Source organism: Herbiconiux oxytropis, from assembly GCF_024979315.1.
Lineage (GTDB): Bacteria > Actinomycetota > Actinomycetes > Actinomycetales > Microbacteriaceae > Herbiconiux > Herbiconiux oxytropis.
This window is the reverse complement of sequence record NZ_JANLCK010000003.1, coordinates 1-110941: the sequence shown is the minus strand read 5'-3', so window position 1 is coordinate 110941 and position 110941 is coordinate 1. Positions and strand designations below refer to the sequence as shown.

113 protein-coding genes and 2 tRNA genes (1 of these 115 cut by a window edge) are annotated in these 110941 nt (G+C 70.5%); 51 read left to right on the top strand and 64 right to left on the bottom strand.

Annotated elements, in window-relative coordinates; all coding sequences use genetic code 11:
* Both ribA and ribH read left to right on the top strand, forming a co-directional pair.
* Window positions 1–1354: the 3' portion of a GTP cyclohydrolase II gene (ribA, locus tag N1028_RS06410; RefSeq protein ID WP_259526032.1), read on the top strand. The gene continues 8 nt to the left of window position 1, outside the view; the window shows 1354 of its 1362 coding nt (coding positions 9–1362); its start codon lies beyond the left edge, outside the window; it ends in the stop codon at window positions 1352–1354.
* 40 nt (window positions 1355–1394) lie between these two features.
* The gene (ribH, locus tag N1028_RS06405) at window positions 1395–1871 is read left to right on the top strand and encodes a 6,7-dimethyl-8-ribityllumazine synthase (RefSeq protein WP_259526031.1); all 477 of its coding nucleotides are present in this window, start codon (window positions 1395–1397) and stop codon (window positions 1869–1871) included.
* A gap of 10 nt (window positions 1872–1881) precedes the next feature.
* On the opposite strand, the gene N1028_RS06400 is transcribed toward ribH, so the two are convergent.
* On the bottom strand, window positions 1882–2727 hold the full coding sequence (locus tag N1028_RS06400) for a PfkB family carbohydrate kinase (protein WP_259526030.1): 846 nt from the start codon (window positions 2725–2727) through the stop codon (window positions 1882–1884).
* 93 nt (window positions 2728–2820) lie between these two features.
* Here N1028_RS06400 and N1028_RS06395 point away from each other — a divergent pair, with 93 nt between their 5' ends.
* Window positions 2821–4164 (top strand): MFS transporter, encoded by a 1344-nt coding sequence (locus N1028_RS06395; RefSeq protein WP_259526029.1) that lies wholly within the window; start codon window positions 2821–2823, stop codon window positions 4162–4164.
* Window positions 4165–4217: 53 nt separating this feature from the next.
* Complete coding sequence (locus tag N1028_RS06390; RefSeq protein ID WP_259526028.1) at window positions 4218–6155, top strand: ABC transporter ATP-binding protein; 1938 nt, start codon at window positions 4218–4220, stop codon at window positions 6153–6155.
* 25 nt (window positions 6156–6180) lie between these two features.
* Here N1028_RS06390 and N1028_RS06385 read toward each other — a convergent pair whose 3' ends face one another.
* From N1028_RS06385 to N1028_RS06375, 3 genes are read right to left on the bottom strand one after another with little or no spacing between them, the layout of a single operon-like run.
* Entirely contained in the window at window positions 6181–6966 is a 786-nt protein-coding gene (locus N1028_RS06385; protein WP_259526027.1) for a hypothetical protein, read from the bottom strand.
* On the bottom strand, window positions 6963–7853 hold the full coding sequence (locus N1028_RS06380) for an ABC transporter ATP-binding protein (protein ID WP_259526026.1): 891 nt from the start codon (window positions 7851–7853) through the stop codon (window positions 6963–6965). The genes N1028_RS06385 and N1028_RS06380 overlap by 4 nt, the downstream gene beginning before the upstream one ends.
* The gene (locus N1028_RS06375; RefSeq protein ID WP_259526025.1) at window positions 7850–8233 is read right to left on the bottom strand and encodes a GntR family transcriptional regulator; all 384 of its coding nucleotides are present in this window, start codon (window positions 8231–8233) and stop codon (window positions 7850–7852) included. Before N1028_RS06375 ends, N1028_RS06380 begins: the two co-directional genes overlap by 4 nt.
* Window positions 8234–8294: 61 nt before the next feature.
* Between N1028_RS06375 and N1028_RS06370 the strand changes: the two genes are divergently transcribed.
* The 4 genes from N1028_RS06370 (at window position 8295) to N1028_RS06355 (ending at window position 12446) form a co-directional block, all read left to right on the top strand.
* Window positions 8295–9479, top strand: coding sequence for a sensor histidine kinase (locus N1028_RS06370; RefSeq protein ID WP_259526024.1), 1185 nt, complete (start codon window positions 8295–8297; stop codon window positions 9477–9479).
* Entirely contained in the window at window positions 9476–10162 is a 687-nt protein-coding gene (locus N1028_RS06365; protein ID WP_259526023.1) for a response regulator, read from the top strand. The genes N1028_RS06370 and N1028_RS06365 overlap by 4 nt, the downstream gene beginning before the upstream one ends.
* 86 nt (window positions 10163–10248) lie before the next feature.
* Window positions 10249–11010 (top strand): ABC transporter ATP-binding protein, encoded by a 762-nt coding sequence (locus N1028_RS06360; protein WP_259526022.1) that lies wholly within the window; start codon window positions 10249–10251, stop codon window positions 11008–11010.
* Window positions 11007–12446, top strand: coding sequence for an ABC transporter permease (locus N1028_RS06355; RefSeq protein ID WP_259526021.1), 1440 nt, complete (start codon window positions 11007–11009; stop codon window positions 12444–12446). Before N1028_RS06360 ends, N1028_RS06355 begins: the two co-directional genes overlap by 4 nt.
* A gap of 29 nt (window positions 12447–12475) precedes the next feature.
* On the opposite strand, the gene N1028_RS06350 is transcribed toward N1028_RS06355, so the two are convergent.
* The 3 genes from N1028_RS06350 to gabT form a co-directional block, all read right to left on the bottom strand.
* Window positions 12476–13942, bottom strand: a complete 1467-nt coding sequence (locus N1028_RS06350; RefSeq protein ID WP_259526020.1) for an NAD-dependent succinate-semialdehyde dehydrogenase — start codon at window positions 13940–13942, stop codon at window positions 12476–12478.
* An 81-nt stretch (window positions 13943–14023) separates the two neighbouring features.
* The gene (locus N1028_RS06345) at window positions 14024–15343 is read right to left on the bottom strand and encodes a Glu/Leu/Phe/Val family dehydrogenase (RefSeq protein WP_259526555.1); all 1320 of its coding nucleotides are present in this window, start codon (window positions 15341–15343) and stop codon (window positions 14024–14026) included.
* 122 nt (window positions 15344–15465) lie between these two features.
* A complete protein-coding gene (gabT, locus tag N1028_RS06340) occupies window positions 15466–16818 on the bottom strand; it encodes a 4-aminobutyrate--2-oxoglutarate transaminase (RefSeq protein WP_375163419.1) in 1353 nt (450 codons plus the stop codon).
* Between the two features lie 103 nt (window positions 16819–16921).
* Here gabT and N1028_RS06335 point away from each other — a divergent pair, with 103 nt between their 5' ends.
* Entirely contained in the window at window positions 16922–18565 is a 1644-nt protein-coding gene (locus N1028_RS06335) for a PucR family transcriptional regulator (RefSeq protein ID WP_259526019.1), read from the top strand.
* Between the two features lie 14 nt (window positions 18566–18579).
* Here N1028_RS06335 and N1028_RS06330 read toward each other — a convergent pair whose 3' ends face one another.
* The 9 genes from N1028_RS06330 to topA form a co-directional block, all read right to left on the bottom strand.
* The gene (locus N1028_RS06330) at window positions 18580–19173 is read right to left on the bottom strand and encodes an isochorismatase family protein (RefSeq protein WP_259526018.1); all 594 of its coding nucleotides are present in this window, start codon (window positions 19171–19173) and stop codon (window positions 18580–18582) included.
* Between the two features lie 9 nt (window positions 19174–19182).
* The gene (locus N1028_RS06325; protein WP_259526017.1) at window positions 19183–20937 is read right to left on the bottom strand and encodes a D-alanyl-D-alanine carboxypeptidase/D-alanyl-D-alanine-endopeptidase; all 1755 of its coding nucleotides are present in this window, start codon (window positions 20935–20937) and stop codon (window positions 19183–19185) included.
* 94 nt (window positions 20938–21031) lie between these two features.
* Window positions 21032–22015, bottom strand: coding sequence for a Gfo/Idh/MocA family protein (locus N1028_RS06320; RefSeq protein ID WP_259526016.1), 984 nt, complete (start codon window positions 22013–22015; stop codon window positions 21032–21034).
* Window positions 22015–22090: transfer RNA gene (locus N1028_RS06315), tRNA-Thr, on the bottom strand. Before N1028_RS06315 ends, N1028_RS06320 begins: the two co-directional genes overlap by 1 nt.
* Before the next feature lie 69 nt (window positions 22091–22159).
* Window positions 22160–22888: a TetR family transcriptional regulator gene (locus tag N1028_RS06310; protein WP_259526015.1), complete on the bottom strand. Its 729-nt coding sequence runs from the start codon at window positions 22886–22888 to the stop codon at window positions 22160–22162.
* A gap of 11 nt (window positions 22889–22899) precedes the next feature.
* Window positions 22900–24489, bottom strand: a complete 1590-nt coding sequence (locus N1028_RS06305) for an alpha/beta hydrolase (RefSeq protein WP_259526014.1) — start codon at window positions 24487–24489, stop codon at window positions 22900–22902.
* Between the two features lie 46 nt (window positions 24490–24535).
* On the bottom strand, window positions 24536–25792 hold the full coding sequence (locus N1028_RS06300) for a DNA polymerase III subunit delta' (protein ID WP_259526013.1): 1257 nt from the start codon (window positions 25790–25792) through the stop codon (window positions 24536–24538).
* Window positions 25793–26003: 211 nt separating this feature from the next.
* The gene (gene tmk, locus N1028_RS06295; RefSeq protein WP_259526011.1) at window positions 26004–26624 is read right to left on the bottom strand and encodes a dTMP kinase; all 621 of its coding nucleotides are present in this window, start codon (window positions 26622–26624) and stop codon (window positions 26004–26006) included.
* Window positions 26621–29536 (bottom strand): type I DNA topoisomerase, encoded by a 2916-nt coding sequence (gene topA, locus N1028_RS06290; RefSeq protein ID WP_259526010.1) that lies wholly within the window; start codon window positions 29534–29536, stop codon window positions 26621–26623. The genes tmk and topA overlap by 4 nt, the downstream gene beginning before the upstream one ends.
* Before the next feature lie 171 nt (window positions 29537–29707).
* On the opposite strand from topA, the gene N1028_RS06285 reads away from it, so the two are divergent.
* Entirely contained in the window at window positions 29708–29941 is a 234-nt protein-coding gene (locus N1028_RS06285; RefSeq protein ID WP_259526008.1) for a hypothetical protein, read from the top strand.
* A 33-nt stretch (window positions 29942–29974) separates the two neighbouring features.
* Here N1028_RS06285 and N1028_RS06280 read toward each other — a convergent pair whose 3' ends face one another.
* The 5 genes from N1028_RS06280 to N1028_RS06260 are packed head-to-tail and all read right to left on the bottom strand — an operon-like array spanning window position 29975 to window position 33063.
* Entirely contained in the window at window positions 29975–30328 is a 354-nt protein-coding gene (locus N1028_RS06280; protein ID WP_259526007.1) for an Rv3654c family TadE-like protein, read from the bottom strand.
* Window positions 30325–30672 (bottom strand): TadE family type IV pilus minor pilin, encoded by a 348-nt coding sequence (locus N1028_RS06275; protein ID WP_259526006.1) that lies wholly within the window; start codon window positions 30670–30672, stop codon window positions 30325–30327. Before N1028_RS06275 ends, N1028_RS06280 begins: the two co-directional genes overlap by 4 nt.
* Before the next feature lie 36 nt (window positions 30673–30708).
* Window positions 30709–30984, bottom strand: coding sequence for a DUF4244 domain-containing protein (locus N1028_RS06270; protein ID WP_259526005.1), 276 nt, complete (start codon window positions 30982–30984; stop codon window positions 30709–30711).
* 46 nt (window positions 30985–31030) lie between these two features.
* On the bottom strand, window positions 31031–32035 hold the full coding sequence (locus N1028_RS06265) for a type II secretion system F family protein (RefSeq protein WP_259526004.1): 1005 nt from the start codon (window positions 32033–32035) through the stop codon (window positions 31031–31033).
* Window positions 32032–33063 carry a TadA family conjugal transfer-associated ATPase gene (locus tag N1028_RS06260; protein WP_259526002.1) on the bottom strand — a complete coding sequence of 344 codons (1032 nt, stop codon included), beginning with the start codon at window positions 33061–33063 and terminating at the stop codon, window positions 32032–32034. Before N1028_RS06260 ends, N1028_RS06265 begins: the two co-directional genes overlap by 4 nt.
* A 434-nt stretch (window positions 33064–33497) precedes the next feature.
* On the opposite strand from N1028_RS06260, the gene acs reads away from it, so the two are divergent.
* Complete coding sequence (acs, locus tag N1028_RS06255; protein ID WP_259526001.1) at window positions 33498–35474, top strand: acetate--CoA ligase; 1977 nt, start codon at window positions 33498–33500, stop codon at window positions 35472–35474.
* An 18-nt stretch (window positions 35475–35492) separates the two neighbouring features.
* Here acs and N1028_RS06250 read toward each other — a convergent pair whose 3' ends face one another.
* Both N1028_RS06250 and sp36 read right to left on the bottom strand, forming a co-directional pair.
* Complete coding sequence (locus N1028_RS06250; RefSeq protein WP_259526000.1) at window positions 35493–35963, bottom strand: RidA family protein; 471 nt, start codon at window positions 35961–35963, stop codon at window positions 35493–35495.
* A gap of 5 nt (window positions 35964–35968) precedes the next feature.
* On the bottom strand, window positions 35969–36166 hold the full coding sequence (gene sp36 / locus N1028_RS06245; protein WP_510727679.1) for a Sp36 family protein: 198 nt from the start codon (window positions 36164–36166) through the stop codon (window positions 35969–35971).
* A gap of 103 nt (window positions 36167–36269) precedes the next feature.
* On the opposite strand from sp36, the gene N1028_RS06240 reads away from it, so the two are divergent.
* From N1028_RS06240 to N1028_RS06230, 3 genes are all read left to right on the top strand, one after another.
* On the top strand, window positions 36270–38717 hold the full coding sequence (locus tag N1028_RS06240) for a transglycosylase domain-containing protein (RefSeq protein WP_259525998.1): 2448 nt from the start codon (window positions 36270–36272) through the stop codon (window positions 38715–38717).
* Window positions 38714–39646, top strand: coding sequence for a metallophosphoesterase (locus N1028_RS06235; RefSeq protein WP_375163459.1), 933 nt, complete (start codon window positions 38714–38716; stop codon window positions 39644–39646). The genes N1028_RS06240 and N1028_RS06235 overlap by 4 nt, the downstream gene beginning before the upstream one ends.
* Before the next feature lie 78 nt (window positions 39647–39724).
* A tRNA-Pro gene (locus N1028_RS06230) sits at window positions 39725–39798 on the top strand.
* Between the two features lie 72 nt (window positions 39799–39870).
* On the opposite strand, the gene N1028_RS06225 is transcribed toward N1028_RS06230, so the two are convergent.
* The 5 genes from N1028_RS06225 to N1028_RS06205 all read right to left on the bottom strand — a co-directional run bounded on the left by N1028_RS06225 (window position 39871) and on the right by N1028_RS06205 (window position 42973).
* Window positions 39871–40206 (bottom strand): hypothetical protein, encoded by a 336-nt coding sequence (locus tag N1028_RS06225; RefSeq protein WP_259525996.1) that lies wholly within the window; start codon window positions 40204–40206, stop codon window positions 39871–39873.
* Between the two features lie 66 nt (window positions 40207–40272).
* The gene (locus tag N1028_RS06220) at window positions 40273–40566 is read right to left on the bottom strand and encodes a hypothetical protein (RefSeq protein WP_259525995.1); all 294 of its coding nucleotides are present in this window, start codon (window positions 40564–40566) and stop codon (window positions 40273–40275) included.
* A 31-nt stretch (window positions 40567–40597) separates the two neighbouring features.
* Complete coding sequence (locus N1028_RS06215; RefSeq protein WP_259525994.1) at window positions 40598–41209, bottom strand: thymidine kinase; 612 nt, start codon at window positions 41207–41209, stop codon at window positions 40598–40600.
* Between the two features lie 267 nt (window positions 41210–41476).
* Window positions 41477–42544, bottom strand: a complete 1068-nt coding sequence (locus N1028_RS06210) for an Rv2578c family radical SAM protein (protein WP_259525993.1) — start codon at window positions 42542–42544, stop codon at window positions 41477–41479.
* Window positions 42545–42586: 42 nt separating this feature from the next.
* On the bottom strand, window positions 42587–42973 hold the full coding sequence (locus N1028_RS06205) for a VOC family protein (RefSeq protein ID WP_259525992.1): 387 nt from the start codon (window positions 42971–42973) through the stop codon (window positions 42587–42589).
* A gap of 274 nt (window positions 42974–43247) precedes the next feature.
* On the opposite strand from N1028_RS06205, the gene N1028_RS06200 reads away from it, so the two are divergent.
* Window positions 43248–43490, top strand: a complete 243-nt coding sequence (locus N1028_RS06200; protein WP_259525991.1) for a hypothetical protein — start codon at window positions 43248–43250, stop codon at window positions 43488–43490.
* A gap of 25 nt (window positions 43491–43515) precedes the next feature.
* Here the strand turns inward: N1028_RS06200 and N1028_RS06195 are convergent, their stop codons facing one another.
* The 6 genes from N1028_RS06195 to N1028_RS06170 all read right to left on the bottom strand — a co-directional run bounded on the left by N1028_RS06195 (window position 43516) and on the right by N1028_RS06170 (window position 49728).
* Complete coding sequence (locus tag N1028_RS06195) at window positions 43516–44208, bottom strand: response regulator transcription factor (RefSeq protein ID WP_259525990.1); 693 nt, start codon at window positions 44206–44208, stop codon at window positions 43516–43518.
* Window positions 44205–45422: a sensor histidine kinase gene (locus tag N1028_RS06190; protein WP_259525989.1), complete on the bottom strand. Its 1218-nt coding sequence runs from the start codon at window positions 45420–45422 to the stop codon at window positions 44205–44207. Before N1028_RS06190 ends, N1028_RS06195 begins: the two co-directional genes overlap by 4 nt.
* A gap of 74 nt (window positions 45423–45496) precedes the next feature.
* Window positions 45497–46864, bottom strand: coding sequence for an FtsX-like permease family protein (locus N1028_RS06185; protein WP_259525988.1), 1368 nt, complete (start codon window positions 46862–46864; stop codon window positions 45497–45499).
* Window positions 46861–47607 carry an ABC transporter ATP-binding protein gene (locus N1028_RS06180; RefSeq protein ID WP_259525987.1) on the bottom strand — a complete coding sequence of 249 codons (747 nt, stop codon included), beginning with the start codon at window positions 47605–47607 and terminating at the stop codon, window positions 46861–46863. Before N1028_RS06180 ends, N1028_RS06185 begins: the two co-directional genes overlap by 4 nt.
* A gap of 298 nt (window positions 47608–47905) precedes the next feature.
* The gene (locus N1028_RS06175) at window positions 47906–48859 is read right to left on the bottom strand and encodes a ThiF family adenylyltransferase (RefSeq protein WP_259525986.1); all 954 of its coding nucleotides are present in this window, start codon (window positions 48857–48859) and stop codon (window positions 47906–47908) included.
* Window positions 48860–48900: 41 nt separating this feature from the next.
* Window positions 48901–49728: a hypothetical protein gene (locus N1028_RS06170; protein ID WP_259525985.1), complete on the bottom strand. Its 828-nt coding sequence runs from the start codon at window positions 49726–49728 to the stop codon at window positions 48901–48903.
* Window positions 49729–49956: 228 nt separating this feature from the next.
* Between N1028_RS06170 and N1028_RS06165 the strand changes: the two genes are divergently transcribed.
* Window positions 49957–50826, top strand: a complete 870-nt coding sequence (locus tag N1028_RS06165) for a TetR/AcrR family transcriptional regulator (protein WP_259525984.1) — start codon at window positions 49957–49959, stop codon at window positions 50824–50826.
* A 25-nt stretch (window positions 50827–50851) separates the two neighbouring features.
* Here N1028_RS06165 and N1028_RS06160 read toward each other — a convergent pair whose 3' ends face one another.
* Both N1028_RS06160 and N1028_RS06155 read right to left on the bottom strand, forming a co-directional pair.
* Window positions 50852–52066 (bottom strand): hypothetical protein, encoded by a 1215-nt coding sequence (locus tag N1028_RS06160; protein WP_259525983.1) that lies wholly within the window; start codon window positions 52064–52066, stop codon window positions 50852–50854.
* Complete coding sequence (locus N1028_RS06155) at window positions 52063–53286, bottom strand: sensor histidine kinase (RefSeq protein ID WP_259525982.1); 1224 nt, start codon at window positions 53284–53286, stop codon at window positions 52063–52065. The genes N1028_RS06160 and N1028_RS06155 overlap by 4 nt, the downstream gene beginning before the upstream one ends.
* Window positions 53287–53396: 110 nt before the next feature.
* On the opposite strand from N1028_RS06155, the gene N1028_RS06150 reads away from it, so the two are divergent.
* Both N1028_RS06150 and N1028_RS06145 read left to right on the top strand, forming a co-directional pair.
* On the top strand, window positions 53397–54365 hold the full coding sequence (locus N1028_RS06150) for an NAD(P)-dependent oxidoreductase (RefSeq protein ID WP_259525981.1): 969 nt from the start codon (window positions 53397–53399) through the stop codon (window positions 54363–54365).
* Between the two features lie 44 nt (window positions 54366–54409).
* Window positions 54410–54811: a VanZ family protein gene (locus tag N1028_RS06145; protein ID WP_259525980.1), complete on the top strand. Its 402-nt coding sequence runs from the start codon at window positions 54410–54412 to the stop codon at window positions 54809–54811.
* Here the strand turns inward: N1028_RS06145 and N1028_RS06140 are convergent.
* Window positions 54808–55158 (bottom strand): hypothetical protein, encoded by a 351-nt coding sequence (locus tag N1028_RS06140; RefSeq protein ID WP_259525979.1) that lies wholly within the window; start codon window positions 55156–55158, stop codon window positions 54808–54810. The two genes, N1028_RS06145 and N1028_RS06140, sit on opposite strands and share 4 nt — an antisense overlap.
* Before the next feature lie 107 nt (window positions 55159–55265).
* Here N1028_RS06140 and N1028_RS06135 point away from each other — a divergent pair, with 107 nt between their 5' ends.
* Genes N1028_RS06135 through N1028_RS06125 form a run of 3 tightly spaced genes read left to right on the top strand, consistent with a single transcriptional unit; the run spans window position 55266 to window position 57861 of the window.
* A complete protein-coding gene (locus N1028_RS06135; RefSeq protein WP_259525978.1) occupies window positions 55266–56189 on the top strand; it encodes a metal ABC transporter substrate-binding protein in 924 nt (307 codons plus the stop codon).
* Entirely contained in the window at window positions 56186–56935 is a 750-nt protein-coding gene (locus N1028_RS06130) for a metal ABC transporter ATP-binding protein (protein ID WP_259525977.1), read from the top strand. Before N1028_RS06135 ends, N1028_RS06130 begins: the two co-directional genes overlap by 4 nt.
* Window positions 56932–57861 (top strand): metal ABC transporter permease, encoded by a 930-nt coding sequence (locus tag N1028_RS06125; RefSeq protein WP_259525975.1) that lies wholly within the window; start codon window positions 56932–56934, stop codon window positions 57859–57861. The genes N1028_RS06130 and N1028_RS06125 overlap by 4 nt, the downstream gene beginning before the upstream one ends.
* A 966-nt stretch (window positions 57862–58827) precedes the next feature.
* Here the strand turns inward: N1028_RS06125 and N1028_RS06115 are convergent.
* A complete protein-coding gene (locus N1028_RS06115; protein ID WP_259525974.1) occupies window positions 58828–59871 on the bottom strand; it encodes a DUF5819 family protein in 1044 nt (347 codons plus the stop codon).
* Between the two features lie 189 nt (window positions 59872–60060).
* Window positions 60061–62082 carry a hypothetical protein gene (locus tag N1028_RS06110; RefSeq protein WP_259525973.1) on the bottom strand — a complete coding sequence of 674 codons (2022 nt, stop codon included), beginning with the start codon at window positions 62080–62082 and terminating at the stop codon, window positions 60061–60063.
* A gap of 370 nt (window positions 62083–62452) precedes the next feature.
* On the opposite strand from N1028_RS06110, the gene N1028_RS06105 reads away from it, so the two are divergent.
* The gene (locus N1028_RS06105) at window positions 62453–63712 is read left to right on the top strand and encodes a helix-turn-helix transcriptional regulator (protein WP_259525972.1); all 1260 of its coding nucleotides are present in this window, start codon (window positions 62453–62455) and stop codon (window positions 63710–63712) included.
* 61 nt (window positions 63713–63773) lie between these two features.
* Here the strand turns inward: N1028_RS06105 and N1028_RS06100 are convergent, their stop codons facing one another.
* Genes N1028_RS06100 through N1028_RS06075 form a run of 6 tightly spaced genes read right to left on the bottom strand, consistent with a single transcriptional unit; the run spans window position 63774 to window position 67518 of the window.
* Window positions 63774–63899, bottom strand: a complete 126-nt coding sequence (locus N1028_RS06100; protein ID WP_259525971.1) for a hypothetical protein — start codon at window positions 63897–63899, stop codon at window positions 63774–63776.
* Entirely contained in the window at window positions 63892–64017 is a 126-nt protein-coding gene (locus N1028_RS06095; protein ID WP_259525970.1) for a hypothetical protein, read from the bottom strand. The genes N1028_RS06100 and N1028_RS06095 overlap by 8 nt, the downstream gene beginning before the upstream one ends.
* A gap of 49 nt (window positions 64018–64066) precedes the next feature.
* Window positions 64067–64963: an arginase family protein gene (locus tag N1028_RS06090; RefSeq protein WP_259525969.1), complete on the bottom strand. Its 897-nt coding sequence runs from the start codon at window positions 64961–64963 to the stop codon at window positions 64067–64069.
* Window positions 64964–64977: 14 nt separating this feature from the next.
* Window positions 64978–65214: a hypothetical protein gene (locus N1028_RS06085; protein ID WP_259525966.1), complete on the bottom strand. Its 237-nt coding sequence runs from the start codon at window positions 65212–65214 to the stop codon at window positions 64978–64980.
* Between the two features lie 57 nt (window positions 65215–65271).
* The gene (locus tag N1028_RS06080) at window positions 65272–65976 is read right to left on the bottom strand and encodes an HAD family hydrolase (protein WP_259525965.1); all 705 of its coding nucleotides are present in this window, start codon (window positions 65974–65976) and stop codon (window positions 65272–65274) included.
* A 54-nt stretch (window positions 65977–66030) separates the two neighbouring features.
* Complete coding sequence (locus tag N1028_RS06075) at window positions 66031–67518, bottom strand: malate:quinone oxidoreductase (RefSeq protein WP_375163469.1); 1488 nt, start codon at window positions 67516–67518, stop codon at window positions 66031–66033.
* A 76-nt stretch (window positions 67519–67594) separates the two neighbouring features.
* On the opposite strand from N1028_RS06075, the gene N1028_RS06070 reads away from it, so the two are divergent.
* The 3 genes from N1028_RS06070 to N1028_RS06060 are packed head-to-tail and all read left to right on the top strand — an operon-like array spanning window position 67595 to window position 71401.
* Entirely contained in the window at window positions 67595–68935 is a 1341-nt protein-coding gene (locus N1028_RS06070; RefSeq protein ID WP_259525963.1) for an alpha-amylase family glycosyl hydrolase, read from the top strand.
* A gap of 19 nt (window positions 68936–68954) precedes the next feature.
* On the top strand, window positions 68955–70721 hold the full coding sequence (locus N1028_RS06065) for a glycoside hydrolase family 13 protein (protein ID WP_259525961.1): 1767 nt from the start codon (window positions 68955–68957) through the stop codon (window positions 70719–70721).
* The gene (locus N1028_RS06060; RefSeq protein ID WP_375163468.1) at window positions 70718–71401 is read left to right on the top strand and encodes an NUDIX hydrolase; all 684 of its coding nucleotides are present in this window, start codon (window positions 70718–70720) and stop codon (window positions 71399–71401) included. The genes N1028_RS06065 and N1028_RS06060 overlap by 4 nt, the downstream gene beginning before the upstream one ends.
* A gap of 58 nt (window positions 71402–71459) precedes the next feature.
* Here N1028_RS06060 and N1028_RS06055 read toward each other — a convergent pair whose 3' ends face one another.
* The 5 genes from N1028_RS06055 to N1028_RS06035 all read right to left on the bottom strand — a co-directional run bounded on the left by N1028_RS06055 (window position 71460) and on the right by N1028_RS06035 (window position 74912).
* Window positions 71460–72560: a sulfate/molybdate ABC transporter ATP-binding protein gene (locus N1028_RS06055; RefSeq protein WP_259525960.1), complete on the bottom strand. Its 1101-nt coding sequence runs from the start codon at window positions 72558–72560 to the stop codon at window positions 71460–71462.
* A complete protein-coding gene (locus tag N1028_RS06050; protein WP_259525959.1) occupies window positions 72557–73396 on the bottom strand; it encodes an ABC transporter permease in 840 nt (279 codons plus the stop codon). Before N1028_RS06050 ends, N1028_RS06055 begins: the two co-directional genes overlap by 4 nt.
* A gap of 10 nt (window positions 73397–73406) precedes the next feature.
* Window positions 73407–74231 (bottom strand): molybdate ABC transporter substrate-binding protein, encoded by an 825-nt coding sequence (gene modA, locus N1028_RS06045; RefSeq protein ID WP_259525958.1) that lies wholly within the window; start codon window positions 74229–74231, stop codon window positions 73407–73409.
* A 3-nt stretch (window positions 74232–74234) separates the two neighbouring features.
* A complete protein-coding gene (locus tag N1028_RS06040; protein ID WP_259525957.1) occupies window positions 74235–74639 on the bottom strand; it encodes a TOBE domain-containing protein in 405 nt (134 codons plus the stop codon).
* Window positions 74640–74738: 99 nt separating this feature from the next.
* A complete protein-coding gene (locus N1028_RS06035) occupies window positions 74739–74912 on the bottom strand; it encodes a CsbD family protein (RefSeq protein WP_259525956.1) in 174 nt (57 codons plus the stop codon).
* Window positions 74913–75126: 214 nt separating this feature from the next.
* On the opposite strand from N1028_RS06035, the gene N1028_RS06030 reads away from it, so the two are divergent.
* Entirely contained in the window at window positions 75127–75465 is a 339-nt protein-coding gene (locus N1028_RS06030) for a hypothetical protein (RefSeq protein WP_259525955.1), read from the top strand.
* A 15-nt stretch (window positions 75466–75480) separates the two neighbouring features.
* Here N1028_RS06030 and N1028_RS06025 read toward each other — a convergent pair whose 3' ends face one another.
* Both N1028_RS06025 and N1028_RS06020 read right to left on the bottom strand, forming a co-directional pair.
* Window positions 75481–76650 (bottom strand): serine/threonine-protein kinase, encoded by a 1170-nt coding sequence (locus tag N1028_RS06025; protein ID WP_259525954.1) that lies wholly within the window; start codon window positions 76648–76650, stop codon window positions 75481–75483.
* A complete protein-coding gene (locus N1028_RS06020) occupies window positions 76647–77225 on the bottom strand; it encodes a TerD family protein (RefSeq protein WP_259525953.1) in 579 nt (192 codons plus the stop codon). The genes N1028_RS06025 and N1028_RS06020 overlap by 4 nt, the downstream gene beginning before the upstream one ends.
* Before the next feature lie 66 nt (window positions 77226–77291).
* On the opposite strand from N1028_RS06020, the gene N1028_RS06015 reads away from it, so the two are divergent.
* Together N1028_RS06015 and N1028_RS06010 are read left to right on the top strand one after the other, a co-directional pair.
* A complete protein-coding gene (locus tag N1028_RS06015; RefSeq protein WP_259525952.1) occupies window positions 77292–78689 on the top strand; it encodes a flavin monoamine oxidase family protein in 1398 nt (465 codons plus the stop codon).
* A 152-nt stretch (window positions 78690–78841) separates the two neighbouring features.
* Window positions 78842–79414: a hypothetical protein gene (locus N1028_RS06010; protein WP_259525951.1), complete on the top strand. Its 573-nt coding sequence runs from the start codon at window positions 78842–78844 to the stop codon at window positions 79412–79414.
* 13 nt (window positions 79415–79427) lie between these two features.
* Here N1028_RS06010 and N1028_RS06005 read toward each other — a convergent pair whose 3' ends face one another.
* Together N1028_RS06005 and N1028_RS06000 are read right to left on the bottom strand one after the other, a co-directional pair.
* Complete coding sequence (locus tag N1028_RS06005) at window positions 79428–80588, bottom strand: hypothetical protein (RefSeq protein ID WP_259525950.1); 1161 nt, start codon at window positions 80586–80588, stop codon at window positions 79428–79430.
* A complete protein-coding gene (locus tag N1028_RS06000) occupies window positions 80585–80938 on the bottom strand; it encodes a PadR family transcriptional regulator (protein ID WP_259525949.1) in 354 nt (117 codons plus the stop codon). Before N1028_RS06000 ends, N1028_RS06005 begins: the two co-directional genes overlap by 4 nt.
* Window positions 80939–80973: 35 nt before the next feature.
* Here N1028_RS06000 and N1028_RS05995 point away from each other — a divergent pair, with 35 nt between their 5' ends.
* Window positions 80974–81537 carry a hypothetical protein gene (locus N1028_RS05995; protein WP_259525948.1) on the top strand — a complete coding sequence of 188 codons (564 nt, stop codon included), beginning with the start codon at window positions 80974–80976 and terminating at the stop codon, window positions 81535–81537.
* Window positions 81538–81551: 14 nt separating this feature from the next.
* Here N1028_RS05995 and N1028_RS05990 read toward each other — a convergent pair whose 3' ends face one another.
* On the bottom strand, window positions 81552–81809 hold the full coding sequence (locus N1028_RS05990) for a hypothetical protein (protein WP_259525947.1): 258 nt from the start codon (window positions 81807–81809) through the stop codon (window positions 81552–81554).
* 318 nt (window positions 81810–82127) lie between these two features.
* On the opposite strand from N1028_RS05990, the gene N1028_RS05985 reads away from it, so the two are divergent.
* The 5 genes from N1028_RS05985 to N1028_RS05965 all read left to right on the top strand — a co-directional run bounded on the left by N1028_RS05985 (window position 82128) and on the right by N1028_RS05965 (window position 85596).
* Window positions 82128–82880, top strand: coding sequence for a hypothetical protein (locus N1028_RS05985; RefSeq protein WP_259525946.1), 753 nt, complete (start codon window positions 82128–82130; stop codon window positions 82878–82880).
* Window positions 82877–83293: a phage holin family protein gene (locus tag N1028_RS05980; protein ID WP_259525945.1), complete on the top strand. Its 417-nt coding sequence runs from the start codon at window positions 82877–82879 to the stop codon at window positions 83291–83293. The genes N1028_RS05985 and N1028_RS05980 overlap by 4 nt, the downstream gene beginning before the upstream one ends.
* Window positions 83290–83865, top strand: a complete 576-nt coding sequence (locus N1028_RS05975; protein ID WP_259525944.1) for a DUF3618 domain-containing protein — start codon at window positions 83290–83292, stop codon at window positions 83863–83865. Before N1028_RS05980 ends, N1028_RS05975 begins: the two co-directional genes overlap by 4 nt.
* Window positions 83866–83967: 102 nt before the next feature.
* Window positions 83968–85059 carry a YihY/virulence factor BrkB family protein gene (locus tag N1028_RS05970; protein WP_259525943.1) on the top strand — a complete coding sequence of 364 codons (1092 nt, stop codon included), beginning with the start codon at window positions 83968–83970 and terminating at the stop codon, window positions 85057–85059.
* A gap of 45 nt (window positions 85060–85104) precedes the next feature.
* Window positions 85105–85596 carry a MarR family winged helix-turn-helix transcriptional regulator gene (locus N1028_RS05965; protein WP_259525942.1) on the top strand — a complete coding sequence of 164 codons (492 nt, stop codon included), beginning with the start codon at window positions 85105–85107 and terminating at the stop codon, window positions 85594–85596.
* A gap of 29 nt (window positions 85597–85625) precedes the next feature.
* Here the strand turns inward: N1028_RS05965 and N1028_RS05960 are convergent, their stop codons facing one another.
* Window positions 85626–86420 carry an N-acyl homoserine lactonase family protein gene (locus N1028_RS05960; RefSeq protein ID WP_259525941.1) on the bottom strand — a complete coding sequence of 265 codons (795 nt, stop codon included), beginning with the start codon at window positions 86418–86420 and terminating at the stop codon, window positions 85626–85628.
* Window positions 86421–86520: 100 nt separating this feature from the next.
* Here N1028_RS05960 and N1028_RS05955 point away from each other — a divergent pair, with 100 nt between their 5' ends.
* The 9 genes from N1028_RS05955 to N1028_RS05915 are packed head-to-tail and all read left to right on the top strand — an operon-like array spanning window position 86521 to window position 96194.
* The gene (locus N1028_RS05955) at window positions 86521–87561 is read left to right on the top strand and encodes an Ldh family oxidoreductase (RefSeq protein ID WP_259525940.1); all 1041 of its coding nucleotides are present in this window, start codon (window positions 86521–86523) and stop codon (window positions 87559–87561) included.
* Window positions 87558–88100, top strand: coding sequence for a type II 3-dehydroquinate dehydratase (locus tag N1028_RS05950; protein ID WP_259525939.1), 543 nt, complete (start codon window positions 87558–87560; stop codon window positions 88098–88100). The genes N1028_RS05955 and N1028_RS05950 overlap by 4 nt, the downstream gene beginning before the upstream one ends.
* Window positions 88097–89332: an acyl-CoA dehydrogenase family protein gene (locus N1028_RS05945; RefSeq protein ID WP_259525937.1), complete on the top strand. Its 1236-nt coding sequence runs from the start codon at window positions 88097–88099 to the stop codon at window positions 89330–89332. The genes N1028_RS05950 and N1028_RS05945 overlap by 4 nt, the downstream gene beginning before the upstream one ends.
* The gene (locus N1028_RS05940; RefSeq protein ID WP_259525936.1) at window positions 89322–90068 is read left to right on the top strand and encodes a carboxymuconolactone decarboxylase family protein; all 747 of its coding nucleotides are present in this window, start codon (window positions 89322–89324) and stop codon (window positions 90066–90068) included. Before N1028_RS05945 ends, N1028_RS05940 begins: the two co-directional genes overlap by 11 nt.
* Window positions 90068–91189 carry a zinc-binding dehydrogenase gene (locus N1028_RS05935; protein WP_259525935.1) on the top strand — a complete coding sequence of 374 codons (1122 nt, stop codon included), beginning with the start codon at window positions 90068–90070 and terminating at the stop codon, window positions 91187–91189. Before N1028_RS05940 ends, N1028_RS05935 begins: the two co-directional genes overlap by 1 nt.
* Before the next feature lies 1 nt (window position 91190).
* Window positions 91191–92399 carry an acyl-CoA dehydrogenase family protein gene (locus tag N1028_RS05930; RefSeq protein ID WP_259525934.1) on the top strand — a complete coding sequence of 403 codons (1209 nt, stop codon included), beginning with the start codon at window positions 91191–91193 and terminating at the stop codon, window positions 92397–92399.
* A gap of 31 nt (window positions 92400–92430) precedes the next feature.
* The gene (locus N1028_RS05925; RefSeq protein WP_259525933.1) at window positions 92431–93993 is read left to right on the top strand and encodes an FAD-binding oxidoreductase; all 1563 of its coding nucleotides are present in this window, start codon (window positions 92431–92433) and stop codon (window positions 93991–93993) included.
* Window positions 93990–95213, top strand: coding sequence for an acyl-CoA dehydrogenase family protein (locus N1028_RS05920; protein WP_259525932.1), 1224 nt, complete (start codon window positions 93990–93992; stop codon window positions 95211–95213). The genes N1028_RS05925 and N1028_RS05920 overlap by 4 nt, the downstream gene beginning before the upstream one ends.
* A 48-nt stretch (window positions 95214–95261) precedes the next feature.
* The gene (locus N1028_RS05915) at window positions 95262–96194 is read left to right on the top strand and encodes an LLM class flavin-dependent oxidoreductase (RefSeq protein ID WP_259525931.1); all 933 of its coding nucleotides are present in this window, start codon (window positions 95262–95264) and stop codon (window positions 96192–96194) included.
* 33 nt (window positions 96195–96227) lie between these two features.
* On the opposite strand, the gene N1028_RS05910 is transcribed toward N1028_RS05915, so the two are convergent.
* Window positions 96228–96890: an arsenate reductase/protein-tyrosine-phosphatase family protein gene (locus N1028_RS05910; protein ID WP_259525930.1), complete on the bottom strand. Its 663-nt coding sequence runs from the start codon at window positions 96888–96890 to the stop codon at window positions 96228–96230.
* 148 nt (window positions 96891–97038) lie between these two features.
* Here N1028_RS05910 and N1028_RS05905 point away from each other — a divergent pair, with 148 nt between their 5' ends.
* From N1028_RS05905 to N1028_RS05890, 4 genes are read left to right on the top strand one after another with little or no spacing between them, the layout of a single operon-like run.
* Window positions 97039–97299: a DUF6458 family protein gene (locus N1028_RS05905; protein WP_259525929.1), complete on the top strand. Its 261-nt coding sequence runs from the start codon at window positions 97039–97041 to the stop codon at window positions 97297–97299.
* A gap of 5 nt (window positions 97300–97304) precedes the next feature.
* Window positions 97305–98546: a serine/threonine-protein kinase gene (locus N1028_RS05900; protein ID WP_259525928.1), complete on the top strand. Its 1242-nt coding sequence runs from the start codon at window positions 97305–97307 to the stop codon at window positions 98544–98546.
* On the top strand, window positions 98543–99112 hold the full coding sequence (locus N1028_RS05895) for a hypothetical protein (RefSeq protein ID WP_259525927.1): 570 nt from the start codon (window positions 98543–98545) through the stop codon (window positions 99110–99112). Before N1028_RS05900 ends, N1028_RS05895 begins: the two co-directional genes overlap by 4 nt.
* A complete protein-coding gene (locus N1028_RS05890; protein ID WP_259525926.1) occupies window positions 99105–99650 on the top strand; it encodes an SRPBCC family protein in 546 nt (181 codons plus the stop codon). Before N1028_RS05895 ends, N1028_RS05890 begins: the two co-directional genes overlap by 8 nt.
* Before the next feature lie 63 nt (window positions 99651–99713).
* Here N1028_RS05890 and N1028_RS05885 read toward each other — a convergent pair whose 3' ends face one another.
* The 4 genes from N1028_RS05885 to galT all read right to left on the bottom strand — a co-directional run bounded on the left by N1028_RS05885 (window position 99714) and on the right by galT (window position 104122).
* Window positions 99714–100298, bottom strand: coding sequence for a DUF4352 domain-containing protein (locus N1028_RS05885; RefSeq protein WP_259525924.1), 585 nt, complete (start codon window positions 100296–100298; stop codon window positions 99714–99716).
* A gap of 430 nt (window positions 100299–100728) precedes the next feature.
* Window positions 100729–101691 (bottom strand): UDP-glucose 4-epimerase GalE, encoded by a 963-nt coding sequence (gene galE / locus N1028_RS05880; RefSeq protein WP_259525923.1) that lies wholly within the window; start codon window positions 101689–101691, stop codon window positions 100729–100731.
* The gene (galK, locus tag N1028_RS05875) at window positions 101688–102992 is read right to left on the bottom strand and encodes a galactokinase (RefSeq protein ID WP_259525922.1); all 1305 of its coding nucleotides are present in this window, start codon (window positions 102990–102992) and stop codon (window positions 101688–101690) included. The genes galE and galK overlap by 4 nt, the downstream gene beginning before the upstream one ends.
* A complete protein-coding gene (gene galT, locus N1028_RS05870; protein ID WP_259525921.1) occupies window positions 102989–104122 on the bottom strand; it encodes a galactose-1-phosphate uridylyltransferase in 1134 nt (377 codons plus the stop codon). The genes galK and galT overlap by 4 nt, the downstream gene beginning before the upstream one ends.
* A gap of 71 nt (window positions 104123–104193) precedes the next feature.
* Between galT and N1028_RS05865 the strand changes: the two genes are divergently transcribed.
* Window positions 104194–104997: a DeoR/GlpR family DNA-binding transcription regulator gene (locus N1028_RS05865; protein ID WP_259525919.1), complete on the top strand. Its 804-nt coding sequence runs from the start codon at window positions 104194–104196 to the stop codon at window positions 104995–104997.
* 25 nt (window positions 104998–105022) lie between these two features.
* Here N1028_RS05865 and N1028_RS05860 read toward each other — a convergent pair whose 3' ends face one another.
* A complete protein-coding gene (locus tag N1028_RS05860; protein ID WP_259525918.1) occupies window positions 105023–106183 on the bottom strand; it encodes a hypothetical protein in 1161 nt (386 codons plus the stop codon).
* Between the two features lie 109 nt (window positions 106184–106292).
* Here N1028_RS05860 and mgrA point away from each other — a divergent pair, with 109 nt between their 5' ends.
* Window positions 106293–107309: an L-glyceraldehyde 3-phosphate reductase gene (gene mgrA, locus N1028_RS05855; protein WP_259525917.1), complete on the top strand. Its 1017-nt coding sequence runs from the start codon at window positions 106293–106295 to the stop codon at window positions 107307–107309.
* A 204-nt stretch (window positions 107310–107513) separates the two neighbouring features.
* Here mgrA and N1028_RS05850 read toward each other — a convergent pair whose 3' ends face one another.
* Window positions 107514–108263, bottom strand: a complete 750-nt coding sequence (locus N1028_RS05850; RefSeq protein ID WP_259525916.1) for a helix-turn-helix domain-containing protein — start codon at window positions 108261–108263, stop codon at window positions 107514–107516.
* 152 nt (window positions 108264–108415) lie between these two features.
* Between N1028_RS05850 and N1028_RS05845 the strand changes: the two genes are divergently transcribed.
* On the top strand, window positions 108416–108997 hold the full coding sequence (locus N1028_RS05845) for a small multidrug efflux protein (RefSeq protein WP_259525915.1): 582 nt from the start codon (window positions 108416–108418) through the stop codon (window positions 108995–108997).
* 33 nt (window positions 108998–109030) lie between these two features.
* On the opposite strand, the gene N1028_RS05840 is transcribed toward N1028_RS05845, so the two are convergent.
* The gene (locus N1028_RS05840) at window positions 109031–109864 is read right to left on the bottom strand and encodes an alpha/beta fold hydrolase (protein WP_259525914.1); all 834 of its coding nucleotides are present in this window, start codon (window positions 109862–109864) and stop codon (window positions 109031–109033) included.
* Window positions 109865–110036: 172 nt separating this feature from the next.
* Here N1028_RS05840 and N1028_RS05835 point away from each other — a divergent pair, with 172 nt between their 5' ends.
* Entirely contained in the window at window positions 110037–110621 is a 585-nt protein-coding gene (locus tag N1028_RS05835; protein ID WP_259525913.1) for a TetR/AcrR family transcriptional regulator, read from the top strand.
* Window positions 110622–110941: the final 320 nt, after the last annotated feature.

The window sequence follows — 110941 nt, the reverse complement described above, 5'->3', positions numbered from 1 at the left end:
CGCCCCCATGTCCGAGGTGCTCGAGGCACTGCGTGCCGGCAAGCCCGTGCTCGTCTCCGACGCCGCCGACCGTGAGAACGAGGGCGACGCCATCATCTCGGCGGCCCTCGCCTCGACCGAGTGGGTGGCCTGGATGGTGCGCTGGACCTCCGGCTACCTGTGCGCTCCGATGTCGAGCGAGCGCGCCGACGAGCTCGCCCTGCCGCCCATGGTGGTCAACAGCGAGGACACCCGGCACACCGCCTACACGATCACGGTCGACGCCGCCGAGGGTGTGACCACAGGGATCAGCGCCCATGACCGCGCCCTGACCCTGCGGGTGCTCGGCGACCCCACCTCGACCGCGGCGAGCCTCATCCGCCCCGGCCACATCGTGCCGCTCCGCGCCGTGCCCGGCGGGGTGCGCGACCGCGCGGGCCACACCGAGGCCGCCGTCGATCTGCTGAAGGCCGCCGGTCTCGAGCCCGTGGGCGCGATCGGCGAGATGATCGCTGAGGACGGTTCGGCCATGAAGATGGACGAGCTCTTCGCCACCGGGGAGCGCTTCGGCCTGCCGGTGACCACGATCGAGCTGCTGATCGAGTACCTCAACGAGCAGGACGGGCTCGCGCCCGACGTCGCGGCCGAGGCCGCCGCCGAGACCCTCCTCACGGCCGACCCCTCGACCGTGGATGCCGCGGTCGCCGCAGCCGACGGCGCCCCGGTTCCCACCCGTCACGCCGGGCCCGGATCGCTGCCCGGATCCGGCGCCGGCCGCGTGCACTTCGAGGTCGAGACCCTCGTGCCCACCGTGCACGGTCCGCTCCGGATGCGCGCCTACCGCGACCTCGAGACCGGGGCCGACCACCTGGCGATCGTCTCGGGCGACCCGGCGGCCCTGGCCTCGACGACCCCGCTCGTGCGCGTGCACTCCGAGTGCCTGACCGGCGAGGCATTCGGCTCGCTCAAGTGCGAGTGCGGCCCTCAGCTCGACGCCGCGCTCGACCTCGTCGCCGAAGACGGCGGCGTGGTGGTGTACCTCCGCGGTCACGAGGGCCGCGGCATCGGCCTCGTCAACAAGCTGCGCGCCTACCGGCTGCAGGAGGACGGACTCGACACCCTCGACGCCAACGTGGCCCTCGGCCTCCCCGCCGACGCCCGCGACTACGGCGCCGCCGTGGCGATCCTCGACGATCTCGGCGCCCGGCGCATCCGGCTGCTCACCAACAACCCCGAGAAGGTGAGCCAGCTCGAGGCGCGCGGCATCGAGGTCGCCGAGCGCGTGGGCCTCGTGGTGGGTGCGACGGAGCAGAACCGCCGCTACCTCGACACCAAGCGCGACCGCATGGGGCACGTGCTGCCCGCCGCCCACTGACCCGCCCTCAACGGCACCCCCTCACCGAAAGGACCCTCCCATGAGCGGAGCAGGAGCCCCCAGCCTCGACGTCGATCTCGACGGCACCGGCCTCAACGTCACCATCATCGCCGGCACCTGGCACGACGTGATCACGAACGGACTGATCGCCGGAGCGCAGAAGGCGCTCGACGAGGCGCACGTCACGAGCACGCTCGTGCGCGTGGCCGGGAGCTTCGAGCTGCCCGTGGTCTCGAAGGCGGCGCTCGAGGCCGGGGCGGATGCGGTGGTCGCGCTCGGCGTGATCATCCGAGGCGGCACCCCCCACTTCGAGTACGTGTCGGATGCCGCGACCTCCGGCCTCACGCAGGTGAGCATCGTGACGGGCAAGCCCGTGGGCTTCGGCGTGCTGACGCTCGACACGGAGCAGCAGGGGCTCGACCGCGCCGGGCTCCCGGGCTCGAAGGAGGACAAGGGCCGCGAGGCGGCCGAAGCCGCCGTCGCCACCGCGATCACCCTCCGCGACCTCCGCGCCTGAGCCGCGCGCGTCAGGGCTGCGCGCCCACCCAGGAGACGGACTGGGCGGCGGCCGTCGAGGCGGCCTGCATCGCATCCGCGTCCGTCGCCCCCGCGGCGAGCGCCGCCGCGAGCGTTCCGCAGTAGCAGTCCCCGGCGCCCGTCGTGTCGACCACCGAGGTCACCGCTCCCGCGGGAACCTCGGTGCTGCCCCACCGTGATCCGCGCGCACCGAGCGTCACCAGCACCGAACCCGGGACATCCGGAGCGCCGCCACCGGCACCGGCACCCTCACCGAGGCCCCCACGCATCAGCTCGTCCTCGTGCTCGTTCACGACCACAGGATCGGCGAGCGCCAGCACGTCGGCCGGCAGCGCCGCGTACGGCGCCAGGTTGAGCACCACGCGTGCGCCGCGCCCGGCCGCGATGCGCGCCGCCTCGGCGATCACGGCGAGATCGACCTCGAGCGATCCGAGCAGCACGTCGCCGGGCTGCAGCGACTGCAGAGGCGCCAGGTCGCCGACCCCCACCCGGCCGTTCGCACCGGGCGACACGATGATCGTGTTCTCGCCGTCGGCTGCCACCGCGATGGCCGCGTGCCCCGTGGCGACGCCCTTCGTGCGGGCGATGTGGGTCGTGTCGATGCCGTACTGCGCGAGCCGGCGCAGGTACGCGTCGCCGTCAGCGTCGTCGCCCACGCGCCCGATGAACCCCACGCGGGCCCCGGCGCGCGCCGCGGCGATGGCTTGGTTCGCCCCCTTGCCCCCGAAGTGCTTCACGAGGTCGCCGCCGAGCAGCGTCTCCCCGGGTGCCGGGTGCCTCTCGACCTCCACCACCGAATCGATGTTCAGCGAGCCCACCACAACGACAGTTCCCACGTGCTTCTCCTCCGTGCGTCTCAGAGCATCCTAAACGGCGGGTAAACTAGCGCGTCCGCGTGCACCACCTCCCTCCTCCCTCCGAAAGCCGAGATGTCCTCCACCGTCCTAGACGCCAAGCCCGACGCGCCCGTCAACACCCGCAGCCGGGTCATCCTCGCCAGCCTCATCGGCACCTCGATCGAGTTCTACGACTTCTACGTCTACGCCACCGCCGCGGTGCTCGTGTTCCCCACGCTCTTCTTCGCCAACAGCGATCCGACCATCTCGCTGCTGCAGTCGTTCGCGGTGTTCGGTGTGGCCTTCGTGGCCCGCCCCATCGGCTCCATCCTGTTCGGCCACTTCGGTGACCGGATCGGCCGCAAGCAGACCCTCGTGGCATCGCTGCTCACGATGGGCATCGCCACGGTGCTGATCGGCTGCCTCCCCACGGGCCTCACCCCCGGCTGGGAGATCATCGCCCCCGGCCTGCTCGTGCTGTTCCGCTTCTGCCAGGGCCTCGGGCTCGGCGGTGAGTGGTCGGGAGCAGCCCTCCTCGCCACCGAGAACGCCCCCAAGGGCAAGCGCTCCATCTACGGCACCTTCCCGCAGCTCGGCGCGCCGATCGGCTTCATCATCGCGAACGTCGTCTTCCTCGTGCTGAGCACGACCCTCGACTCCGAGCACTTCCTGGCCTGGGGCTGGCGCGTGCCGTTCCTCGCGAGCGCCGTGCTCGTCATCGTCGGCCTCTACGTGCGCCTGAAGCTCGTGGAGACCCCGGCCTTCACCAAGGTCGTCGAGCGCGGCGAGGTCGCCAAGCTCCCGCTCGCCCGTGTGTTCAAGACCAGCTGGCGCCCGCTCATCCTCGGCACGTTCATCATGCTGGCCACCTACGTGCTCTTCTACCTGATGACCACGTTCACCCTCACGTTCGGCACCACGGCCACGGACGCGCCGGTCGCCGGTCTCGGCTACGACCGCAACGAGTTCCTCATCATGCTCGTCGTCGGCTGCGTGTTCTTCGGCATCTTCACGCTCGCGGCGGGTCCGCTCGCCGAGCGCTTCGGCCGCCGGATGACGCTCATCTGGACCACGATCGGCATCACCGCGTTCGGCCTGTTCTTCGTCCCGCTGTTCGCGGGCGGGTTCGTGGGCGTCATGTCGCTGCTCATCATCGGCTTCACCCTGATGGGCCTCACCTTCGGCCCCATGGGCTCCGAGCTGCCCGAGCTCTTCCCGGCGAACGTGCGCTACACGGGCTCGGCGATCAGCTACAACGTGGCGTCGATCCTCGGTGCCGCTGTGGCGCCCTTCATCGCGGTGGCGCTCTGGACCGCGGCCGACGGCAGCCCCGCCCTCGTCGGCAACTACCTCTCGCTGATGGCGCTGATCACCCTCGGCGCGCTCATCATCAGCAAGGAGAACCGCGACGTCGACTACGCCGACAACGTGAGCTGACGAGGCTCCGCCGAGCGGGCGGTGGGGGTGTCGACGCCTGAGAGAATGGAGCCATGAGCTCCAGCACGTCGACTCCCCCGCGCTCGCGCAGTCCCCTCGGGCGTGGCCGCAAGGCCGCCGACGATGGTCCGCGAGCGAGGTTCAGCCAGCTGCTGCCGTTCCTCTTCGAGCACAAGAAGGTGCTCGCGCTCGTGGTCGCCCTCAGCATCGTGGGCGCCGCCGCGAGCCTCGCCCAGCCTCTGCTCGTGAGCCAGGTCATCACGGTCGTGCAGGCCGGCGATCCGCTCGACATGCTCGTCTGGGCGCTCGTCGGCCTCGTCATCGTCTCCGGTGTCATCAGCGGCTACCAGCACTACCTGCTGCAGCGCACGGGCACCTCGGTCGTCTACTCGGCGCGCCGGCAGCTCGTGCACCGCATCCTGCGCCTGCCCATCAGCCAGTTCGACCGGAGACGCACCGGCGACCTCGTCTCCCGCGTCGGCTCGGACACCACCATGCTCTATGCCGTCATCACGCAGGGGCTCGTGGATGCCGTGGGCGGCTCCCTGGTGTTCGTCGGCGCCCTGATCGCGATGCTCATCATCGACCCGGTGCTCCTCGGGCTCACGGTGCTCGTCATCGCCGTCTCGGTCGTCACGGTCGTGCTCATCTCCGGCCGCGTGCGGGTCGTCAGCCGCAAGCAGCAGGAGAAGGTCGGCGATCTCGCCGCCGCCGTGGAGCGCTCCATCAGCGCCATCCGCACCGTGCGCGCCTCCAACGCCACCGAGCGCGAGACCGCCGCCATCGAAGCGGATGCGCGGGGCGCGTTCGACATGGGCGTGAAGGTCGCGAAGATCTCGGCCCTCGTCGTGCCGATCGCGGGCATCGCCCTGCAGGTGTCGTTCCTCGTGGTGCTCGGGGTCGGCGGCTTCCGCGTGGCCTCCGGGGCCATCACGATCGCGAGCCTGGTGTCGTTCATCCTGTTCCTGTTCATGATGATCATGCCGCTCGGCCAGGCCTTCGGTGCGATCAACTCGGTGAACCAGGCGCTCGGCGCGCTCGGGCGCATCCAGGAGGTCATCGACCTCCCCGTGGAGGGGCAGGACGACCGGGAGATCGCGGCGAAGGCGGCTGCGGCGGGAGCCGTCGGCGCCGCTCTGGCCGGGGCCCCGGCGATCGAGTTCGTCGACGTGCACTTCGCCTACGAGACGCCCGCGAAGGTGGAGGACGAAGCGGCGCTCGAGACCGCCGCTGCAGCTGCGGCTGCCGGCTTCGCTGCAGCTCCGGACGGTGAGCCGGCCGGAGACACGACCCTAGACGCCGTGGCCGGCAAGGGCGTGCTGCACGGCGTGAGCTTCGCGGCGGCCCGAGGCAAGCGCACCGCCATCGTCGGCCCCTCCGGTGCCGGCAAGAGCACCATCCTGGCCCTGATCGAGCGCTTCTACGACCCCACCTCGGGCTCGGTGCGCTTCGGCGGCGTGGATGTACGCGAGCTCGACCGCATCGACCTGCGCTCGCAGATCGGCTACGTGGAGCAGGACGCCCCGGTGCTCGCGGGCACGATCCGCCAGAACCTCCTGCTCGCCACCCCCGACGCCACCGACGAGGAGTGCGTGCGCGTGCTGCACGCCGTCAACCTCGGCGAGGTGCTGGAGCGTTCGGAGGAGGGCCTCGACGCCGCCGTGGGCGAAGACGGCGTGATGCTCTCGGGTGGCGAGCGCCAGCGCCTCGCCATCGCGCGCGCCCTGCTCGCGGCTCCCCCGGTTCTCCTGCTCGACGAGTCGACCTCCTCGCTCGACGGCCTGAACGAGCAGATGCTCCGCGAGGCGATCGACGCCGTGGCGGAGAACCGCTCGCTCATCGTGATCGCCCACCGGCTGTCGACCGTGGTCGACTCCGACCAGATCGTCGTCGTCGACCACGGCCGCGTGGTGGGCGTGGGCACGCACTCGGAGCTGGTGCTCTCGACGCCGCTCTACCGCGACCTCGCCAAGCACCAGCTCCTCGTCTAGCCCCGCGTCTCCGGCCCCACTGCTCTCAGCTGTTCTTCGGGGTGGTGCGGCGGAGGATCACGTAGCCGACGAGAGCGGCGAGGGCCGTGGGCACGAGGCTCCAGGCCACCACCCCTGGCGCTCCCGTCTCGACGAACCAGGTGCCGACGGCCGGCCAGGACTCGCTGAAGGTGATCAGGGCCGCCGCTCCCACGAGCGCCACCGTGAGGGCGCCGAAGAAGATCAGCATGCCGTTCACACGCCAGCGCTGGTAGATCGCCGCGGCGAGCGCTCCCACGAAGAAGAAGAACAGGAACGTGGCGAAGAACAGGAAGAACCGGGCGTACCACGGCATGGCGTCGCCCCCGAAGTAGAGCGCGCTGAACATGCGCCCGCCGAGCCACCAGCCGTCGGTCGTCACCTCGATCAGCGCGAGCACCGTCATGCCGGCGGCGTAGAGCGCCGAGAGCAGCACGAAGGTGAGCGATGTGCCCAGCCAGAAGTCGCGCCGGGTGGCGCTGAAGCCGAGGGCGAACGGGAAGGTGAGAGCGATCGCCTGCACCCCGAGCACCATCATGTACACGAAGATGTAGAACGACGCGCCGCTCCACTGCAGCCCCTCCTGCACATCGGCCCGATCGGCATCGGGCCCCACGGCGCTCATCACGATCCACCAGATCGCGAGGTTCACCAGGAAGATGAAGCCGAGGATGATCCACGGCAGCACGAGCATGCTGAACCGGTTCACGAGGTGCAGGCGCACCACGGGGATCACGCGGCTCCCGGATCCGGCCGCCGTTCGGGCGGCCGTGGGGGTCTGGACGGCGGTCATGACTTCACCTCGAATTCCTTGGCAGGGACGTTCGTCTTCTGCACGATCAGCTGCTGCAGCGAGACGGGAGACAGTTCGAGGCCGAGTTCGGCGGCCTCCTGGCGTTCGAGCGGGTCGAGCCGCCCGACGGTCACGGAGGCCAGGCCTCCGATGTGGTCGCGGTGCAGCACCTCGCGACCGGCGACGAACGAGTCGACGCCCGCCCGGGTTCCGACGATCGTGGTGGCCGAGCCCCGGAGCTCCTCGGCGGCCTGGTCGACGATGATCCGCCCCTCGTCGATCACGAGCACGTGCTCGAGGAGGTTCGAGACCTCGTCGATCAGGTGAGTCGAGAGGATGACGGTGCGCGGATGCTCCGCGTAGTCCTCGAGCAGACGGTCGTAGAAGATCTGCCGCGCCACGGCATCGAGCCCCAGGTAGGGCTCGTCGAAGAAGGTGAGCGGGGCCCGCGAGGCGAGCCCCACGATCACGCCGATGGAGGAGAGCTGGCCGCGCGAGAGCTTCTTGATGCGGCGTTTCAGCGGCACCCGGAAGTCGGCGATGAGGCGCTCGGCGAACTCGGCATCCCACTCCGGGAAGAACCAGGGGGCGCTGGCGAACACGTGCTTGGGCTGGAAGTCGTCCGGGTACTTCTGGCTCTCCTTGATGAAGCTCGTGCGCTCGAGCACGCCGGCGTTCTCCACCGGCGACTCCCCGAACACCCGGATCTCGCCCGAGCTCGCGAACTCCTGCCCGGTGAGCAGCTGCATGAGCGTGGTCTTGCCCGCTCCGTTGCGGCCGAGCAGCCCGTAGATGGTGTTCTCCTCCACGGTGAAGCTCACCTCGTCCACGGCGGTGACGGTGCGGTAGTTCTTGCTGAGGTCCTTGACCTCCACGACGGCGCTCATTCGGCGCTCCCCTCTTCTCGTCTGATCATCTCGGCGAGCTGCGCGCGTGTGATGCCGAGCTTGTCGGCCTCCGCCACGAGCGGGCCCACGTAGTCGTTCTCGAACCTCTGACGGCGCTGCCCGATCAGCCGATCGCGTGCCCCGGTGGCGACGAACATGCCGATTCCCCTCTTCTTGTAGAGGATCCCTTCATCGACGAGCAGGTTCACACCTTTGCCGGCCGTGGCCGGGTTGATGCGGTGGAAGGCTGCGAACTCGTTCGTGGAGGGAACCTGGGTCTCCTCGGGCAGACCGCCCGAGATGATGTCGATCTCGATCAACTCCGCGATCTGAACGAAGATCGGTCGTGACTCATCCACGACGACCCCTGGTTGGTTCATTACTCATGTAACTAACCAACCAGCTCCGGTCCGGGATGTCAAGAGGCGATAGCGTGTGGGCATGCTCCGCTCCGTGCAGCCCTGGCAGTGGGGCCTCGATCTCGGCATCGGGATCGCGTGCGTGCTGCTGTGGCTCGTGCTCGGCGGCCTCCCGCCGGCGGGCGTGGTGGCCGTGCTGCTGCTGGGCGCCGTGCTCGCCCTGCGTCGAGTCAGCCCGGCGCTCGCCCTTGCCATCGCTTGGGCCGCCACCGGGCTGCAGATGGCGGCATCGCTCCCCCCGGACGTGGCCGATCTTGCCGTGCTTCCGATGCTCTACGCGACCGCGCGCTACGGCGGACGAGTCGTCAAGTGGGCCGGCCTCGCGTCGGCCGTCGTCGGCGCACTCGTGGCCGGCGCCTATCTCGCCTTCGGCCCGGCCCTCCGGCAGCCGGGCGCGCCGGCGCCCGAGGGTGCCCAGCTCTCCGTGATCTTCCTCATCTACACGGCCTCGATCGCCGGCCTGCTCGCGCTGAGCTGGACCCTCGGCCTGCTCGCCAAGACCTGGGCCACGGCGAGGGAGAGCCGCCTCCGGCAGGCGACCGCGGAGCGGGAGACGAGGGTGCAGCAGCAGCGCACCCGCATCGCCCGCGACATGCACGACGTGGTGGCCCACTCGCTCGCGGTCGTGATCGCGCAGGCCGATGGCGCCCGCTATGCAGGCCGGGCGGATCCGGCCGCCGCAGAGGCCGCGCTCGTCACGATCTCGTCGACCGCCCGAGAGGCCCTCTCCGAGGTGCGGGTGCTGCTCGCTCAGCTGCGGGACGACGACGAGCGCGGGCCGCAGCCCACCCTCGCCGAGCTGCCGACGCTGTTCTCGCAGCTGACCGATGCCGGGCTGCCGGTGCGGGTCGAGGAGTACGGCGCCTCCGTGGCGCTGCCGCCCGGGCAGCAGCTCGCGGTCTACCGCGTGCTGCAGGAGGCGCTCGTGAACGCGCTCCGGCACGGCGACCGGCAGGCGGCCGGGGTGCGGATCGACTGGGGCGCGGCGGAGCTCTCGGTGAGCGTCTCGAACGGGCTCGGCGCCGCGGCACCGACGCCGGCACCGGATGCGCCCGGGTACGGGATCACCGGAATGCGGGAGCGGGTTCAGCTCGCCGGCGGGCGCCTGACCTCCGGGCGGGAGGACGGCCGGTTCGTCGTGCGGTTCGCCGTGCCGATCGACCGGGCCGATGCCCCGCAGGCACTCGGCGAGGAGAAGGCATCATGAGCGGCTCCGTGATCCGTGTGGTGCTCGTCGACGACCAGCCGCTGTTCCGTGCGGGCGTGCGCATGGTCGTCGACTCGCAGGCCGATCTCGAGGTGGTCGCGGAGGCCGACGACGGAGCCGCGGGTGCCGCGGCCGCGCTCGAGCACCGCGCCGACGTCGTGCTCATGGACCTGCGGATGCCCGGTGTCGACGGCATCGAGGCGACCAGGCGCATCCTCACCCGGCCCGCCTCTGCGGCAGCGCCCCCGCCCCGCGTGATCGTGCTCACCACCTTCGACTTCGACGAGGCCGCCGCTCGGGCGATCCGGGCCGGCGCGAGCGGTTTCGTGCTGAAGGACGCCGATCCGGAGTTCCTGCTCTCCGCCATCCGAACCGTGCACGCCGGTGACGCCGTGGTGTCGGCGGCAGCCGTGCGGGAGCTCTTCGAGCACGTGGGCACGGCCCCCGCAGCCGGCAGGGTATCGCCGGTCTTCGCCGCCCGGGGTTCCCTCCGAGCCCTCACCGCGCGCGAGAAGGAGATCTTCGCCCTCGCCGCGCGGGGGCTGAGCAACGCCGAGATCGCCGCGGCCGAGTTCCTCTCCGAGGCCACGGTCAAGACGCACGTCAGCCGCGTGCTGGGCAAACTCGAGCTGCGCGATCGCGTGCAGCTCGTGGTGTTCGCGCACGAGCACGGGCTGGTCTGAGTCGCGCACGACGTCATCCTCGAGATGTACGAGGGTCGTCCCGTCGTCCGACGCGGGCCCCGGCGGGCCGACCGTAGCGTCAGAGCATGGAGATCACCACGACAGACCTGGGCCTCGTCGCCCGGGTCGCGAACCTCAGCAAGTCCTACGGCCGCGGCGACACCGCCGTGACGGCGCTCGACGACGTCTCGGTCGGCATCCGCCCCCACGAGTTCACGGCCGTGATGGGGCCGAGCGGATCGGGCAAGTCGACGCTCATGCACATCATGGCGGGCCTCGACTCGCCGTCGGGCGGCCGCGTCTGGCTCGGCGACACCGAGATCACGACGCTCGGCGATGCGCGCCTCACGGAGCTGCGACGACGACGCGTGGGCTTCGTCTTCCAGTCGTTCAACCTCGTGCCGACGCTCGACGTGCTGGGCAACATCCTGCTGCCGTTCGAGCTCGATGGCCGGCGGCCCTCCCCCGACGACCGGCTCCGGATCGACGGCCTCGTCGACTCCCTCGGCCTGCGGGAGCGGCTGCGGCACCGGCCGCACGAGCTGTCGGGCGGGCAGCAGCAGCGCGTCGCGATCGTGCGCGCGCTCGGCACCAGGCCCGACCTCGTCTTCGCCGACGAGCCCACCGGCAATCTCGACTCGCGGAGCGGCCGCGAGGTGCTCGGCCTCCTGCGGTCGGCCTGCCGGGACTACGGCCAGAGCATCGCGATGGTGACCCACGATCCGGTGGCCGCGAGCTACGCCGACCGCATCGTGTTCCTGGCCGACGGACGCGTGGTGGAAGACCGGGGCCCCTCGAGCGCCGCCGAGATCAGCGACTACATGCTGGGCATGGAGGGCGCCGCATGACCGGGTCGAAGGGCATCGCGGCGGCACGTCTCTCGGCGGCTCGTCAGCACGCCCCGAGCATCCTGGTCGCCGCACTCTCGGCGGCCTTCGGCGTGTCGCTGCTGCAGATCACGGGGGCGCTGGCTGCCGTGATCGCGGCCGACGATCTCACCGGCTCCAGCAGCATGGTCGCGCTCGTGCTCGCGATGCTCGGCTTCGTGTTCATCGCGATCGCGGTGTACGTGGGCGCCGTCGTGACCTCCAACACGTTCGCCACGATCGTCGCCGGGCGCACCCGCACCATCGCTCTGCTGCGGCTCGTCGGCGCCTCGGCGCGGAGCCGTCGCCGCGCGATCGCGCGGGAGGGCTTGGCTGTGGGCGTCGTCGGAAGTGTGCTGGGAGCACTCCTGGGCACCGGGGTCTCGGCCGCGCTCCTCGCCGTGGCCGTGGCCGGCGGCCACGCACCGGCGCTCCCCTACGACCTCGCTCCCCCGGTGGTCGTTCTGCCGATCATCGCCGTGATCCTCACCACCTGGCTCGCCTCGTGGGTGGGTTCGCGCCGGGTGCTCGACGTGTCGCCGCTGCAGGCGCTCAGCGGCTCGACGGAGCTCCGTCACGAGGAGCTGCGCGGCCGACGCGGGCGGAACGCCGCGGCCCTCGCACTGCTCGTGCTCGGGGCGCTCCTGCTGGCAGCCGGGATCGTCATCGGCAGCCTGAACCCGATCGGCATCCTGCCCGCCGTGCTCGGCGGCATGCTCTCGTTCTCCGGGCTCGTGCTCGGAGCGGGGCTCGTGATGCCCCCGGCGCTCCGTGCCGTGGGACGGATCCTCGGCAGCCGGCTCTTCGGCGGGGGCGCGGCGGCTCGGCTGGCCGCGCTCAACGCCGTGCGGTACCCCGAGCGCAGCACCCGGACCACCATCGGGCTCGTCATCGGGGTGGGCCTCGTGAGCATGTTCGCGGTCGCCGCCGCGACCTACCGCCAGGTGCTCGGCTCGGCCTTCGACGATCCGGAGATGGCTGCCCAGCTCGACACGGTCATCACCACCACTGTGGTGATCTTCTCGGCGCTCCTGGGGTTCAGCGCGCTGATCGCAGCCGTCGGGCTCGTCAACAGCCTCTCGCTCAGCGTGCTGCAGCGCACCCGAGAGCTCGGACTGCTCCGGGCTCTCGGCTTCACCGCCGCACAGCTGCGGCGCATGATCGCTGTCGAGAGCGCACAGCTCACCGCCGCGGCCGTGCTCGTGGGGCTCGCGGTGGGGATCTTCTACGGGTGGGCGGGCGCCCAGTCGCTGCTGTCGTCGATGCCCGGCGCGCCCGCGTTCATCCTGCCCGTGGTGCCGTGGCAGCTCGTGCTGGGCACGGCTGTGGCGGCGGCGCTGCTCACGCTCGCCGCCACCGTGGTGCCCTCGCGGAGTGCCACCCGGGTCTCACCGGTGCGCGCCCTCGCCACGGAGTGACCCGGGCGGGGTGACTCGTGCGGGGTGACTCAGCTGTTCGGGATGAGGGTGTACTTCGTCGAGAGGTACTCGTGGATGCCCTCGGCGCCGCCCTCGCGCCCGAGGCCCGACTGCTTCACCCCGCCGAAGGGGGCGGCGGCGTTCGAGATGACGCCGACGTTGAGGCCCATCATGCCCGTGTCGAGCTTCTGGATCATGCGCTGACCGCGGGCGAGCGACTCGGTGAAGACGTAGGAGACGAGACCGTACTCGGTGTCGTTCGCGAGACGCACGGCCTCATCCTCGTCGTCGAACTGCACGATGCTCACCACCGGGCCGAAGATCTCCTCGCGGAGGATCTCGCTGTCGAAGGGCACATTCGAGACCACGGTGGGCTCGTAGAAGCTGCCGGGGCCCTCGATCCGCTTGCCGCCCGCGACGAGGGTCGCGCCGCGACTCACGGCGTCCTGCACGAGCTCGTCGGCCTTGTCGACGGCCTTGTCGTCGATCAGCGGGCCGATCCCCACGCCCTCCTCGGTGCCGCGACCCACGCGCAGCGAGTCGACCTTGGCGGCGAGGCGGTCGGCGAAGTCCTTCGCCACCGACGAGTGCACGATGAAGCGGTTGGCCGCCGTGCAGGCCTGGCCGATATTGCGGAACTTCGCCGCCATCGCGCCGTCGACCGCCTTGTCGAGGTCGGCGTCGCCGAAGACCACGAACGGGGCGTTGCCACCGAGCTCCATGGAGGTGCGCAGCACGTTGTCGGCCGCCTGCTTCATGAGAGTGCGGCCCACCGGGGTGGAGCCGGTGAAGCTGAGCTTCCTCAGCCGCGGGTCGGCGATGATCGGCTCGGAGATGGCGCGCGACTGCGAGCTCGTGACGACGTTCACGACACCGGCGGGCAGCCCGGCCTCCTCGAGCAGGCGGGTGATGAAGAGCGTCGTGAGCGGCGTGAGCGCGGCGGGCTTGACCACCACGGTGCAGCCGGCCGCGAGTGCGGGCGCGATCTTGCGCGTCGCCATGGCGAGCGGGAAGTTCCACGGCGTGATGAGGTAGCAGGGGCCCACGGGGCGCTGGGAGACGACCATCTGGCCGGTGCCCTCGGGGTTCGAGCCGTAGCGGCCCGAGATGCGCACGGCCTCCTCGCTGAACCAGCGCAGGAACTCACCGCCGTAGGTCACCTCGCCCTGCGCCTCGGCGAGCGGCTTGCCCATCTCGAGCGTCATGAGCAGCGCCATGTCGTCCCGACGCTGCTGCAGGAGATCGAACGCCCCGCGCAGGATCTCGCCGCGCTGGCGGGGTGCCGTGGCCGCCCACTCATCGGCCACGGCCACCGCGGCATCGAGGGCGCGCATGCCGTCCTCCGGCGTCGCGTCCGCGATCGACTTGATCACGGTGCCCGTGGCCGGGTCGATCACGTCGAAGGTCTTGCCGGTCGAGCCGTGCACCCACGATCCGCCGATGAAGAGGCGGTCGGGCACTCCGGCGAGGAGGTCGGTCTCGGTCGATGCGGTCATTGCTGTCCTTCTCGTCATGAGGTTGCTGAGGTCGTGGGGAGGAAGAGGCTCCTGCGCTCGGCCGGCGCACGGGCAGGCGGATCAGGGGTACAGACCGCGCAGGCGATGTGCCTCGGTGACCCGCTGGACGGCCAGGGTTGTGGCTGCCGCGCGCAGGGTCATCCCGCTGTCGCGAGCATACCGGGAGACCCCGTGCCACGCCGCGATCATGCGCTCGGCCAGACGCTGCTCGACGTCGCGCACGTCCCAGCGGTAGGACTGGTTGGCCTGCACCCACTCGAAGTAGGAGACGATGACGCCGCCCGCGTTCGCGAGGATGTCCGGCACGACCACCACGCCACGCTCGCGCAGGATGCGGTCGGCCTCCCGCGTGGTCGGGCCGTTTGCGCCCTCCACGATGAGGCGCGCCCGGATGTCGCGGGCGTTGTCCTCGTGGATCACACCTTCCACGGCGGCCGGCACGAGCAGGTCGACCTCGAGCGTCAGCAGGTCTGCAGGCGGGAGGGCGTCGCCGCCGGCGAAGCCCACCACCGAGCCGGTGGCGTCGACGTGGGCGGCGAGCGCCTCGATGTCGAGGCCCTTCGTGCCGCCGGCGCCGTCGAGACCGGCCTGCACGGCGCCGTACTGGTCGCTCACCGCGACCACCCTGGCTCCCTCCTGCTCGAGAAAGCGCGCGGCGTCTCGGCCCACCTTGCCGAAGCCCTGCACGGCGGCGGTGGCGCCTCGAGGGTCGATGCCCTCGGACTCGAGGGCCGCCTTCGCCACGTGCACCACCCCGCGGCTCGTGGCGCTCGCGCGGCCGAGCGAGCCCCCGAGGCTGAGCGGTTTGCCGGTGACGACGCCGGGCACGGTGTGCCCCTGCGTCACCGAATAGGTGTCGAGGATCCACGCCATGGTCTGCTCGTCGGTGCCGATGTCGGGCGCCGGGATGTCCTGGTGCGGGCCGATGATCGGCAGGATCTCGCTCGTGAACCGGCGGGTCACGCGCTCGAGCTCGAGCGTGCTGTAGCGCCGCGGATCGATCGCGATGCCGCCCTTGGCGCCGCCGTAGGGCACGTCGAGCAGGGCGCACTTCCACGTCATCCACATCGCGAGCGCCCGCACCTCGTCGATGTTCACCGAGGGCGCGTAGCGGAGGCCCCCCTTCGCCGGTCCGCGCGAGATGTTGTGCTGCACACGGTAGCCGGTGAGCACCTGGGTGCTGCCGTCGTCGCGCCGCAGCGGGATGCTCACGGCGAGCTCGCGACGGGCGGCGGCCAGCATGGCGTAGGTGCCCTCGTCGTAGCCGAGCTCCCCGACGGCGTCGGCGAGCTGGGCACGGGCGTCGGCGAGCGCCGAGGCGCCGGCGTGCGCGTGGGCGATCGTCGGGATGGGGGCGGTCACAGGTGCCGGCTCGGTCATCAGTCGTGCGCGGGCGGCATCCGCCCCGGCGGCCCCGGCGGCCCCGGCGGCTCCGGCCGCTCCGGCTGCTCCGGCCGCTTCGAGGGCGCTGTCGACACCGTCGGTGGCCGTGCGGGCGGCGTTCATGCGGCGATGAACGCGTCGCGGATGACGTCGAGCCCGTCGGTGATCAACTCGTCCGAGATGGTCAGCGGGGGCAGGAACCGGATCACGTTGCCGTAGGTGCCGCAGGTGAGCAGCACCACTCCGTTCTGGTGGGCGTAGGCGGCGATCTTCGCGGTGAGGGCGGCATCCGGATCACCCGTGGCCGGGTCGACGATCTCGATCGCCATCATCGCGCCGCGGCCCCGGACGTCGCCGATGCGCGCATCCGCTGCCCGGAGGGCGTTGAGTCGGCCACGGAAGAGGGTGCCGATGGTGCGGGCGCGCTCGACGAGGCCGTCCTCCTGGAAGCTGCGGATGGTGGCCACCGCCGCGGCGCACGCGATGGGGTTGCCGCCGTAGGTGCCGCCGAGTCCGCCGGCGTGAGCGGAGTCCATGATCTCGGCGCGGCCGGTGACGGCCGAGAGCGGGAGGCCGCCGGCGATCCCCTTGGCGGTCACGATGAGGTCTGGCTCGAGGCCCTCGTGCTCGGAGGCGAAGAGCTGGCCCGTACGGGCGAAGCCGGTCTGCACCTCGTCGGCGATGAAGACGACGCCGTTGGCCTTCGCCCAGGCGGCGACGGCGGGCAGGAAGCCGGGGGCGGGCTCGATGAAGCCGCCCTCGCCCTGGATGGGCTCGATGATGACCGCGGCGAGGTTGTCGGCGCCGATCTGCTTCTCGATCTGGGTGATCGCACGGCGCGCCGCCTCGGGGCCGGTGAGCCCGTTGTCGCGGAAGGGGTATGACATCGGCGCGCGGTAGACCTCGGGCGCGAAGGGGCCGAAGCCGCTCTTGTAGGGCATTGACTTGGCGGTGAGGGCCATGGTGAGGTTCGTGCGGCCGTGGTAGCCGTGGTCGAAGGCCACGACGGCCTGCTTCTTGGTGAAGTGGCGGGCGATCTTGATGGCGTTCTCCACGGCCTCGGCACCCGAGTTGAACAGCGCGGTGCGCTTGTCGAAGCTGCCGGGGGTGAGCGCGTTGAGAGCCTCGGCGACCTCGATGTAGCCCTCGTAGCCCGTGATGGTGAAGCAGGTGTGCGTGAACTGCGCCACCTGGGCGGTGACCGCCTCGACGACGGCGGGGGCCGCATTGCCCACACCCGTCACGGCGATCCCGGATCCGAAGTCGATGAGCGAGTTGCCGTCGACGTCGACGACCACACCACCGCCGGCCGCCTGCACGTAGACCGGCAGCATGACTCCCACGCCGCTCGCGACCGCCGCCGCCTTGCGGGCATGCAGCTCGGCCGATTTCGGGCCGGGGATGGAGGTGACGAGGTGGCGGCGCTGCTCGAGCGTCGGGCCCCCGAGGGTGCTGTCGAGAGTCATGGTCATGGCACTCACTGTAGGTCGCCGGCAGCCCGATAGCCCGTGCCGTTCCGGCAGACTTCGCCGCGATGTGAGCCAGACTGTCAGCCGCATCGATTAGGCTCCCCCCATGCCGATCACCCTCGATCTCGTCCTCGCCGAGCAGGACTTCGCGATCGACCTCCTGACGCCGCAGGATCTGCACGACTACGCGGTCGACTGGGCCCACAACTCGGACCTCCCCGACCCGACTCCGTTCGTCGGTGCGGGCCAGCTCCTCCTCACCACGGGCCGCCAGTTCGCGAACTACGACGCGGACGACTATCGCGGCTATGTGCAGCGTCTGGCGGGCGTCGGAGTGGTGGCGATCGGCTTCGGCACCGAGGTCGTGCGTGAGGGCACGCCCGCCGAGCTGGTGGCGGCGTGCGCGGAGGCGGGCATCCCGCTCGTGGAGATCCCGTACGACACTCCGTTCATCGCGATCTCGCGGTTCATCGCGGAGCACGAGGCGCAGTCGGCTCGTGCCCGCGTCGAGTGGGCGCTCGCGGCGCAGAACGACATCGCGCAGGCGGCCGTGGGCGGCGGCGGGCTCGGAGCCGCCGTGGGGGTAGCGGCCGCGGCACTCGGCGCGGAGGTGTGGGTGTTCGACGCAGACGCGCAGGTGATCGAGCACGCGGGAGGCAGCGGTGGTTCGGGGGCCGCCGCCGGCCTCCGTGAGCAGGTGGAGCGGCTGCTGGCGCGCACTTCGACAACCCCTGCGGCATCCGACCCGCAGACGGAATCGATGGTCTCCATGATGGGCGAAGTCCGCGGAGAGGCCGGCTCCGGCGGGCTGGACGGACCACCGGAACGGTCTGGTGCCGGGACCGGGCCGCGGTCGCGATCAGATTTCTCGGCCGGCGGGCGGCCCGGCACGGCCCAGACCCTCGGGGCCCCTGGCCGCACCCACGGAGTGATCGCCTGGGCGCGGGCCGATCCCTTCGACGCGGGCGACGAGGCGGTCGCGACGGTTCTCACCGCCCTCGCCGACGTGTCGCTCGAGCACGCGGAGGATCTGCGGATCAGCCACCGCACGATCATGGAGCAGTTGTTCCAGCTGCTCCGCGACGGCGGCGTCGAGACCGTGCGGCGCGCGGCCGGCGCCATCCGGATCGTGCTCCCCGGCGAGCCGTTCCAGGTGTTCGCCATCCCGCTGCCGTCGGTGACGCCGGCCCTCCACGACAGCCTCGAGCGGCGGGCGGCGCGCCCACGCACGGGCTACTTCACGGTGACCACGGGCGAGCACCTCGTGCTGCTCGTCGACCAGGGGCGCGTGCGCGGCGAGCGCGCGTTCCTCGAGGCGCACTCGGCGACGGCGGGCGTCTCGGATCCGGCGGGCTGGGACGAGTTGAACGTGGCACTCACGCAGGCGGTGCGGGCGGCCGAGGGGGCGCCGGCGGGTCGCGTCGCCGACTTCTCGCAGCTCGTGAACCAGAGCTTCTTCGGTCTGCTGGCGACAGGATCGGTGGCCGATGTGGCGCGCGCCAGACTCGCGCCGCTCCTGAGATCGGCCGAGGGCCGGGAGTCACTGCGCTTCGCCGAGGTGTGGCTGCGGCACAACGGGCGGTGGGATCCGGCCGCCCGCGAGCTGGGCCTCCACCGGCACAGTCTGCGGCTGCGCATCGACTCCCTCGCCGACCGCCTCGGCGTGCCCCTCGACACGTTCCAGGGCCGCGCCGAGCTCTGGGCGCTCCTCGCGGCCCTCGAGCTGGCCCGCCCGTCCCGACCGGCCTAACGGTCGACACCGGCCTAGCGGTCGACGAGGTCCGAGGTCACGAGGTCGGCGCCCGCGTGGGCGAGCTCGGCGATGGCGGCGCGCGACGCATCCGGAGACACCCCCGCCACGAGATCGGTGATGATGCGCACCCGGCGGCCGTGCTCGAGCGCGTCGAGCGCCGAGGCGCGCACGCAGTAGTCGGTGGCGAGGCCGGCGATGTCGACCTCCGTGACGCCGTTCGCGTCGAGCAGTTCGTGCACGGTGCCGCCCTCCTCGGTGGTGCCCTCGTAGATGGAGTAGGCCGGCTGACCCTGACCCTTCCGCACGTGATGGTCGATGGCGCGCGTGGTGAGCTCGTCGTGGTACTCGGCACCGTAGGTTCCTGCGACACAGTGCACGGGCCACGTGGTCACGAAGTCGGGGGCCTCGGTCGTGGCGAAGTGCCCCCCGTTGTCGTTCTCCGGGTCGTGCCAGTCGCGCGAGGCGATGACGAACTCGTAGGTGTCGGGATGCGTGGCGAGCAGCCGCGAGATCCCCTCCGCCACGGCCGTGCCGCCGGTGACGCCGAGGGCACCGCCCTCGATGAAGTCGTTCTGGACGTCGATGATGAACAGAGCCTTCGCCATGCTCCCAGTCTAGAGATCGGAGAGGTTGTTTCCGCACTCGTAGACGCCGGTCGTGAGCTCGTCGAGGGCCGCGCGGGCACTGTCGTCCACGTCGTCGAGGGCGAAGAACGCGAACGTGAGCACGCTGCCGTCGCCGGCGCTGACGATGCCGGAGAGGGTGTAACCGGTGTCGATCCAACCGGTCTTCGCGATGACGCTGCCGGCTGCGGGCGACCCGCCGAACCGCCCCGCGAGGGTGCCGCTCTGGCCGGCGACAGGCAGGCCGGCCGCGATCACGCCGAGGTCGCCCTCGTGCGCGTTGATCTTGATGAAAAGGCGGCTGAGGAAGTCGGTGGGCACGCCGTTGTCATCGCTGAGGCCCGAGCCGTCGGCGATCACGAGCGCACTCGTGTCGAGCCCGTAGGTGGCGAGCGCCTGCGGAATGGCGGTCTGCAGCGCCGCGAAGTCGTTGCCCACGCCGAGCTGCACGGCCACGAGGCGGGCGAGCATCTCGGCCTCGGTGTTGTCCGAGCGCAGGAGTGCCTCCTGCACCATGGTCGACACGGGCGCCGAGAGCACCTGGCCGAGCTGCGGCGAACCGGCGGGGGCGAGCCCCTCCGCGAGTGCCGCATCCGGTGCCCCCAGGGCGAGCGCGAACGCCTGGCCCGCGCGCAGCACCGCGTTGTCGCTGCGAGTGGACACGTTGGCTCCCGGCTCCGCGCGGTCGCCGTCGACCTGGAGGCCCGTGACCTCGGAGGAGTAGCCGTCGACCTGCTCCTTGCGCAGCCACGACGGCTGCCAGCGGTCGCCTGAGAACACGCTCGCGTCGAGCACGATCGACGTGATGGAGGTGCCGGCCGTGCTCGGGTCGGCCTCCCAGGCCGCGCTGGTCTGGGCGGCGAGGTCCTGCATGCTCGCCGCGCCCTCGTAGACGTTGGAGCCGTTGCTCGCGAGCGTGATGTCGCCACCCCCCACGAGCACGACCTGGCCGGGCTCGGTGCCCTTGACCACGGTGGTGGGCACGCGGTGATCGGGGCCCAGCACCGCCAGGGCCGCCGCGCTCGAGAGCACCTTCATGACGCTCGCTGTGCGTGCCGGGGTCGTTCCGGCCCGGTCGAAGAGGAGTTCGCCGGTGGCGGCGTTGCGCACGCTGCCGTACAAGGTGCCGAGGCGGGGGTCTGCCGCGAGACCCGCCACCGAGCAGGTGCGGAGGGCTGCGGGCGCCGCGGCGGCCTGCGGAACCGGGCGGGGCTCCGGAGTGGGGGTCGGCGTGGGGGTCTGGGTCGGCGTCGCGGATGCCACGTCGGTGGCGGCTGCGATCGGCGCGCTCTGCGGGTCGCCGGCCCCCACGGCGGCACCGGCGGCGAAGGCGCCACCGCCGAGCAGCACCACGGCTGTCGCCGCTGCGGCCACGGCCCAGGCGCGGGGGTGGCGGCTGATGCGCGCTCGGAAGCCGGGGGCGGCGGGGGTGGTAGCAGTGGCGGTGGTGGCGGCTGCCTCGTCGCCCGTCGCGGCGGACGGGGCCGGTGCGGCAGGCGCGATGCTGTCGCGCGATGCCGCTACCGCGGGCGCGGGCGCCGGCACGGGCACGGGCACGGGCACATCCGCGGTGGCCGGCCGGATGATCGCCGTAGGTGCGGTGTCGGCGGTCGCCCACTCCGGCTGGCCTGCCGAGCTCTCCCCGGGCGCCCGGTCCGCGGCATCCGCGCCCCGGCTCGTCTCGGCCGCGCGAGCCTCCGCTTCGCGGAGCTCGCGTCGTGTGCGAGGGTTCTCGTCGTCCGACATCGATGCCATGGTACCCGGCCTCGCTCGACACGCCGTGCCGCAGCCGTTGAGCCGAGCCCGATGCGGAACCGCCGTCCCGAGTCCTCGGCCTGCGCTATTCGCCCGGGTAGCGGAGGCCGATCCGGGCGCGGATGTCGTCGAGCGTGCGCATGATCGCGAGAGTCTCGGCGTGCGGGAGCACCGGGCTCTCGCGTTCGCCGGCCCGGATCATCCGCTCGAGCTCGAGAGCCTCGTAGCGCATGCCCTGCTCGCCGCTCGCGGGCTCGAAGCTCTCGAGCACGCGGCCGTCGGGGTCGATCACGCGGAACGTCGTGGGCGCGTACCAGGTGCGGTCGATCTCGATCCGGGCGAGCGTGCCCACGATCGCCGCCCGCACAGGACCTGCGGTGTCGAGTGCGCTGTGCGAGACCGACTGGCGGCCGCCCTCGTGCTCGAGGATGATCGCGGTCTGGCGGTCGACCCCGGTGGCGGTCATGCTGGCGTGGGCCAGCACGCCGGTGGGCAGGCCGAGCAGATCCACGCCGAGCGACACCGGGTAGATGGCCAGGTCGAGCAGGGCTCCCCCGCCGAGCTCGGGCGACTGCAATCGATGCGAGGGATCCGAGGGGAGGAGCTGCTGGTGGTCGGCGAGCACGGTGCGCACGTCGCCGAGAGTGCCTGAGGCGATGATCTCCCGGATGCGCACCATCTGAGGCAGGAACCGCGACCACATCGCCTCGAGCAGCGCGACGCCCGCCTCGTCGGCGGCGGTCAGCACGCGCTCGGCCTCGGCGGCGTTGAGCGTGAACGGCTTCTCGACGAGCACGTGCTTGCCGTGGGCGATGGCCATCAGCGCGTTCTCGGCGTGGAACGGATGCGGGGTGGCGACGTAGATGACGTCGACCTCCGGATCGGCCACGAGGGCCTCGTAGCTCGCGTGCGCACGGGCGATCCCGAAACGGCCGGCGAACTCCTCGGCTCTCGTGGCGCGACGCGATCCCACCGCGGACACCGCGAGACCCGCGGCCTGGATGTCGGTCACGAACGTGGAGGCGATGCCACCGGTGCCGAGGATCCCCCAGCGGATTGGTTCAGTCATGGGGCCGCCTGTGGGAATCGAACCCACGACCTATTCATTACGAGTGAATCGCTCTGCCGACTGAGCTAAGGCGGCCTGGCCGTTCGCTTCACGAGCGGCACAGCAACAAAGCATAGCCGATCCGGAAAGCCCCGGCGCACACCCTCAACCGCGAGCAGCCGCCCCCGCCACCTCGTGCAGCCGCGCACGCGAGCGCAGCAGCAGCTCCCGCAGCGATGCCGACTCCGGATGCTCGAGCCACGAGGTCCAGGCCGCTCGCGCGACCGTCAGCACGAGCAGGCTGATCAGGCGCGCCCGCTCGGCGATCTCGGGATCGACCGGGTCGCTCGGGTCGCTCGGGTCGCTCGGGTCGCTCGTCGAGGCCCCGGCGCTGACCGATCCGGCGCTGCTCAATCCCGAGCCGCTCGATCCTGCGCCGCCCGCCGCCAGCCGCTTCGCCACCGACGCGCTCACGGTGGCCTCGAACGCCCGCACCCTGTCCATCTTGAGCGCCACGATCTGCGGGTAGTCGGCCACGAGCCGGCGTCGGAGCTGGTGCAGCTCCGGGTCGACGGCGCCGTCGGCTTCAGCGTCGGCCTGCTCGGCCATGATCGCGATGAGGTCGCCGAGCGGATCGCCGTCCGGCCCGAGAGCCTCGAACCGGCGCGCGGTCTCCTCGTCGAAGGTCATCGGGAGATCCCCCGCGAGCGAGTCCTCCTTCGTGGGGAAGTAGTTGAAGAACGTGCGCGGCGAGACCCCGGCGTCGCGGCTGATGTCGTCGATCGTGACCTGGTCGAGGCCGTGCTCGGCCGTGAGCCGCAGCACGGAGAGCTGAATGCGACGGCGTGTGGCCCGGCGCTTGCGCTCGCGCAGGCCCGGCTCCGGGATGCTCATCGGGCCGGCACTCAGCTCGTGCACTCGGGATCGGCGGAGGGCACCGTGCCGTCGAGGAAGTAGGCGTCCACGGCATCCGACACGCAGCTCGACGAGTTGTAGGCGGTGTGCCCCTCGCCCTGGAAGGTCACGAGGTGACCGTTCTCGAGCTGACCGGCCAACGCCTCGGCCCATTTGTAGGGCGTGGCCGGGTCGCCGGTCGTGCCCACCACGAGGATCGGAGCGGAGCCCGCCGCAGTGACCGTGTCGGGCACGCGCGTGGAGGGGAAGGGCCACTGCGCGCACGCGATGTCACCGTAGGTCCAGTACGGGCCGACCGTGGGAGAAGCCGCGATCAGCCGCTCGTTCTGCTCGGCGATGACGGCGGGATCGGTGATGGCGGGGTAGTCGGCGCACGAGATGGCATTGAACGACTCGATCAGGTTGTCGGCGTAGGTGCCGTCTTCGTTGCGGCTGTTGTAGGCATCCGCCAGTTGCAGGGCGAAGTCGGCCTGCCCTTGGTCGACGGCGAGGAACATGGTGTCGAGGTAGCCCCAGTTCGCCTCGTTGTAGAGCGGGTAGAAGATCGCGGTGAGCAGACTCGACGAGCCCAGCTCGCGGCCGTCGCTGCCCTTGAGTGGGCTCTCGTCGACCTCGGCCAGCAGATCCTGGATCTTCGCGAGCGCCTGCTCGGTGGTGCCGTCGAACCAGCAGCCGGAACCGCTCGTGCAGGCGTCGAGGTAGCTCGTGAGAGCGCGCTCGAAGCCCTCCGCCTGGGAGATCGTGATGTCGAAGCCGCTCGAGGCCGGATCCTCGGCACCGTCGAGCACCATGCGGCCGACCTTGTCGGGGAACTCCTCGGCGTACTCGGCCCCGAGCAGAGTGCCGTAGGAGTAGCCGAGGTAGTTCAGTGCCGGGTCGCCCACAAGGGCGCGCAGCATGTCGAGATCGCGGATCGTGCTCTCGGTGCCGATGAACTCGAGCAGGTCGCCCGTGTTCTGGGCGCACTTGTCGGCGAAGCCCTTCGCGTTGGCGGTGTAGGCCGCGATCCACTCCTCCGAGCCGCGCTCCCCCGGCACGATGTCGTAGAGCCAGGCGTCCTTCTCCGGGTCGGTGAGGCACTTCACCGCATCCGAGTGACCGGTGCCCCGGGGGTCGTAGCCGATGAGGTCGTAGCTGGACTGCAGGCTGGGGTGTGCCGCGTAGTCGGCCGACTGCTCCACGAAGTCGTAGGCCGACCCACCCGGGCCGCCCGGGTTGACGAAGAGGGAGCCGAGGCGATCGCCGCCGGAGGCCGCCTTCTTGATGATCGCGAGGTCGACTGTGCGGCCGTCCTGCGGGTTCGCCCAGTCGAGCGGGGCGATCGCGGTGGTGCACTGGAACGGGCCGCCGCACGACTCCCAGGAGAGGGGCTGCGTGTAGAAGGGCTCGAGCTCGGGGGCGACGTCTTCGTCGGTGGGCGCCGTCGTGGCGGGGGCCGCCGGGGTGACGGCGGACTGCGGCGGGGAGTAGCTGCCGGTGAACCAGGTGACGCAGCCCGTGAGCAGCAGAGCGGATGCCGCCACGACGGCGAGCGCGCCGACGAGGCGTCGCGCGCGGCGGGGGGTGCGGTTCGAGGTCACGGAGGGCCTTTCGTGGGGTGGAGCGGTGCGGGCGGGGCGGTGGGCGCTACCCGGTGCGGTGGGCGTGGCGGGAGGAGTCGGCCAGCGTCACGAGCATCGCTTCGAGCGAGAGCGCCGGAGCCACGTTCGCCGCAATCCTCCGCCGGGCGGCCGCTATCGCGTCCATCGCCGCGAGGGTCGATGACGAATCGTTACCGGCCGCCGCCTCGAGGACGCGGGAGCGGATGGCCTCGTTGACGAGCTCGAGGTCGACGACCGGAGCGCCGGGAGCAGCGGGAGTGCCGCCAGATGTGCCCCCGGTGTCGCTCACGGCGCCGAGCTGCACGAGCAGGATGTCACGGAAGAGCGACAGCAGGTCGGTCAGGATGCGATCGAGGCCGTCGCGGAGGCTTCGGGTGGCGCGACGCTTCTGGTCTTCTTCGAGAGTCTTGATCTGGCCGCGGAGGGCCTGCGGAACCGCCTGGCCGGGCTCGACACCGAGCGAGCGGAGTGCGGCGGCGCGCTCCTGGGCGTCGCGCTCCTCGGTGATGGCCTGAGCGTCGGCGCCCGCGATCTCGAGCAGCCTGGCTGCCCCGCGCACGGCGTCGCCCACGCTCCGCACGTCGAGCGCGAGATCGAGCGTCTCGGCCCGGCGGGCCCTCGCCTCGTCGTTGGTGGCGAGGCGGTGAGCCATGCCGATGTGGCTCTGCGACTCACGGGCAGCGCGCTCGGCGAGCTCGGGCTCGACGCCGTCGCGCTTCACGAGCAGCGCCGCGACATCTTGGGTGCTCGGCACGCGCAGACGCACGGAGCGCACTCGCGAGCGGATGGTGGGCAGCAGATCGGCCTCGCTGGGGGCGCAGAGAATCCAGACCGTGCGCTCGGGCGGCTCCTCGAGGGCCTTCAGCAGCACGTTCGACGTGCGCTCCTGCATGCGGTCGGCGTCTTCGATGACCACCACGCGGTAGCGTGCGACCGACGGCGAGAACTGCGACGCCGAGACGAGCCGGCGCACCTCCTCGATGGAGATGATGACGCGCTCGGTGGCGAGCACGGCCAGATCGGGGTGCGACCGGGCCGCCACCTGACGGCAGTCGGAGCACTCTCCGCAGCCGCCGTTGCGACAGAGCAGAGCGGATGCGAATGCGTACGCCAGATTGGAACGACCGGACCCCGGAGGGCCGGTGACCAGCCACGAGTGCGTCATGGAATCGGGGGTGTCGTGCACGACTCCCCCGGCGGCCTTGCGCGTGGAGCTCTCGGCGGCCGCGCGGAAGACCTCGATGGCGGCCGACTGGCCGGTGAGGTCATCCCATACGCTCATGCCCCCAATCTATCGGCAGCCCCTGACAGTCCGTTCCGGCAGCGCCCGCCCGGGGACCCAGCCCAGGGACCCCGCCGCCACTTGACAGAAAGCGCGGGTAAGAGCGCCCACTTGACACAAGATGTGTCAAGTCGGCGCTCTTACGCACAACTGCTGTCAAGTCGCGGGCGCGCTCACGGAGGCGGCCGGCGAGCTCCTCGGGGGGCAGCGCTCAGGCGAGGAGGGGGGCGACGCGCGCACGGATGCGGGCGGCGAGCTCCTCGGGGGGCAGCGCGGCGTCGAGCACGAGGAAGCGCTCGGGCTCGTCTGCGGCCAGGCCGAGGAACGCCGAGCGCACGCGGGCGTGGAACTCGCTCTTCTCGGCCTCGAGCCGGTCGAAGCGCTTGTTGGCACCGTCGAGCCGGGCGCGGGCCGCGATCTCGTCGAGGTCGAGGAGGATCGTGAGATCCGGGAGGAGCCCCTCGGCGGCCCACAGGCTGAGCGAGCGGATCTCGGCCGCATCGAGCACGCGCCCGGCTCCCTGATAGGCGACGGACGAGTCGAGGTAGCGATCCTGCACCACGACCTCGCCGCGCTCGAGGGCCGGGCGCACCTTGGTGGCGATGTGATGCGCACGGTCCGCCGCATAGAGCAGAGCTTCCGCGCGCGGAGCGATGTGCCCGCGGCTGTGCAGCACGATCTCACGCACCTCGGTGCCGAGATCGGTGCCGCCGGGCTCACGAGTGCGCACGACGGTCTGCCCGGCCTCGACGAGCCAGGCCTCGAGCAGACCCGCCTGCGTGCTCTTGCCGGAACCGTCACCACCCTCGAGCGTGATGAAGACCCCGCTCACGACTTCGGCGCCGCCTTGCGAGCGGGTGCCTTGGCCGCGGCCGTCTTGGTCGCCGTCGACTTCGCGGCCGTGGCCTTCGCAGCCGTCGTCTTCGCGGTCGTCGTCTTCGCTGCGGGCTTCCGCGCCGCGGGCTTCTTGGCCGGAGCCTTCGCCTTCGGCTTGGCCGGGCCCTTCGCCCGCTTGTCGGCGAGCAGCTGCACGGCCCGCTCGAAGTCGACCTCCTCGACGGTCTCGCCGCGCGGGATCGTGGCGTTCGTCACGCCGTCGGTCACGTAGGGGCCGAACCGGCCGTCCTTGACCTTGATCGGCTTGCCGCTCTCGGGGTCGGCGTCGAACTCCTTCAGCGCCGACGATGCCCGGCGCGCACCGTACTTCGGCTGCGCGAAGAGCTCGAGCGCTCCCGGGAGGTCGATCTCGAAGATCAGATCCTCGCTCGTGAGCGAACGGGTGTCGGTGCCCTTCTTCAGGTACGGGCCGAACTTGCCGCCCTGGGCGGTGATGGGCTCACCCGACTCGGGATCTTCGCCGACCACCCGCGGCAGGTTGAGCAATCGCAGGGCGGTGTCGAGGTCGATGCTCGCGAGATCCATCGACTTGAACAGCGATGCCGTGCGCGGCTTCACCGCGGCGGCCGCCTTCTTCGCGGCGGGCTTCTTGGCCGGGGCCTTCTTCGCACCCGCCTCGGCGGTCGACCCGGCCGAGGTGGCCGGGGCCGGGGCCGACGCCGTGCCGGCCGCATCGGCTGCTTCCGGAGCCTCGGGCACGACGGGCTCGAGCTCGGTGACGTAGGGACCGAACCGGCCGTCCTTCGCCACGATCTCCTTGCCGTTCTCGGGGTTGACGCCGATCACACGGTCGGTCACGACGGGAGCGTCGATGAGCTCGCGCGCCTTCTCGGGCGTGAGCTCGTCCGGAGCGAGCTCCTGGGGCAGGTTCACGCGTCGAGGTGTCGCCTCGAGATCGCCCGAGGGGTCGACCACTTCGAGGTAGGGGCCGTACTTGCCGATGCGCAGGGTGATGTCGTCGGCGATCGCGACCGAGTTCACGGCACGCGCGTCGATCTCGCCCATGTTGTCGATGACGTTGCGGAGGCCGGGGTGGCCCTCGCTGCCGAAGTAGAAGCCGTTGAGCCAGTCGACGCGATCCTCTTCGCCGTCGGCGATCTTGTCGAGGTCGGCTTCGAGGGCGGCCGTGAAGTCGTAGTCGACGAGCTCGGAGAAGAAGTCCTCGAGCAGTCTCACCACCGAGAACGCCGTCCAGCTGGGCACGAGTGCCTGGCCTCGGGGGGTGACGTAGCCGCGGTCGATGATGGTCGAGATGATCGACGCGTAGGTGGAGGGGCGGCCGATGCCGAGCTCGTCGAGCGCCTTCACGAGGCTCGCCTCGGTGTAGCGCGGCGGTGGGGTGGTGTCGTGGCCCGCAGCCTCGATGGCGGTGGCCGCGAGCGCCTGACCCTCTTTGAGAGGGGGGAGCTTCGCCTCGGTGGGCTCGGCCGCGGCGTTGCGTTCCTCGTCCCGCCCCTCTTCGTAGGCGTGCAGGAAGCCGCGGAAGGTGATGACGGTTCCGGATGCCGAGAACTCGGCCGTGGTCGAACCGCCCAGCTCCTCGACCGCGACGGGGCCCGCCGTGATGGCGACCGAAGCCGTCGAGCCCTTCGCGTCGGCCATCTGCGAGGCGACCGTGCGCTTCCAGATGAGGTCGTAGAGCTTGAAGTCGTTGCCGCGGAGGACCGACGACACCTCGGACGGGGTCTTGAAGACCTCGCCGGAGGGGCGGATGGCCTCGTGGGCCTCCTGCGCGTTCTTGCCCTTGCCGCTGTAGAGGCGCGGCTTGTCGGGCAGGGTGTCGGCGCCGTAGAGCTTGGCAGCCTGGTTGCGCGCTGCGGTGATCGCCTGCTGCGAGAGCGAGGGCGAGTCGGTGCGCATGTAGGTGATGTAGCCGTTCTCGTAGAGCGACTGCGCCACGCTCATCGTCTGGCGGGCCGAGAAGCGGAGCTTGCGGGCCGCCTCCTGCTGCAGCGTGGAGGTGGTGAACGGAGCAGCCGGACGACGCGTGTAGGGCTTCGAATCGACGCTCGAGACGGTGATGGGCACCCCATCGGCCTCGAGGGCCGTGCGGAGTGCGGTGGCCGCGGTCTCGCCGAGCGCGATGGCCTTGCCCTTGAGCTTGCCCTGCTCGTCGTAGTCGCGACCGCTGGCGACGCGCTCACCGTTCAGACGCACGAGTCGTGCGGAGAAGGCGTCTTTCTCCGGAGCGGACGCGGCGGTGTCGGCGGGCGCGAGCGTGGCCGAGAGGTCCCAGTAGTTGGCGCTCGTGAAGGCGAGGCGCTCGCGCTCCCGGTCGACGACGAGGCGGGTGGCGGCGCTCTGCACGCGGCCTGCGGAGAGACCGGGGCCGACCTTGCGCCAGAGCACGGGGCTGACCTCGTAGCCGTAGAGACGGTCGAGGATGCGGCGGGTCTCCTGGGCGTCGACGAGTGCGTCGTCGATCTGCCGGGTGTTGTCACGCGCCGCCTCGATGGCCTCGCGCGTGATCTCATGGAAGACCATGCGCTTGACGGGCACCTTGGGCTTCAGCACCTGGAGCAGGTGCCACGCGATGGCCTCGCCTTCGCGGTCTTCATCAGTGGCGAGGTAGAGCTCGTCGGCGGAGGCCAGCGCCTTCTTCAGATCGGCGACCGTCTTCTTCTTCGCGTCGGAGACGACGTAGTAGGGCTCGAAGCGGTTCTCGACGTCGACGGAGAACTTGCCGAGCGAGCCCTTCTTGAGTTCGGCGGGCAGGTTCTTGGGCTCCACCAGGTCGCGGATGTGGCCGACGGAAGCCATCACGTCGAAGCCTTCCCCCAGGTACTGGGCGATCGACTTCACCTTCGTCGGCGACTCGACGATGACGAGCTTTCTCGGGCTGGCCAACTTTTCTCCTTATATAGAGGGAACCACCTGTTCCGTCAGGCACACCATACACATACGTTCCAGGGTGGAGCCTAATTCCCGACTCGGCGACCCATTGCGGTCACGGGCGTCGGGTGGACAATGGTGGTGACCATCACCGGTTCACACTTCAATGAAGAGGAGCTGATCCCTATGGCAGCTGTCACCCATGGTTCGTACACCGCGAAGTTCACCGACGGACCCCTCGAGGGCAAGACCATTCGCACCGATTTCACGGAGGCGGGTGAGCCCCAGGCCCGACTCTCCATCCCGGCGTCGTCGAACGCCAAGCACTACCTCTACCGGCGCTCCTCCGGCCTCGAGTTCGCCGACTCCGATCAGCCCAGCGCCGTCGACTACCGCTACGTGCAGTCGGTCGTCGACTGACAGCGCCCCCTCGGCCTGGTCCGGCCGCCGGGGTCATCGAACCGGCGGACCGGCCCGCGCCCGGGCCCCGACGGAGATGCCCAGGATCGTGGTCGTGACGGAGATGCTGGCGACACCCTGAGCAGAGACGGCGCACGAACTCACCTCCACTCCGAGGCGGCGCACGATCGCGGTGGCCTGCTCGCACGCCACGCCCGCAACCCTCCCGGAGGCGGTGTCCGCGGCGGCGAGGGCGCTGGCGTCGGCCGCCCCGCGCAGGGTCTCGACCTCAGCGAGCGCTGCTCCGAGCGGCACCACCGCGCAGAGGAGAGCCGCGACGAACACGACCGCGGCTGCGCCCGCGATGCTCCCGCTTCCCTCGTCCTCCGCGATCCGGCCCGGCTTCACTCCGGTCGCCCCGCATCCGCGACACCGCCCTGATCGTCGAGAGCGCAGCCCGTGGCGGACAGTTCGAGGGTGAGCGTCGAGGCGATGCCGCCCGCGGGAACAGCGGAGGCGGTGACGCACACGAGCACCCCGTCTCGCTGGACCGACATCGAGGCGCCGCCTTGCGCGGCCTGGACCCGCGCAGCTGCGCTCCCGGCGCCTTCGCCTCGCCCGATCATCCGGGCGGCATCCGCGGCCGCGTCGGCCAGCCGCATCTGCACCCCACCGCACTGTTGTGCGGCGGTCACCCCGAGAGCGATGACCATGGCCAGCGCCGGCAGGATCATCGCGAACTCAGCAGACACCGAACCCCGCTCGTCGACGATCGCCGGACGCATGGCTCAGGCCGCCGTGAGAGCACGGCTGATGAGGTCGGTGAGCATCGAACGCACCTCGCCGCTCTTCAGGATCGCCGCGAGGAGCCCGCCGAGTCCCACCGCCGCGAGCACGACCATGGCGTATTCCGCTGTGGCGGCTCCGGAGTCGTCCCGGAGTTCCGCGACGAACCGCCGTGCGCGTGATCGCCCCCACCTGACGGGCCGGGGCCGCTCATCCCGGCACGGTGGATCGTTCAGGGGTGGCAGGGCGTGGGCCTTCATGAGATCTCGGGCGTTCATCGGATTTCCTTTCATTGGACTTCTTTTCCTGAGGGATGCGGAGGGATCACATCGGTGCGCCGGCGAGGACCCCGAGGAGCACGGGGGCCACCGCCAGAAGGATGAAGGCGGGGAGGATGCACAGGCCGAGCGGCAGCATCAGCCAGACCCCGAGTGCGGCGGCTCGTTCCTGCGCAGCGCTGACGGCGTCACGACGGATGCGCGCGGCCTCACTGCGCAGCAGCAGAGCGGGCGGCGCACCGGATCGGCTCGCCAGGAGCAGGACCGCTCTGACCGTCTGCTCTGCCGGGTCGTTCGGACCGTCAGGTCGGTGCGGCCGTCGTGTCGGACCGTACCGGTCGAACGCATCCCGGACGAGCGACCGGGCCGCGGGCAGGGAGCCACCGCCACCGACCGCCACGGCCACGAGTTCGAGCTCGAGACCCGGCGTCGGGTCGATGCGACGCGCACGGCGCAGCAGCCGCGAGCTCCACCACCGCCCCGCACCGGAGAGCAGGAGGCCGAGGAGGAGGCAGGTCACTCCGGCAGGAGTGCCGAGCAGGGTGCCGAGCGAGTCGAGGCCGATCAGGCTGCCCCCGAGCACGGCGATCGCCGGCAGAACCATGACGAGCCGGGCCGTGGCCGCCGGACCGGCGAGAGCCGCGGCGATGTCTCGCTCGACTCCTCCGAGCTGCCGGAGGGACTCGGCGATGTCGGTGAGGCAGAGTCGCATCGGCGCACCGGACTCGGTGGCGACGAACAACGCCGCGGCCAGCGCTCGCCATGCGTCGGCCGCGCCGCCGGAGCGGAGACCCCGACCGCTGCCCGCAGCCGGACCCCCCACCGTCGACGATCCGGCGATCGCACGCACGACGGCCTCTGCCACCGGAACCCCACGACTCGCCTCTTCGGCCACGCCGGAGACGAACTCGTCGTCGATCGCCTCGGCGAGATAGCCCCAGGCCTGCACCGGCGCCACTCCGGCGGCGACGAGCACCGCCAGCTGCTCCACCACGCTCGCCACCTGCTCCCCCACGGGTGTCCTGCCTCGCTCGACGCGCGCCACCCTCATGCCAGGGCCTTCCCGGGCGACCTCGCGACCTCGGGATCACGCTCCGGCCCAGGCTCCGGAAGCTCGAGCTCGCGCACGACGAGTCGGTCGCGCGGGTCGAGAGCGAGAGTGCCATAGCCCTCCACCTCGCGGACGGCCGCCGAGGTGCGCCGCAGGTGGCAGACGAGTCCGATGGCGCTGACCGCCTGCCTGGCCACAGCGACCGCGTCGAGACCCGCGAGCGCGCCGAGCGCCTCGAGCCGCGCGGGCACGTCGGCGAGGGCGTTGGCGTGAAGAGTGCCTGCACCACCGTCGTGACCGGTGTTGAGCGCCGCCAGGAGTTCCCGGATCTCAGCACCCCGGCACTCCCCCACGACCAGCCGGTCCGGACGCATGCGCAGCGCCTGGCGCACGAGCTCGGCGGCGGCGACACCACCCGCCCCCTCGAGGTTCGGCTGCCGGGACTCGAGCGTGACGACGTGCGGATGGGAGATGCGCAGCTCGGCGACGTCTTCGATGACGACGATGCGCTCCCGCGGATCTGAGGCCGCGAGGACGGCCGCCAGCAGGGTCGTCTTGCCGCTGCCTCCCGCGCCGGTGACGAGCAGGTTCGTGCGTGCGCGCACCGCGGCCTCGAGCACGGATCGCCGCCTTGTGCCGCGCGAGCCGGCGCCGAAGAGCCCCGCGCGGTCGAGTTCGTCGAGAGAGGGCCGCACCGACCTCGCCACCCGGACCGAGATGCAGGTGCCGCCCACCGCCACCGGGGGCAGCACCACGTGCACCCGGGTGCCTTCGAGCTCGACGTCGACGCAGGGAGCGGCCTCGTCGATGTGCCGGCCACCACGGGCCACCAGCCGGACGGCGAAGTCGCGGAGGTGCTGCTCGCTCGGGCAGCTCCAGTCATCGGCCGGTTCGAGCCCAGCCCCGTGATCGAGCCACAGCTCGGAGTGGCCGTTGACGAAGAGGTCTGTGACTCGGGGGTCGTCGAGATAGCGGGCGAGAGGGCCGAAGGCCTCGGCGCGGCGCGCGATGTCGGGGAGGGAGAGCATGCGGGCACGCTATTCCGCGGAGACCTCCGCGCGCCTGCCCCTCACTCGATCTGTGAAGACCATCGGCGCGGAAGCAGCCTGTGCAGGAGACGACCTCGTCGTCGCTCTTCCGCAAAGAATCGCTGAGAGAAAGGGAATCGCTTAAAGAGAAGGGGCGGCACCCAATGGGGGGAAGGGTGCCGCCGCAGCAACGCTGGATTGGGGGGAATCACTGTTGCGCTGCATCCGGACACGAGGTCCGGTAGCTACGAGTTTACCCGCTCGAAACATCCGGTCAAACCAGCCCAGCGAATTCTCAGCCCCCGGATGGGGGGTCGCACCGACGCCCTCTCACGCACGCAACGGGATGCAACGAGCGCAGCACGAGGGCGTTCTGGCGGTGCGGTATCGTCGAGGAATTCCGAGGGTGTGTCTCGCAAGGGAGCGATAGCAACATGACGGCTGACAACATCGACAATCTGCTGCACGAGTCGCGGCGGTTCCCGCCGAGCGACGCTTTCGCCGCACAGGCTGTGGCCACCCGCGACCTCTACACGCAGGCCGGCACGACACCTGCGGAGCGGCAGGAGTTCTGGGGTGTCCAGGCGAGGGACCTGCTGCACTGGCACAAGCCCTTCTCCCGCACGCTCGACTGGTCGAACCCTCCGTTCGCGACCTGGTTCGACGACGGCGAGCTGAACGTGGCCTACAACTGTCTCGACCGCCACGTCATCGCGGGTCACGGCGACCGCGTCGCTCTGAACTGGGAGGGCGAGCCCGGCGACAGCCGCACCTTCACCTACGCCGAGCTCACCGCCGAGGTGAAGAGAGCCGCCAATCTCCTCACCGCGCTGGGCATCCGCCAGGGCGACCGGGTCGCGATCTACCTCCCCCTCGTTCCCGAGGCCGTCATCGCGATGCTCGCGGTCGCGCGCCTGGGGGCTGTGCACACCGTGATCTTCGGCGGTTTCAGCGCCGAGAGCATCCGGGACCGGGTGAACGATGCGAGCGCGAAGCTCGTGATCACCGCCGACGGCGGCTACCGCAAGGGGCGGGTCTTCCCGCTCAAGCCCGCCGTCGACGCCGCTCTCGCACCCGATGCGGACGGCACCAGCACCACCGTCCGGAACGTGCTCGTCGTGAAGCGCGGCGGCAACGACGTCGACTGGGTCGAGGGCCGGGATCTGTGGTGGGACGAGGAGATCGCCCAGGTCGACTCCGAGCACATCGCGAAGGCGTTCCCGGCGGAGAATCCGCTGTTCATCCTCTACACCTCCGGCACAACCGGCAAGCCCAAGGGAATTCTCCACACATCCGGCGGCTACCTCACCCAGGTCGCGTTCACTCACAAGAATGTGTTCGACCTGAAGCCCGAGGAGGACGTGTATTGGTCGACTGCAGATGTGGGATGGATCACGGGGCACTCGTACGTGGTCTACGGGCCGCTCGCCAACGGCGCCACCCAGGTCATCTACGAGGGCACCCCCGACACCCCGCACCCCGGGCGGTGGTGGGAGATCGTGCAGAAGCACAAGGTGTCGATCCTCTACGCCGCCCCCACCGCCATCCGCACCTTCATGAAGCTCGGCCGCCAGATCCCGGCGGAATTCGACCTGTCGAGCCTGCGCCTGCTCGGCAGCGTGGGCGAACCCATCAACCCGGAGGCGTGGGTCTGGTACCGCGACGTCATCGGCGGCGGCACCACCCCGGTGGTCGACACGTGGTGGCAGACCGAGACGGGTGCGATCATGCTCTCGGCCCTGCCCGGCGTGACCACCCTGAAGCCTGGCAGCGCGCAGGTGCCGATCCCGGGAATCGCGATCGATGTCGTCGACGAGGGCTTCCACTCCACCGGCGCCGACCAGGGCGGCCTGCTCGTGGTGACCGAGCCGTGGCCGAGCATGCTCCGAGGCATCTGGGGCGACCCCGACCGGTTCGTCGAGACCTACTGGTCGAAGTTCGGCCCCAGCACCTACTTCGCCGGCGACGGCGCCCGACGCGACAAAGACGGAGACATCTGGCTCCTCGGCCGCGTCGACGACGTCATGAACGTCTCCGGCCACCGCCTCAGCACGGCCGAGATCGAGTCGAGCCTCGTGTCGCACCCCATGGTCGCCGAGGCGGCCGTCGTGGGCGCGAGCGACGAGACCACCGGTCAGGCTGTGGTCGCGTTCGTCATCACCCGCGCCAGCCAAGCGGATGCCGCGGCGGCCGACGACGCCGGCGCGATCCTGCGGGCGCACGTCGCCGCCCAGATCGGCGCCATCGCACGACCCCGCGAGGTCTTCATCGTCACCGAACTGCCCAAGACCCGCTCCGGCAAGATCATGCGGCGCCTCCTCCGCGACGTCGCCGAAGGCCGCGAGGTGGGCGACACGACTACACTCGCCGACACGCACGTGATGAGCGTGATCTCGAAGACCATGCGCTGACGGGCGGGCAGCCCGCAACTAGTCGAACTCGACGATCAGCTCCACCTCGACGGGCGAGTCGAGCGGCAGCACCGCCACGCCCACCGCCGAACGCGCGTGGATCCCCTGGTCGCCGAACACATCGACGAGGAATTCCGAGGCGCCGTTGATGACACCGGGCTGCCCGCTGAACGACGGGTCCGAAGCCACGAACCCCACGACCTTCACGATCCGCGTGACACGATCGAGCGAGCCGAGCACGCTCTCCACGGCGGCGAGCGCGTTCACGGCCGAGAGTCGCGCGTAGCCCTTCGCGTCGGTGGGAGAGACCAGGCCGGCGCCTTCGCCGACCTTGCCCGTAGCGGGCAGCGCGCCATCGACGAACGGCAGCTGGCCCGCGGTGAAGACGAGCCGGCCCGAGATGACGGCGGGGATGTAGGCACCGGCGGGTGCCGAGACCGTAGGGATGGTGACGCCGAGCTCCGAGAGCCGGGTGGCGACCTGCGACACGGGACTCACGCTCCCGATGCGGGAGCAGACGCGGAGGCAACAGGCCGCTTGAGATACGCCACCAGACCACCCTCGGGCCCCGTCACGATCTGCACGAGCTCCCACCCGTCCGACCCCCAGGAGTTCAGGATGCCCGTGGTGTTGTGGATCATCAACGGCGTCGTCACGTATTCCCAGGCAGGCGCAGAGTTCGGCACAGCCATCCCTTCTCAGCAATTCATAGCTTTGTCACTTACCCTTGATCCTATGTCTGCCCCGAAAGCCTCAGCTAGCGGTGTGGTCGGAGCCATTCTGGGGATCGTGGGTATGAGCGCAATCGCGGGCATCCTCGTCACAGCCATGGTCACGCCCGCACTCGCCGTGACCGGCATTGCCGCGAACAACTCGATCGGTATGTTCGAGAACCTCCCGAGCTACATCAAGCCGGACGAGCTTGCCGAGAAGACCAACATCTACGCCACGAACAGCGACGGCAGCCCCCGGCTCCTCGCCTCCGTGTTCGAGCAGGACCGCGAAGAGGTCGGGTGGGACCAGATCTCCCCCTTCGTCAAAGACGCGGTGATCGCCACCGAGGACCCCCGCTTCTACTCCCACGGCGGCGTCGACATCCAGTCGACCCTGCGTGCGGCCGCCGGCAACGCCCTCGAGACCTCAGGCAGTGGTGCATCGACGATCTCGATGCAGTACGTCCGCAACATCCAGGTGCAGAAGGCCGAGTCGATCCAGGACGAGGCGGAGCGCGACGCCGCCTACGAAGAGGCGACGAAGACCACGATCGATCGCAAGCTCAAGGAGATCAAGCTCGCGATCGGCCTAGAGAAGGAGTTCTCGAAGGACGACATCCTCCTCGGCTACCTCAACATCGCGCCCTTCGGCGGCCGGGTCTACGGCATCCAGTCGGCCGCGAAGTACTACTTCGGCGTGAACGCCACCGATCTGACCGTGGCGCAGGCGGCGAGCCTCGTGGCCATCGTCAACGCGCCGAACGACCTGCGCATCGACTGGCCGGAGAACATCCCGGACAACCAGGCCCGCCGCGACCTCGACGTGCTGCCCGCCATGCTCAAGGAGCACAAGATCAGCCAGGCGCAGTTCGACGAGGCCATCGCCACCCCGGTGACCCCGAACATCGTGCCGCCCTCGACGGGCTGCCAGACCGCGAACGACATCGCCGCCGGGTTCTTCTGCGACTACGTGACCGCCATCGTGAAGAACGACCCCGCCTTCGGTGAGGACGAGAACACCCGCTGGACCAACTTCAAGACCGGCGGCTACCAGATCTACACGACCCTCGACGTCGACCTGCAGATCGCGGCGATGGACGCCGTGAACGCCAACGTGCCGAAGGCCTACGACTTCGACATCGGATCCTCGCTCGTGACGGTGCGGCCCGGCACCGGCGAGGTGCTCGCGATGGTGCAGAACAAGGACTACTCGGCCGACCCCGAGGTCACTGCCACCAACCCGGGTGCCAGCGCCGTGAACTACAGCACCGACTTCGCTTACGGCGGATCGACCGGCTTCCAGGTGGGATCGACCTACAAGATCTTCACCCTCGCCGACTGGCTGAAGACGGGCCACTCGCTCGGCGACATCATCAACGGCAACGCGGGAACGCTCAACCTCGCGCAGTTCCGCAACAGCTGCACCGGCGGCAACGGCGGCACCTACGCGGTCAAGAACGACGGCGGATCGAACCCCGGCAACGTCACCGTGCGCGCCGCCACTGCGGCGTCGGTCAACCTCGCCTACCTGCGCATGGCGCAGAAGCTCGACCAGTGCGAGATCAAGCAGACCGCCGAGGCGTTCGGAGTGCACCGCGCCGACGGCAACCCGCTGGGCGACAACCCGGCCGATGTGCTCGGCACCAACGAGATTGCTCCGCTCACCATGGCGGGCGCGTTCGCCGCGGTCGCCAACGAGGGGGTCTACTGCTCCCCCGTCGCGATCAAGCGGATCCTCGACAACCAGGGCAATGAGCTCCCGGTGCCTCCTTCGACCTGCACTCCCGCGGTCGAGCCCAACGTGGCCGCCGCCATGGTCGACGCGCTCAAGGGCGTCGTCAACGGTGGAACCGGTGCAGCCTCGAACCCCGACGACGGCATCCCGCTCTTCGGCAAGACCGGCACCACCGACTCCGAGAAGGACACCTGGTTCGTGGGCGCCACGACCGAGCTCGCCACCGCGGTCTGGGTGGGCAATGTCGTGGGCACCGTCTCGCTCCGCAACACCTCGGTCAACGGCCAGAACGGCGGCCAGCTCCGGCACTTCATCTGGAGCACCTACATGGGCAACGCCAACACGAAGTACGGCGGCAACCAGTTCCCGAGCGCCACGAGCGACCTGATCAACGGCGTGCAGGTGAACATCCCCAACCTCGCCGGCATGACCATCGATGCCGCCCGTGGTGCGGTCACGGCCGCCGGCTTCGACTTCCAGGACGGCGGGGTGATCGACTCCACCCAGCCGGCCGGCCTCGTCGACGGCAGCTCCCCCGCAGGTTCGGCCACGAAGGGGTCGACGATCACCGTCTTCACCTCCAACGGCCAGTTGCGCTCGGTGCCGAACGTGACAGGCATGTCGCCGAGTCAGGCCGTCGCCGCCATCACCGCGGCCGGCATCCAGCAGAACCAGATCGTGTTCGACGGCCCGTCCGGTGGTAGTGGCGTGAAGGTCACGGCAACCTCGCCCGGCGCAGGCGAGCCGATCCGTGCCGGGAGCGACAAGCTCAGGGTCACCACGAAGGCAGGCTGAGCGTGAGTGCTCGTGCCGCCGCGACAGCCGTAGGGCTCGTCGCGGCGGCCGGCGCCGGCGCGGTCGCTTACGGCACCTTCGTCGAGCGCAAGCAGTACACCTTGCGCACCGCCACCGTGCCGGTCCTTCCCCCGGGCTCCGCTCCGCTGCGCGTGCTGCACCTCAGCGACCTGCACATGGCGCCCTGGCAGACCGACAAGCAGCAGTGGGTTCGGGAGCTCGCGCGCCTGGATCCGCAGCTCATCGTCGACACCGGAGACAACCTCGGGCACCGTGACGGTCTCGCGGGCATCAAGGCGGCGTTCGATGTCTTCGCCGGCATCCCCGGCGTCTACGTGCACGGCTCCAACGACTACTTCGGCCCTTCGTTCAAGAACCCGTTGCGCTACTTCCTCGGCCCGTCGAAGCACGCGCATCGGGTCGAGAAACTCGACACCGATGCCTTGACCGCCTACTTCGACTCCCTCGGCTGGAAGAACCTCAACAACGCGGCGGTCACCACCGAGGTGCAGGGAACCATCATCGACTTCTTCGGTGTGGACGACCCGCACCGGCACTTCGACCGGCTCGATCGCATCCCCGGCGCCCTCGACGCACTGCTCGAAGACGACGACCGCGGTCCGCGCCTGCGGATCGGCGTGGCCCACGCGCCGTATCAGTATGTCTTGAACTCCTTCGTGACCCACGGCGCGGAGGTCGTGTTCGCCGGTCACACCCACGGGGGCCAGGTCTGCGTGCCCGGCTACGGTGCACTCGTGACCAATTGCGACATCCCCCGGAAGCAGGTCAAGGGCCTGAGCCTCTGGCGCCACGGATTCCGCTCAGCCTTCCTCAACGTCTCGGCAGGCCTCGGCACATCGATCTACGCCCCGTTCCGCTTCGCCTGCCGGCCCGAGGTGACACTGCTCACCCTCACGTCCCGCCCCTGATCCACAGGCGGTCGAACGCTCCGGATTTATCGGCTATCCTTAACGAGGCCTTGGCCGCGGAGACGTGGCGATCCACTTCGGGGTGTGGCGCAGCTTGGTAGCGCGCCTCGTTCGGGACGAGGAGGTCGTGGGTTCGAATCCCGCTACCCCGACAGAGAGAAGCCGGTCAGATCAGATCTGACCGGCTTCTCGCGTCAAGGGCCATTAGGGCTGCGGTTGCCCGCTCACGACGGCTGGTCGATGTCGAACCGGTCGTACTCGCTCGCCGAGACGGCTGCGGCGCGCGGCAGTTCGAGGAGCCTCGTGCGCTGGTCGAGCCGCTCCACCACCTCACCGCTCTCGGGGTCGGCGTAGGGAGAGTCGACATGCCGGGAGATGAACTGGCTGGCCGGCCCGACCACGAGCTGCACGATGTTGAGCGCGCCACCCTCTTCCACGATGGGGATCTCGACCGTCTCGGCCTTCTCTTTCACGCCCAGGGCTGTCGCGAGCCGCAGAAGGGCATCGGCTACTTCGTCGGCTGTCTGGAAGCTGAGACCGGCATAGGAGACACTCTTCATGTCTCCCACCCTGCTCCCGGCCAGCGGGAGCGGCAACCCCGTTGCGCTCCCGCGCCCTTGGTGCCGCTACCTCGCGGGCGGCGCGACCGTGAGGGTGAAAGTGAGCACCGCGCCGGCGCCGCCGCCACGCAGCACGACCTCGGTGACGCCCACGGAGTGCGGCTCGACGCCCGGATTGAACGTCGCACTGCCGTCGTCGCGACCGGGCACGAACGACGCCACCGCGGAATCGGCGATCTGCGCCGACCAGCCGGAGACCGCCGCATCCCGGCCTGTGGCGAGCACGAGCAGGGTGCCGAGGGGCACCTCGACCGTGGTGCCGTCGACTTCGGCGATCTCGACGATGATGGGAGGGAGCATTCAGCCGTGTCCTTTCGGTGGAGGCTCGGGCTCAGTGGCGGCCGAGCACCCCGTGTGACTCCTCGAGGTAGCAGGCACCGCAGAGCGACTCGTAGGTCACGTCCTCTCCGTCGATGGCCACCTGAGCACCGTCGAAGATGTAACGGTCCCCGATCCGGCGCGCGTTGAAGATCGCCTTGCGACCGCAGCGGCAGATGGTCTTGAGCTCCTCGAGCGAGTGCGCCACCTCGAGCAGACGGATGCTGCCCGGGAAGCCCGCGGTCAGGAAATCGCTCCGGATGCCGTAGGCGAGCACCGGGACGCCGTCGAGGATGGCGATGCGGAGCAGGTCGTCGACCTGCAGCGGGGTGAGGAACTGCGCCTCGTCGATCAGCAGGCAGCTCACCTCCGATCCGGTCTGCAGCACGACCTCGTCGCGCCGCGCCGCGAACTCGACCCGCACGTCGGTGTCGGGCGCGATGAGGAAGTCGGCATCGCGGGTGACTCCGAGCCGGGAGACGATCTGCAGGTCGCCCTTGGTGTCGATCGACGGCTTCGCGATGAGCACCTGCTGTCCGCGCTCCTCGTAGTTGAACGCGGCCTGGAGCATCGCGGTGCTCTTGCCGCTGTTCATCGCCCCGAATCGGAAGTACAGTTTCGCCACCCGTCAACCCTAAGCCCGCTGTCGCTCACCGCCGGAGCAGACCCCAGGTCTGATTCGGCGCACCGATGCGGGGAATTGCCAGGTTGAATGCAGTCAATTCGGCAGTTCGCGGCGCACCATGTTCTCAATCGGTTCATTCGAACCCAGATCGGTCGCTGATTCCCCATCCTCGATCGGTAGAGCGACCGGCCGCCAGGTCCCCCCATCCCCGCGGCCGGTCGCTCCTTTCTTCAACGGAGTGCACCTCACGTCGGAGCGGCCCGGCCCTCAGAACAGCACGGGCTGCGTGTCGTCGGCCGGCCCGAACCCCACCTGCCCGTGCTCCCGGAACCGACGGGCCGCCGCGCGGAACGCCGGCCCGCCCGTGCCCACGGCGGGCCGCGACCGATCGAGCCCGTGCTTGTGCAGCAGGGGTCGCATCCGCTCACCCAGCCACCGCCGATACTCCTCCGGCGCATAAGGGCCTTTGGCGTAGATGCGCGCATACGGGGCCATGAGCTCCGGATGCTCCCGCGCCAGCCACGCGAGGAACCACTGCTTGACGCCGGGCTTCAGGTGCAGCGCCGAGTAGACGACGCTCGAGGCGCCCGAGGCGGCGACCGAGGCGAGCGCGTGGTCGAGGTGCTCACGCGTATCCGTGAGCAGCGGCAGCACGGGCATGAGGAAGACCTGGCAGTCGAGGCCCTTCTCGCGCACCGCCGCCACCGTGGCCAGTCGCGCCTTCGTGCTCGGGGTGCCCGGCTCGATCGACTGCTGGAGCTCGTCGTCGTAGACCGCGATCGACATCGCGATCGACACCGGAACCGACTCGGCGGCCGTGGCGATCAGGTCGAGGTCGCGCCGGAGCAGTGAGCCCTTCGTGAGCACCGAGAACGGCGTTCCCGACCCCGCAAGCGCGCTCACGATGCCCGGCATGAGCGCGTAGCGGCCCTCGGCGCGCTGATAGGGATCGGTGTTGGTGCCGAGCGCCACCGCAGGACGCTGCCAGCTCTTCTTCGCCACCTCCCGGGCAAGGACCTCCGCGACATTGACCTTCACGATGATCTGCTGGTCGAAGTCGGCCCCCTCGTCGAGCTCGAGGTAGCGGTGGGTGGGCCGGGCGAAGCAGTAGACGCAAGCGTGCGAGCAGCCACGGTAGGGGTTGACGGTCCAGGCGAACGGCATGGCCGTGCTCGTGCCCGGAACATGGTTGAGGGCGCTCTTCGCGAGCACCTCGTGAAAGGTGATGCCGGCGAACTCCGGAGTCTGCACGCTCCGCACGAGGTTGCTCAGCCTCGCGAGGCCGGGCAGGGCCGCGGGTGCCTCCTGGTCGAGGGACTGCTGGTTCCAGCGCATGCTTCATTCGAACATAGTTTCGAATGTCGCACAAGGTGAAGCTCACACCTGGTAGAGCTCCAGGGGGAGATCGTCCGGATCGAAGAAGAACATCATCTGCTTGCCGGTGTGCGGATCTGTCCGCACCTCTTCGCAGCGCACCCCCGCAGCCAGCAGCTCCCGCCGGGCCTCGGCCACGGACTCGACCGCGAAGGCGAGGTGCCGGAGCCCGGTGGCCTCTGGCCAGGTTGCACGCGCGGGCGGAGACGGGAAGGAGAAGAGCTCGATCAGGTAGCTGCCGTTCAGAGCCAGGTCACCCATCCACGAATCGCGATCCGCCCGGTGCACCTCGCGCAGCAGCGTGCAGCCGAGCACGCCGCAGTAGAAGGCCTTCGAGCGCTCGTAGTCGGTGGCGATGACGGCGATGTGATGCACGCCCCGGAGCTGCACGCGTTCCTCCCTGCCCTTAAAAGGTTTAGCGGGATGAGAGGACCCGATACTCTCATCCCGCAGGGAGACGTCGACCCCTCAGCCATGATGTGCCGTTACCCTTACGGCCATGGAGCAGAGGCGTCGCTGACGTCCCCGTCGGCCTCACATTACACCGTCGCGGACCCCTCGGATGAGGGGTTGACGAACCATGTCGGGAACCGGCGTGGCAGCCGCCCCGATTCTTATTCTCCCCGTAACATGGCGCGCCCCTCAGGTCTGTATCGTCGGTCTCGTGAACGAGATTGTGATCCATCGCAAGAACGACGCCCTCGCGATCCTCTGCCACGTCGAGGACGACCCCGAGACGAGCGCCCCGCTCGCCACCGTCTACCTCATGAAAGACGGCTGGTACATGAAGCTCGCGCACCGGCACGACCGGTTCGCGTGGTCGGGGCCCTTTGCGACGCCCGACGAGGCGGCAGAGCGCTACACCCCCGCCGATGTCACGGGTCCCATCGCCCGCATCGCCGTCTGACACCGCGAGCCGGGGCCGGATGCCCCTAGCCCGGATGCCGCCGACCCCGGATTTCGTATCCGAGGATCACCGCGTGGACCCGGTCGCGCAGGCGCAGCTTGGCGAAGATGCGGTTCACGTGGGTCTTCACCGTGGCCGGCGAGAGGTGGAGGGTCTCGCAGATCTCGCTGTTCGACAGCCCGGCGACGATGCAGCCGAACACGTCGAGCTCGCGAGGGCTGAGCGGGGCCAGCGGATGGGCCGTCTCGCCTTCTCCCCCACCCTCGCGCTGCCGCCCCCGCGAGGCGAAGTGCTCGACGAGATGCCTGGTGATCCTCGGTTCGACGACGGCCTCGCCGGCATGGACCGTTCGAACAGCTTGCTGCAGCCTGTCCGGCTGGGTGCTCTTGAGCAGGAAGGCGCTGGCGCCGGCGTCGAGGCCGCCGAAGGCGTACTCGTCGACGTCGAAGGTGGTGAGTAGGAGAACGCGGGTGGCCGGGTGAGCCGTGGTGATGATCCTGGTCGCTTCGATGCCGCCCATGCCGGGCATCCGCACATCCATGAGAACGACGTCGGGTCTGCATTCCCGGGTGCGCCGGATCGCCTCCTCCCCCGTCGCCGCCTCGCCCACGACCTCGATGTCGGCCGCGGAGTCCAGCGTCAGCGCGTTGCCCATCCGGACGAGTTCCTGGTCATCGACCACGAGGACTCGGATCGGCGAGGGAGCGATCGCCGTCATTCAGGTGCTCCACGGTCGAAGAGCAGAGTGGCGCTCGTCGACCAGCCCCCGCCCTCGCGAGGGCCTGCTGCGCTGCTTCCGCCATACGCGGCGGCGCGCTCTGCTATGCCGAGCAGCCCCTGCCCGCTCCCCTGACTCGGCACTCGGCTCCGGTGGGTGCCGGCGCGGCCGTCGTCGATGACCTGCACCGCGACGGTGCCGCCCGCGACGTCGATGCCGACCTCCACTCGCGTGGCTTCCGCGGCATAGCGCAGCACGTTGGTGAGCGACTCCTGGACGATCCTGTACACCGTCGTCGACAGCGCAGGGTCGCCCGGCATCGCTTCCCCGGAGCGGATGAGCCTGACGGGCATCCCTGCGCTGCGGAGGACGTCGACGAGCTCCTCCACCTCCGGGACGTTGTGTCCCGAATGGTGCAGTCTCTCGTCCAGGACCGGGTCGTCCTCACGGAGCACCTGCAGGATCCGGTTCATGTCGGCCAGCGCGCCGCGCCCGACATCGCCGAGTCTGTTCAGAGCGATGGCCGACCGCTCGGGATGCCTCTGCCAGGCACTCGATGCCCCGTCGGCGAGGGCGATCATCGTCGACAGGGAGTGCGCGACGATGTCATGCATCTCCGCTGAGATGCGCTGCCGCTCCACGACCCGCGCCGTGATGAGCCGCTGGTTGACCATCTCCGTGAGAGCCTCCCTGCGTTGCGTCGCACCGCGGGCCGCCAACCCCAGCGCCAGAGCGAGCAACGCCAGCGGGTCGAGCAACGAGGGCGCCTCGGTCGCCCCGGTCGTCAGGAAGCGGACGAGAGCCCCTGCAGCGGGCAGGCCGACGACGACCGCGTAGCCCAGGAGCGCGGTCCCGATGGGCAGCATGGAGGCCACGGTGCCGAGGGCCACGGCGGTGGGCAGTGCCAGCAGTGCGACGGGGCTGGGCAGGAGCAGGCCCACCGTGCTCACCAGCGCCACTCCGACGAGGATCGCCCGCGGAAACCGACGGCGCCACAGCAGCAGCACGCACGAGACGATCACCACCACGAGCCCCGGCCAGAGCGGTTGAGCGCCCGGCAGCACGAGCACGAGCGTCTGGACCACGAAGCACGTCGAAACGACGAGCCCGTCGACCACACTCCGATGAGCAGTGAAGCAGCGCAGCAGCCGCGTGGCGAGCACGCGGTCGACCTCTGCGGCCTCCACGACCGGCTGGGCTGAACGAGCACTCATACCCTTGCGACCTCCCTCCCGAGCTGCGCTCTCATTCTCCCCTGCGCTCCTTCTCGTGGGTTGAACTGCAGTGGTCACAGCGCGCGATCCGGCTGCGTCAGGACGCGCCTCAGCACGGGTGCGGTTGCGACGACGCCGAGCTGGACCAGCACGACGCCGGCGACTATGCAGCCCGCAACCGTGACGATGAACAGAGGCGCCGTGACGACCGAGATCCCGACGACGGGCGCCACGAGCAGTGCGGCGATGAGCGACGGCACGATGGCCGCCACCAGAAGTGGGGTGCTGACCGACAGGTGCCTCGCGCGGTCCATCACGGAGAACGGCATGCCCAGGCGGTCGAGGCCCACGAAGAGTGCTCGACGCTCCATCACCGCGGCCGCCTGGGTGACACCCACCGAACAGGCGACCAGCAGGAAGGACACCGCGACAGCGGCCACCACGACGAGCCGGATGTCGCCGAAGAACAGGATCTGCTCGGTCGTCACGGCATCGGAGAGCCTCTGCACGGTGTCGAGGAAGCCCAGCACGGAGCCGGCGGGCACCGCGACGAAGCCGGCCAACGCGACACCGGACACCTGCCGCCACGCCGCCTGCGGTGATTCGAGCACCCCGCGCATGGAGATCAGCGTTCCGGCATCGCTCGAGCGCGCGAGCCAGCGCCGAGCGAGACGCCCCACGAGATACGGGCCCAGCACGTTCAGCACCGCCATCACCGCGACGAGCACCACGACCAGTGCCGCCGTGACTCCCACGGCCCCCCAGCTGACCGACGTCAGCTGCAGCACGAGCACGGCAACGCCCACCACGAGCACCGCGATCACGACGCGCAGCCAGTGCATCCGCGGAGCGCTCTCGCGAAGGCGCACACCGAGCGGGGAGATCAGGACGCGTCGGAGGCTCGCGCCGGCGCTCACCACCGCGACCAGCACGACGGTGAGCAGGAGCACTGCTCCGAGCGGCAACGACAGCCAGGCACCCACCGAACCCAGCGGGGTGCCGACGACGTCGATGATCGAGAGGAGGGTCGTCAGCGGCAGGTAGAGCAGGAGCCCCAGGAGTGCGCCCGCGGCCGCGACCAGTGCTGCTTCGACGAGCGCGACTCCGCGCACCCAGGACGAGGAGGCTCCCATCAGCCGCAGCGTCGCGAGTCGGTCTTCGCGACGACGCGCGGACAGACGCGCGGCGGCGGCGCCGAGCGTGCCGACGGGCACCACCAGCACCGCCAGCATCCCCGCCGCGAGGATGCGGTACTGCCCGAAGCCCTCGGGGTCCGGTGCGTTCCAGTACGCCTGCGCCAGCGCCACCACGCCGAGCGCCACCGTGGAGATCACGGCGAACGCGACGACGGGCAGCGCCGTCGTCGCGAGATCACCGCGAGCGGGCCTGACCAGCAGCCACAGCGCCGACAGCCGGCCGTTCGCTGAGTCCCGTGCGCTCACCGCGTGTCGCTTCCGATGATGCGACCGTCTTTCAGCCGAACGACTCGTGAGCACCGGCTCGCCACGTCCTCGTCGTGCGTCACCACCACCAGGGCCCGTCCCTGCGCCGTGGTCTCTGCGAGCAGGACGTCCAAGACCTCCGATGCCGTCCTCGAGTCCAGCGCGCCTGTCGGCTCGTCGGCGAAGACGATCTGAGCATCCGTCGCGCGGGCTCGAGCGATCGCCACACGCTGCGCCTGACCCCCCGAGAGCTGGCCGATCCTGCGGCCCTCGAGCCCCGCCAGGCCCAGTTCCTCCAGGAGGCGTGTTGCATGCCTCACCGCTGCGCTCTTCCCCGTGCCGGTCAGGAGCAGAGGCATCGCCACGTTCTCCGCCGCCGTGAGCTCCGGGATGAGCATGCCCTGCTGGAAGACGAACCCGTACGCCCGGAGACGCAGTGCCGATCGCGCGGCGTCCGACAATCCGCCGAGCTCTCGGACGCCATCGCGGGTGCGCAGCGTCACCGTTCCCTCGTCGGGGCTGATGATGCCTGCCATCGCGTGGAGCAGCGTGCTCTTTCCCGATCCCGAGGGCCCCATGATCGCCACCGACTCGCCGTCGTGGACAGCCAGATCGACGCCGTCCAACGCGACGGCCTCGCCGTACCGGACGAGAACACCTCTGACCGACAACCGAGCCTTCTCCTCGGCGACGAGGCGGTGTCGCCCGTCGGGGGCAGCAGAAGAACCCGGGTCGATACTCATGCTTCGACGCTAGGGACGCGAAGGTCACCGCCGATGCCAACCAGGGGTTGATCGTCGGCGGACCGATTGCGAACGGCCGAGGTGGCACACGACGATCGAGGGGTGCATCTGTTGTTCCTCTGACGGCTGAGTGAGGCCCACCGCGCTCGTCGAACGTTCCGAGCCGCGGCATCGAGCAAGCGCATCGGTGAGCTGTCGATGGGCCAGCAACGCAGGCTGCGCCTCAGCTCGATGACCGACCGAGGGTAGGAGCAGCGCTCCCCCCGCGCAGCACGAGCGGCCACGGCCGCAACTCGGTTCAGGGGGCGGGCGGGGTGCGGCGGGCGATGTCGGCGTGGGTGTAGGCCGCGCGGGGGTTGCGGTGGGTGCGGTCGCGGAGGGCTGCGGCGAGCACATGGCGCCAGTGGGTGGCGCGGGAGGCTCGGAGCACGCGAGCGCGGAGGGTGTAGGCATCGAGGTAGGCCAGGCGCGGCGCCCAGATCGGCCGGCGGCGGCGGTTGGCGACGCCCGCGGCGGCGGTGAGGTGGAGGAAGGCCTGGGTGGTGCCGAGCGCGCTCGCGAGGTCGACGCCGGGCGCGATCGAGGGCAGCGAGGGTCGCGTGCCGTCCGGGCCCTCCGTGGTCATCGCCACGAGCCCCCTCAGGTCGCTGTAGGGCGGCACGTAAGGGAGGAAGCGCGAGAAGTCGACCGTCGAGGCCGCGATCTCGTCGAGCGGCGCTCCCTCGGGCAGGCCCATGAAGCGCTCGAAGGTGAACCGGCTGCCCGGATGGAAGGCGGTCACCGTCGCCGCGAAGCCCACGTTCACCACGAGCAGGTTCGGGATGCCGAGGGCCCTCGCGCCCCGCGCGATCGTGGTGCCGATCTCGGGATGCGTCGTCTCGGACTCGTCGAAGACGAGGGTGGCGCCGGCGAGGAACTCGTCCGCGTTCTCGACCGTGACGCCGTCTCGGTAGACGTGCACCGTGGCATCCGGATTGATCGCCTTCACCTCCTCGCGGAAGACCTCGGCCTTGGAGCGGCCATAGGTGCGGCTGCTCGCACCGGGCACGCGATTGGCGTTCTGCGGCTCGAACTCCTCCGGGTCGGCGATCGAGAAGTTCGAGACCCCCATGCGCGCGAGCTTCGAGCCCACCTGGAAGCCGACGCCACCGACCCCCGCTATGGCCACCCGCGACGAGAGAAGGGCCTGCTGCTCGGCCTCGCTCCAGAACCCGTAGTTGCGAGAGAACTCGAGGGCGTCGAGCGACTTCATGCTCTGCACTCGGCTGACGGGATGCGCACGGCTCGGCGCGCTCAGACCGCGTCGGAGAGAGGTTCGGCCAGGAGGTTCGGCCGAGCGGTGCCGTCGGCGGGGGTGGCGGAGGCCTCGGCAGCTGCAGCGATCGCAGCCTCCCGCTGAGCCCGCGAGATGCGTCCGAAGTACTCCAGCGCCCCGTCGGCGGCCGCGAGCTGTCCCAGGATGGTGGCGTTCCGCTCGGTGATGCGCTCCTCGGCGCCCGGCAGGTCGAACTCCACCGGCAGGTTGTAGTCGAGGTAGTGCTCGATGTAGCGGGGCTCGCCGATGCGGGAGATCGACAGCATGCCTGCGAGGTGGCGCTCGAGCCACGGCTCGATCACCGCGAACGTGCGCCCCACCTCGTGCGAGGAGAAGTAGGCCGACATGAGCGCGAACAGGTGCCACTGCACCAGCTCCTGCATGGCGACCCGCTCGTGCCGGGCGATCACGCGCGAGACCTCGACGCTGCCGAGTGCCAGCGGATGCTCGGCGAACAGCTCGGGGCAGAACTCCTCCACCGGAAGGGGACGGTCGACCCCGTCGGCCCCCTTGATGATCGTGCGGGCGACCCCGACGATACGCACTCCCTCGGGGGCGTTCTCGAGCACCGCGAAGGTGACGGAGCGGGCGTCGTCGTCGTCCCGATCGGTGCCGTCGTCGGAAAGGTCGGCGGGGTCGAGCTGGCCGGTCTGGTCGACGTAGACGCGCCGGCGCAGCTCGAAGTGCTGCCGGTAGGCGTCTTCGAAACCGGGGCGGGGGACGCCGTCGACGGCGATGATGCCGGTGGCGAGGCGGGCCTCAGGCTCGGAGACGAAGGCGGGCGACCCAGCGACGACCGGGATCACCGCGGCGTTGCTGACCGATCGATCAATCCGCGACACCGGAGAGCTTCCCCCTCGCGAACCCTGAGGCAGTCGTCATCCGGAGCACTTCGAATCCTCCGTTTTCAGGGGGTGGTGGGCGGTCCGGCGTGGTCACTGGGGGCACGCTGCCGATGGACCGAGCATAGAAGCGCCCGAACCCGTTTGCAACTTGGGACGACATGTCCCAAGATGTATTCGAGAGGGGCAACAATGTCGGAGAACAGCTGGACGAAGTCCGGAGCGGGACGAACGCGCGTGCCGAAAGACGAAGTGCGCACCAAGCTGCTCGACACGGCCCTCGATCTGGTGCAGGCCAACGGCCTCACGGTGGGATTCGAGCACATGCTGATGGACGACCTCATCAAGGAGGCGGGGGTTCCGAGGAGCTCGGTCTACCGCATCTGGGAGTCGAAGGAGGCGTTCTTCGAGGAGCTCCTGAGCGAGGTCGCCAACCAGGTCTCGCCCGGCCGCGCCGACGAGGAGTCCCTCGTGGCCACGTGGGAGTACCTCGGCTTCCGGGCCGATGAGCTGCGCACCCCCGAAGGCCGCCGCCGCATCCTCGTCGACGTCACCGGGCTCGCCGCCGAGCAGAACTTCGAATCGGTCACCTCCTCCGTGCAGTGGCGCACCTACGTGGCGCTCTCCAGCACCGCCCTCTCCTACCCCGACCCGCGCGTGCGGGAGCGCATCATCGAGGCGCTCCGCAACTCCGAGCTGGCGTTCCTCGATCAGATGGAGGTGTTCTACCGCAACATCGTGCCCGCGGTCGGCTACCGCCTCCGCCCCGATCTGCACGACGACTGGCGCCCGCTCGTGGTGGCCGCCGCAGCCATCATCGAGGGTCTCGGCATCGCCCGCACCACCATCCCCGACCTCGTGGAGGCCCGCTACGAGGTCGACAACGAGGGCCGGCCCGCCGAGGTCTCGCTCGCGGCCATCTCGTACCACGCCATCATCAACGCCTTCCTCGTGCCCGACCCGGCGTACGACGCCGAGGCCGCCATCGCCAGGCTCTCGGGCGGCATCGACGAGATCCCCCTCGTGCAGCCCCGCAGCCGGGCGCTCGGCGCCGACGACTGAGCCGTCGCGAGCGGCGCGGTCTGCTCTAGGGCAGGGCGTCCCTGACGGCCGGGTCCGGGCCGTCGAAGGCGTACAGCATCCGGAGCTCACCGGCGCTGTAGGTGACACTCGAGCGCTGGAACACCGCGTTCATCACCGTGATGAAGGTGCCGAAGCGGTGGCGGAGCCTCGCCTCACCCTCCGCGAACGAGGCGCGCACGAGGATGCTGTGGTGCCGCCCCGCCCGGGTCAGGCGCACCTGCACGGCAGCCTCGGGCTCGGAGCCCACGTCATCGGGGTCGCGCTCGGCCGCGGACACCAGCGCGGTCAGGAGTGCCCTGAGCGCCACCTTCTGCTCCTGCGGAAGCCTCTCGGACAGCCGCTCGGGGTCGTGCACGACGAGCACCGACGGATGCGTGCGCTGCAGCCGGTCGAGCCAGGGCAGCGCCATGTCGGTGATGAGCACGGATCGCAGCACCGCCGAGATGCGCCGAGCTTCGCGCACATCGGCCTCGGTCACCTCACCGCGCTCCTTCACGCCCTCGAGGAACGGCACGAGCTCGACCGAGAGCGCATCGCGCCCGAGATCGCGGATCAGCTCGCGAAGCCGCACCCGCACCCGGCGTGAGAGCCGGCCCTGCTCTCGGGCCACCTCCTCGATGGAGCGGGACAGCGACAGGCTCATGCGGTACGAGAAGACCGACGACGCGATGCCGAACAGCAGCACGGGCGTGGCGGAGATGAGTGCCGAGGTCAGCGGCGACGCCAGCAGCGGCATGGAGTTCGTCTCGAGCGCACTCGTCGCGCCCACCACGGCCGCGGCACCCACCGTCGCCGCTGCGAGGTCGCGGCCCGGACGGAACTCCGCGCAGCAGAGCAGGATGAGGCCCACCGCGAGCGGGCCCCAGTCGTCCCAGATGACGTTGGAGGCGCCCCAGCTGCTGAGGCTCGACGAGACGGAGGCCAGCACGATGGCCGCCACCGCGACCACGAAGCCGCGGAAGCCGATGGGGCTGCGCACCGGATCGGTGCCGATGAGCACGACGAGGGCGGAGACGGCGACGAACAGGAGGGCGGCGGCGGCGAAGAGCGGGTCGTGGATCAGATCGCTTGCGCCGGCAGTGCGGATGAGGGCGTAGACGAGCAGTCCCGCGAGAGCTGCACGGATGAGCGGGTAGAGGCTGCCGGCGGTGATCGGATCGAAGCGCTGGGCCGTGCCGCGCCAGTGCAGGAACCCCCGCATCGCGAGGGCCGCCCTCATCGCGAGCCTCCGGCGACGGCGCGGTCGATCGCCGGCGAGGCGGTCGGAGGCGTGACGGGGAGGGTGAGGATGTACGCCGTGCCGTCGCCCGGCGCCGTGAAGAGCTGGGCCTGCCCTCCGGCATCGCGGATGCGGCCGAGGATCGACCGGGAGACGCCCAGACGGTCGCCGGGCACGCCCGCCGGATCGAACCCCGCCCCGGGGTCGGCGAGCATGACGACCACGGCCTCCGCGGCGCTGTCGACGACGATCTCGGCACGACGCACCCCCGAGTGCCGCTCGACGTTGACGAGCCCCTGACCGAGCGCGAGGGCGAGGGCGGTCGTGGTGGCGGAGCTCAGACGCTGGAGCGAGCCGAGGTCGCCGAGCACCTCCACCTCGATCCCCTGGGCGCGGGCGGCCCGCACGGTCTCGGCGACGGCGGCCGGCAGCTGCCCGTCGGTGCTCCCACCGCCCTCCGAGCCGGCCCTGTCCCCCGGCCACCAGGTGCCTTCGACGATCAGGGTGAGATCGCGCTCGATCGACGCCAGCTGCGACGGCTCGAGCGGGCCGGGCGGCCGGCCGGCGAGCACGGTCAGCTCACTCAGCACCGTGTCGTGGAACAGCGCCACGACCTGTGCCTCGAGCTCGCGCTGGTAGGCGATGGCCTCCGCTTCGCGCCGCGCACGCTCGACCGCCCGCCGGTCGCGGATGGCACGCCGGCGGAGCACGAGGTTCGACACGGCCACCACGAGGATGACGAGTGTCGCCGCCGCCGTCTGGAAGTCGAACGCGGGGAAACGCCCCACCGTGACCGCCGCCAGCAGCACCGCCACCTGCCCGAACACGTAGGCGAGGGCGATGTGGACGATCGAGCGCACCCCCAGAACGTTCGGGGCCACGGTGGAGACGAACGCCATCTGGGGCAACGCCAGGATGAACGGGGACTCGACGATCTGCTCCGGCGCGTTCTCGAGGATGACGAGGGAGTACAGCCCGATGCAGGCGGGGCCCACGAGAAGGTGCAGGAGCATGATCCAGCGGCGGCGCCAGTGGTGGCTCACGATCATGAGGGCGCCGAGCGGCACGAGCAGGAGCAGCGCCGGCCACACGTTGTGGGCGGGCGAGTTGACGTTGCGGATCACCACGAGCAGCGCGGCGATCAGGAGGGCCGTGCTGCCGAAGGCGAGCGTCGTGCTCGAGAGGGCCAGGGCAGCGCTCGATCTGGTGTCCGCCTGCACTGTCGCCCCCGCCATCGCACCCCCACGATCCTGTTTCGATGATGGCACAGCCGCGGTGAGGCGGCCGCCTCGGGAGCGCACCCCGCCGGGATCCGTCTAGCGTGGTGCCCATGAGGATCGGTGTTCTGGGGCTCGGCCGGATGGGACTGCCCATAGCGAGGGCGCTGGCGGAGCGGTCGACCGTCGTGGCCTTCGATCCGCGCGGGGAGCGCCGCCGCGCACTGGTTCGCGCCGTGGACGACACAGGCGACTCGGCGCGGCTCGAGCTCGCAGACGGCGTGCCGGAGGCCTCCGAGGGTGCGGATGCGCTCGTGACGGTGCTGCCCGGCCCGGGTGAGTTCGAGGCGAGCGCCGACGACGTCATCGGGGCCCTGCCCGCCGGCGCACTGTGGGTCGACCTCACGAGCAACGACCCGCGGGTGCTCGCGGCGACGGAGGGACGGGCGCGATCGGCGGGGATCGCTCTCGTATCGGCTCCCATGACGGGCGGACCCGCCGCGGCCGAGACGGCGACCCTCGGATTCACCGTCTCCGGAGATCCGGCGGCCATCGATCGAGCGCACCCACTGCTCGAGGCGCTCTGCGGCGGCGTCGGCGGCGGTGTCGGGGGTGTCGGCCGAATCACGGTGGCCGGCGACCGCATCGGAGACGCCTGCACGGTGAAGCTGCTCGCGAATCTGCTGTGGTTCGGGCAGGTGGCGGCCGTGACCGAGGCGATGCTGCTCGGCGCCTCGCTCGGTCTCGAACCCGCGCGACTGCACCGGATGCTGGCCGACGGGCCCGGCGCCAGCACGATGCTCAGCCGCGACTACCCGGCCGTGTTGCGGGGCGACTGGATGCCCGCCTTCGGGCTCGACCGGGTGGTCGAGGAGCTCGACACGCTCAGTTCGCTCGCCGCCGAGACCGGCGTGCCGTTCGAGTTGTCGGAGCAGGTGGCCGAGCTGCACCGGCAGGCACTCGAACGGTTCGGCCCCGCCGACGGTGAACTGCTCGTGGCGCGCCTGCTCGAGGAGCGCGCGGGCACACCGCTGCGCGAGCCTAGAATCGAGGTCAACCCGGCCGAGACGGAGACGACCTGAACGCCCTGCCGAGCACAGCATCCGCCCCTGACACGCGGTGGCGCGTGGCCGCCGCCGCACTCCTGGCGGTCTACTCGATGGCGGTGCTCGTGATCGTCGCGTGGCCGACGCCCGTGGACCGCGGCGCGAACCGGGCCATCATGCGGGTGCTCGAGGCGCTGCACGACCGCAACGTGCTGATGTTCCTCGGCTATCGGCAGGTGGAGTTCCTGGCCAACGTGGGCATGTTCGTGCCGCTCGGGCTGCTGATCGGCGTCGTGCTCGGCCGGCGGCTGTGGGGGCTCGCCATCCTGATCGGGTTCGGGCTCTCGGCCGGCATCGAGGCGTTCCAGCTCGTGTTCCTGCCCGATCGGTTCGCGACCGTCGACGACGTCATCGCGAACACCCTCGGGGCTCTGTTCGGAGCCATCGCCGCGGGCGTGTTCTTCTTGCGCCGGGCGCGTTAGACGGCGCTCTCGAGCGCCCGAAGATGGGCGATCGACTTGTCCTCGAGGAACACGCAGAGGCGGGCGGCCACCGACAGCTCCTCCGACAGGAGCTTGACGCCCTCGGCCCGGAGCGCGAAGTCGTTCGGACGCGGACCGAAGTGCACCTCCCAGGCGGTGTCGCCCGGGCCGGCAGCCTGGAGGTAGACGTCGGTGGACGCGTACTGGAGGCGCACGATCACGAGACCCGTGTCCTCACCGGTGTCGCCGTCGTGGCGCAGCACGTCGAGGCGGCAGCCCGCGTCGGGGTCGGTGGCGATGAACTCGTCCATCCAGAGCTGCAGCAGCTCCATCGTGCGATACGGCATGATCATCCTTCCCCTTGGCTCGATCATAGGTGCGACCGGCGAATCTCCTGTCAGGGTTGACACAGCCATCTTTTAGGGATGCCGAAATATTTGATAGCTTTTTAGGTATGCCTAAAAGTGCGCCTCGTCTCGTCGCCGCGGTCGCAGCCGCCGCCACGACCTCCCTCCTGTTCTCCGCCTGCACCGCTCCTGCCGAATCCGACGACGACCGCCCGGTCGTGCTCACGACGTTCACCGTGCTCGCGGACATCGCGCGGAACGTCGCGGGCGACCGCCTCCGCGTGGAATCGATCACGAAGCCCGGTGCCGAGATCCATGGCTACGAGCCCACCCCCGGCGACATCCGCACCGCCGCGGAGGCCGACCTCATCCTCGACAACGGTCTCAACCTCGAGGCGTGGTTCGGCCGGTTCGTCGAATCCGTGAACGTGCCGCACGTCGTGGTCTCCGCCGGGGTCGACGAGATCCCCATCGCCGAGGACGCCTACGAGGGGATGCCGAACCCGCACGCCTGGATGTCCCCCCTCAACGTCCAGGGCTACGTCGACACGATGGTCGAGGCGTTCTCCGAGCTCTCCCCCGTCGACACGGCGGCCTTCGAGGCCTCGGGCGAGGCCTACAAGGCCGAGCTGCAGGAGGTGCACGACGACCTCGTGCAGTCTCTCGGAACCCTGCCGGACGAGCACCGGGCGCTCGTGACCTGCGAGGGCGCCTTCTCCTATCTCGCCCGTGACGCCGGCCTCACCGAGCGGTACCTCTGGGCCGTCAACGCCGAACAGCAGGCCACACCGCGGCAGATCGCCGGCACGATCGCGTTCGTCGAGCAGAACGAGGTGCCGGCGGTCTTCTGCGAGTCCACCGTCTCCGACAGCGCCATGCGCCAGGTGGTCGAAGCCACCGGGGCCCGCTTCGGCGGCACCCTCTACGTCGACTCGCTCTCGGAGGTCGACGGCCCCGTGCCCACCTACCTCGACCTCATCCGCCACGACGCCGAGACGATCGTGGCCGGGCTGACCGGGGTCGGCCGATGAACACCGATGCGGCCGTCGAACCGGCGATCGATGCATCGGGCCTCACCGTGCGCTACGGCGACGTGCTCGCCCTCGACGACGTCACCCTCCGCGTGCCGGCGGGCGGTGTCTGCGGCCTGATCGGCATGAACGGATCGGGCAAGTCCACCCTCTTCAAGACCCTCGTGGGCCTCGTGCGCCCGCAGACCGGCGAGGTGCGCATCCTCGGCGGCGGCATCCGGGAGGCCCGGCGCCGCGGCGACCTCGCCTACGTGCCGCAGAGCGAGGACGTGGACTGGGCGTTCCCGCTGAGCGTGCGCGAGGTCGTGATGATGGGCCGCTACGGTCGGCTCGGGTTCACCAGGCGGGCGCGGCGCGGCGATCGGGCCGCTGTCTACGAGGCTCTCGACCGGGTCGAGCTCACCGAGCTCGCCGACCGCCAGATCGGGCGGCTCTCCGGCGGGCAGCGCAAGCGCGCCTTCGTGGCACGCGGTCTCGCCCAGGGCGCCAGGGTGCTGCTGCTCGACGAGCCCTTCGCGGGGGTCGACAAGCCCTCAGAGGCCACCATCGTGCGCCTTCTCACCGAGCGGGCGGAGAGCGGATGCACGGTGCTGGTCTCCACGCACGACCTGCAGGCGCTGCCCGGCCTCGCCACCGAATCCGTGCTCCTGCGCCGGCGGGTGCTGCTGCACGCTGCCACCACCGAGGTGCTGCGGCCCGAGAACCTGGCCCGCGCGTTCGGGCTCGGCGAGGAGTCGGTGGCATGAACATCCTCGATCTGCTGCTCGAACCGCTCGGCTACGAATTCATGCTGCGGGCCCTCGCCACCACCGTGCTCGCCGCCGTTGTGTGCGCCGTGCTGTCGTGCTGGCTGGTGCTCGTGGGCTGGTCGCTCATGGGCGACGCCGTGGCGCACGCCGTGCTCCCGGGGGTCGTGCTCGCCTACGTGGTGGGCGCCCCGTTCGCGGTCGGCGCGCTCGTGTTCGGCTTCCTCGCCGTGGGGCTCATCGGCGTGGTGCGTGACACGAGCCGCGTCAAGGAGGACGCCGCCATCGGCATCGTCTTCACCACGCTGTTCGCCCTCGGGCTCGTGCTCATCTCTGTCACCCCCAGCCAGACCGACCTCAACCACATCGTCTTCGGCAACGTGCTGGGGGTCTCGGCGATCGACCTGCTGCAGATCGTCGTGCTCGGTGCGATCGCCCTGACCGTCCTCATCCTGAAGCGGCGCGATCTCACCCTCTACGCCTTCGACCCCACGCACGCCCACGCCATCGGCCTCTCACCGCGCCTGCTCGGCGCGCTGCTGCTCGGCGTGCTCGCGCTCACCGCGGTGGTGGCGCTCCAGGTGGTGGGGGTCATCCTCGTGGTGGCGATGCTCGTCATCCCGGGCGCCACCGCCTACCTCCTCACCGATCGGATCGGGCGGATGCTCGTGATCGCGCCCGTCATCGCCGCCGGGTGCTCGGTGGTGGGCATCTACGCGAGCTACTACCTCGACACCGCCTCCGGCGGCATGGTGGTGCTGGCGCAGGCGGCGGCGTTCGCGGTGGCGTACGCCGTGCAGCTGGTCAGTCGACGAGGACGGGTGCGCGGTCGCGGGCGTCTCGGGCCGTGGAGGCCAGGACCGGGCCTCGGCGTGCTGCCGCAGCCGGCGCATCCGGAACGAACCGCGCCGCCCGCTCGCGGATGAAGGCGCCGAGCCGCAGCCACGAGCCATCGCGGATGAGCAGCAGGTCGACCGCGATCATCGCCAGCGAGAACGGCCAGAGACCCAGCAGCACCGCGATGCCGAGGTGCGTGAACGTGATGAGGGCCACGAACAGGTAGCGGCTCGGCTTCCAGAGCAGGGCGAGCGGGAAGAGAAGCTGCACGGTCAGCGCCATCCAGGTTCCGATGTTGACCACCCACGCCCACTGGTAGGTGAACTCACTGAGGGTCGGCAGCACCTGGAACTCGTTGAGCACGAGTGCGTAGTAGAGCGCGGTGCCGTCGATCCACTCCTCACCCTGGAGCTTGAGGATGGACGAGACGAGGTAGACGAGCAGGATCTGGTAGCAGCACAGGATGAGGGCCGTGTTGTGCAGCCAGGTGCCGAACCACTCCGGGATGAAGCGCGGTCGGAGCGAACGCGGGAGGCGACCGCGGGCCACCGCGCGCTTGCGCAGCAGGGAGTCGACGGAGAGGTGCTCGCTGAGGCTCGCGAAGATCGCGAAGAAGAGCACGATGCGCATGAGCGTGTCGCCGCCGTTGGTGAGCAGCGTGCTGTTGGTGGAGAGTCCGACCCAGAAGAGCAGCAGGAACGGGGTGACCCAGCGGGTCTTCAGGCCCACGATGAACAGCACCACGAGCAGGAGCAGGACGAGGTACGCGACGTCGAAGAGCACGGGATCCTGCTTGGAGAAGACACCGCGGAGGATCTCGGACCAGCCTCGGCGACGCGCCTCGGGCTCGATCCACCACGATCCGGCGCCCCACAGGTAGTGGCGGTCGGCGAAGCTCGGAATGAGCACGATGAGCATCGCGATGCCGAAGATGATGCGCAGGAACGAGAAGCCGATCGTGGCGTGCTTGCGGCTCGTGAGCCAGCCCGTGAGGCCGCCCCAGGCCTTCGCCGGGAGCTGCGTGGGCGGGGTGCTGCGGAGGGCTTTCAGCGCGTTCATCGGTCGTACCTCTCGATCACGTCATCGAAGATCGCCACGGCCTCGTCGCTCGGCTGCGAGGCGGGCTGGCGCCAGCCGAACTCGAGCTCGTTGAGCGGGGACTGGCGCTCGGTGTCATTGCGGTGCTCGAAGTCGTTCGGCCGATCGAACTGCACGCGCCAGCGCACGCGCTCGACCTCGCGGTCGAAGTAGGCCTCGCCGTAGGCGGTGGCGAAACGGATGAGCATGTAGTCGTAGCGGAGGAGGGGGACGGGGCTCGGGGCCGTCTCGGTGCCTTCGGTGTCGTCTTCGCCCAGGGCCTCGAGCTCGGCGATGAGGTCGGCGTCGGGAATGGGCTGGAAGTCGCCGTCGTCGGTGCGCTCGATGAAGGTGTCCTGCACGCGGCTCTTCTGGGCATCCGTGAGCTCGTCGAAGCGGGTGATGTAGGCCACGGCGGCATTCGCCGAACTCTTCGCGATGCGGGAGGGCATGGGGTTGCCGTCGACCGCCTCGAGCTCGGCGCCGGTGACGTCGACCCAGTCGCTGTGCACGAGACCGTCGTCTTCGCGCCACTGCACCTGGATCTGGAGGGCGCTGTTGACCTTCAGCATGTTCGGGGCGAAGACGTCCCAGCGCTGGGAGAAATAAGGGGCGAAGGCGTCGTCGACGACCTCGGAGGCGGCGTTCGCGGAGGCCGGGGGGAACGTGAAGGTGGTGCTCACGAAGACGTAGCCGGCGGCGATGGCGAGGGTGAGGGCCGTGGCGGCGGCGAGCAGGGGCTTCTTCTTGGGCTTGGTTCGGGGGGCGTGGGTGACGCGGAGCGTCTCGTCGCGGGGCGTCTCGTCGCGGGGCGTCTCGTCGCGGGGGGCGGGCGCCTTGACGGCGATGGCCGTGGCGGCGGGTGTGGTGGCGGCGACTGCGGTTTCGCGGGGGGCGGCGGCTTCGCGGGCGGCGGCGGCTGGGCGAGCGGCAGCGGCCTTGCGGGCGGCGGCGGCCTTGCTCGCGGCGGCGTTGGCCTTGGCTCTGCGAGAGGCCTTGCTCTTTGGCGTGTGGCGCGTCATGCGGATGTCTCCTCGGCCGGGCGGCGTCAGGTGGGAGGTGCGGGGGCGATCGTGGGTGGATCGCGGGGTCCAGGTAGGGGTGCGGTTCGGTGACCGTGCTGACCTGCTCGGAGGTGGGGTGGAGGCGCGTGGGGCACCCCCACCCCGAGGTGAGGTGGAGGCGCCGCCTGGCACCTCCACCTCACGGTGCTAGCTGGTCGAGCGTCGTCGCAGGGTCGTGCGTGCGATCACGCCGAGTCCGAGCAACAGCAGGGCGAGGGCGCCGAAGCCGACGGCTCCCCCGGCCTCGACACCGGTCGAGGCGAGCACGCCGGAGTCGTACGAGCTCGATCCGGACACCGCGACGTCGGACTCATGCGAGTCCGTCGAGTCGGTGGAGTCCGTGGCGTCGGACGCGTCCGTCGCGTCCGACGCGTCGGTGGCGTCCACGTTGGAGGTGTCCTTCGCGTCGGTGGCGTCGGTCGAGTCCTTGGAATCGGTCGAGTCTACGGAGTCAGTCGAGTCCTTCGAATCGGTCGAGTCCTTGGAATCGGTCGAGTCAGTCGAGTCCTTGGAATCCGTGGAGTCCGTGGAATCGGTGGAGTCCTTCGAGTCAGTCGAGTCCTTGGAATCGGTCGAGTCCTTGGAATCCGTGGAGTCCTTCGAGTCGACGGAGTCTACGGAGTCGGTCGAGTCCTTGGAATCGGTCGAGTCCTTTGAGTCGGTGGAGTCCTTCGAGTCGGTGGAGTCCTTCGAGTCAGTCGAGTCCTTCGAGTCGGTGGAATCCTTCGAATCGGTCGAGTCGTGCGAGTCCTTGGAATCGGTCGAGTCCTTCGAGTCGACGGAGTCTACGGAGTCAGTCGAGTCCTTGGAATCCGTGGAGTCCTTCGAATCCGTGGAGTCGTGCGAGTCCTTCGAATCAGTCGAGTCCTTGGAATCCGTGGAGTCCTTCGAGTCGGTCGAGTCGTGCGAGTCCTTGGAATCCGTGGAGTCCTTCGAGTCGGTCGAGTCGTGCGAGTCCTTGGAATCGGTCGAGTCCTTGGAGTCTACGGAGTCAGTCGAGTCCTTGGAATCGGTCGAGTCATGCGAGTCCTTGGAATCCGTGGAGTCCTTCGAATCCGTGGAGTCGTGCGAGTCCTTCGAATCCGTCGAGTCCTTGGAATCCGTGGAGTCCTTCGAATCGGTCGAGTCGTGCGAGTCCTTGGAATCCGTGGAGTCCTTCGAGTCGGTCGAGTCGTGCGAGTCCTTGGAATCGGTCGAGTCCTTCGAGTCGACGGAGTCTACGGAGTCAGTCGAGTCCTTGGAATCGGTCGAGTCCTTGGAATCGGTCGAGTCCTTGGAATCGGTCGAGTCATGCGAGTCCTTGGAATCCGTGGAGTCCTTCGAATCCGTGGAGTCGTGCGAGTCCGTGGAGTCGTGCGAGTCCTTCGAGTCGGTCGAGTCGTGCGAGTCCTTGGAATCCGTGGAGTCCTTCGAGTCGGTCGAGTCGTGCGAGTCCTTGGAATCCGTGGAGTCGTGCGAGTCCTTCGAATCCGTCGAGTCCTTGGAATCCGTGGAGTCGGTCGAGTCGTGCGAGTCCTTGGAATCGGTCGAGTCATGCGAGTCCTTGGAATCCGTGGAGTCGTGCGAGTCCTTCGAATCGGTCGAGTCCTTCGAGTCGACGGAGTCTACGGAGTCAGTCGAGTCCTTGGAATCGGTGGAGTCGTGCGAGTCCGTGGCATCCTTCGAATCCGTGGAGTCGTGCGAGTCCACCGAATCGGTGTGGCCGCCGGTCAGGGGCGCGACGCGGTTGGCCGGGGCTGCCGGGGCCTGCTGCGCAGGGGCGGCCGGGGCGACCTCGGGCGCTGCGGTCTGCTCGGTGGCGGGGCTCTCGGCCTCAGGTGCCGGAGCGGTGCTCGCTTCTGGCGCAGCAGCTTCGGGCGCAGCGGCCTCAGGCGCAGCAGCCTCAGGCGCAGCGGCCTCAGGCGCAGCAGCCTCGGGCGCTGCGGCTTCTGGCGCTGCAGCTGCAGGCGCGGCCTCGGGCTCCGGGCTCCCCTCCGAGGCGGCGGTGCCGGCCTCGGGAGCGGGGGTGGCCTCGTCGGCGAGCGTGGGCTGGGTGGTCGGGGCAGGAGCCTCGGTGGCGTAGGCCGCGGTGGGGCCGGCAGCGATCGCCAGGGTGCAGGCACCCACGATCGCCCCCCATCGCAGCACATTCAGCCGGGGCGGCGTGCCTCGTTCGGTTCGTCTGGTCATCTGGTCGTACCCTTCATCTTCGGTCGGTTCCCGAAGCCCGCGGGATGCCCGCGCGCAGGCGCAGGCATGCCAAGGCAAGGGCCCTTCGTTGGGCTCAAGATGCAGCGACAGCGGGTGGTGGAGCTCTCCGCAGACCAGGGTGGGCCCGCGACGGCCCGCCAAGGCCGGACATCGGTTCTGGTCCCCGCTTGCGGGCCGGGGTCGGGTGGAAACCGGCGTCAGGGACTCCTATCGACCGTGCCCGGGCAAACCGATTTCGGCATCATAACGAATGGGTGATTGAACGGGTACATCTAGCGGGTGAGTAGTTTCCACCTAATAATGAGCTTTGGGTAGAAAAGGGGTTGCTGTGGAGTCTTTCGGTGCGCTATTGCCGACGCTGCAGGACCTCACCTATCAGGGCACCGTGAGGAGGCAGGCGGGTGACCTCGCCGCAGCAGCCGAATCGGTGCTCGAGTGCCACCGGCTGCTCGATGATCTCGAGGACGACGCCGTGCTCGAACTCGGGCCCGGCCTCGTGGCCCTGCGAGCGGATTGGGCCCTCACCTCCACCCTGCACGGCGACGAGGAGCTCGCCCTGCGCGGCTGGGAGCGCACCTGGGACCAGGCCGAGCGCTTCGAGCTCAGCGACGACGCCCAGCAGGCCGCCGCCGCCGTGGCCGTGGTGCACGCCCTGAACGGCGACCGGCGCTACGCCACCATGTGGCTCGAGCGCGTCGACCCGTCACCCAGCGGGCCCGCGGCTCCCCTCGCCTCCGTGGCGCGTGCCTCGCTCGCGCTCGACGAGCTCGACTTCGCGCGGGCCGAGCTCGAGCTCGCCGCCGCCGAACCCCTCTCGACCACCGAGCGCTGGGCGACCCTCGCTTTCGTCGATGCGCGCCTCGCCGTGATGCAGGGGCACGAGACCTCGGGCATGGCGAGGCTCCGCGCCACCTGCCTCGCGCACTACCCCAAGCAGTGGTCCGGCGGCGCGAACTGGCAGCTCATCGACTCGGCGACCCTGCTGCTCGACCGGATCGGGAGCCGCAGCACCCGCAAGGACAGCCGCGGATCGGCCGTCACGGAGGACGCCGATCTCGTCTGCGCGCTGCGGGCTGTGGAGGACGACGACCTCGACACGGCCCGGGCCGTGGCCGAGGACAACCTCGAACGTGAACCCGTCTCGCTCCGCACCACTGCTGGCATGCAGCTCCTGCTCGCGCTGACGACTCCGGATGAGGATGCGGCCGCAGCGCTGACGGATGCGGCCATCGAGACCATCCGCTCCGAGCGGCTCTACTATCTGCTGCCCCGGTTCCCGTATGAGATCATCCAGACCCGCGCGGCCGGGCACGACGACCTCGTGCCGCACCTCTCCGACGACTACGACCCGGCGACGCGGCGAACGACGCTCACGAAGCGTGAGCGCGAGATCCTCTGGTACATCTCCCAGGGCTACCGGTTCGAGCAGATCGCCGCGGCTGAGTACATCTCCGTGAACACCGTGAAGTCGCACGCGAAGAAGCTCTACCGGAGGATCGACGTGAACAGCCGCGCGTCAGCTGCCGACTACGCCGAAGCCAACCCGGCCGACCCGCTGCCCCCGAGCGACGCCACGACCGACCCCGCCACGGCCGACGCCGCCATCTGAACAGCGGCGCCGGCCGAGGCCGGACCGTAGGGGCCGCGATCCGCGGCCGGGTGAGTGCGGGTCAGGCGGGGGTGAGCACGCGGGTGAGACCCGAGGGGTTCTCCACGGGCGTGCCGTCGGGCTCGGTGCCCTCGACGGGGTCGACCTCGTCTGGCGTGGGGGTGTTGTCGGGGCGCGGGTCACTCATCGTCGGCTCCTCCGCCCGAGGCCGTGTCTTCGCCTTCGGTGGATTCGCTGCCGTCGGAACTCGACCCGTCTGGAATCTCTTCGGCGTCGGGGCGACCGTGTTCGTTGTCGATAGTCATGCCGTAGACGCTACGCCTGGTCGCGCCGCACGGCTCGAGATCGATGCCACTACAGTCCCCCGAGCACCCGGCCGAGCACCCCGACGAGTCTCGGCAGCGCCGTGGGGTCGGCGGCCGCGTGATTCGGGTCGAGCTGCCCGATCGTGAGCCCCAGGCACGACGGATGCCGGCAGAGCTCGGCGAGGGCGGGCTCGAGCTGCTCGAGGGTCGGACCGCTGTTGCGGCCGTTCACGTTCTCGGCAATCGGCGCATCAAGGAAGTCGAGCACGTCGACATCGAGATGCACCACGAACGGCCCCTCGTCGAGCGCACCCCGCGCCGATCGCGCAGCGCCCCGGGCATCGGCCACCAGGTCACCCTGGGGGACGATGACCACCCCGAGCCGCTCGGCCTCCGCCCGCTCCCACGAGGTGACCGCGTCGGTGTCGACTCCGAGATACACGAGATCGGCGGGGCGGAGCAGCGGTCCGCCTCCCGGGACCAGCCCTGCGGCCGCGCCGTCGAGGCCCAGCGCGTGGCCCATCCCCATCCAGCTGAGGGATCCCTCTCGCGTGCTCTCGGGCGTGTTGAGGTCGAGATGCCGGTCGATGTACACGATGCGCGGGGTGAGTCCCGCCAGGCGGAGCGCGGAGCCGAGGCCCACCGCGATGGTGCAGGCGCCGCCGAGCACGAGCAGCCGGCTGGCTGCGCCTCGACCGAGAAGCCGTGCGGCGGCATCGGCCAGTTCCTCGAGCGAACGGGCCTCCTCGGTCACGTTCTGGGCGAACGGGTTCTGGTGGTCCGGCGTCCAGCGCCGGAGGGGCAGGTCGCCGGCGTCGACGACCTCACCGCCCGCCCGCTCGAGCTCGTCGATCAGGCCCGCCTCGCGGAGCGCGGCGGGTGCACGCTCGACCCCTACGCAGTAGGCCCCGGTGCTGCTCGGCACGCCGAGGACGGTGACGGTCATCGCGTCGGGCCCGGTCAGGCCGCGAACTCGCCCGCGACGATCGCGTCGGCGTACTTGCGCACATCCGGGCCGGGCTCGTAGTCGATGAACCGGTCCTTGAGCAGGCTGTTCAGTTCGGCGTAGGCCTCGTCCGAGCTTGCGTCGGCGTGCGAGGCGGCCACCTGGTGCACGGCCTCCTCGAGCACCCGATCGGCGTCGTCGAGGATCTTCGCGTGGGCTTCGTCGTTCCAGTGGATCTCTCTGTCGGTCATGCCGACCACGCTAGGCCGCTCGGCGACGACGGCAAGGGGGTCGCCGTCATCCGTGATTCACGCCGTGCGCGCCAGCGGGCTCGAATCGAGGTGCTCGAGCAGGTCGGCGACGTCGTCGTAGACCGCCACCGCTCCCGCCTCGAGCAGCTCGTCGCGCCCGGATCCGCCGCTCAGCACGCCGATGCAGGGCACCCCGGCGCGCTCGGACGCCTGCACGTCCCAGACCGAGTCGCCGATCATGATGGCCGCATCGACATCCGCCCCGACCTTGCCCAGGGCGGCATGCAGGATGTCGGGCTCGGGCTTGGCCGTCTCGACGTCGGCAGACGAGGTGGTGGCGGCGAGGGCGTCGTCGACGTCGAGCACCTTCAGCAGCACCTCGAGCTCGTCCTCCGGAGACGAGGTCGCGAGCACGACTGCGTGGCCGCGGGCCGCGAGGGCGCGCAGGAGGTCGACGGCGCCGGCGAAGGGGCGCAGCCGGTCGGCCATCGCCAGGTAGTTCTGGCTGTGCCCGTCTTTCACGGCCTCGCCGAGCTCCTCGGCCTCGTCGTCGGAGAGATCCTCGAGGACCGGGCCGAGCAGGGCGTCGAGGAGTGCCGCCGAGTCCATGCCGATCGAGCGGTGGATGCGCCAGGCGTCGACCGGATGCCCCGCCGCGGCGAACGCACGGTCGAACGCATCGACGTGCAGGTAGTTGGAGTCGACGAGCGTGCCGTCGATGTCGAAGAGCACGGTCACGGGATCGGGAGCTCGGTCAGTCATGCTTCCAGCGAACTCCCGCGGGCGCGACACCGCCACCAGGAGCTGGCGTCCCTGTCAGTCGCGGGTGAGCTCGAGTGCCGCCGCGGTCTGCTTGAGCGACTTCTCGGCCGCGGCCTTCTTCTCGTTGAGCTTGGTGCCGAACGACGGGATCATGCGCGCGAGCTTCTTCTCCCACACGGGGTATTCGTCCGGGAAGCAGCGCGCGACGAGGTCGATCATGATCGGCACGGCCGTGGAAGCGCCGGGTGAGGCCCCGAGCAGTCCGGAGATGGTGCCGTCGGCGGAGGTGATGACCTCGGTGCCGAACTGCAGCACCCCACCCTTCTTGGCATCCTTCTTCATGACCTGCACGCGCTGGCCGGCCGTGATGAGGTACCAGTCCTCGTCGACCGCCGTGGGCATGAACTCGCGGAGCGCCGCGAGCTTCTTCTTGCGGGAGGCCAGGAGCTCGCCGATGAGGTACTTCATGAGGTCGCCGTTGTCGCGGGCGACCGCGAGCATGGGGCCGATGTTGTGCGGGCGCACCGACAGCGGCAGGTCGAGCCACGAGCCCTTCTTGAGGAACTTCGGGCTGAAACCGGCGTAGGGGCCGAACAGCAGCGACGACTGGCCGTCGACCACGCGGGTGTCGAGGTGCGGCACCGACATCGGAGGGGCGCCCACGGCCGCCTTGCCGTAGACCTTCGCACGGTGCTGGGCGACGACGGCCGGGTTGTCGGTGCGGAAGAACTGGCCGCTGATGGGAAAGCCGCCGAAGCCCTTGATCTCGGGGATGCCGGACTTCTGCAGCAGCGGGAGCGCGTGACCGCCGGCACCCACGAACACGAAGCGGGCGTTGACGGTGAAGGGGGTGGTGCCCACGAGCTCACGGCCCATGACCTTCCAGGTGCCGTCTTTCTGCTTCTTGATCTTCTTGACCTCGGTGTTCAGCCGCAGCGACGCGCCTTCGGATTTGAGGTAGTCGAAGAGCTGCGTGGTGAGGGAGCCGAAGTCGACGTCGGTGCCGGAGTCGATCCAGGTGGCGGCGATCTTCTCGTCCTTCAGGCGGTCCTTCAGCAGCAGGGGGGCCCACGTGTAGATCTGCTTCGGGTCGTCGGAGAACTGGATGCCCTCGAACAGCGGCTCGTTGCGGAGGAGCTCCCAGCGGCGGCGGAGGTACTCGACGTTGGCCTCGCCGCGCACGAAGGTCATGTGCGGGGTGGGGTTGATGAAGGAGGTGGGGTCCGGCAGCACGCCGTCCTTCACGAGCGACGACCAGAACTGGCGGCTCACCTGGAACTGCTCGTTGATGTTCACGGCGCGCGAGCTCTCGAGGGTGCCGTCCGGCGCCTCGGGCATGTAGTTGAGTTCGGCGAGGGCCGCGTGCCCCGTGCCCGCGTTGTTCCACGGGTTCGAGCTCTCGAGGCCCACCTCGCTGAGCTTCTCGAAGATCACGATCGACCAGTCGGGCTGCAGCTGCTTGAGCATGGTGCCCAGGGTGGCACTCATGATGCCACCGCCGATCAGGACGACGTCGACATTCTTTGTGCTCACGCCATCCATCCTACGTCGCTTGTATACAACCCCTGCACCAATTCGTACCCGACTCTCGGATGACCATCCGCGTAGGCTCGCGGGCATGAGTGCGGAGGCGGCCGGCTGGACCGGGCATGTGATGTGGTGGCAGGTGTATCCGCTGGGGTTCGTGGGTGCCGAGGTGCGGCCGGAGGGCGGTGGCGCGCAGGTGCAGCACCGGCTGGGGCGGATCGAGGGGTGGCTGGAGCACGTGATCGGGCTGGGGCTCAACGGGCTCGCGCTCGGTCCCGTGTTCGCCGCGTCGACCCACGGGTACGACACCGTCGACCACTTCAGGATCGATCCACGGCTCGGAGACCTCGGCGACGTCGACCGGCTCGTCGCCGCCTGCCGGGAGCGCGGCATCCGGGTGCTGCTCGACGGGGTCTTCAACCACGTGGGGCGCGCGCATCCACTGTTCCGGCACGTCGAGGAGCACGGGCCGGAGTCGCCGCACGCGGAGCTGTTCCGCATCGACTGGAACGGGTGGCAGCCGGGGCAGCCCGTGCAGGCCGAGGTCTTCGAGGGGCACGACGCCCTCGTCGCCCTCGACCACGACTCCCCCGCCGTAGCCGAGTTCGTGGCCGAGGTGATGCTGCACTGGCTCGGTCGCGGGATCGACGGCTGGCGGCTCGACGCCGCCTATGCGGTGCCGCCCGCCTTCTGGGCACGGGTGCTGCCGAAGGTGCGCGAGCAGTACCCGGAGGCGTGGTTCTCGGGCGAGGTCATCCACGGCGCCGGCGCCGAGCTGGTGAAGGAGTCGACCGTCGACTCCCTCACGCAGTACGAGCTCTGGCAGGCGATCTGGCACGGCATCGCCGACCGCAACCTGTTCGAGCTCGCCCACGGTCTCGAACGGCACGACGCACTGCTGGGCTCGTTCGTGCCGTCGACGTTCGTGGGCAATCACGACGTGACACGGATCGCGTCGGCGGTGGGCGACGGGTTCGTGGGCCACGCCCTCGCCGTGCTGTTCACCGTGGCGGGAGTGCCGTCGGTCTACGCCGGCGACGAGTTCGGCTGGCACGGGGTGAAAGAGGAGCGGATCGGCGGGGACGACGCCGTGCGGCCCGTGTTCCCCGAGAGCCCCCCGGGCGAGGGAGAGCTCCCAGAGGCCGGCGCTCGCATCCTGCACGAGCACCGGCAGCTGATCGAGCTGCGACGGCGGCATCCGTGGTTGCACCGGGCGCACACCGAGGCGGTGGAGGTGGCGAACGAGGCGCTCGTGTTCCGCTCGGTCGGAGGGGCCGGAGAGGGCGGCATCCTGACCGCATTGAACCTCTCGGACGAGCCGCAGCGGGTGCGGGTGCCCGGCGACGCCGTCGTGGCCGCGGGCTCGGGGTCGCGTGACGGGGACGCCCTCGTGGTGCCGGAACGGGAGTGGGCGGTGGTCTCCTTTGGCTGAGCCCGGGGGCGAGGCAGGGATGACCGAGCCAGGCGCGCAGGATCACACCTGGTGGAAGAGCGCCGTCGTCTACCAGATCTACCCCCGCAGCTTCCAGGACTCGAACGGCGACGGCATCGGCGACCTCGCCGGCATCCTGCAGCGGCTCGACCACCTCCAGAGCCTCGGCGTCGACGTGATCTGGCTCTCGCCCGTGTACCGCTCGCCGCAGGCCGACAACGGCTACGACATCAGCGACTACCAGGACATCGACCCCGTGTTCGGCACCCTCGACGACTTCGACGAGCTGCTGGCCGCGGTGCACGCACGGGGTCTCAAGCTCGTGATGGACCTCGTGGTCAACCACACGTCCGACGAGCATCCGTGGTTCGTGGAGTCGCGCCGGGGTGTCGACAGCCCCAAGCGCGACTGGTACTGGTGGCGGCCCGCCCGCGAGGGCCACGAGCCAGGAGCCCCCGGTGCGGAGCCCACGAACTGGGAGTCGTTCTTCTCAGGTCCCACCTGGGAGCTCGACGAGGCGACGGGCGAGTACTACCTGCACCTCTTCGACCGCAAGCAGCCCGACCTCAACTGGGAGAACCCCGAGGTGCGGCAGGCCGTGCACGCGATGATGCGATGGTGGCTCGACCGCGGGGTCGACGGGTTCCGGATGGACGTGATCAACCTCATCTCGAAGGACATCACGCTGCCCGACGGCGCCGTGCCCGCGGGGAGGACGCTCGGCGACGGCTACCCGCATTACGGCGCTGGGCCTCGGCTGCACGAGTTCCTGCAGGAGATGCACCGGGAGGTGTTCGCGGGGCGGCCAGGACTGCTGGCCGTGGCCGAGACGCCCGGGGTCACCACCGACGAGGCGGTGCTCTTCACCGACCCGGCGCGGCGCGAGGTCGACATGGTCTTCCAGTTCGAGCACGTGGGCCTCGACCACGGGCCGGTGTCGAAGTTCCACCCGCGGACGCTCCGGCCAGGGGAGCTCGCCGCCAACCTCACGCACTGGCAGGAGGCCCTCGCCGACACCGGCTGGAACAGCCTCTACCTCGAGAACCACGACCAGGCCCGCTCGGTGTCGCGCTTCGGCGACGACTCCCCCGCGCACTGGCGCGACTCGGCGACCGCCCTCGCCACCATGCTCCACCTGCAGCGGGGCACCCCCTACGTCTACCAGGGCGAGGAGCTCGGCATGACGAACGCGCCGTTCGCCGCCATCGCCGACCACCGCGACGTCGAGACGCTCAACTGGTACGACGAGGCCGTGGCCGCCGGATCGAGCCCCGCCGAGGCGCTGCTCGGCATCGCGTCGGTGAGCCGCGACAACGCGCGGACCCCCGTGCAGTGGGACGGATCGGAGACGGCCGGGTTCACCTCCGGTGAGCCGTGGATCGCGGTGAACCCGAACTCGTCGTGGCTGAACGCCGCGGCTCAGGAGGGCGACCCGGCATCCGTGCTGGAGCACTACCGGGCGCTCATCCGGATGCGGCACGCGCTGCCCGTGGTGGCGGACGGGTCGTTCGAACGGGTCGACGCGGAGGACGACGCGGTGTTCGCGTTCGAGCGGGTGCTCGACCGGGAGCGGTTGCTCGTGGTGTGCAACCTGTCGTCAGAGGCGCGCACGCCGCTCTTCGCGCCGGCGACGCTGGTGCGTTGGGAGGGGGCGTCGGTGCTGCTCGACAACGCGGCGGGGCGCGACGTATCTGCGGGCGCCGGGGCCGCGGATCCCGGCGCCGGGTTCGATCTCGGTGCCGAGCTCATGCCGTGGCGGGCCGTGGTGCTCGGCGTGAACCGGTGAGCGAGGGTTCATCCGCCCGGGCCGAGCTCGCGGCGGTGGCGGCGGCCGGGGCGGCACCGGTCGTGCAGCTGCCCGAGGTTCCGGGAGCACGGGAGGCCGCCGTGCTCGTGCTGTTCGGGGTGCTCGACGGGCTCCCGAGCGATCATGAGGCCCGCACGGCCGCCGTGTCGCGCGACCTCGACGTGCTGCTGCTGGCGCGGGCGGCGACGCTGCGCTCACACCCGGGGCAGATCGCTTTCCCGGGCGGGCGGGTCGATCCAGGCGACCACGATCCGGTCGCCGCCGCCCTGCGCGAGGCCGAGGAGGAGACGGGGCTCGACCCCACCGGAGTGGAGGTGCTCGGCACGCTCGCACCCTTGCCGCTGGAGTACTCGCGCCACCTCGTAACACCCGTGATCGGGTGGTGGCGGCAGCCGTCGGCCGTGCGGGTGGTGGATGTGGCGGAGTCAGCGGCGGTGTTCCGGGCTCCGGTGGCCGATCTGCTCGATCCGGCGCAGCGCGGCGTGACCGTGCTGCGGCGTGGCGGGCAGGAGTGGCGTGGGCCCGCGTTCCTCGTGCCGCATTCCACCGGCGAGCACCTGGTGTGGGGTTTCACCGCGATGCTGCTCGACGGCCTCTTCACGCGACTCGGGTGGACGGAGCCCTGGGACGAGTCGCGCGAGATCCCGATCGTGGCCTGAACCGGACCACGCGCGATCGTCGCGTGCCGGCGTGGTGGCGAGCGGGTGGGCCGACGGATCAGAGGCGGTACGCGACGGCATCGGCCGCGGTGACACCGAACCAGACGCGCACGCCGGGAGCGAGGTCGAGGTCGGCGACGCGGCCGGGCGGGGCGTCGGCCGCCACGTCGCCCGCCCGCACGCGCACGAGGTCGCCGCGCGGCTCGAGGTCGGTGATGGTGACGGGGAGCACCGTCCGCTCCGGGTCGCCGGGGCCGGTGGGTGCGGCGTCGGTGGTGGGCGTGACAGAGACGGTCACGGCCGAGGGCCGGATGCACACCGCGGCACGGTCGCCGGCGGTGAGGTCGTCGACGAAACGGGCGCGGAGGAGAAGGGCGGCCTCGCCAGGAGCCACAGGGCTGTCGGCGCGGACGACACCGGGGGCCGCGACGGTGCCGGTGAGGAGGTTGAGGGCGGCGAGGCCCGCCGCGAAGGGTGTGCGGGGGCGGTCGAGGACGTCGCGGGTGGGGCCGAGGTCGACGACGCGGCCCGCTTCGAGCACGACGACGCGGTCGGCGAGGGTGAAGGCGTCGAGGATGTCGTGGGTGACGATGAGCGCGGTGCGATCCGCGAGCACGTCGCGGAGCATCCGGCGCACGGCAGGCGCGGCCGAGACGTCGAGTGCCGCGAGCGGCTCGTCGAGCAGCAGCAGCTCGGGGTCTGAGGCGAGCGCCCGCGCCACCGCCACCCGCTGCGCCTGACCGCCCGAGAGCTGCGCGGGTCCGCGCGTCGCCAGCTCAGACACTCCCACCCGCTCGAGCCACGCGGTCGCTCGACTCCGGGCCTCGGCGCGCGACACCCCGCGGCTCTGCGGACCGAACGCCACGTTCTCGAGCGCGCTGAGGTGCGGGAAGAGCAGCGCATCCTGCGCGAGCATCGACACCCCGCGCTCGTGCGGCGGCAGCCACCTCCCCCGCCCTCCGGCGCCGAGCTCGAAGAGCACGCGGTCGCCGAGAACCGCCCGGCCGGAGTCCGGCCGCAGCAGTCCCGCGAGCACCGTGAGGAACGTCGACTTGCCGGCCCCGTTCGGGCCGAGCACGGCGACGGTCTCTCCCTGCGCGATCGAGAGCGACACGTCGAACCCACGCGCCGCGACCTGCGCCGAGAATTCCAGGTTCACGAGGAGCCCCGGAGACGAGCGCCGCCGGACCGGCCCGCCTGGTGCGCCGCCGCGACGACCACGACGGCCACCACCACGAGCACGAGAGAGAGCGCCACGGCCGCATCCGGATCGGTCTCGCGCTGCAGGTAGATCTCGAGCGGCAGGGTGCGGGTCACGCCCTGCAGCGAACCCGCGAAGGCGAGGGTGGCGCCGAACTCGCCGAGGGCGCGGGCGAACGACAGCACGGCACCGGAGAGGAGCGCCGGCACGACGAGCGGCAGCGTGATGCGGCGGAGCACCGTGGTGGGCCGGGCGCCGAGGGTGGCCCCCACCGCCTCGTAGCGCGTGCCGACCGTGCGGAGAGCCCCCTCGAGGCTGAGCACGAGGAACGGCAGCGCCACGAAGGTCTGCGCGAGCACCACGGCGGTGGTCGAGAACGCGATCGTGACGCCGAGGGCTTCGAAGCCCTGCCCGAGGAGCCCCCGCCGGCCGAAGGTGTAGAGCAGCGCGATGCCGCCCACCACAGGCGGAAGCACGAGCGGCAGCAGCACGAGCGAGCGCAGGATGCGCTGCCCCCAGAACTCGGTGCGCGCCAGCACGACCGCCATGGGCACCCCGAGCAGCACGCAGAGGGCGGTGGCCGTGAGCGAGGTGCGGAGGCTGAGGCCCAGGGCGTCGAGCGACGACTCGGAGGTGACCAGGGGCACGAACTCGGCCCAGTTCACACGCGTGACCATGGCCACGAGCGGCAGCAGCACGAACGCGGCTCCCACCGCGGCGACCCCCATCACCCAGCCGGGCACACCGGCGTAGGCGCGATCACGCCGGCGACCGGATGCGATGGGCCGCGTCATCGCCGGACGTTCACGGTGCGGCGCCGAAACCGGCCGCCTCGAGCACGGCCCGGCCTTCCGCTCCGGTCACGAAGTCGATGAACGCCAGGGCCGCCTCGGGGTTCTGGCCGTCGGTGACCGGGGCGATGGGGTAGACGTTGACGGCCTCGGCCGACTCGGGGAACGCGATGCCCCGCACGGCGTCGCCCGCGGCGATGACGTCGGTCAGGTAGACGAGCCCGGCATCCGCTTCACCGCTCGTGACCTTGCCGAGCACGTCGGTGACCGACGACTCCTCGCTCACGGGGGCGATGTCGACGCCCGCTGCGGTCTCGACGGCTGCGGCGGCGGCTCCGCAGGGCACCTGGGGGGCGCAGACGACGACGGCGACGCCGGCCCGGGCGAGGTCGGCGAGGGTCTCGATGCCCTGCGGGTTGGCGGGGGGCACGGCGATCTGCAGCACGTTGGTGGCGAATTCCACGGGGGCGTCGGGGCCGATCAGGGCTTCGTCGACGAGCTTGGCCATGTTGTTCTCGTCGGCGGAGGCGAAGACATCGGCGGGCGCGCCCTCGGCGATCTGGGTGACCAGGTCGGAGGAGCCCGCGAAGGTGAGCTCGACGGTCAGGCCGGGATGCTCGGCCTCGAACTCGTCGGCGAGCTCGGTGAAGGTGCCCTTCAGCGAAGCCGCCGCGAAGACGGTGATCGAACCCTCGAGCGCGGATGCGGACGACGATTCGGGGGGCTGGGCCGCACCGTCCGCGGCACCGCCCGAAGCGCAGCCCGAGAGTGCGATCGCTGCGGCACCGCCCAGCACGGCGACGGCCGGAAGCGCACGGCGGCGAGTGGAGCGGAGCATGCGTCAAGCCCTCCCGGAGGGCGTCTCGACGATGACGTTCGTGGCCTTCACGACGGCGATGGCGACCGATCCGGGCTCGAGACCCAGCTCGCGCACGGCCTCGCTGCTCATGAGCGACACGATCCGGTGCGGTCCGCACTGCAGCTCGACCTGCGCCATGACCGTGTCGGCGACGATGTCGGTGACGACGCCGACGAGGCGGTTGCGCGCCGACCGCCCGATCTCGGAGGGGTTGGCCGGCAGCACGGCGTGCTCACGGGCCAGGCGCGCCACGGCGAGCGCGTCGACGACGGCGGGGCCGGCTCCCTCCTTGGAGCTCTCGAGCACCCCGAGATCGATCCACCTGCGCACCGTGTCGTCGCTCACTCCCAGGAACACGGCGGCATCTTTGATCCGAATCTGCGGCATGCAAACCATGCTATCTCCGCAGACGCGGATGCAGACGGTCGCCACGGACGCAAGAGGCCCGCCCCGCGATGAGCGGAACGGGCCTCTTGCGTGAGTGGATCAGTGCTTGAACGCGTCCTTGACGTTCTCGCCGGCCTTCTTCACGTCGGCCTTGGACTGATCGGCCTGGCCCTCGGCCACCTTGGAGTCGTCTCCGGTGGCCTTGCCGAAGGCCTCCTTGGCCTTGCCGCCCAGGTCTTCGGCTGCGTTCTTGATCTTGTCGTCTGCACCCATAATCAACCTCTTCCGTTCTCGGTCGCGTCCTGCGACACATCCCACTCAACTCCGGTGCGGAATCCTCGCAACCTCTTCCCACCAAGGTCACGGGAACCCGGGGATCGGGCGTGAGCCTGGCAGGCCTCTCCGTGCCGCTGTCGGCGGCTCCGGGTACAGTGATCAATTGACCCGGGGACGAGCGGCCCCATTCGCGAGACCCGAGGAGCCAGCCGTGCCCTTCCGCAGCAGAGCGACGTTAGAGAGCTGGCTGGAGGAGTTCCGCACCACCCGCGAGGGAGGGGCGCTCATCGACGTGCTCGTGCAGGACGGCGACGGCGGGGCCGACACCGGGCTCGTGATCGTGCCGCTGAAGAACGTGTCGGCCGAGATCTACATGCAGCCGGCGGAGATCGGCGACGATGCGTGGGTGATCTCGTTCGGTGCCCGTGCCGGGGCCTTCGAGCTCTCCCCTGCGCAGCTCCAGGGCTACGCCGCCGAGCTCGCGCTGGCCGCCTCCCTCTGCCAGTTCCTGCAGGAGCAGTCTCTCGGCCACGAGGAACCGGCCGGCTGAGTACGCCTGCCCCCTTCAGCGACACCCCGCCGCGGTGGCGATCTGCTCGTCGCTCGGCCGGCCGTACGCCTCGATCCCGGATCCCGGCAGGTCGTAGCCGAGACCGATCGACCACGCCGTCGCCCACATCTCGTGGTCGGAGGAGAAGACCGGGCCCGTGAACAGCGGCTCGCACGACTCGCGGATGAACTGCGTGTGACCCACCTCGTGCGCCACGATGGCCCGGGCGTTCTCGTCGCCCTCGGCCCACGCCTGCTCGACCGAGTAGTTCAGGCTGATGATCGACCAGCCGCCATCGCTGCTGTAGGTCTCGGCGGTGCCCGACAGCCAGCCCTCCCCGAGCCCGCTCACCTCGGGTGCCCAGACGAAGTCGAGCTCGACCCCCGCGCTGAGGGATCGCGCGTAGGCCTCGATCTCACGCCGGGTCTCGAGCGCCGGATCGGCGAGCTCGGCCTCCTCGAGGCCCTGCGAGTCGCGCAGGGTCTGCACACCGGCCTGAACGGAGTCGAGGAAGCCGCCGTGCCAGGCGGCCGACTGCGCCGGATCCTCCGCCTGGGCCAACAGGTACCCGAGGTCGACCTGGCTCTTGCGGCTGGCCAGCGCGTTCGTCTCGATCTCGGCGCGGCCCCGCGCCGCCACCGCGGCGAAGTAGGTGACCTCCGCCTCGCCGAGAGCCTCCTCGGCGCCGGCGGTGGTCTCGGCCGCGGTGAGCAGCTCGTTCGCCGCCACGTTGGCGCGGTACGCCTGCGCCTCCACCTCGGCCGCCTCGTCCATCACCTGCCACGGGATGACCACCGGCGGCTCCTCGACGGCTCTCGCCCCGCCGTCTTCGGCGGGCTCGTCTGCTGCGGGCTCGTCGGCCTGGTGGGTTCCGGCGGCCGTCAGCGCCAGATCGAGCGAGACCAGGGCCTCACGAAGCGGCGCCGCGGCGGGGTCGGTGTCCGCTGCGAACGCGCCGGACGCCACCACGGTGCGCACCCGATCCGCTTCTCCCTGAGCGCTCCGCGTGCGCGCCTCGAGCGCCCCTCGCGCATCGTCGAGAGACTCCACCCGCGCGTCGAGCACCTCGTACGCGGCGTCTGCCCGCTGCTCGGCGAGCACGCCCCAGCCGAAGAAGCCACCGGCGAGGATGCCGACCGTTGCCGCCGCGACGGCCACCACGGCGACGACGCGGCGAGCTCTCAACTGATCGGCACCCCGAAGTCGGTGGCGATGCCCGCCAAGCCGTTGGCGTAGCCCTGGCCCACGGCCCGGAACTTCCATTCCGCACCATTGCGGTAGATCTCGGCGAAGAGCATCGCGGTCTCGCGGGAGGCGTCTTCGGTGAGGTCGTAGCGCACGATCTCCTGCTCGTCCTGGTCGAGAACGCGGCAGTAGGCATCCCGCACCTGACCGAAGTTCTGGCGGCGGGCATCCGCGTCGTGGATCGATACGGCGATGACGATGCGCTGCACGTCGGGCTCCACGAGGCGGAGGTCGATCAGGATGCGCTCGTCGTCGCCGTCGCCCACACCCGTGCGGTTGTCGCCCTGGTGCACGACAGAGCCGTCGGGCGTCTGCATCTGGTTGTAGAAGATGAAGTCGGCCTCGGAGCGGATCTTGCCGTTCTCGGCCACGAGGATGGCCGAGGCGTCGAGGTCGAACTGCTCGCCGGCGGTCGTCCGTGGATCCCAGCCGAGACCGACGGTGGCGACGGTGAGTCCGGGGCTCGTCTTGGTGAGGGAGAGGTTGTGGCCCTTGGAGAGGCTCAGTCCTGCCATGAAGTCGATGCTCCTTAGATCGCGGGTGCTCCTGAAAAGACTATCCCGAGCCACTAGCGTGGGCTCATGACGGACAGCGTCGATGGACTGCGCGAGGTGGACGTGATCGTGGTGGGTGCCGGCGTCTCCGGGCTCACCGCCGGCCGGCTGCTGCAGCAGCAGGGGCTGCGCGTGGTGGTGCTCGAGGCGCGGGAGCGCGTGGGCGGGCGGGTCTGGACCGATCGGAGCGGCGGTCTCGTGACCGACCTCGGCGCATCCTGGATCCACGGCGTCAACGGCAGCCCTGTGGCTGCCGCTGCCGACGCCTTCGGACTACCGACGGTGGAGTTCACGGTGGGCGGCTACCAGCCCGATTCGCGCCCCATCGCCCACTACTCCCCCGACGGCGTGCGCCTCACCGACGAGGAGGCCGTGCGTTACGTGGCCGACATCCACGCGGTCGACGAGGCGCTCTCGGGCATCCTCCCCGCCTCGGCTCCGGATGCCTCCTACCGCGACGTGACCGACGAGGCCCTGGCCGCGCAGGGCTGGGACGACGAGCGCACCCAGCGCGTGCGCGAGTACCTCGAGCACCGGGCCGAGGAGCAGTACGGCGCCTGGATCGAGGATCTCGCCGCGCACGGGCTCGACGACGACTCGATCGACGGGCACGAGGTCGTCTTCCCCGACGGCTACGACCGGCTGGCCGAGCACCTGGCGGAGGGGCTCGACATCCGGCTCGGACGCGCGGTCGACGCGGTCGAGTGGGGCTCGGAGGGGGTCGCGGTCACGGCATCCGGCGAGGAGCTGCGGGCGAATGCCGCTGTCGTGACGGTGCCGGTGGGGGTACTGCGCTCTGGCGACCTCCGCATCACACCGTCGCTGCCCGGGCCCGTGCAGGAGGCGCTCGACCGCCTCACGATGAACGACTTCGAGAAGGTGTTCCTGCGCTTCTCCGCGAAGTTCTGGGACGAGGACGTCTACGCCATCCGCCAGCAGGGGCCCGAGGGGGTCTGGTGGCACTCCTTCTACGACCTCACGCCGCTCCACGGCGTTCCGACGCTGCTCACGTTCGCCGCAGGACCCGCCGCCCGGGCCATCCGCGACTGGAGCGAGGATCGCGTGGTCGGCTCCGTGCTCGACCAGCTGCGGCGGCTCTACGGCGAGCGCGTCGAGGAGCCCACGAGCGTGCACCTGACGGCTTGGCACGCCGACCCCTGGGCTCGCGGCTCGTACGCCTACATGACCCTCGGCTCCACGACCGCCGACCACGACGCCCTCGCGGAGCCCATCGGCGGTGGCGCCCTGCACCTCGCGGGCGAGGCCACCTGGACCGACGACCCCGCCACCGTCACCGCCGCCCTGCTCTCGGGCCACCGAGCGGCCGAGAACCTCCTCGGCCGCGCGGTTCCCCTCGAGTCGCTCTGGACCCTCCCTCCGGCTCCACCGACGGACGGGGATGCCGAGGCTCCACGCACCTCTTAATCGGCTGCGAGCGCGGGCGTGGGCGCACGAGGCGCGGTCAGGCTTGGATGATGACGGGTGCAGCCGACAGAAGACGTTCCTCCGCGGTCGCAGGGTCGCGCGAGGGGTCTCGCCCGGCTTCCGCGCGCAGGGTGTGGGCGCTCGGATGGTTGATGGCGGAGGCGTTCACCGACAGCCGGCCGGCCGCCGTGCTGGCGACGCCCGCGGCCGTGGTGTCACTCGCCCCGTATGCGCTCCGTGGAGTGCTGTGGGAGGCGGCGGACGGTGACGGCATGGTCTTGTTCGGACGCCATCGCGCCGCCCTCGACGCCGCGCTCGCGGTGGGGCTCGTGCTGACGGGCTCGGTGATCGGGATCGGCGTGCTGGTGCTCATCGCATCCGCGGCCGGGCCCGTCGGGCTCCTCGTGGCCTTAGCGATCCTGCTCGTGCTCTTCGGGCTCGTCGGCATCGGCGGGCTGCTGCTGCTCTCGGCCTCTCCGTCCGCACTCACGACCACGGTCGGGCGCGAGACACCCGGGGGCCACCGCTGGTCGGCCGTGGCCCTCGCCCAACGCCCCGGCACGAGACTGTCGGCACTGCTGCTGGCCCGCAGCCTCGTGGCGCGTGTGCCGGCGGGCGACGTCGTCGTGGCGGTGGCCGGCACACCGGAGCTGGCGGCCGGCTACGAGCGGCTCGGCTTCGCCCGCGGCCGCGGGGCGCGCGTGCACCTCGTCGTGCCCGCGTGACGGCATCACGGTGTCACGGCGTGGTGACGCTCCCGAGGGGCGACGCCGAGCGAGCGGATGCGACGCGCGGCGCCCAGCCCACGGCCACGGCCGCCGCCGCGAGGGCGAGTTGGCCGACGTACGGGAGCACCGCCGAGACGATCGAGGCGTCGCCGCCGCTCGTGGCGAAGGTGTCGGCGATCGACATGCCGAAGCCGAAGCCCGCGAAGAAGCGGAAGAAGACCGCCCCGCCGACGATGCCGAGCATGACGATCGCGATCCGGCGCGGGGTGAACCAGGATGTGGGCCTGAGTGCCGCCACCGCGAACGCGATCCCCGCGGCGATCACCCAGACGGCCGCCCACACCGCCACCAGCACGGCGTTGGAGGCGAAGAAGAAGCCGTCCTCGGCCTCCATCCGGGAGTAGATCGTGGACAGGTCGAGGCCGGGCACCTTGGCGAGCGGATTCCACACGAGCAGGTCGATCGCACCGATCACCACGAGCATCACCACGGCTGCCACTCCGATACCGGCCGCCACCACACGGTGCCGCCTCGGCGCCGTGCGGGGCTCGAGCAGGATCGCGCGGGATCCACCGAGCACGGCGATGCCGCCCACGAGTCCGAGCACGAGCGCCGCCGCGCCCGCCGCGAGCAGCCAGCCGGGCGCACTCGGCACGAGTGCTCCCACGAGGATGGCCGCGAGCCCCACGATGGCCGCCACGAGGGTGGCGCGAGCGGTGCGGGTCTCGACGGCGCGCGCCGCCCGGGCCAGATAGAGCGCCCCGACCGCGACCAGGGCGAGTGCGAGCACCACGGCCAGCCTGCCCGCCGCCTCGAGTGCGGCGACGACCCCCGCCGTGGCGGCGGCACCCTCGGGCACGATGCCTCCGCCGGTGAGGTAGGCCCCGACCAGGATGACGGAGGCCGCGGCGAAGAGGGCGAAGCCGCGCCGGGTGAGCCGTCGCGGCCGCATGCCGCGGGGCTCGCCGGAGTGCGCCGGCGCATCCCGGTCGATCGTGAGGCTCAGCGCCGCGGCGCCCCGCACGATGCCGCCGCGCGAGAGGCCGACCTCTGCCGCACCCGCGACATCCGCCCGCCACTCCTCGAGGTAGCGCTCGCGGGCGAGCGGAGGCAGCAGTCGGGCGAGTCCGCGCAGCACCGCGTCGATGCCCGCGCCCCGTGCGCCGCTCACGCGCCGGCCCCGGCGGGGCGTCCGGAGGCCAGCCCGGTCGTTCGGGCCGCCGCGCGCGGCGCGCCCTCCGCCCGCCGGGCCTCGTCGAAGCGCGCCACGGCCGCCTGCGCCGCCGAGGCGCCGTCGTGGGTGAGCTCGTAGAGCCGCCGGCGCGGTCCGCTCCGCTCGGTGTCGGGCTCCCAGGTCGAGGCAACCCACCCGGCACGCTCGAGCCGCTCGAGGATGGGGTAGACACTTCCGGCGGGTCGGGCGGTGAGCTTGATGACGAGCATCCCCCAGATGCCGTCCTCCTCGAGCAGCACGCGGAGCACGTCGACGGTGGCAGGAGTCACGCGGGCCAATGGCTTCATGCGACAACTCTACCTATATAGAGATAGCCGCACTCGTGCCGGCCGTGATCGCCGCCGGACTGCTGACCGGGTGCACCCCGACGGAGTACCACGGCCATGACAGCGGGATCGACGGCGAGCTCTGGCGCCGGATCGCGTCGTTCGAGGATCCGCTCTCCAGCGCCCTGTACGGCCCCCAGGATCCCACGATCAAGGAGCGGCACCGGATCGCCCCCGATCTCTACCCGCCGCCGGAGGACGACCCGGCCGTGTATCTGGGCGGACTCGACGCGCCGCGCTGGGACGGCTCCGGCAAGTCCGTCACGTCGCTCGGGCTGGGCGACGGCGGGGCGATCCTCTACGACGTCGCCACGACGGCCTCGACCGCCCGGTTCTCGGTCTTCATCGCCTCCGGCCCGCGCTCGCAGGGCCCCACCGACGAGGGGCGGCCGTACTCGGGGCCGAGCGAGGTCTACACCTGCTATTCCTACGTGGTCCGCTTCGCTGCGGGGCAGACCCCGACGGCGGAGAAGACCCGCTTCGCCGAGTGCCCGCCGCCGCTCGTAGACGAACTCGCCGACGACGCCGTCTTCGCGAGCGCCGAGGTCTTCGACGGCTGACGCGCTGGAGCCGCCTAGAGCGGGGGGAGCTTGGCGAGGGCCTCGTCGGCGGCGGACTCGGTGACGCCGAGGTCGTCGATGAGGAGGCGCCGGGCGGGCTGGGAGTCGCCGCGGCGGAGTGCCTGGTAGGCGGCGTCGGCGTCGGCCGCGAGGGCGGGAGTCGGCTGCTTCGTGACGCCGATGCTGTCGGCGAGCTCCTGCGCGGTCGTGACGCCGTAGGCGGTGCGGATCGCCGCAGGCAGGCGGTAGCCGCCCAGAGTTCCGAGGTCCATGGTGGTTCCTTCCGTCGGTTGAGCACCACGGTACGACGATCGCGACTGCCCGGCCCCTGCTCGACAGCGCCGCCGCGATCGTGTAGGAGCGAGTTCCGCCGCGGGCCCGCATTGTGCGTCCGTTCGGTTCGGAAGACAAGGCCCTGGAAGAAACTGCGATCCGGCGGAGGCTGGGCGTGGTGGCCCCTGGCCGCCCGGCGCGGAACCTCCCGCCGGAGGCACGGATCGGGGTTCGGGGCAAGCGGGCTGCGCCCGCCCCCGAGCCGCGCATTGATGGAAGAACCCCGGCCGAACGGCCGGAGATGGAAAGGGATGACCATGACGGACAGCTACGCACCCGTACCGCCGAGCGGTTTCGCACCCCCTGCGACCGCGTCGGACGACGACCAGCAGGGAAAGGTCGGCACGGCCAAGCAGGAGGCGGCGAATCTCAAGGACACCGCTGCCGAGCAGGCCGGCAACGTCGCGGGCACCGCGAAGGACGAAGCGAAGAACGTCGCCCACGAGGCCACGTCGCAGGCCAAGGACCTGTTCACGCAGACTCAGTCGGAGCTGAAGGAGCAGGCGGGCGCACAGCAGCAGCGTGTCGCCTCGGGCCTCCGCTCGCTCGGTGACGAGCTCGGCTCGATGGCCGGCAGCTCGGAGCAGCAGGGTCTCGCGTCCGACCTGGTGCGCCAGGTCGCCGATCGCGCCGGCAGCGCCGCGTCGTGGCTGGACGCCCGCGACCCGGGCTCGCTGCTGAACGAGGTCAAGTCCTACGCTCGCCGCAAGCCAGGCACGTTCATCGCGGCCGCCGCCATCGCCGGCGTCGTCGCCGGCCGCCTCACCCGCGCCCTCGCGGGCAACGCTGCCGACGAGAAGGCGGCAGAGGCCTCGGCGCCCGCCACCCCGGCGCCCGCCACCCCCGTGCCCGCGGCCACTCCGGCCCCCGTCACGGCTGCGGTGCCCCCGGTCGTCGACACGCCGGCGACCACCCCGGGCCTCGTAGAGGACACGCCGGTCTACAACCAGCGGGCAGCGACCCTCGGCGACGACGGCTACACGCTTCCCGGAGATGAGTACCCGCGATGACCGACGACTACACCCCCTCGGAGCAGAAAGCCGCAACGACATCGTTGGGCGATCTGCTCGGAGAGGTCACGAAGGACCTCTCCACCCTGATGCGGCAGGAGCTCGAACTCGCGAAGGCCGAGCTGAAGGAGTCCGCGACCCGCGCCGGCAAGGGCGCGGGAATGCTCGGCGGGGCAGGATACGCGGCGCTCATGGCGGTGCTTTTCCTGTCGATCGCCTGCTGGTGGGCGCTCGGCACCCTGATCGGCAACGGCTGGTCGGGCCTCGTGGTGATGGCTGTCTGGGCCATCATCGCCCTGATCCTGTTCCTGGTCGGCAAGAAGCAGCTCAAGGAGGTCAACGGGGCACCGAAGACCGTCGATTCCTTGAAGAAGATCCCCGAGACACTGAAGCGAAATGAGGAGAACCGATGACTGATTCACCCGAAGAGATCCGCGCCCGCATCGAGCAGACGCGCGCCGAGCTCGGCGGCGACGTCGACGCCCTGGCCGACAAGGTCACCCCGTCGAAGATCGTCGGCCGCCAGACCGACAAGGTCAAGGGCGCTGTGGGATCGGTGAAGGACCGCGTGTTCGGTGTCGCCGACGACGTGAAGTCGTCGGTGTCGAGCCACAGCGGCGACGCCTCCGGGGCCGTGTCGGACGCCAAGGACAAGGTGCAGGCCAAGGCGGAGGGCAACCCGCTCGCCGTGGGCCTGATCGCGTTCGGCGTCGGCCTCCTCGCCGCCTCGCTGATCCCGGCGTCGACGAAGGAGAAGGACGTCGCCTCCGACCTGAAGGAGAAGGCGCAGCCTCTCGTCGAGCAGGTGACCGATGCGGCCAAGGAGGTCGGGCAGAACCTCAAGGAGCCCGCCCAGGATGCCGCCGCCGCCGTGAAGGATGCTGCGACCGGCGCTGTCGACAACGTGAGGTCCGAGGCGACGTCGGCCGCCGACGAGGTCAAGGACCAGGCGCAGCAGTCGAGGGACACCGTTCAGAACAGCTGATCACCGATCACCCCCGCCGACGGCGGTGGCCACGGCTGACGCCGGCCACCGCCGTTGCGCTTCCCTGCCCCGCCCCGCAGCAGCTTCGACCAGAGGATGATGATGAGTACCGAATCAGCCACCGAGCGGGCGAACAAGAACGCGCCCGACCCCGACGACGCCCGGAAGCCCGACGGCCCCACCGATCTGAAGAAGCGCTCCTGGGGCTACGTGCTGAAGAAGACCGCCCGCGAGTTCTCCGCCGATCAGTGCACCGACATCGCGGCGAGCCTCACCTACTACGCCGTGCTCGCGCTGTTCCCCGCGCTCATCGCGATCTTCTCCCTGCTCGGAGTCCTCGGCCAGGGGCAGGCCGCCTCCGACGCGATCCTCGGCATCGTCGACGACGTCGCCCCCGGCGGGACCGCCGACATCATCCGGGGCCCGATCGAGCAGTTCGCCTCCTCCCCCGCCGCGGGCTTCGCCCTCGTCAGCGGCCTCGTCGTGGCGATCTGGTCGGCCTCGGGCTACGTGACGGCGTTCAGCCGCGCCATGAACCGCATCTACGAGATCGACGAGGGCCGGCCGTTCTGGAAGCTCAAGCCGGTGCAGCTGCTCGTGACCGTCATCTCGCTCGTGCTGATCGTGATCGCCGCGATCATCCTCGTCGTCTCCGGCCCCGTCGCGGATGCCGTGGGTTCTGCCCTCGGCATCGGCGAGACGGCCACGGTGGTGTGGTCGATCGCGAAGTGGCCGGTGCTCGCCCTGGTGCTCGTGCTGATCCTCGCGATCCTGTACTACGCCACCCCGAACGCCAAGCAGCCCAAGTTCCGCTGGATGAGCATGGGAGCGTTCGTCGCCCTCATCGTCCTGGCGATCGCCACCGTCGCGTTCGGCCTCTACGTGGCGAACTTCGCCAACTACGACAAGAACTACGGCTCGCTCGCGGGCGTGGTGATCTTCCTGCTCTGGCTCTGGATCGTGAACAACGCGCTGCTGTTCGGCGCCGAGTTCGACGCCGAGCTCGAGCGCGGCCGTCAGCTGCAGGCCGGCATCGCCGCCGAGGAGGACATCCAGCTGCCGCCTCGCGACACGAAGAAGAGCGACAAGGCCGCGGCCAAGGAGCAGCAGGACATCGAGGAGGGCCGCCGGATCCGTGAGCAGCACGGCGACGACCAACCGGCGGGACGTGAGCGCGAGCGCGACGAGCGCTGATGCGCCCCGGCGGGCCTGCCCCTCGCGGGGAGTAACCTGGCTCCTGTGAGCGGCGATCCGAATCCCGGCGAGCGCAACGAGCTGGCGGAGCGCCAGACCTGGTTCGCGTTGCTGTCGGTGGCGCAGGGGCTCACGCCTCGCATGGACGAGTTCCTGAAGCGCACCTTCGGCATCACCTACATCGAGCTCAGCATCCTGATCATGCTCGCCGAGTCGGACGACGGGTCGCAGGAGCTGTCTGCCCTCGCGCGGAGGACGCACACCTCGCTCTCCCGCATGTCGCACACCGTGCGCCGACTGCAGAAGGCCGAGCTGCTGACGCTCGCCCGCTCCCCGCACGACGGCCGGGCCACCATCGCCGTGCTCGCCGAGGCCGGATCCGAGCTGGTCGCGGTCGCGGGCCCTGCGAACCGCGACGCCGTGCAGGATCTCGTGTTCCGCGTGCTCGACCGGGAGCAGCAGGATCAGCTCCGCGAGATCATGCTGACGCTGCTGCGGAGCTGGCGGCCGGACGACCCGCATCCCTGGCTGCCCTGATGGGTCGCTGATCGGCCGCCGGCACGCCGTCACCCGAGCAGATTGGCGAACCGCCCCGCCGCACCGGGCAGCGCCGGGTACCGGTCGCGCACGCGGGCGTCGTGGCCCGGGATGATCTCGGCTCCGTGCTGCGCACCCAGATCCCTCAGGGTCTCGAACGATCGCCGCATGTCGTCGAGGTCGCTGTGCACGAAGAAGGTCCAGCCGTGCTCGATCTGCTCGTAGAAGTGGGCGACGTCCGACGCCACGATCCTGGGCCCGGATGCCGTGTCGACGAGTGCGAGCAGCTGGCCCGGGCAGTGGCCGGAGACCGGGTGCACGACGATGCCGGGATGGATCTCGGTGGGCGCGTCGATGAGCGTGAGCCGGCCCTCATCACGGGCTCTCTGCACCTCGATCAGATGCCGGGGGTCGACGAACTCGCCGTCGAGGCCCTCCTCGGTGCGGAGCTTGCCGAACCAGAACTCGTCCTCGGCCCGGCCTGCCACCACCTGCGCGTGCGGGAAGAGCCGCAGCCAGCCGATGTGGTCGAAGTGGTAGTGGCTCAGCACCACGAGTGAGACCCGCGACGGGTCGATCCCGAGCACGTCGAGCGTCTCGGGCACCGCGGTGACCTCGCGCTCGCCCAGCCACTCCGCCTCGGAGACGTCGTAGCCGGTGTCGAGCAGGATGACGGTCTCGCCGTCGCGGACGATCCAGTAGTTGTAGTCCATCGCGAGCTCGCCGTCGGGGAGGCCGTGCTGCGCGTACTCGTGGAAGACCCGGCTCTTGATCGCGGTGCGCTCGGCGTACTTCACCTGGATGAGGGACAGGGCTCTGCTCACGGGATCTCCTTCGACGTCGTGGGATCGATGCTATCCCAATTACGTGAAATTTCATGTAATGTGCCGAGGACAGCGCAACGATGCGAGCCGAGGAGCGACGATGAGGATCACCCTGACGGACGCCGAGTCCCTCTCGGTCGCCGCCCTCGAGGCGCTCGGTTACGACTCCGGGTCGAGCCGCACCATCACCGACCACCTGCTCGACTGCGAGCTGCGCGGTCTCGAATACAGCGGTCTCGCGCGCATCCTCAGCATCGGCGATCGGCTCGCCGCGGCTGATGGACCAGCCGAAGCTCCGCGGGTGACGCGGGAGTCACCCGTCTCCGCGCAGTTCGACGGCGGCGACACCATCGGCTACCTCACGGCGCTCGCCGCGACCGACACGGCGATCGACAAGGCCCGAGGCACCGGCATCGGCGCGGTCGGGGCGAACCGCACCTGGTACACGGGGATGCTCTCCTACTACGCCGAGCGCATCACGGCGGCGGGGATGGTGGCGATGATCGCCTCGAACGCCTCTCCCTGGGTCGCGCCCACCGGTGGAACCGAGGCCCGGTTCGGCACGAACCCGATCTGCTTCGGATTCCCGGGCGAGGGTGTTCCCGTGATCTGGGACATCGGCATCTCGGAGATCATCCACGCCCAGGCTGTGCTCGCCCACCGCACCGGGACCGAGCTGCCGGCGGGCTCGGCGTACGACGCCTCCGGGTCGCCGACGCTCGACCCGCTCGAGGCCCTTCAGGGGGCGTTCGTCAATTGGGGCGGCCACCGCGGCTCGGGGCTCGGCATCGCCGTGCAACTGCTCGGAGCTCTCGCGGGTTCTCCGGTGCTGCCGGGCGAACTGCGCGACTTCGGCTTCTTCGTGCTGGCCGTCCGCCCCGACCTGTTCGTCGATCCCGAGACCTACCGGCGGTCGGTGAGCGAGTACGCGGAGCTCATCAGGAGCACCAGGCCGCTCGATCCCGCGCAACCGGTGCGGGTGCCCTTCGAGCGCTCCGCCGCCGTGCGGGCAGAGCGGCGGGCGCGCGGCTGGATCGAGGTCGACGATGTCGTGCTCGCCGCCCTCGAGGAGCTGATCGGCGCGCCGGCCACGGCCCACGCCCCCGAATCCGACACCCGGCAACCCAGGAGGAACCCATGACCGACGCCGCATCCGCATCCGTCTACCCGCGCACGAGCTCGAAGCGCCACCGCATCGCGCTGATCGAGGGGCCCAACACGAGCAACATGGGCAAGCGCACCAAGTCGGTCTACGGCGAGATCGGCACGCTCGACGAGCTCAAGGCCTTCTGCGTGGAGGTGGGCGCCCGCTTCGGGGTCGAGATCGTGACCTTCTCCTCCAACCACGAGGGCGACATCCTCGAGTTCGTGCACGAGACCGCCGACGAGATGGATGCCTACATCGTCAATCCCGCGGGGCTCACCGTGAACGGGATGGCGACCCTCCACGCGCTTGTGGAGACCTACAAGCCGTTCGTCGAGATCCACTTCGCCAACGTCACGGCAGCCCCCGGCCACCCCCGGGCCGTGCCGGTCGGGCCGTGGGACTCGCTCTTCACGCCCTACGCGACCGGCGTCTCGATGGGGCTCCGCGAACACAGCTACGTGGGGGCCATCCTGTCGCTCACGCTCGCTCTCGACGACGAGGGCTTCCTCGGAGCGAAGGCGGCGCATTCGTGAGCCAGCCGACACGCGCTGAACCCACACCCGACGAGCTCGTCGAGCGGGCCGCCTCGATGCGGGAGCTGCTCCGCGACGGGCAGGAGGCCGCAGAGCAGCAGGGCGGCTACCCCGAGGCGATCCGCCGCCTGTTCGTGCAGAACGACTTCTACCGCATCATCAAGCCCGTCGCCTTCGGCGGGCTGGGCTACGACCTGGAGACCTTCTTCCGGGTGGGTATCGAGATCTCGCGGGGAGACGCCGGCGTGGGCTGGAACTTCATCCTCGGCGCCGGGCACACGCTGCACCTCGCGTCGTGGTTCCCGGAGAGCACGCAGCGGACGCTGCTCGAGGGCGACGACGCCGACCCGTTCACCTCCCCCATGCGCCTCGCGCCACCCGGCACGGCCGAGCGGGTCGACGGCGGCTACGTGGTCGACGGCACCTGGGACTACTGCTCGGGCTCCACCTTCTCCACGCACGCGATCCTGGGCTGCGTGGGCCGCGATCCGGAGACCGGAGTCGACGGGGCGACCCTTCTCGCGATCGTGCCGTGCGAGGAGTTCACGGTGCTCGACGACTGGGGCGGCGACCGCACGCTCGGCATGCGGGCCTCCGGCTCGAACTCGGTGCGGGTCGAGCGCGTGTTCGTGCCCGACGGCTTCGTGACGCGGTTCAACTACCGCGACGGCGACCTCGAGGCCGGCGACCCCGGCACGGTGGGCTATCGGCTGCACCGGGATCCGCTCTACCTGGCGCGCACACTCACCTACTTCAACGCCGAGCTCATCTGCACCCAGATCGGCAACGCCTACGCAGCGCTGGACGAGTACGAGCACCTCCTGCGCACGAAGAAGCAGAGCTACCCGCCGCGGATGCCCCGGATCGACGCCCCCGAGAACCACCGCTGGTTCGGCGAGATCATGGCGAAGACGGATGCCGCGGAGACGACGTTCCTCGGGGCGCTGCGTCAGCACAAGGAGTACGGCCGGCTCTGGGCGAGCGAGGGCCGGCCGTTCCGCACGATCGACGACGTACGGATCCGCGCGGTGCTGCTGCAGGCGGCGCAGCTCGCGCTCGGCGCCGTCGACCTGGCGTTCGCCACAGCGGGCAGCTCCTCGGCCAAGCGCGGAGCGCGCATGCAGAAGTACTACCGCGACGCCGCGATGTACCGCACCCACATCGCCACCCAGTTCGACGTGGTCTCGGCCTCGAGCGCCGCGCACTACCTCGGAGGCCCCCTTGTCTTCTGACGAGACGAAGCAGAGGATCACCGCACTCCGCGGCCGCTGGCAGCGGGAGTGGGACGACATCCTGCTGCTCGACCCCGACTATCTCGAGAGCTACGCGCGCCTCTCGATGGTGCCGCACGGGTCGTCGGCACTCGACCCGGCCACGAAGGAGCTCGTGCTGCTCGCCCTCAGCGCGGCCGCCACCCACCTGCATGTGCCGGGCATTCGCCTGCAGCTCGCGGGTGCCCTCCACGAAGGGGCGACTCCGGGCGAGGTGATGGAGACGATCGAGCTGACGACCGGTCTCGGTATGCACGCCATGCTCACAGCCGTGCCCCTTCTCCGGGAGGTCCTCGACGAGGAGGGCCTCCGATCGGGGCCGGCCGAGCCGACCGAGCTGCAGACCCGCTTGCGCGAGGAGTTCGTGGCCGGCCGCGGTTACTGGGACGAGATGTGGACCGACGTCCTCGAGTTCGACCCCGAGTTCTTCGCGGCGTTCACCGAGTTCTCGTCGCACCCCTGGCGCACCGGGACGCTCGAGCCTAAGGTGCGTGAGTTCATCTACATCGCGTTCGACAGCGCCGCCACCCACATGTTCGCCTCCGGGCTGAAGATGCACCTGCGCCGGGCCCTCGGCTTCGGCGCCACGACCGACGAGCTGCTCGAGGTGATCGAGCTCGCGAGCCTGATCGGCTTCCACGGCGCCGAGGTCGCGGTCCCACTGCTCCGCCACGAGATGAAGAAGAGGTCCTCCTGATGCGTGCCGCCGTGCTCCGCGAGTTCAACGCCCCGTTCTCGATCGAGGAGGTGACCTTCCTCGACGCCGCCCCTGGGCGCGTTCTCGTGCGCACCGGCGCGAGCCCGTTCTGCTCCACCGACGTCACGAACTGGCGCGGCGAACTCGGCAAGGTCCCGCCCGCCATCCTCGGCCACGCGAGCATGGGCGTCGTCGAAGACGTCGGCGCAGGCGTGGAGGGCATCCGGGTGGGGCAGCGCGTCGTCGTGCCGGGCACGCCCGAGTGCGGTGTCTGCTTCTTCTGCTCGCGAGGCCGTCCGGACCAGTGCTCGGAGCTGTTCGACCGGCCGGGGGTCTCGGCCACGAGCGACGGCTACCTCCAGGTCGCCACCGGCGCCGACGGCGCGGCCATCAAGGCGGCCGGCCTCGTGGGCGGCTACGCCGAGATGATGAACGTGCACGCCACTCAGGTGTTCCCGATCGACTCCGACCTGCCGGATGAGCACATCGCCATGCTCGGCTGCGGTGTGACCACGGGGTTCGGGGCCGTCGTGAACGCCGCTAGGGTCGCTCCTGGCGACACCGTGGCGGTCGTGGGCCTCGGGCACGTCGGGCTCTGGGCGGTGCAGGCGGCACGGCTGGCCGGTGCCTCCACGATCATCGGAATCGACCCGATCGCCTCGCGTCGCGAGCTCGCGGGCCAGCTCGGCGCCACGCACGTGCTCGACCCGGGCGTCGCCGCCCGCGCCGTGGTGCTCTCACTCACGGGCGGTCACGGCGCAGACCACGTGATCGAGGCGGCGGGGCCGCCCGAAGCGGTGCCGGAGGCGTTCGGCTACAGCCGGCGGGCCGGCACGGTCGTGCTGATGGGCGTGAAGAAGGCCGGTTCGACGGTCACCCTGTCGCAGGCCGCCGTGTCGGTCGAGGGCCGCACCATCATCGGTGTGCAGAACGGCAACGCGCGCATGCGCCGCGACCTCCCGCTGCTCGTGTCGCTGCTCGAGAGCGGGCGGCTCGTGGCCGAGCCGATCGTGACCACCCGCTATCCGCTCGAGGGCATGGATGCGGCGCTGGCGGCGAGTCGCGACCACACGGATGTCTGCGGCCTCATCGTGCCCGCCCTGTCGGGGAGAGGCGAATGAGATGACCAGGACTGCCACCGAGCGTGAGACGGCCCGCGAGCTCGTAGAGCGGGCCCGCGCGCTCCAACCACGCCTCCGAGAGCTGCAACCCGCCCATGCGGAGCTCGGCTCGTACTCCGAGGAGATCCACGAGGCGTTCACCGAGGCGCGGCTCTATGACATCCTGCGGCCCGAGCGCTTCGGCGGGCTGCAGCTCGGGATCGAGACCTTCTTCGATGTGGTCGTCGAGATCGCCCGCGCCGATCCGGCCGTGGCCTGGTCGTTCGAGCTCGGAGCGAGCCACGCCTACCAGTTCTCCTCCTACTTCCCGGAGGAGGCGCAGACCGAGATCTACGCCACGTATCCCTTCGTGGCCGCCTCTAGGGCCTTCGCCCTGAAGTCGACCGTCGAGAAGGTCGAGGGCGGATATCGGCTGTCCGGCCGGTGGGACTACAACTCCGGCTGCACGTGGAGCTCCCACTTCATGCCGGTGGCGCCCTTCACCGACGCCTCGGGGCACCGCCGTGACCTCATGTTCATCCTTCCCCGCACCGACTACACCGTGCTCGACGACTGGGGCGCCGACCGCACCATCGGCCTCCACGCCTCGAGCTCCAACTCGATCGAGGTCGAAGGCGCCTTCATCCCCGGCCACCGGGTGGTGCCCTACGCCTGGAAGGCCGACGACGGCAGCACCACCGAGTCCGTCGGCTACGGGTTCCTCCGCGACCCCACGTACCTCGGCCGGGTGGCGGCCTTCACGATGGCGGGCCTCGTGACGAGCCAGGTCGGGGCGGCGCTCGCGTGCCTCGACGAGTACGAGCGGCTGCTGGTGAACGAACCGTCCGCCTCCTCCAGAGCCGATTCGCCCGACTACCAGCGCTGGTACGGCACCATCCTCTCGGATGCCGAGGCGGCCAAGCACCTCTTCACCACCGCGATCGCGCTCTCGGCCGAGGGGAAGGAGCGCTGGGCTGCCGGCGGCGACCCGTACACCGCCCTCGACGACGTGCGCATCCGCCTGCTGCTCGTGCGGGCCGCGATCCTCGCCGGCGACGCGATCGATCTCGCCTTCACGACTGCGGGCCCGGCGTCGCACTCGACGAGCGGATCGCGGCTCGAGAAGTACTACCGCGACGCCGCCATGTACCGCACCCACATCGGGTCGCAGTTCGACGTGATCCTGGCCTCGAGCGCCCGTTTCATGCTCGGCCGGCCGCTCACGATGTGATCCTGACCCGAAAACCACGAGGAGACCACTGATGGATTCACCCGCCTTCACCCTGCCCGAGGAGGCCCTCACCCGCTTCACGGAGCTGCTCGGCACGGAGCGCGTGCTGGTCGATGAAGCAGGCCGCGACCAGTACCGCGATCCGTACTGGCACCACGACGACCGCACCTACGACTCCTCCGCCGTGCTGCTGCCCACCACCACCGAGGAGGTGCAGGGCATCGTGCGCATCGCGAACGAGCTCGGCGTGCCGCTGTGGACCCACTCGCAGGGCCGCAACAACGGGTACGGCGGGCCGTCGCCGAGGGTGCGCGGCTCGGTGCTGATCAGCCTCCGGGGCATGAACCGGGTGCTCGAGATCAACCGGGAGCTGGCCTACGCCGTGGTCGAGCCCGGGGTGCGCTGGATGGATCTGCACGCCGCACTGAAGGAGTCCGGCAACGAGGACCTGCTCGTGTCGGTGCCCGACATCGGCTGGGGATCGGTGGTGGGCAACTCCCTCGACTCGGGCGGCACCTACCTGCCGCTCGGCGCCGACTTCCAGGCGCCCACGGGCATGGAGGTCGTGCTCGCCGACGGTTCGCTGCTGCGCACGGGCATGGGGGCGGTGCCGGAGAGCAAGTCGTGGCACGTCTACAAGCGGGGCCTCGGCCCCGTGCTCGACCCGCTGTTCATCCAGTCGAACTTCGGCATCGTCACCCGCATGGGCTACTGGCTCATGCGGCGCCCGGAGGCGTACGCGCCGCTGTTCCTCACCGTGCCGCGCGAGGAGCAGCTCGGTCAGGCGATCGACATCCTGCGCGACCTCCGGCTCGACGGAATCGTGCGGGGTGTGCCCGTCATCCAGAACACGATCACCCTCTCGACGCACTTCCCCGAGCTGCTCGGGGAATTCCGCGGCGCGGAGGCCGCGATGCCCGAGGAGGAGCTGCAGCGCATCGCCGACGAATCCGGTGTGGGGAGATGGGGCGTGCGCACGGCGCTCTGGGGCGACTCCCCCGTGGTGCAGCACGGGGTGGATCGGATCAGCCGGGCGTGGGCGGCGATCGAGGGCTCTCAGGTGCAGCACGAGCGCACCTTCCTCCGGCACGAGTGGGATGAGATCACGCACTTCACCGACAAGATCCAGGCCGGCATCCCGACCCTGGAGATGCTCGACACGATCCCCGAGGGGGTCGGGCACATCGGCTTCAGCCCCGTCGTGCCGCTGATCGGCGCCGAGGTCACCGCCGTCGTGAGCCTGCTGAAGGGCATCGTGGAGACGCGGACCGGGCGGAACTTCACCGGCGGCCTCATCCCCATCAACGACCGCAGCTGCATCATCGTCTCGGGGGTCAACATGGACACGACCGACCCGGCGAGCGTGACCCAGGCCTACGAGGTCGTGCGCTCGATGATCACGGAGACGGCGGCGCTCGGTTACGGCGAGTACCGCGCCCACATCGACTTCATGGACCTGGCCTCGGAGCAGTACTCCTTCGGCGACCACGCCTACCGCCGTTTCGTGGAGCGGATCAAGGACGCCGTCGACCCCAACGGCATCCTCTCCCCGGGGCGGCACGGCATCTGGCCGGCAGGGCGGCGCGACCGATGACTCCCCCACCAGCGGAACTCGTCGACGCCGCCCGCAGCCTGCGCGCGCAGCTGAAGGCCGAGGCCCCCGAGACGGAGCGGCGCACGCACTTCTCGCCCGAGCTGCACCAGGCGTTCCTCGACGCGCGCTTCTACGACATGTTCATCCCGCGGCGGTACGGCGGGCTCGAGGTCTCCGTCGCGACCTTCGTGGAGGTGGTTGCCGAGCTCGCCCGTGGTGACATGGCGGCGGCATGGTGCTGGACGCTGTCGGCGAGTCACGCGCTGCAGGTGGCCACCATGTTCCCGGAGGAGGTGCAGGACGAGGTGTTCGGCGGCGGCGACTTCCGGGCACCCGCCACGGCCGCGCCATCGATCGTCGCGACGCGGGTCGAAGGCGGCTGGCGGCTCGAGGGCACCGTGGCGTACTGCTCCGGATCGCCGTACTCCACCTACTACCTCGGACAGGCGAAGCTCGTCGGGGAATCCGGTGAGGGGCTCGGGGGAGGCACGTTCGTGGCTCCGCGGGCGGTCTTCACGGTGCTCGACGACTGGGGGGCGACCCTCGGGCTGCGGGGCACGGGCTCGAACAGCATCCGCTTCGACGGCGGCGTGATCCCCGAGCCGTACCTGCTCCCGGGGGTGGAGATCAACGATTACCCCGCGGAGTCGGGCACCCCGGGCTTCGCGCTGCACGGCAACCCGCTCTACGCGGGGCGCGCCATGAGCGTGCTCACCCTCACGCTCGGCGGACTGGCCGTGGGCGGTGCCTTCGCGGCGCTCGACGAGTTCGGCGAGCAGATGCGGCTGCGTGGCACACCGCTGCCGCCCATCCAGCCGAGGCTCACCGACCCCGACTACCAGCGCTGGTACGGCGCGGCCATGGTGCGGATCGGAGCAGCCAGGGCGACCGTGCTGCACACGGCCTCGGAGTGGATGCGCCTCGCGGGGGAGAACGCAGCCGGCACGCGGCCGTTCCTGTTCGCCGACGACTTCCGTCTCGCCGCCCTGGCCCGGGAGGCGCATCTGCAGTCGTGGGAGGCCGTGGAGCAGGAGCTCGCCCGCTCGATCGGCTCGAGCGCTCTGCGCGACGGCGAGCGCTTCGCCCAGCTCTACCGCGACCTGAGCCAGGCGGCGGGTCATCGGAGCCCGCAGGTGCGTGACGGGGCCTACCGGATCATCGCCGCGGAGGAACTGGGGGTGCTCGCCGGGCCGGTCGCGGTCAGCGAGAAGTCGGCGTGAAGGCCGCCTCCGGGTGGCACGCCGGCGTCGGTCTTCTAGAATCCAGCCATGGCAATCACGGTCGGTGTGGGGATCAACGATCCCGGGGTGTTCTCCGATTTCGGCGAACGGCGGCGACTCCTCGACCTGGTCGAGACGAGCGGCGTCGACTTCGTGTCGACCGGGGATCACCTGGGCTTCCATGGCGGATCGGGCTTCGACGGCCTGATCTCGTCGGCCGTGCTGCTCGGCTCCCACCCCTCGGTGCGCCTGCAGATCGGCGTGTACCTGCTGGGGCTCCGGCATCCCATGCCCACCGCGAGGGCGCTCGCCACTCTCGCCGAGCTCGCTCCAGGCCGGCTCACGCTCGGCGTCGGCGTGGCCGGCGAGGATCGTCGTGAGGTCTTCAACGCCGGGGTCGACCCGCGCACCCGGGGTCGCCGGCTCGACGAGGCGCTCGACCTGGTGCAGCGGCTCCTGCGGGGAGACGTCATCGACCACACGGGAGAGTTCTTCGAGCTCGATCAGGCGCAGATCCTGCCGAGCCCCGACCCTCGCATCCCGATGCTGATCGGCGGAAAAGGCGACGCAGCCGTGCAGCGCACCGTGCGCTTCGGCGACGGCTGGCTCGGCATCTTCTGCTCCGCCCGCCGCTTCGGGGCCACCGTCGACGCCATCGCGGCGGCGTCCGCCGAGGCCGGACGTCAGGCCCCTGCCCGCATGGGCTTCACGTCGTGGGTAGGGCTCGATCCGGATCGCGATGCGGCCCGCGAGCACATCGCCGCACGGATGTTCGACCTCTACCGGCTCCCCTACGAGAAGTTCCAGTGGGTGACCGCGTCGGGAACACCGGCGGATGTCGCCGACTTCCTCGCACCGTACGTGGAGGCAGGGGCGCGTGAGTTCACACTCATCCCCGCCTCCGCATCCCCCGCCGCCGGCATCGAGCTCGTCGGCGAGACCGCGGCGCTCCTGCGGGAGAGGTTCCCCGACCCCGCCTGAGCCGACGCAGCCCGGCGCCACGCTCCCCCGGAGTCAGACCGAGCGGAGCCGGGATGTCAGAGCCCGGATGCGCCGGCTGATGAGGTCGAAGGCGCGCTCGAAGGCCTCCGGGGTGCCGGAGCGGGCCGGGTCCGGGATCGACCAGTGCAGGTCGTCGCGGCCCGTCATGCGCTCGTGGGCGCTGTCGCAGACGGTCACGACGAGGTCGCGCTCGAGCAGCACCTCCTCCACGGCGAGCGGCCGCGCGTGCCGGTCGATCCGGAGCCCGTGACGCTCGGCGACAGCGACCGCACCCGGATTGACCGCCGCCCCCGGATGCGTTCCCGCCGAGGCGGCCGGAATCTCGCTGGCTTCGCGCCAGATGGTCTCGGCGAGCTGGGAGCGCGCGGAATTCGCGGTGCACACGAACACCACCCGCTTCGGGACGGCGACGTGGACGGGCGTGAGGGTGTCGAACACCTCCGGCTGCAGGGAGAGGTAGCTGCGCCGCTTGTCCGATTCCGACCGGGTGCGGGAGACGATCTGCGCCTCCTCCAGCACGCGGAGGTGGTGGGCCACGAGGTTCGACCTGAGGCCGAGCAGCAGCTCGATCTCGGACGGCGCGAGATCTCCGAGCGTGAGCAGGTCGATGATCTGCAGCCGGGAGGGGTCGGCGAGCGCGGCGAAGACCGCGACTCTGCGTTTCAGCTCACTCATGGCGGCTCCCGTCCGGAATCGACTCAATCGTTCTTGACTCAATCATGGTAGGCATGAGCGGAGACGGCACGGCCGGGAACTGATCATCAGCCGATTGTCAGACCGCGCCGGCCACGGCGGTGAGACGTTCACCCCGGAGAGGATCATCATGGGTATCGGAACCGGGATCGCGCTTTTCGTGATCGGAGCCATTCTGGCGTTCGCAGTCAACGTCGACCTCGGCGGGGTCATCGATCTCGCCCTCATCGGTTACATCCTCATGGGCGCCGGCGTCGTGGTGTTCCTGATCAGCCTCGTGCTCATGCTCCGTCGCCGCCAGTCGACGGCGACCACCCGCACCGCCGTCGACCCGGCCAGCGGCGAGCAGGTCACCCGCAGCACCCGCGACACCAACGACCCGCTGGTCTGAGAGCCGTGACCCTGCCCGGCGTCGTGCCCGAGAGCTCGCCGAGCACCGGCGAGCTCCTCGACGGCCGCTACCTGCTCGATTCGCGGATCGGATCCGGCGGCATGGGCGTGGTCTACCGGGCTCGCGATGAGACGCTCGGGCGCACGGTCGCGGTGAAGATCTTCCGCGACTCCGCCGCCGAGGTGGCCCGTACCACCTCGGAGACGCGCCTGCTCGCGAGTCTCAACCACTCCTCCCTCGTGACGCTGTTCGACGCCCGCATCGGCGAGACCGAGCCGAACTATCTCGTCATGGAGCACGTCGAGGGACCGACTCTCCGGGATCGCATCGTGGAGGGCCCCTTGACGCCCGAGGAGGCGGCCGTGATGGCCCGCGACCTCGCCGAGGCGCTGCACGTGGTGCACGGCGCCGGGGTGGTGCACCGCGACATCAAGCCCTCGAACATCCTCCTGCGACGGTCGCACGTGCCCGGCGAGCGATACCGCGCCAAGCTCGCGGATTTCGGCATCGCCTACCTCATCGACTCCACCAGGCTCACCACGCCGGGCACGCTCATCGGCACAGCCGCCTACCTCAGCCCCGAGCAGGTGCAGGGGGCCGAACCGGCTCCCGCATCCGACATCTACGCACTCGGGCTCGTGCTCGTCGAGGCCCTCACCGGGCAGCGGGCGTTCCCCCAGACCGGCACGCACGAAGCCGCGCTCGCCCGCCTGACGCGGGATCCCGAGATCCCTGGATCGTACGGGTACTCGTGGCGATCGCTCTTGACCGCCATGACCGCTCGCGACCCGGCCGAGCGCCCTTCGGCGCTCGAGGTGGTCGTCGCCGCCCGCCACCTCGGCGAGCCCAGCCCGCTCGATGCGACAGCGCAGCTCGAGCTGCCGACCGAGCGGATGCCGGAGGCGGATGCGGCGGTGTCGGCGGGTGCTGCGGTGTCGGCGGGTGCTGCGACTTCGGTGGATGCTGCGACTTCGGCGCAGGCCACCGAGGCGACCGCGGCCACCGCGAGACTCGACGCGTCGCATCCGGAGCCGCCGGTTCCGGTCGCGTCCCTCGCCGCGCAGTCGGGACCTCCGCGGTGGCTCCTCGTCGTCGCCGTCCTCGCGGTGGTCGTCGTGGCCGTCATCGTGGGCGTCCTCCTGTGGTCGGTCGGTGCCGCGAGCCCGGACGACGTGCCGACCCTGCCCACGCTCGAGGAGCCGCTCGGCACCCACATGAACGATCTTCTGGAGGCGGTGAGCCCGTGACATCCGTCTCGACCCGTGTGCGCGGCGCGGCCGTCACGCTCGCCCTCGGCGCAGCTCTCGCCGCCGTTCTCGGTCTGAGCGGATGCGCCACCGACTCGAGCGGGATCGCCGCCGCCACCAGCGAACAGCTGCAGTCGAGCGTCGTCACGGCTGCCGAGCAGGCGGCCGCCGGGGATCCCGCCGGGGCACTCGGCACTCTCGACTCCCTGCAGGCCCAGCTCACGGAGGGATCGGCTTCCGGTGCGATCCCCGCCGACCGCACGGCCTCCATCCAGGCCGCGATCGACGCGGTGCGGGCCGATCTGCAGGCCGCCGTGCAACCGGCGGCGCCTGTCGAGCCGGTGGCACCCGTCGAGTCCGAGACGCCCGTCGAGCCCGAGACGCCCGTCGAGCCCAGCATCGCTCCTGAACCGACCGTTCCCGAGCCCGTCACCGACGACCCCGACGAGGGCGACGACGGCGGCGGGGACGACGACAGCGGAAACGGGAACAACGGCAACGGGAATGGGAACGGGAACGGCAACGGGAACGGCAATGGGAACAAGGGCAAAGGCAAGAATGACTGACGCGCAGCACACCGTCACGGTCCAGGCCCCGATCGCCGCTGTGTACCAGCAGTGGCTCGATGTGGAGTCGTTCCCCCAGTTCATCCCGCTGGTGCGCGAGGTCACCACCTCGGCCGACATCTACAGCCACTGGACGATCTCGATCGGCAGGCTCACCCGCAGCTTCGACGCCGAGGTCGTGGAGCAGCTCCCCGAGGAGCGCGTGAGGTGGCGCACCATCACGGGCGACGTCCGATTCACGGGCGAGGCGACCTTCAGCGAGACCTCGGAGACCCGCACCGCGGTGACACTCTCGATCACCTGGGAGCCGAGCACGGCGGCCGAACGCGCCGCCGCGGCCCTCGGCACCGACGATCGCGCCGTGCGGGCGGCCCTCCGCGCCTTCAAGTCGCACGTCGAGACCAACGGAGGCCCGTCCGGGCACTCCTACGTCACCCTGCGCTCTGTCGACGCCGATCCGGACACGACGGTCTCGACCGACGACGACCTCGACGACGCCGCCCCGGCCCCCCGCCGCGGCCGCCACGCCCGCGACTAGCGCAGAACCGCCGGCCCCCGCCCAGGCACCGGGCCCCTGAACCGCGATCGGCCCGGGCGGGCGTCAGGGCTCGACGTAGTAGGCGGAATCGATCGGGACGCCCGGCGTGACGGCGATCAGCACCTCGGCGCCGGCCGGCACCAGGAAGGCGCGGGATCCGGTGAGGGTCTCGCCCGGAGGGATCCTGCCGGCCATCTCATCGGTGAGTGTGGCGACGCGCTCGTCGATGCGCTCGTCGTCGTCGGTGACGAGGCCCACCGAGATGAGGTCGACGTAGAGCTCCTCGGTGTGGGTGTTCGTGACCGAGTACGTCACGATCTCGTAGTGGTAGGCCGGGGGCGGCGGGTCGTTCACGGCGGCTTCCACGATCGCGTCGCCGTCGGGCTCGTAGGCGTCGATCACGATGTCGACGCGGTCGACGCTGATGGTCTCGCCGAGAGCGAGCGGATCGGCGCGGCTTCCCGGCCCGTCGACCGCATCGGGCAACGGGCCGTCGCGGTCGATCGGCGTGCGGATGTCGCTGGTCGGCGTGGGCGTGGGCGTCGCAGTCGTCTCCGCCTCCGTCGTCTCGGAGGCCGTGCAGCCGCCGAGGGCCACCGCCGCCCCCACGGCCATCGCCAGCACGACCCGCCTACCCCACCCCGTCATGCCGGGAGGCTAGCACGTCGCCGTGTCGCAGAGACTCCAGGCCTGGTCGGTGAGGCGGAGGTCGGCGTGAGCGGCTCGGGACTTTTCTGGGGTGGGGGCGGGGGGGGTTCGCGGGTTGCTCGGGTTGGGTTGCTCGTGTGGGCCGTGGGGTGTGCATGATCCGTTCGAGTCATAGTCCCCTCGCCCGCTTCGCGGTCTCCCGCCAGGCCCGATGCCTATGACTCGAACGGATCATGCACACCCCACGGCCCGCTTACGTTCGGGCGCTGGCGCGGGCCTGGAGGTCGTCCACTTGACAGTAGTTGTGCTCAAAAGCGCCGACTTGGCACAACTTAAGTCAAGTCGGCGCTCATGGGCGCAGGTGCTGTCAAGTCGCGGGTGCCAGGTTGACCGGCGCGGGGGGGTGTTCGCGCCGGGGGGGGAGGGGGGGTCAGGGGTGGCGGGGGTGGGCCGACCAGGCGGAGGAGACCATGTCGTGGAGGGTGTGGCGCATGCTCCAGGAGAGGTCTCGGGTGGCCAGGGCGCCTGAGGCGACGATGCGGGCCGGGTCTCCGGGGCGGCGGGGGGCGATCTCGGGGGTGAAGGGGATGCCGGTGACCTCGGCCATCGCGTCCATGATCTGGCGCACCGAGATGCCGTCGCCCGAGCCGAGGTTGTAGGCCGGGAGGAGGGTGTCGCCGGCGTCGAGGCGACGGGCGGCCTCGACGTGGGCGAGAGCGAGGTCGGAGACGTGGATGTAGTCGCGCACGCAGGTGCCGTCGGGGGTGTCGTAGTCGTCGCCGTTGATGCGCGGGGTGCGGCCGGCGGTGAGGGCGTCGAAGACCAACGGGAAGAGGTTGTGCGGGCTCGCGTCGTAGAGCTCCGGGGATCCGGAGCCGACCACGTTGAAGTAGCGGAGCGCCGTGGAACGGAGCCCGGCGGCGACGGCCTGATCACGGAGGAGCCACTCGCCGATGAGCTTCGACTCGCCGTAGGGCGACTCCGGGGCCTTCGGTGTGTCTTCGGTGACGAGGAGCGTGTCGGGCGTGCCGTAGACGGCGGCACTGGAGGAGAAGACCAGACGATCGACGCCCACGGACTGCAGTCGTTCTAGCAGCACGGCCGTGCCGGTGACGTTCTGCTCGTAGGTGTGCAGGGGCCGCTGCACCGAGACGCCGGCGTACTTGTAGCCCGCCACGTGGATGACGCCCGTGACCGCGTGGTCGCGGAGGATGGCCTCGACGAGATCTCCGTCGAGGATGCTGCCCGTGACGAGGGGCACGGCCTCCGGCACGAAGTCGGCGTGGCCGGTCGACAGGTCGTCGAGCACCACCGCATCGAGGCCGGCCTCGCCGAGCGCCTTCACCACGTGCGAGCCGATGTAGCCGGCACCTCCGGTCACGAGCCAGGTCATCGCGCGTCTCCTGTCGAGCCGGGCGCGACGTCATCGCGCGGGGGGAACGGGAGCCTGGCGGCTCCGGCCGAGGGGGTCACCTCGAACACTATCGGTGCCCGGAGACCCGCTGCGGCGAACGCGTTCTCCTGAGCGGCGCGCAATGCACCCACGAGATCGCGGCGGATGAGGGCGATCGAGGCGCCGCCGAAGCCGCCCCCCGTCATCCGGGAGCCGACCGCACCGACCCGGCGGGCGACCTCGACCGAGAGGTCGAGCTCCGGCACCGAGATCTCGAAGTCGTCGCGCATGGAGGCGTGGGACGCGTCGAGGAGGTCGCCGATCGAGCCCGCGCCCGAATCGTGCAGACGCGCGGCGACCGCCAGCACGCGCGCGTTCTCCGTCACGATGTGGCGCACCCGGCGGAACGTCTCGTCGTCGAGCTCCCGTTCGGCCCGCCCGAGGTCGTCGACCGTGAGGTCTCGGAGCATGGGCACTCCCAGCACCGCTGCGCCCCGCTCACAGGAGGCCCGGCGCGCGGCGTAGCCCCCGGTGGCGTGGGCATGCTGCACGCGGGTGTCGGTGACGACGATCGTGAGCTGCTCATCACCGAGGCCGAGCGGCACGATCGTGGTGTCGAGCGACCGGCAGTCGAGCAGCACGGCCGAGTCGGCCCGGCCGAGCAGCACCGCCGACTGATCCATGATGCCCGTGGGTGCACCGACCGCCTCGTTCTCGGCGAGGCGGCCGATCCGGGCCAGCGTTGCGCGATCGAAGCCGAGGCCCCAGGCCTCGTCGAGCGCGATGGCCACCACCGACTCGATGGCCGCCGAGGAGGAGAGACCGGCTCCGATGGGGATGTCGGAGACGAGGAAGAGGTCGAGCCCGGTGGCCGCAGCGAGGTCGGCACCGTGCCGGCCGGCCGCCCACACCACGCCGAGCGGATAGGCCGACCAGCCCGAGACGGTCTCGGGCGACAGCTCGTCGATCGCGGCCTCGACCGTCTCGATCGTGCCGTCGCCGAAGACGGTGGAGACGCGGATGCGGCGGTCCTCGCGCGGGCCCGCCGCCAGGACCGTGTGCCGGTCGATGGCGAACGGCAGCACGAAACCGTCGTTGTAGTCGGTGTGCTCGCCGATGAGGTTCACGCGGCCCGGGGCCGACCACAGCGAGGTGGGTGCGTGACCGTAGCGGCGTGCGAAGCCGGTGCCGGCCTGCTCGGCGAGGGGCACGGAGCGGCCCGATGCGGAGGGGCCAGGTGCGGGCCGGCGGGGTGCCGCGGGGCCGGAGCCCGGGGTGCCGGGAGCTGCGGGGTTCGTCATGCGGCGCCTTCCTCGGCCCGGGCGAGGGCCTCTCGGAGCAGTCTGGCGGAGGTCTCGGGCGGCACATCGCCGATGAAGGCGCCCATGGCCGCCTCGGAGCCGGCCAGGAACTTCAGCTTGTCGGCGGCCCGGCGCGGCGAGGTGATCTGCAGCATGAGGCGGATGTCGTCGCGGTGCTCGTGCACGGGCGCCTGGTGCCACGCCGCGATGTAGGGCGTGGGGTCGTCGTAGAGGTGGTCGAGCCCCCGCAGCAGGCGGCGGTAGACCAGCGCGAGCTCGTCGCGCTCCTCGCCGGTGAGGCCGGCGAAGTCGGGCACGTGCCGGTGCGGCAGCAGGTGCACCTCCACCGGCCAGCGCGCCGCGAAGGGCACGAACGCCGTGAAATGCCTGCCTTCGATCAGCACGCGATCCGATCCCCGCTCGAACTCGAGGATGTCGACGAACAGCGTGGGACCGTAGCTCTCGATCGAGGCCACGAGACGCTGCGTGCGCGGCGTGACATAGGGGTAGGCGTAGATCTGGCCGTGGGGGTGGTGCAGGGTGACGCCGATGGCCTCGCCGCGGTTCTCGAACGGGAAGACCTGCTGCACGCCGGGGAGCGCCGACAGCGCAGCCGTGCGATCGGCCCACGCCTCGATGATGGTGCGCACCCGCGCCACAGGGAGCGCCGACAGCGAACCCTCGGTGGCGGGGCTGAAGCACACCACCTCGCACCGGCCCACCGAGGTGGCGGTGCGGCCGAGGCCGATGCGCCGCAGTTCGGCGAGCTCGTGCAGCGGATCGACACCCGCTGCAGCGAGGTCGGGACCGAACGAGGGCGATTTGTTCTCGAACACCGCCACGTCGTAGTCACTCGGAACCTCCGTGGGGTTGGCGGGCGTGGAGGGAGCCAGCGGGTCGAGGTGCTTGGGCGGCAGCATCACTCTGTTCTGACGGGCCGCCGCGATCGACACCCACTCCCCCGTGAGGGGATCCTGCCTCATCTCCGCCACAGGCGGGCGCGGGGCGGGCGGCCGCGTGTCGGCGGCGCGGTCGGGCGGGAGCAGGGTGTCGGCGTCGTCGAAGTAGAGCAGCTCCCGGCCGTCGGTCAGGGTGCTCACCCGTTTCGTGATGCCACTCGATGTCGTCACGAGACGATTACGTCACTTTCGGAAACGAAAGTCAAGTGGAGTATCGACTTTCGAACCTGTAAGATCAGGGCATGGCGGACGACATCGATCTCACCGTCCGGCGCCGCCGGATCGTCGAGCTCGTGAGCGCCACGGGGTTCGCGCGGGTGGCAGAGCTGAGCCGCGAGCTCGGCGTCTCCGAGGTCACCGTGCGCTCCGACCTCGCGGTGCTCGAACGGCACGAGGTGGTCGACCGCGTGCACGGCGGCGCCGTCATCCGGGGTCTCGCCTCGCGTGCCGAGACCCCGTTCGAACAGGCACGCAGCACCTCGGCCGAGGAGAAGCAGCGCATCGGCCGTGCCGCCGCCGCACTCGTCGAGAGCGGCACGAGCGTGCTGCTCGACGTGGGCACCACCCCCGCCGCCGTCGCCGACGCCCTCCTCGAGCGGGACGACTTGGAAGACGTGGTGATCATCACCAACGGCCTCTCCATCGCCCTGGCGCTCGAGCCCGCCATCCCGCGCTTCACCGTCGTGGTCACCGGTGGCACCCTGCGCCCCCTCCAGCACTCGCTCGTCGCTCCGTACGCCTCGCTCCTGCTCGGCAGCGTGCGCGCCGACCTCGCGTTCATCGGCTGCACGGGGGTGGATGCCGTGGCCGGCGTCACGAACGTCAATCTGCCCGAGACCGAGCTCAAGCAGGCCATGCTCGGCGCCGCCGACCGGGCGGTGGTGGTGGCCGACGCGTCGAAGCTCGGTCGCACGAGCCTCGGCGTGATCGGCGGTCTCGACCGCTTCGAGCTCCTCATCACCGCCACCCCCGCCGGGGGCAGCGACATCCACCTCGAGGAGGTCGCGCGTCTCGAGCTCGCAGGACTCGAGACGCTCACCGCCTGAGCCGGATCCGGCGTCGCCGGGGTTCTCAGCGCGTGAAGAGGGCGGAGAAGACGCCCTCGATCAGCCAGAAGAAGGTGAACGCCACGGAGACGGCGCCGATGACGAGCCAGATCCAGTGGACCTTCTGGGTGAGGCGACGGCCCGTGGTGGACACACCGCGCGGTGGACGGCGGATCTCGGAGGGCGCCCCGCCCCGGCCCGGCACGACCTCGGTGGAGCCGAGTCGGGAGTCGCGCCAGCGCTCCCAGCGGTCGACCTTGTCGGCCAGCGCGCCGAGAGTGGCATGCAGCCACTGCCAGACCTGGGGGTCGAGGGTCGCGAGATCCTGACTCGAATAGAGGAAGAGGTGGTCGTCGACGATCTCCACGTCGAACTGCGCGACGGAGTCGATGAACCTCGCCATGACGTCGGGAGTGAAGAGGTAGAGGGCGTCGGCCTCGTAGCCCTTGGGGCAGTAGAGCGTGAAGTGGCTGTCGAAGTCGCCCTCGAGCCCGAGCCGCTGCTCCTTGTCGAACGGCGCCGGGAGGTTCGAGGCGCCGAAGAGGGCGGTGTTGTTGCTGCGGGCATCGAGCACGATGTGCGGCAGCGGCGTGCCGAGACGAATGCCGGCGAACCCCCAGCGCTTCGTGCGCCGGTTCTTGCCGGAGCCCGTGACGTACGTGATGTTGCCCACCTGGATGCCGCGCTCGTCATCCTGCAGCAGGTCCGTCGCGGAGCGGTCGGAGCCGACCGAGAAGATGACACCGGGTAGGAGCAGCGCGCCGGCGACCGGGCGGTAGCTCAACCCGTTGGCGGCCGCGAAACGCGCGAGCCGGAACTGCCGCCGGCCATTGCGGCGGAACAGCGAGCGGAGGGCGACGACCACGAGTCCGCAGGGCACGACGATGAACACGAGCGCCGCTGCCACGGCGAACGGATCGCCGCCCGATCCGGCCGCCGCGAGCAGGCTGCCGATCACAGCCCCGCCGAACACCGCGCCCAGCGCGAGTGCGACGATCAGGACGAGAAGGGGCCCGAACACCGTGGAGAACGTCAGCCGCACCTGCGGCGGCAGGGTGCGGCGGTACTGCGCCAGCTCGCGGCGATCGATCTCGTCGGTGAGTGGCCCGGTGTCCAGAACTCGGGAGGTGTCGCCTAGCCGCATCCCTCCAGAGTAGACAGCCTCGTCGACTGTCTGCACCGCCATCGCGCGGTCTCCGCGGAGTCGATGTGCGAAGCTGTCTCGTGTGGTCCCTGTTCGACGACATCGCGGCAGCGCACACGATGTGCGAGTGACTCTGACGAAGGACAGCACGATGACCGAGACCTACCAGGCCGCCCCCACGCGCTACGACGCGATGACCTACAACCGCTCGGGCCGCAGCGGCCTCAGGCTGCCGGCGCTCTCGCTGGGTCTCTGGCACAACTTCGGGCACGAGCGGCCGCTCGACACGCAGCGCGCCATCCTGCGCCGCGCCTTCGACCTCGGCGTGACGCACATCGACCTCGCCAACAACTACGGTCCGCCGGCCGGCTCGGCCGAGACGAACTTCGGCCGCATCCTCGCCGAGGATCTCGCGCCCTACCGCGACGAGCTCATCATCTCGTCAAAGGCCGGCTACCTCATGTGGCCAGGCCCCTACGGCGAATGGGGATCGCGCAAGTACCTGCTGGCCTCGCTCGATCAGTCGCTCGGGCGCCTGGGGCTCGATTACGTCGACATCTTCTACTCGCACCGCTTCGACCCCGAGACCCCGCTGGAAGAGACCATGGGCGCGCTCGCGACCGCGGTGACCTCGGGCAAGGCGCTCTACGTGGGCGTCTCGAACTACGACCCCGAGCAGACCCGCGAGGCCGCACGCCTGCTGGCCGGTCACGGCATCCCGCTCACCATCCACCAGCCGCGCTACTCGATGTTCGACCGCCACATCGAAGACGGCCTCCTCCCGGTGCTCGACGAGGTCGGATCGGGCAGCATCGTCTTCTCCCCGCTCGCGCAGGGCCTGCTCACCGACCGCTACCTCGACGGAAGCGTGCCGTCGGACTCGCGGGCCGCGACCTCGCAGTTCCTCTCGGAGAAGGGCATCGACGAGGAGTACCTCTCCCGCGCCCGGGCGCTCGACGAGATCGCCGCCGCCCGCGGCCAGTCCCTCGCCCAGCTCGCGCTCACCTGGGTGCTCCGCCACCCCCAGGTCACGAGCGCCCTCATCGGCGCCTCGAGCGTGGCCCAGCTCGAGCAGAACGTCGCCGCTCTCGACGCCGCCCCGCTCGCGCCCGACGAGCTCGCCGCCATCGACCCCCACGCCGTGCACGGCACCGGCAGGACCGCGTAGGCCGGCAGGGCGATGCATCATCACGGCGCGTCGCGGCGCGGACTCCGGCTGAGGACGATCCTACGGAAGGTGCTCGAGGGGCCGTGGGGTTCGATGTTCGCGGGCTGACGCTACGCGGTCATGGGAGCGGAGTTCGCCGAACGTGCCGTCGTGTGCCGACGAAGACGCCTCGGCCGAGGTCAGGGGTGGCGTTGTCCGCGCCGCCTAGGCGGAGGGAGGGGGCGCGGGGGTGGGCGGGAGGTCGACGGCCAGGGCCGCGGCTCGGGCGAGGACGTCGAGCTGGGCCTCGTTGTAGAGCTCGAGGTAGGTCTCGATGAAGGCCTGCTGGGTGACCGGGGCGCTCTTGGGGAGGTGCTCGGCCGGCTGCAGCAGCCAGGGGTAGTCCTCGAAGTGCTGGGCGAGCTGCGGCGCGAAGACCTCCGCGATGCGCTGCCGGGTGGCGTGGTCGGCGTCGGCGGGGAGCGCCTCGAACTCGGCGTCGGTGTCTTCGGGCTCGGCGTCGACCATGAGCTTGAGGTCGGCCATCGCCGACTCGTCGTAGAGCTGGGAGTAGACGAGCATGAGGGAACGCTCGGAACCGGTGAGGCGGGAGGCGACGTCCTCGAAGCCGGCGGGCACGTCGGTCGCGGTCGATCCGTCGAGGATGGCCCGGATCTCGGCCCGGGCCCGCTGCAGCCGCTCGATGCTCGCGGCGAGGTCGGCGTCGATCGCGAGCAGCGCCTCCGCGGGGGTCGCGCCACGCGAGGAGCCGACGGCCTCGATCTGCACGAGCGGAACACCGATGTCGCGCAGCCGCCGGATCTGCAGCAGCCGCACGAGGTGCCTGGCGGTGTACTGCTTGTAGCCGTTCGAGAGCCGATCGGGCTCATCGAGCAGACCGGCGCGATGGTAGTGCCGCACGGTGTTGACGGTCGTGCCGGCGAGCTCCGCCACCTCTCGTGTGCTCCAGGGCATCGTGAGCGCTCCTTGTCGGGTCAGCACCCATTCAAGACCCTGTTCCCGGAACACGGTCAACCCCCGGCCCGGCGGCGCGCTCCCGCGGCGTCACGACTTGACCCTGTGCCGGGAACACGGTCTTGACTCCTCCCGAAAGAGGAGGCAGAGACATGGACAACCCCTACGGGTGGCTGCAGGACGCCATCGACCAGGTGCCCGAGATCGTCCAACCGCTCATCGTCGCGCTCGCCGGCGCCGTTCCCTACATCGAGGCGGAGGGCGCGACCGCGTTCGGCATCCTCGCGGGGCTCGATCCGGTGGTGGCCGCGATCGCCGGCGCGGCCGGCAACATCCTGTGCGTCGTGCTCGTGGTACTGCTGGGATCGCGGGTGCGCGAGGGCGTGCTCGCCCGACGCGCCACGACCGCCACCGCGCGCGCCCAGGGGGATGCGACCGTCCTCGTCGCGGAAGCGCCGGAGACCGAGCCGGAGGCCGAGCCGGAGGCGAAGAGCAAGGGCAATCGGCGCACGAAGGGGCGACAGAGGCTCCGGCGCTGGCTCGTGAAGTTCGGCGTGCCCGGCGCGAGCCTGCTCGCCCCTCTCGCCCTGCCCACCATGCTCACGGCCGCGTTCTTCGTGGGATCCGGCGTGCCCAAGCGGTGGGTCATCCTGTGGCAGGTCGTCGCGATCGCGGTCTGGACCACCCTCGTCGCCCTCGCCGCCACCGGCGCTCTCGCGCTCCTGGGCTGGTGAGCATCCGGGCCCAGCGACGACCGGACCACCGGACTAGCGGGCGAGGGTGCGGGCGAGGAAGGGCAGGAGGAGGGCGACCAGCTCGGTGGGGGTCTCGGCATGGGGGTAGTGGCCGGCGGACGGGATGACCGCGAGCTCGCCGAGGCCCGCTGGGAGGTCGGCGAGGATACGCTCGCCCTCGGCCTCCGGGTCGGCCCAGTCGGGATCGGCGCCGCCCTCGACCACGAGCACGGGGCAGCGCACCTTCGCGAGCTGCGCTCCGGCGTCGGCGGGACTCGTGCGGGTCATCGCCTTGAGCACCTGCATGCGCTCCGGACGACTCAGGGTCGCCTCGATGCGAGCACGCTCGGCCGGCCAGTCGGCGGGCTTCGCGGGGATCGCGAGGTCGAGATAGGCGAGCCAGCCCTTGAGACTGCCGGTCATCATGACCCTGCCGAGCTGCACGGTGCCCTTGCGGTGCCGTGCGTTGCGGACGAGGCCACCGAGGTCGACGGATTGCGCACGGGTGAAGGGGGCGAGCTCCACGAGGCCGACGATGAGCTCCGGCGCGAGGGCGGCGGCGATGGTCGCCGCGCCGCCGCTGATGGACTGGCCCACGAGCACGGCGGGGCCACCGAGGTGCTGCACGAGCGCGACGAGATCGCCCGCGATGTCGGTGCGGCTGTAGCCGGTCCATCCGGTGCTCGACTCGCCGCAGCCGCGGAGGTCGACGTTGGCGACCCGGTAGCCTGCGGCCACCAGGGCCGGAACCACGAAGCGATAGGAGTGCCGACTGTCACCCATGCCGTGGGCGAGCACGACCAGGGGGCCTTCACCGGCGAGGTCGTAGGCGATGGTTCCCTCGGAGAGGGTGAGGAACTGGGTCATGGCGTCCTTCTGACGGAGGGGGAACGGCGGGTAAAGCTACTCTGCATTCCCTTTCGGCTATTGTCAATAGCTTTAACCTGAAGTTGTAGAGCGTGCGCATCCGGGCTGGCTATTGACACTAGCCAGAAGCGACGGTTGTATAGCTGCATGGACGATCGCCGCGAGACCCACCATGCCTAGAGCCGGCCTGACCCGAGACCGCGTCGCCCAGGAGGCCGCCGTGATGGCCGACGAGGTCGGTCTCGGCCGACTCACCCTGGCCGGCCTGGCCGAGCGGCTCGGCGTGCGGCAGCCCTCGCTCTACAAGCACATCGACTCCATCGCCTCCCTCCGTCGCGACATCTCCGTGCAGGCCAAGCGAGAACTCGGCGAGGTGCTCGCCCGAGCAGCCGTGGGGCGATCCGGGGCGGATGCGATCTCCGCGATGTCCCACGCGTACCGCGACTGGGCGGGGCGACATCCAGCCCGCTACGAGGCCTCCAACCTCATGCCCGCTCCCGGCGACGTCGAGGACGAGACCGTCTCGGCCACGGCCATCCAGGTGATCACCGACGTGCTCACCGCCTACCGGCTCGAGGGCGACGACGCGATCGATGCCATCCGCGCCTTCCGCTCGACGCTGCACGGGTTCGTCGTCTACGAGGCCGCGGGCGCGTTCGCCCTGAGCGCCGACGTGGATCGCAGTTTCGATCGGCTCGTCGCGGGCTTCATCGTCGCTCTCGGGCAGTGGAACGAGACGGTTCCGCCGGTTCGGTAGAGCGCCATGCGGCGAGCGATTCCTGGATGGGACCTGTGCGGTTCTCGACCGGATCGCGCTGACGACCAATCGGTTCGGGACAGGGTGCCGAACCCTCTGTGTCCCGCAAGAACCACTCCGCTCACCACAGCAAAGGTCGAACATCATGCGCAAGATCACCAAGGTCACCATCGGCATCGCGACCGCCGGCCTCCTCTCTTTCTCCATGGCCGCCTGCTCCACGGGCTCCTCCACTGACACGTCGAGCCCGGCTGCGTCGTCGTCGTCGTCGGCGAACGAGACTCCCGAGCCGCTGGCCTCGATCCCCGCACTGACCGGTG

Bases quoted from the DNA above. Each gene is read 5' to 3' on its own strand.
- N1028_RS06040 (WP_259525957.1), bottom strand. From the start codon at position 74,639: ATGCCGCAGATTCGGATCAAAGATGCCGCCGTGTTCCTGGGAGTGAGC.
- galK (WP_259525922.1), bottom strand. From the start codon at position 102,992: ATGACGAACCCCGCAGCTCCCGGCACCCCGGGCTCCGGCCCCGCGGCA.
- N1028_RS05835 (WP_259525913.1), top strand. From the start codon at position 110,037: ATGCCTAGAGCCGGCCTGACCCGAGACCGCGTCGCCCAGGAGGCCGCC.
- N1028_RS06310 (WP_259526015.1), bottom strand. From the start codon at position 22,888: ATGAGCATCCCGGAGCCGGGCCTGCGCGAGCGCAAGCGCCGGGCCACA.
- N1028_RS06015 (WP_259525952.1), top strand. From the start codon at position 77,292: ATGACGGACAGCGTCGATGGACTGCGCGAGGTGGACGTGATCGTGGTG.
- N1028_RS06195 (WP_259525990.1), bottom strand. From the start codon at position 44,208: ATGACGGCGATCGCTCCCTCGCCGATCCGAGTCCTCGTGGTCGATGAC.
- N1028_RS05845 (WP_259525915.1), top strand. From the start codon at position 108,416: ATGGACAACCCCTACGGGTGGCTGCAGGACGCCATCGACCAGGTGCCC.
- N1028_RS06260 (WP_259526002.1), bottom strand. From the start codon at position 33,063: ATGCTCTCCCTCCCCGACATCGCGCGCCGCGCCGAGGCCTTCGGCCCT.
- N1028_RS06010 (WP_259525951.1), top strand. From the start codon at position 78,842: ATGGCGGAGGCGTTCACCGACAGCCGGCCGGCCGCCGTGCTGGCGACG.
- N1028_RS06095 (WP_259525970.1), bottom strand. From the start codon at position 64,017: ATGACTATCGACAACGAACACGGTCGCCCCGACGCCGAAGAGATTCCA.
- N1028_RS05950 (WP_259525939.1), top strand. From the start codon at position 87,558: ATGACCGACGCCGCATCCGCATCCGTCTACCCGCGCACGAGCTCGAAG.
- N1028_RS06085 (WP_259525966.1), bottom strand. From the start codon at position 65,214: ATGACCGACAGAGAGATCCACTGGAACGACGAAGCCCACGCGAAGATC.
- modA (WP_259525958.1), bottom strand. From the start codon at position 74,231: ATGCTCCGCTCCACTCGCCGCCGTGCGCTTCCGGCCGTCGCCGTGCTG.
- N1028_RS06285 (WP_259526008.1), top strand. From the start codon at position 29,708: ATGGCAGCTGTCACCCATGGTTCGTACACCGCGAAGTTCACCGACGGA.
- N1028_RS05865 (WP_259525919.1), top strand. From the start codon at position 104,194: ATGGCGGACGACATCGATCTCACCGTCCGGCGCCGCCGGATCGTCGAG.
- N1028_RS06100 (WP_259525971.1), bottom strand. From the start codon at position 63,899: ATGAGTGACCCGCGCCCCGACAACACCCCCACGCCAGACGAGGTCGAC.
- N1028_RS06395 (WP_259526029.1), top strand. From the start codon at position 2,821: ATGTCCTCCACCGTCCTAGACGCCAAGCCCGACGCGCCCGTCAACACC.
- N1028_RS06020 (WP_259525953.1), bottom strand. From the start codon at position 77,225: ATGGCAGGACTGAGCCTCTCCAAGGGCCACAACCTCTCCCTCACCAAG.
- N1028_RS06035 (WP_259525956.1), bottom strand. From the start codon at position 74,912: ATGGGTGCAGACGACAAGATCAAGAACGCAGCCGAAGACCTGGGCGGC.
- N1028_RS06125 (WP_259525975.1), top strand. From the start codon at position 56,932: ATGAACATCCTCGATCTGCTGCTCGAACCGCTCGGCTACGAATTCATG.
- N1028_RS06325 (WP_259526017.1), bottom strand. From the start codon at position 20,937: ATGTCGGACGACGAGAACCCTCGCACACGACGCGAGCTCCGCGAAGCG.
- ribH (WP_259526031.1), top strand. From the start codon at position 1,395: ATGAGCGGAGCAGGAGCCCCCAGCCTCGACGTCGATCTCGACGGCACC.
- N1028_RS06150 (WP_259525981.1), top strand. From the start codon at position 53,397: ATGAGGATCGGTGTTCTGGGGCTCGGCCGGATGGGACTGCCCATAGCG.
- N1028_RS06270 (WP_259526005.1), bottom strand. From the start codon at position 30,984: ATGAACGCCCGAGATCTCATGAAGGCCCACGCCCTGCCACCCCTGAAC.
- N1028_RS06180 (WP_259525987.1), bottom strand. From the start codon at position 47,607: ATGAGTATCGACCCGGGTTCTTCTGCTGCCCCCGACGGGCGACACCGC.
- N1028_RS05975 (WP_259525944.1), top strand. From the start codon at position 83,290: ATGACTGATTCACCCGAAGAGATCCGCGCCCGCATCGAGCAGACGCGC.
- N1028_RS06000 (WP_259525949.1), bottom strand. From the start codon at position 80,938: ATGAAGCCATTGGCCCGCGTGACTCCTGCCACCGTCGACGTGCTCCGC.
- N1028_RS06335 (WP_259526019.1), top strand. From the start codon at position 16,922: ATGCCGATCACCCTCGATCTCGTCCTCGCCGAGCAGGACTTCGCGATC.
- N1028_RS05885 (WP_259525924.1), bottom strand. From the start codon at position 100,298: ATGACGGGGTGGGGTAGGCGGGTCGTGCTGGCGATGGCCGTGGGGGCG.
- N1028_RS05985 (WP_259525946.1), top strand. From the start codon at position 82,128: ATGACGGACAGCTACGCACCCGTACCGCCGAGCGGTTTCGCACCCCCT.
- N1028_RS06140 (WP_259525979.1), bottom strand. From the start codon at position 55,158: ATGCCGTATCGCACGATGGAGCTGCTGCAGCTCTGGATGGACGAGTTC.
- N1028_RS06065 (WP_259525961.1), top strand. From the start codon at position 68,955: ATGACCGAGCCAGGCGCGCAGGATCACACCTGGTGGAAGAGCGCCGTC.
- N1028_RS06375 (WP_259526025.1), bottom strand. From the start codon at position 8,233: ATGAACCAACCAGGGGTCGTCGTGGATGAGTCACGACCGATCTTCGTT.
- N1028_RS06110 (WP_259525973.1), bottom strand. From the start codon at position 62,082: ATGACCAGACGAACCGAACGAGGCACGCCGCCCCGGCTGAATGTGCTG.
- N1028_RS06160 (WP_259525983.1), bottom strand. From the start codon at position 52,066: ATGAGGGCGGCCCTCGCGATGCGGGGGTTCCTGCACTGGCGCGGCACG.
- N1028_RS06130 (WP_259525977.1), top strand. From the start codon at position 56,186: ATGAACACCGATGCGGCCGTCGAACCGGCGATCGATGCATCGGGCCTC.
- N1028_RS05935 (WP_259525935.1), top strand. From the start codon at position 90,068: ATGCGTGCCGCCGTGCTCCGCGAGTTCAACGCCCCGTTCTCGATCGAG.
- N1028_RS06355 (WP_259526021.1), top strand. From the start codon at position 11,007: ATGACCGGGTCGAAGGGCATCGCGGCGGCACGTCTCTCGGCGGCTCGT.
- N1028_RS06050 (WP_259525959.1), bottom strand. From the start codon at position 73,396: ATGACGCGGCCCATCGCATCCGGTCGCCGGCGTGATCGCGCCTACGCC.
- N1028_RS05980 (WP_259525945.1), top strand. From the start codon at position 82,877: ATGACCGACGACTACACCCCCTCGGAGCAGAAAGCCGCAACGACATCG.
- N1028_RS06360 (WP_259526022.1), top strand. From the start codon at position 10,249: ATGGAGATCACCACGACAGACCTGGGCCTCGTCGCCCGGGTCGCGAAC.
- N1028_RS06070 (WP_259525963.1), top strand. From the start codon at position 67,595: ATGAGTGCGGAGGCGGCCGGCTGGACCGGGCATGTGATGTGGTGGCAG.
- N1028_RS06345 (WP_259526555.1), bottom strand. From the start codon at position 15,343: ATGACCGAGCCGGCACCTGTGACCGCCCCCATCCCGACGATCGCCCAC.
- N1028_RS06390 (WP_259526028.1), top strand. From the start codon at position 4,218: ATGAGCTCCAGCACGTCGACTCCCCCGCGCTCGCGCAGTCCCCTCGGG.
- N1028_RS05905 (WP_259525929.1), top strand. From the start codon at position 97,039: ATGGGTATCGGAACCGGGATCGCGCTTTTCGTGATCGGAGCCATTCTG.
- gabT (WP_375163419.1), bottom strand. From the start codon at position 16,818: ATGACCATGACTCTCGACAGCACCCTCGGGGGCCCGACGCTCGAGCAG.
- N1028_RS06380 (WP_259526026.1), bottom strand. From the start codon at position 7,853: ATGAGCGCCGTCGTGGAGGTCAAGGACCTCAGCAAGAACTACCGCACC.
- N1028_RS06265 (WP_259526004.1), bottom strand. From the start codon at position 32,035: ATGAGGGTGGCGCGCGTCGAGCGAGGCAGGACACCCGTGGGGGAGCAG.
- N1028_RS06225 (WP_259525996.1), bottom strand. From the start codon at position 40,206: ATGAAGAGTGTCTCCTATGCCGGTCTCAGCTTCCAGACAGCCGACGAA.
- mgrA (WP_259525917.1), top strand. From the start codon at position 106,293: ATGACCGAGACCTACCAGGCCGCCCCCACGCGCTACGACGCGATGACC.
- N1028_RS06220 (WP_259525995.1), bottom strand. From the start codon at position 40,566: ATGCTCCCTCCCATCATCGTCGAGATCGCCGAAGTCGACGGCACCACG.
- galE (WP_259525923.1), bottom strand. From the start codon at position 101,691: ATGACCTGGCTCGTGACCGGAGGTGCCGGCTACATCGGCTCGCACGTG.
- N1028_RS06190 (WP_259525989.1), bottom strand. From the start codon at position 45,422: ATGAGTGCTCGTTCAGCCCAGCCGGTCGTGGAGGCCGCAGAGGTCGAC.
- N1028_RS05955 (WP_259525940.1), top strand. From the start codon at position 86,521: ATGAGGATCACCCTGACGGACGCCGAGTCCCTCTCGGTCGCCGCCCTC.
- N1028_RS06330 (WP_259526018.1), bottom strand. From the start codon at position 19,173: ATGGCGAAGGCTCTGTTCATCATCGACGTCCAGAACGACTTCATCGAG.
- N1028_RS05910 (WP_259525930.1), bottom strand. From the start codon at position 96,890: ATGAGTGAGCTGAAACGCAGAGTCGCGGTCTTCGCCGCGCTCGCCGAC.
- N1028_RS06090 (WP_259525969.1), bottom strand. From the start codon at position 64,963: ATGACCGTCACCGTCCTCGGCGTGCCGAGCAGCACCGGGGCCTACTGC.
- N1028_RS06165 (WP_259525984.1), top strand. From the start codon at position 49,957: ATGTCGGAGAACAGCTGGACGAAGTCCGGAGCGGGACGAACGCGCGTG.
- N1028_RS06210 (WP_259525993.1), bottom strand. From the start codon at position 42,544: ATGCGCTGGAACCAGCAGTCCCTCGACCAGGAGGCACCCGCGGCCCTG.
- acs (WP_259526001.1), top strand. From the start codon at position 33,498: ATGACGGCTGACAACATCGACAATCTGCTGCACGAGTCGCGGCGGTTC.
- N1028_RS06115 (WP_259525974.1), bottom strand. From the start codon at position 59,871: ATGACGCGCCACACGCCAAAGAGCAAGGCCTCTCGCAGAGCCAAGGCC.
- N1028_RS06385 (WP_259526027.1), bottom strand. From the start codon at position 6,966: ATGACCGCCGTCCAGACCCCCACGGCCGCCCGAACGGCGGCCGGATCC.
- N1028_RS05850 (WP_259525916.1), bottom strand. From the start codon at position 108,263: ATGCCCTGGAGCACACGAGAGGTGGCGGAGCTCGCCGGCACGACCGTC.
- N1028_RS05930 (WP_259525934.1), top strand. From the start codon at position 91,191: ATGACCAGGACTGCCACCGAGCGTGAGACGGCCCGCGAGCTCGTAGAG.
- N1028_RS06240 (WP_259525998.1), top strand. From the start codon at position 36,270: ATGAGCGCAATCGCGGGCATCCTCGTCACAGCCATGGTCACGCCCGCA.
- N1028_RS06175 (WP_259525986.1), bottom strand. From the start codon at position 48,859: ATGAAGTCGCTCGACGCCCTCGAGTTCTCTCGCAACTACGGGTTCTGG.
- N1028_RS06365 (WP_259526023.1), top strand. From the start codon at position 9,476: ATGAGCGGCTCCGTGATCCGTGTGGTGCTCGTCGACGACCAGCCGCTG.
- N1028_RS06300 (WP_259526013.1), bottom strand. From the start codon at position 25,792: ATGAGCGTATGGGATGACCTCACCGGCCAGTCGGCCGCCATCGAGGTC.
- N1028_RS05970 (WP_259525943.1), top strand. From the start codon at position 83,968: ATGAGTACCGAATCAGCCACCGAGCGGGCGAACAAGAACGCGCCCGAC.
- N1028_RS06350 (WP_259526020.1), bottom strand. From the start codon at position 13,942: ATGACCGCATCGACCGAGACCGACCTCCTCGCCGGAGTGCCCGACCGC.
- N1028_RS06320 (WP_259526016.1), bottom strand. From the start codon at position 22,015: ATGACTGAACCAATCCGCTGGGGGATCCTCGGCACCGGTGGCATCGCC.
- N1028_RS05990 (WP_259525947.1), bottom strand. From the start codon at position 81,809: ATGGACCTCGGAACTCTGGGCGGCTACCGCCTGCCTGCGGCGATCCGC.
- sp36 (WP_510727679.1), bottom strand. From the start codon at position 36,166: ATGGCTGTGCCGAACTCTGCGCCTGCCTGGGAATACGTGACGACGCCG.
- N1028_RS05860 (WP_259525918.1), bottom strand. From the start codon at position 106,183: ATGGCGGTGCAGACAGTCGACGAGGCTGTCTACTCTGGAGGGATGCGG.
- N1028_RS06080 (WP_259525965.1), bottom strand. From the start codon at position 65,976: ATGACTGACCGAGCTCCCGATCCCGTGACCGTGCTCTTCGACATCGAC.
- N1028_RS05890 (WP_259525926.1), top strand. From the start codon at position 99,105: ATGACTGACGCGCAGCACACCGTCACGGTCCAGGCCCCGATCGCCGCT.
- N1028_RS06370 (WP_259526024.1), top strand. From the start codon at position 8,295: ATGCTCCGCTCCGTGCAGCCCTGGCAGTGGGGCCTCGATCTCGGCATC.
- N1028_RS05920 (WP_259525932.1), top strand. From the start codon at position 93,990: ATGACTCCCCCACCAGCGGAACTCGTCGACGCCGCCCGCAGCCTGCGC.
- N1028_RS06135 (WP_259525978.1), top strand. From the start codon at position 55,266: ATGCCTAAAAGTGCGCCTCGTCTCGTCGCCGCGGTCGCAGCCGCCGCC.
- N1028_RS05840 (WP_259525914.1), bottom strand. From the start codon at position 109,864: ATGACCCAGTTCCTCACCCTCTCCGAGGGAACCATCGCCTACGACCTC.
- N1028_RS06075 (WP_375163469.1), bottom strand. From the start codon at position 67,518: ATGGATGGCGTGAGCACAAAGAATGTCGACGTCGTCCTGATCGGCGGT.
- N1028_RS05915 (WP_259525931.1), top strand. From the start codon at position 95,262: ATGGCAATCACGGTCGGTGTGGGGATCAACGATCCCGGGGTGTTCTCC.
- N1028_RS05925 (WP_259525933.1), top strand. From the start codon at position 92,431: ATGGATTCACCCGCCTTCACCCTGCCCGAGGAGGCCCTCACCCGCTTC.